Raw genomic sequence first — 115343 nt, 5'->3', positions numbered from 1 at the left:
TGAAGTGAGGCTCTTCAGCTTCTGATGTTGTAATCACTCTTATCACGATCTCAGCATAATTATCTGATTTATATAATACAATGCATACTCATTTAATTATTCATTAATAATAATTGCTATCATTTAAATAAATTACATTCTAATAAAACTCAGTTATTTTATTCAATATTGTCACATTAAGATGATCCCAGCAGTATTATTCACTTTCTTGTCTAAATCCCTTTACTCGTTCTTGATATATCACTATAGATACCCATACTATTTATGTAACTTATTGAGCTATCTGATATTAGCCATCGAATTACGAACAAATTAAATCGCAATAAAACAATCTTATAATGCGTGGCTAAAAATATTATTTTCCTCTATTCCTCATAATAAAAACCCTAAAAATATCATCGGGGAGCACACTATGTCGGGTCATATTTCTAGACGTAATTTTATCAAACTAGGCACTATTGCAGGCATTGCAGTGATGGTGGGTAAACTCCCTTTTGCGATAGCAATGGAGCTCGATTCTGACTCTCCATCAACTGATTGGATAGGTCAAAATGGTAAAGCACGCTTTCGTTGGGATGGCGTTGAAAAGGTCACCGGCCGTAAGAATTTTGCTCGTGATTACCGCGCTAAAGATATCCCCGGCTGGCCTAAAAAACAAAGCTATGCCTTTATGTTAAAAGCAACAGAGGCAGATAAAACCTTTGAAGGCATTGATATTTCAATGTTAGGTCCAAACTTACAGCCTGATAAAGTTGTTTTACAAGAAGACCTTATCCGTGATGGCTTAAATATCCCTCAAGACACCAGTATGGGAAAAGGCTTCTATGGCACCAATATTTTAGTGCCGCTAGGGGATACCCCGCCAATTATTGGCCACCCTGTTGCCATCTTGATTTATCATGATTTCGATAAATACAGCACAGCGCAGCGGATGCTACGTTTTGCAAAAAATACCGTAAAATATGGAACGGTGACTGGGCCAAAACCACCTGCTAACTATGGTGCAGCACGATACGTACGTATCGGAGGTGACACCCCACTTTCACCTTCTATCTTTTCCCCTTATCAAGATTCAGGTATTAAAGGGGGGTTCGATGGCAATACACCTGTTTGGCCTCCTTATGACCCCAAACACGCCATTTCTATTCCACCAGTGATCCGTAAAGATCGTGGTGGTGGTTTTATTCAAGCCCTTCACCAGGCAGAGAAAAACCCTGATAAACAAGAAAAGGCGATGGGTTACGCACGGCAAATTGAGCAAGAAATCGCAGCAGCTCGCCAGAATCCCGACAAGTTTGTGATTGAGCGCCATGGTTTTTCACAATCCATTGACCCTTGCGCAATGGAGCCTGATAACTGTAATACTTGGTATGATGCACAAACCAAAACACTGCATATCTTAACCGCGACACAGTCTCCTGCAGGAGTGGTCAACGCCGCTGCTGAATTATCGAAGCACAACAAACATTTTTCTGTCGAGAACATTGTGTTATTAACCGGTTCTACCGTCGGTTATGGCTCAAAAGACTATTCGGTTTTTCCTTTCTATTCGATGGTCGCCAGTTTCTATGCTGATGGCTTACCTGTTCGCATGGCAAATGACCGCTATGAACAATTCCAAATGGGAATGAAACGCCACTCTATTGAGATGGATGTCACCATTATCGGTGATAAAAAAACGGGCAAATTTGATGTATTAAAAGGTACTTATAACTGTAATGGTGGAGGCCGTGAAAACCTCTCGGTTGCCGTATCACACGTTGCGGTACGTGGTGCTCAATCTATTTATTATTTCCCTAAATCTGACCTCACCGCTCTCGCCATGGCCACCTCGGCTGTCGAAGCGGGCTCAATGCGTGGCTTTGGTTCCTTACAGTCAATGGCAGTCACTGAATTGATGGTCGATGAAATCGCTCACAACCTCAATATTGACCCAATTGAACTGCGCCGCCGTAATGCCATCTTAGAAGGTTATCCGAATACACAAGGTGGTGTAATAGCGGGTGACCCTCGCAATGTCGAAATGTTAAATCTTGCGCAAAAACACCCGATTTGGGTCGAACGTGAGAAAAACAAAGTCGATTATGAAGCGAAAAATCCCGGTAAATTATACGGCGTTGGCTTCGCGCAAGTGCAGCAAGTTTATGGTTCTAGCGGTGTTCCAACGATTCTTTCTCTTGAATTTGATGCGAATGGCAAGCTGACAATGCGCCATTGCATGCAAGAAATTGGTACCGGAGGCACAACCGCACAGCAAGTCATGGTGTGGCAAGCACTCAGTAAAGCCCCTGATGTGGTTGAGTTTGGGGTAACTGAATTTGCAGAACTCCCACTCAAAACCAGTTGGGCAGATCAGAAAAAACAAGATGAACTGTCAAAAACTGATCCCTATTGGACACCTGCACTGATCCCTGACATGAGTTCATCGAGCGGCGTTTATTACATTGGATTTGGTACACGCCAAGCAGGTCATTTTTTATTAGAAAATACCCTATGGCCTGCGGCCAAAAGCATTTGGAGTGAAGGCCCTGGCGGAGGAGCTTTCAATGGCTTAAATGTTGAATTTGCAGATATTCGTGTCGGACCAGACGGTATTGGCGGTGGTGGAATGAAGCCCATTCCTTTTGACATTTTAGCCAAAAGAGCCCATGAGATGGGGCTCATCACCGGAGTTGCTGTTCACGGCTATTCAAGCTGGCAGTGGGCTCGCGCAGAGTTCGATATCCCAACTGTCGGCTTAAAAAATCTCCCTCTCGATGCAATATCCGTTCGTTATGGCGAAGGTGCTCCACAAGAACTGAAAAAACAGATGACAACTGGCGGTTACCATTTTATTAAACGTAAAATTGCCTATTACCCACCAACACAACGCGCAAAAGCTGACCCAACTACGGTCACACCAGCTTCCTGCCTCGTAGAGCTCAACGTCAATACCATGACGGGTGAGATCGATATCATGCGCCACCATATGATTATGGACCCCGGTACGATGATTGTCCCTGAATTGGTTTCAGGCCAAATTCAAGGGGGCACCGCTATGGGTATTGGCCACGCATTGATGGAAGAATTGCCACTGTATGAAGATGGGCCAGGTAATGGAACCTGGAACTTTAATCGCTATGTTCTACCACGCGCAAAAGATGTTGCTGTTTGGCAACAAACCATTGATTACTTACCTCCCCTATCGGAAACTTCGCCACCAAAAGGCATGGCAGAACTGGGAATGATCCCTATCTTACCTGCGACGAGTAACGCATTAACCCATGCGACAGGTAAGCGTTTCTATGAATTTCCTATCACGGTAGATAAAATTAAAAAGGCACTCTCATGAAAATCAACAATGCCGTTCCGATTATTGAGCGCAAGCCGCTAACTCTGACCATTAATGGCCAAAAAATTGGTCCTATTGACGTCCCTGTTGGGATGCCAATGATTGAGTTTTTACATGAATACCTTGACCTCACAGGCACCCACTTTGGTTGCGGGCAAGGGATCTGCCATGCTTGCACCATTATGGAAATTCAGCCCGATGGCTCAACGGTTGAAAGCCGTACCTGTATCTTTGGTGCCCATTATTTCAACAATAAAAATATTGTTACCATCGAAGGGCAAGCCAAACTGGATGAACAAGGTAAAGTTGTTGAATTAACGCCAATTCAACAAGCTTTTATCGAAAACTTTTCGTTCCAGTGTGGCTATTGTGCCCCCGGTTTCGTCACGGGTGCGACGGTATTTCTTGATAAACTGAAAAAAAAACCAGTGAAACGAAACCAACTCGAACATGCGATTGAAGAAGCCCTCAATGAGCATATTTGCCGTTGTACAGGCTATGTTCGCTATTATGAAGCTGTGAGGAAAGTCGCTCTCGACACTCCTGGCTGCGTGATCGATTAGGGAGAAACCTCATGGCTAAATCCAGCTCTTTACGTAAAAGCATTTATATTATTATCTTATTATTCATCATATTAATGCTTGCGATCCTATTTGGTGCTTTTCGTACCTCCAGTATCGGCCCTGATTTAGATAAACCGCTGACTTCAGAAGAAGTCGCCAAATTGCTGCCAAGAGGGCAAGAATTGGCAACGGCTGGAGATTGCTTTGGTTGCCACTCATTACCTGAAGGGCCATTGGCTGCGGGGGGGCGTGCTATCGGAACCCCTTTTGGTACCATTTATTCCACAAATATCACGCCTGATAAGCAATTTGGTATCGGTAACTATACCCGTGCTGATTTCCATCGTGCTTTGAAAGACGGAATTGGTAAAGAAAGAGGCAATCTCTACCCTGCCATGCCGTTTGTATTTACCCATATGACGACATCAGATGATATTGATGCCCTGTATGCTTATGTGATGTCACTTCCGCCAATCAATGTACCAAACAAAGAAAATACAGGTGTATTTGTCCTACCCGTTCGCCCATTTATGAACTTCTGGACTTTACTCAATTTCCCTAAACAAAATGCACCTCATGACCCACAACGCTCTGCCGAGTGGAACCGAGGTGCTTATATTGTTGAAGGTCTAGCACACTGTGGCGCTTGTCACTCACCACGTAATTTAATGATGGGTGTCGAGTTTTCACGGTCACTTCAAGGGGGTGAAGAAGCCGGTTTAGCAATCCCTGATATTACAGCCGAAGCGCTTTCCAAACATGGGTACGATACCGCCTCTTTGCGCCAATTCCTGCTTACAGGGAATGCCCCGCAAGGTTCTGCATTTGCAGATATGAGCACAGTGACTCATTTTTCTACTAGTCAGATGAATAAAAGCGATGTTGATGATATGGCAATTTATTTAATGACGGATCAACAAGGAAAAATACTGGGAGCCAAAGCTCCGCCTGCTCCATTGCCCGAGGCAAACTCACCAGCCGTGGGTAATGTCAGTCAAATCATGGAAACAGGTCGCTTAATGTATATGTCTACCTGCGCAGGCTGCCACGGGATCACAGGAGAAGGTGTACCTAATGGTATTCCAGCGTTAAAAGGTAACGCCATCTTAGCTATGAACAGCCCCGAAACCTTTATCAGTGTAGTGTTAACGGGTATTCCAACCACCACTTTCCCAAATGGGCAGCGTATGTATGCAATGCCAAGTTTTGCCGATGATTTAACGCCACAAGAAATGGCAGATTTAATATCATGGGCACGCGCCGAATGGGGGGGACAAGGTAAACCCGTCACCGCCGAACAAGTTGAAAAACTGAAAAAAGCAGCTCAATAATCATTCATCGCTTCTCTTCAAATGACTTATTTGTTGAAGGGAAGCGTCATTATTATTTTCATTACGATATTTGAATAAAATCCCCATTAATATTCTTGTTATCTAAAAGCTTATCTTGAATTAATCCCACATGCAGGTTTTCGAAATGCTTTCTTTGATAACCATTGAATTCATCGACAACTTTTAACTTCAGCATAAAAATCAATGACAGATCTTGGGTAATGACTGACAACTCAAAATTAGAGTTTAATATCAGAGCTAAAATGCTAATAAGTCACTATAATAACAATGAGTATCGTGAACAATCAGGAATGATTTTTATATGAATTTTTATGGGATAGATTATTTGCAAGCGCAGTCTAATATAAATGATTATTTAAAATACATTGTCATTTTTGGAACTTTATTTGCTTTAATCATTTTTTTCATCCTGTATATGCGACATCGCCTACAAACTAAATATCGGGATTTAACGATTATCGCCTTCCTATTTTTACTTTTCATTTCAGGTATTCAGTATCAAGATTATACCGATAGTCAAAATATACACTCAAAATCATCCCAAATGGTTAATTTCGTAAGGTTATTATCAAAAGAAAAAGGTGTAGATATAAATTCTATATTTTCTAACTCTGTACAATTATCCGATGGCATCATCATTAAAGTTGATGACCGGTATTACCGCATTCATTTAAGCTTAGATCAACAAACGTACAGCTTAGAAAAAGTTTGGTTAACAAATCCCGAAATTAAAATCATAAAAAAATAAGGCATGAAATGATTATTTATACACCTATTATTATAAAACTTGGATTGGGGATTCTATGCCTGATTGTTCAAATAAACCTCATGGGCAAAGGGAATTTAGCCCCCTCATCCGCAATGGATCAAGTCCAAAACTATGTTCTAGGCGGTATTATCGGTGGCGTCATTTACAATGAATCAATAACAGTACTGCAATTTATACTCGTGTTAATCATCTGGACTCTGCTTGTTTTTGCCCTTAAATTTTTAAAAGAGAACAATCCATTCATTAAACGAATTATTGATGGCAAACCTATAACCTTGGTACACAATGGTAGCGTTAACGTTAAAGAGTGTCTAAAAAATGGTGTTTCCGCTAATGATTTGATGTTCAAACTAAGATCAAATGGCATTTACGAAATAGAGCAGCTAAAACGCGTTGTTCTCGAACAAAATGGGCAATTGACCATTATCCAAAGTGGCGATGAAAATATACGTTATCCAATTATCGTAGATGGCTTAGCTAACTATGACTTACTCGAAATCATCGACAAAGACATTGAGTGGTTAGAAGACAGTATCTCGAAACAAGGTTTCAGTAAAATCAGTGAAGTGTATTTAGGTGAGTATTTGTCTGGTAGGATTAATTTATATGGATATGAAAAAAAGAATAACGCAGATTAAGTTAGATTTACGCCTTGTATAGGACTGACGGAATGCTTACCACTTTTTGTAGTTTGTCTCGCACCTGTTTTAGTGATAAATCAGGATATTATCCAACTAAACCTCCCTTCAAACCGATAAGAACACGAACACGAGATAGAACCTTTTTCACTAACCTGTATCAAAAATCCTCATCCATCTGCTATCATGTGCCCCTGAAAACTTCACCTCCATAAATGAGCTTCTGTTTTTTATCTGTTTCGTAAATGCCTTTATGCATCGTAGCTTTTGTCTCTAGGGACTTTAGCCTGCAAAGCAGTAACAGAAAAAACAAAATTTCTTTTATTTTTTATAAAGTTAAATACTCAGCGACAACACAGAATAGTACAGAATGAATACACAGAAAGAACAATACAACTTAAACAAACTCCAAAAAAGAATTCGTCGTGATGTTGGGCAAGCCATCGCCGATTTTAATATGATCGAAGAAGGCGACCGTATCATGGTCTGCCTATCTGGGGGAAAAGATAGCTACACCTTGCTGTCTATTTTACAAAGCCTGCAAAAAAGTGCCCCAATTTCATTCTCTTTGGTCGCTGTTAACTTAGACCAAAAACAACCGGGCTTCCCTGAACACATTTTGCCAGCTTACTTAGACGAACTCGGTGTTGAGTATAAAATTGTTGAAGAAAATACCTACGGCATCGTAAAAGAAAAAATTCCTGAAGGGAAAACCACTTGTTCCCTGTGCTCTCGCTTACGTCGCGGTATCTTATATCGCACCGCGACAGAGTTAGGCGCGACCAAAATTGCACTTGGCCATCACCGCGACGATATTTTACAGACCCTGTTTTTAAACATGTTTTACGGCGGTAAATTAAAAGGCATGCCACCAAAATTGATGAGCGACGATGGCAAGCACATTGTTATTCGCCCTCTGGCCTATTGCCGCGAAAAAGATATTGAGCGTTTTGCTGAAGCTAAAGGATTCCCTATCATTCCTTGTAACTTGTGTGGATCCCAGCCTAATTTACAGCGCCAAGTTATTAAAGAGATGCTGCGCGATTGGGATAAACGTTACCCTGGACGTATTGAAACCATGTTTAGAGCAACTCAAAACGTTGTATCATCTCACTTATGTGATACTGAACTATTTGATTTTAAAAACATTTCACATGGTGATGCAGTGATCAATGGTGGTGATATGGCTTTTGACCGCGAAGAATTGCCTGCTCAGCCAATGATTGATGAAGATGATCAGCCAGACTACAGTGCTGACCGCTTAGATGTGATTGAAGTTAAGTAAGATAATAAAAATTGATCCGCTACCTCTGGAGAAATTCAGGGTGGCGTCAGATTTTATGCAAAAAAAAGCCGATGTAAAATACATCGGCATTACAGTGGTCAATTATTCTGTATAAGAACTCAATATGAGAAAAACTACAATTATGGAGCACAACGTTCATCGCTCAACGTTGCATTCACCTGCGGGAGTAATATTGCCTTAAAACCCTATACCCTTTATTGATTTATCTCAAACTAGCGCCCATTATCCAGAGCAATTCACCTTTCTTATAGCCATCGACTTCTTTTTAACCACCAAAATACCGTAGCGATTAAGCAGGCGAGTAATAAACAAAAAGCACTAAAGGCAAACTTAAATTCATTACCGGGGATCCCCCCTAAGTTCACACCAAATAAACCGGTTAAAAATGTGGTTGGTAAAAATATCATCGCCATTAATGACATGGTATAGATTCGGCGATTCATCATTTCTGTCATCATATTCGTAATTTCATCAGACATAATGGCAGTACGAGCAATAAAACCATCTAAATCTTCAATACAGCGCCCTAATCGGTCTGAAATTTCTTGTAAACGACGTCTGTCGTTATCATCTAACCATAATAATTTTTCAGCGGTTAATCGAGAGAACATATCCCGCTGCGGCGCCATATAACGGCGCACAACAATAATCTGTTTACGCAATAACGCTAATTCCCCGCGTTCAGGAATTTCGCCATGTAATATCACATTTTCCATTTCAATGAGACGTTCATGAAGAGAATCGGTGAAATCACTAATTTCATCGGTCATTGCATCTGTGACATCGGCAAGCCATTCACCGGTACTCTGAGCACCAACGCCTTCTTTAAGATCATCAATAACAGAATCCAATGAGTGAACACGTCGGTGACGACATGAAACAATCAAACGGCTATTCATAAAGATACGAAAGGCCACCAATTGTTCAGGTCGCTGCCCTGCCGTGTTATTCAGGGTTTGTAATGTCAGCAGAACGCCATCACCAATACGCACCATCCGCATACGATTCATTTTACCCGTCAGTGACGATTTCACTTGGTCATTAAACAAATCAGTCTGTTGGATCCAGCTAGACGTCTCTTTATTTTTATAATCGTAATGCAGCCAAAATGGAGATTGCTGTGTTGCAGTGGCATTTAAATCGATTGGAAGAACACCACCGTCTCCATCTAACTGAAAGGCATGAACGGGGCTAGAGTGTTGAAATTGCGATCCATAGGTCGATGCCATGCAATATCTCCTTAAATTGAAAAGTAAGGTATTTTTAGTTGATTAAAGGGAATATTGCAATGATTTCAATAACAAAATCAAAATACAAAGTTTAAGTAGGTGTTAAGCAAAGGAAAATAAAAACAGTAAAATAAGATGTTATGCAAAATTTATAGCCCAATGAAATTTCTCAATTTTTGCTAGAGAGATCCCATTTGATTGACACAAATTAGCAATAAAACCGCAAAGTTTTTTCCTATTATTAGCCCTGTAGTGTTTATTCCTTTTTGGTCCTCCTTCCGACTCTCCAGTGGAAGGAGTTTTTTTATTTTGGGTCTCCCAAAATTTAGCCTGCACATCTGCACTTGCTAAATATCATTCTAATGCTTAATCATATAGAAGCTATGGCTATATGCCACATCCTCTGGATTTTCAATCGGATAACCTTTTAACCACGGTTTAATCAAGCGCGCATTCGTATATTGATAGATTGGCGCAATTGGCGCTTCTTTTGCAATAATGGCTTCTGCTTGGTTGTAATACATATTACGCTGCGCATCATTCGTTTCAATACTGGCTGAAGTCATTAATGCGTCATATTGCGGATTACTAAACTTAGGAATATTGCCACTATGTTGAGAAGTTAGCAGTGATAAGAATGTCGATGGCTCATTAAAATCACCAATCCAAGAAGCACGGATCACATCAAAATTTCCGGTGTTACGGCTATCAATATAGGTTTTCCACTCTTGGTTAACTAATTTAACTTGTACCCCGAGTTTTTTCTTCCACATAGAAGCAATCGCAATGGCAATTTTTTGATGGTTTTCCGAGCTGTTATACAGCAACGTCAATTCCAAAGGATGCGTTTCACTGTACCCTGCCTGTTTCAATAACGCTTTGGCTTGTTGATCTAACTCTTTTTGTTTATGTGTCTGATATAGCCCTTTTTGTGGCTTAAAACCTGCTGTCACATCGGGTGTAAAATAATTAGCGGGTTTTTCCCCTGTCCCTAAGACTTTGCTAGCAATCAATTGGCGGTCAATTGCCATTGATAATGCCTGACGAACCCTGACATCATTGGTCGGCTCGCGCTGGGTATTAAATGCGTAGTAATAGGTACCTAGTTGATCCGGAGTAAAAACTTCGTTAGGAATATCTTGTAATAATTTTTGATAGCGCTGCTTTGGAAAGGATTCCGTGATATCTAAATCCCCCGCCAAATAGCGGTTAGTCGCATGAGATTCTTGGTTGATGGGAACAAAAGTCACTTTAGTGATCACTGTATTTTTATGATCCCAATAGTGCGGATTTGGTGTTAATACGATTTTCTCGTTAACAACGCGGTCATTCAGCTCAAACGCCCCGTTTCCAACCAAATTACCGACTTTAATCCAATCTGCTCCATATTGTTCAATAGTTCCGCGATGAACCGGAAATAAGCTAAAATTTGCGGTTAATGACGGGAAATAAGGAACTGGCTTATTTAACACAATTTTCAATGTGTGTTTATCGACAGCTTCCACCCCTAACTGTTCTGGCGGCAACTTACCATCAATAATATCCTGCGCATTATTAATTCCTGCTAATGCTGCAAACCAAGCAAATGGCGATGTATTGGTTGGCGTGACTAAACGACGCCAGCTGTAAACGAAATCATCAGCGGTAACTGGTTCGCCATTCGACCATGACGCTTCAGGGCGTAACTGAAAAATCCAAGTGCGATTGTCATCGGTTTGCCAATTTAGTGCGACACCCGGTATCGGCTTCCCATGATTATCTTGATTAACTAAGCCTTCAAACAAATCACGCATCACTTGAGCTTCAGTCAGTCCAACAGATTTAATTGGGTCTAACGATGCTGGCTCATCTTTCAGATGGCGCACAACTTCTTGATTTTCTGATAAAACAGTACCAGCAGGAACCGTAGCACTGATAACCGATGTAGAAAGGAAAAGTGATGAAATGAATACAGCTAAAGAGGTCAATGAACGTTTATGCATATTATTATTTCTATCTATTAATCAAAAAGAGGATTACTCAGCGTTATTCGCTAAGCTTTGATGAATTAACCCATTACAAACTGCTAAATTGATATTTGACATGCCAAGGTATTCATCGTGATAGGCGAATAACTCATTGACTTGATTGTCAGTTTAAAATTAGCTTTCGCTTCATCATATAACAAGTAAAACACGGCACAAAGCGCTCTTTTTATCGCGTTGAATATGGTATTTTAAGATGATACATAATAAAAAACATAAACTCTTAATAGGGCTTATTACTTGTATAATGCAGTGCAACCTTCTTACTTAGCACACCGAGAAGGCAACAATACAATTCGGTCAATAATAGGATTTAAAAACAGAAAGTTAAGAATGTGAAATTACGTAATAATTTGATTTTAAAAATTATTTGATATTTTCATCTTCTGTAACTCAACCTATAAACGGGAGAAAAACGAATGTCACAGACAGTAAAACTCAAAGGCAATAGCATTTCACTTGCAGGTACTTTTTTACAAGTGGGCTCACAAGCTAAACCTTTCACTTTAGTCGCTAAAGATTTAAGTGAAGCAACCTTAGATACTTACCAAGGTAAGCGCAAAGTTCTGAATATTTTCCCAAGCGTAGATACCGGTGTTTGCGCCGCTTCTGTGCGTAAATTCAATCAATTAGCCAACGGTTTAGACAACACTGTTGTGTTATGTATCTCTGCTGACTTACCTTTTGCTCAAGCACGTTTTTGTGGTGCAGAAGGCTTAGACAATGTGGTGACATTATCTTCATTCCGTAGTGATTTTGCCCAAGATTACGGCGTTGAAATGACCACTGGACCATTAAAAGGTTTAACGGCTCGTTCTGTCGTTGTATTAGATGAGAACGACAAAGTGATTTACAGCCAATTAGTGCCTGAAATTACTGAAGAACCTGATTATGATAATGCGCTAAATAGCCTGAAATAATCTTAAATTATGATGAACCACAATCGCCGATGCTTTCGGTGATTGTGGCTTCATTTGATAGGGGTTGAGGGGTTATCAATCATGTTTTTAATCAACATAAGCCCAAAATAACGGTTTGTGGTTTTTCGCGTTGACCACGTTCGTAAAAATTATATTTTCTTTCATCATACTCACTAACGAGTGCGACAACGTACTTAATACCCGTAGAGCCTGCTCTTGGGTCACAGGGCAACAAGACGTAAGAATATCGATAATCAAATCCCGTGGTTTAACACCATTTTTGACTAACACATCCCACGTAAAACGATTTTTTTTCGCTAAATAGTTCGCAGCTGCCTTATTCATTAAATAAAGTTCTGCGGCGGTATTTGCGGATTCAAACATATCACCTTGATAGTGACATTTAGACATATATTCACGTAGCTTGAAATTGACAATAAAATTAATCGTAAATTGTTCCATTGCAACTCCTTAAAGGTATAAAACCCGCGTTGCTAATATTAATAATCAATGCACAACTTAAGCATTTTTTATCGTTAATTTAAAAATTAAAGCGTTGGTCATCATTTTTATAGCAGAAAAAACAACCAATCCGCAATGATCGGGGCGTCGTTTTACAATGAAAAATATGTAAATTTAGTTTAATCGAGTAAGCTCACTCAATTCTTTAACTGATTTGAATGAGTGAGCTTATTTATCTGGTATGTTTTATTAATACTAGCTGAATGGATGTTAGTCAGGGAAATATCTTATTTCGAGCAAAGTCTCTTTATTATCTTGAATAAATTGGAGGTACGTTTCTCCCCCTGGAAAACTTTGCTCAATCTCTAATTTTTTGTCCCCGCTCCATCGATAAATAATCAATTGACAGTTATCATCTGAGCAAGTCACTTCTTTGTTCTTATTTGGTTCTAACTTAGCCTCTAAAAACTTTTTATCGTCACCAATCAGGTTACGATATTCTTGATAAGCGCTAAGTAGTGAGCTATTTGGGAAATGACACTGAGTTAGTGCGCCATTTTCATATACGTCTTCCATGGATTGCTCTGCATTTTTACAGAGTTTATCAATCAGCTTATTATTCGGTTTTTCTTGTGCAACAGCACCAATACTCACACTCATTAATACGCTAATTAAACCCAATTTAAACCATTTTTTCATTATGTTAATCTTGCTCTTTCTTGGTACTTAGCCCGTATTCTCGCAATTTGTTGGCAATAGCGGTATGAGAAATATCTAAACGTTTAGCCAATTTACGCGTACTCGGATAATCACGATATAACCTCGCCAACACCGAGGCTTCATAGCGTTTGGTTATTTCATCCAGTGACCCATTTAATGTATCTAACGCAATCGCAGGCGCGTTAACTGCATCAGGAAGTTGGATATCACCAACATCCAGAATATCGCCATTAAATTGCGATAGCCCTTGGTATAACGCATTACGTAATTGTCTAACATTGCCCGGCCAATAATAGGCGCTGAGTGATTCAATTAATGCTGGTGAGATTTTTGGCTCATCAATATTTAATTCTTTGGCAAAATTAGACACAAAAACTTTCGTGAGCGGTTTAATATCTTCGCTACGCTCTCTTAATGGAGGGATCGTGAGCGTTATGACATTCAAGCGGTAATAGAGATCTTCACGGAATTTTTTCTGTTCCACTAGCTCAGGTAAATTTTTCTGTGTCGCACAAATCACACGTACATTGACTTTGACTTCATGCTCTTCGCCAACACGTCGGAATGTTCCGTCGTTCAGAAAACGTAATAGTTTAATTTGCATTTGAGGGGACATTTCAGCAATTTCATCCAGCAAGACAGTGCCGCCATTCGCTTGCTCAAAAAAGCCTTTTTTCCCTTCAACCGCATTTGGATAAGCCCCTGCTGCATAACCAAATAATTCACTTTCAACGACATCATCAGGCATAGAAGCACAGTTCAATCCTAAAAATGGCGCATTGCCACGAGCACTGTGCAAATGGCAGGCTTTTGCCAGAATATCTTTACCCGTTCCGGTTTCCCCGACAAGCAATAACGGCTCATCCAGCATCGCAACGCGCTTAGCACGCTCAACGACTTGGATCATCGCAGGACTGACCGCCACAATCTGGTTAAATCCACGGTTTTCAATATCAACTTCAGCCACTTGCTTACGTTGATTTTCAAGGATTGCCACAGATTTGAGTAAGATCACCGCCCCTGTGCAGTGAGATTTTCCATCTTCATCGGCGAGAATAATTGGCGTAACCTGCATTAAATAGTCACTGCCTTTGACCGAAATTCGTTCGGTGTATGGTTCTGGAGACTCACGTTCAAACCAACGATGTAAACCATGGTTAGGGATTAACTGAGAGAAGGATTTTTGTTTGATTTTAGTTTCATCAACCCCAAAAAGTTGCAAACTCATTGGGTTAACCAGCTCAACATTCAGTTTATTATCAATGGATAAAACGGGCTCAGGGAAGGAATTGAGTAAAGCCCACACTGCTTTATGCTCACGTTCGGAGGGCATAAAGTAGATGCGGCGAACATCAATTACCCCGTTTATACGGCGGATCTCTGCCATTAACGTACTGAAAACCTGAAAATCTACCGGTGCAAAATTCAGGTAAATTCGACGTTGAGCTGAAATTTCAATGCCTTTTAAGTCAATGTTTTGTAGGACTAAAAGATCAAGTAATTCACGCGTTAAACCGATTCGGTCTTGGCAGGTCACTTCGAGGCGCATGATGAAACCTTTTGTAGAGAACATAATTGCTAATATTTTAGCGTTAAACAGGCCAGTAATACAGAGCCGTGTCACATATTGTTGACACTCGTCTAGTTTCTAATAAATATCAGCAGCATCTCTTTCTTTAACTCGAGGATTGTAGATTAATTCGACAGGGAATTGCCCTTTTAGACATGACTAGCAGGATGGTCAAAACTGTCAACTCATCCTGCCAGCAAAATTTACAGCTTATGGACTCTCTTTTTTTGAGGGAATGGCATTTTTCAGTTGGCCAATTAATTGACGGCGAAAATCACCTAATTTCGGTTTGTCTTCTATCCAAGGTAATGGACGGCATAACTCCATCGCCTTAATACCTAATCGAGCGGTCAGAAGACCTGCACCAATTCCTTGCGCAGCGCGTGTTGACAAGCGTGCAGTAATATCCTGCGATAGCCAATCCATTCCGACCTCGCGAATAAGCTCAGAAGCCCCTGCAAATGCAATATTAATCAGCACCATACGGAATAATCGGATCCGACTATAGTAGCCCAATTCGATACCATAAATGGCGGCAATACGGTTGATTAAACGAATGTTTCGCCACGCAATAAATGCCATATCGACAATGGCCAATGGACTAACCGCTATCATCAAGGCTGACTCTGCCGACGAACGACTGATCTCTTTACGCGCTTGCTCATCAAGGATCGGTTGTACTAATTTGCTATACAGTTCAATAACCTCGCGGTCATTATGCGAATCGTGAACCGTGGCTTGCCAGCTTTGAATTGCAGGGTGTTGCATCGGTAATGCAGACTGTTTGGCGAGCTTTTCACAAAATGCTTTACCCTGCCCCATGCCGTGGCTATGAAGCAATTCACGTGCAAAATCACGCTCCTCTGCACGCTCTCTGAGCCGATACAAGCGACGCCATTCACCAATGACTGAACCCACACCAGCGACTACAATTAAGCCCCCCGCCGCTGCGGTGCCTAACGCTGTCCAGTCTTGAGTTATCCATGATTGATGGATCCAAAGACCTAATTGCGCGACAACGCTCACTCCAAAAATGCCTGCGGCAGCACCAACTAACTTACGCCAGAAACTGCGTTTAGGTTTTAAGGCTTCATTGATGAGACTTTCAACTTCACCATCTTGGCTATCTTGTTCTTCTTGTATATCGACCGGTACAAATTTTTCAAACGCTTTTTCATCAAAAGTTTGCGCTTGTTTTAATGGTTCCATAGTCGGCTTGTCGGCCTTATCGGCAAAGTCCACACGCTGTTTTAGAGGTTCACTCATTTCAGTTTATCTCCTAACAAAAATTCCAGAGCACTGTCCATGCGAATATGTGGCAACGGTTGATCTAACGGCGTTGGCCGAGGGCGGAAATTTTCAAATTGAAAGCCTTGCTGCTGCCAAAACTGTTCATTAGGCAAGCGTTTTGGGACATCACCGGGATAGAACGTTAAGGGCTGCCCATCGCTGAGTCGCTCACCTTTTAAAGCCGGTAATTTTTCCCCCTTGTAGTCCACAATGCCGCTTTCGGTTGCTTGAATAGAAGCCAGACCCACACAGTCCATGCTGATCCCTTCAAATGCCGCATTTTGCCAAGCATCTTGGACTAATTGCTGCAATAACGAGACCAAATTTGCATGTTGGTCTGGCGTTACATGATCCGATTTACTGGCGGCAAAGAGTAGCTTATCAATGCATGGAGAAAACATGCGTCTGAGCAATGTGCGCTTTCCATAATGAAAGCTGCGCATTAGCTGGGTTAGCGCCATTCGCATATCGTTGAAGGCGTCTGCACCGCTATTTAAAGGCTGCAAACAGTCCACCAGCACAATTTGTCGATCAAAACGCTGGAAATGATCCTTATAAAACCCTTTCACCACATGGTCACAATAGTATTGATAGCGACGCTGTAATGCGCCGATATTAGTGTTTTTATCTGCTTGCGCTAACTGTTTTTCACCATATTTTTCGATATTTGGCCATGGGAAGAATTGTAATGCAGGTGCTCCCGCTAACTCTCCGGGTAAAACAAATCGCCCAGGCTGAATAAAATGCTGCCCTTGTTGCTTACATTCATGTAGATATGCAGTGTAAGCATTCGAAATTTCAGCCAATAGATTTTCATCGACGGGAGCTAATGGGTCACATTTTTGGCAGAGCTGTAGCCATTCATTAGCGAGCTCCTCACGCTTACCTTTAAGTAGCACTTTCATTTGGCTAGACCAGGTTAAATAGTTCAGATCTAGCATTGGTAAATCCAGTAGCCACTCCCCCGGATAATCGACAATTTCTAAGTACAGGGAGGAGTTATCGACAAAATGTCGAACAAACGAATCATTCGAACGGTAATGAATTTTTAAGCGAATTTCGCTCACGCCACGGGTAGGCGTTGGCCATTGGGGCGGGTCGCCATAAAGCGATGCAATTCCCTCATCATAAGCAAAACGCGGAATTGACATATCGCGCTGTGGAATGCGTTTTACCCCTAGAATTCGTTTATCTCTTGCCGCCGAAAATAGCGGAAGACGCGCTCCCGTGGTGGTGTTAAGAAGTTGGTTAACGAGAGAAGTGATGAATGCGGTTTTGCCACTGCGGCTTAGTCCAGTGACAGCAAGCCTTACATGGCGGTCAACGCTACGGTTCATTAAGTCAGTTAATTCATTTTGTAGCCGTTTCATAATGCTCCTAGTTCTCGCTCTCCCAATAAAAATATAAAGGGAATACAGTCATTAAACTCTATTCCCATTTATGTGATGGTGCAAATCAGTTGTTATAGATGACGAAACTTGCTGTTAACGGTATAAGTGTCCGAGGTGACATAGCGCTCCATTTGGCGCAGTTTCATTTCCCCAGCTTGTAGCTGAGCATCAATTTGGTTTAATAGTGTTGTCACTTCTGGTCCGATATCCTGCTCGCTTCGGTAACCGCTTGGCGCAGCTTCCACAAAGAAACACATCACCACATAGACTATCAAGGTCAATCCAAAACTCATAAACAGGGCAAGTACAGCCAATGCTCTGACCAAAGCAACCGGTAACTCTAAATATTCAGCGAGACCGGAACAAACACCACCAAAAACACGTTTATCCGTTAAGCGATATAACTTGCGGTTGCGAAAATTAGTCATTATTTTTGCCTCCAATTTGGGTGCTCGGCATCTAAAATATCTTCCAGTGTTTTGATACGTTGCTGCATACGCGACGACTGCTCTGCCAATTGCATCAAACGTTGTACTTCATTTTCAGTAAGCTGACTTCCCTGCCCATTGTTTTTCTTACCATAATGGAGCCACAACCAAATCGGCAGAACAAAAATGACAAAGATGATTAATACGAGAGACAGTAAAACGTAGCCCATCACATTTCCTTATTTATGGTTATTTAGCCTAGCGCACTGGCGCAATGAAATCACTGCGCCTTGCGTGTTGAATATTATTCGTCTTTATTGATTTTAGCTTTAAGCGCGGCTAACTGGGCACTAATTTCGTCATCTGCTTTTAACTCAGCAAATTGCTGTTCTAAAGAGCGTTGTTTACCAATACCGTAGCTTTGCGCTTCGCCTTCCATATGGTCAATGCGACGTTCGAACTGTTCAAAACGCGCCATTGCTTCATCCAGTTTACCACTATCTAACTGGCGACGAACATTACGGCTTGATTGTGCAGCTTCTAAACGTACGGTCATTGATTGCTGTTTTGCACGCGTTTCTTGCAGTTTATTTTCTAATTCCGTGATTTCGCCTTTTAAGCGAGTCAGTGTTTCATCAACAATAATCAGTTCATGCTTTAGCGTATCGACCATGGCACTGACTTTTTGCTTTTCAATTAATGCAGCGCGAGCTAAATCTTCTTTATCTTTGATTAATGCCAGTTCCGCTTTTTCTTGCCATTCTGCAATTTGTTTTTCGCCCATTTCGACGCGGCGCTCTAAACTTTTTTTCTCAGCTAGAGTACGTGCTGAGGTGGAGCGGATTTCCACTAACATGTCTTCCATTTCCTGAATCATCAGGCGGATCATTTTCTGCGGATCTTCAGCTTTATCAAGCAGTGAAGCGATGTTGGCATTAATGATGTCGGCAAAACGTGAAAAAATACCCATAATTTATATCCTCTTGATGGATGTTATCTTTCTGTAGAGCCTCAACCCGATGTTGGCGTCCAACCAATACGTGATGCTCCATGAATATAAAATTGAAATTATTAAACCGATAATTATTTCAACCTCTATCTATTACAACTCTAAGATAGCAAGTGGCGTGCCAACTTTATTAAAAAATACATAACCAATTAATAAATAACAAAAATATTATTTTAATGTCTATCGATGGTTATTTATACTATAGTTAGCAATAGGTAAAATTAACCAATATTTGGTAAAAATAACCATGACAGAGACTAATAATACTATTCTTGGTGTATCGAGTAATTTCCTCGATGTCCTAGAACGTGCTTCTGAGCTTGCCAAGCTAAATAAACCTGTACTTGTTATTGGTGAACGAGGAACAGGTAAAGAGTTAATCGCGGATCGCCTTCACTATCTATCTCCCCGCTGGCAAGAGCCTTTTATCTCCTTAAATTGCAGCGGACTCAATGAGAACTTGCTGGATTCTGAATTATTTGGACATGAAGCAGGTTCTTTTACCGGAGCGCAGAAACGCCATCAAGGTCGCTTTGAACGTGCAGATAAAGGTACGTTATTCCTTGATGAGCTGGCAACCGCACCGATGTCCGTGCAAGAAAAACTTTTGCGTGTCATTGAGTATGGTGAATTAGAGCGTGTGGGAGGAAGTCAGTCATTAAAAGTGGATGTTCGCTTGGTCTGTGCCACTAACGCCAATCTTCCTGAATTGGCTCGCCAAGGGCTTTTTCGCGCTGACCTACTCGACAGAATTGCCTTTGAAGTGCTACGCATGCCGCCATTACGTGAACGTGTTCCTGATATTTTGTTATTGGCTGAGCACTTTGCCATTGGCATGGTACGTGAGCTAAAACGTGCTTATTTCACTGGATTTTCTGACAAAGCCCAGCAAATACTGATGCGATATTCTTGGCCGGGTAATATTCGTGAATTGAAAAATGTCGTCGAGCGATCAGTTTATCGACATGGTGAAAGTGACTTACCGGTGGATACGATTATTTTAGATCCCTTTGGTGAGAAGCTAGCAGAGCTTCATGAGATGCCAGCGGCGCCATCAGAAAGCCCCAAATTGGCACCCGTTTTTCCTTTTGACTTACGCCAATGGCAACTGGAGTCAGAAAAACAGTATGTGGAAGAGGCGCTACGCCAAGCTAATTTTAATCAACGCAAAGCGGCCCAATGCCTATCGCTGAGCTATGACCAATTTCGAGGATTGATAAAGAAACATCAAATTAGCTTGGAAAGCTGATTTTTACGCAAAAAAAAGCCAGCACCCGAGCTGGCTATATAACTAAAACACTGAAAGCAATAAAACACTGGAAGCAATGTGAGCAATGTCATGCCTTGTCTGCTAAAACTAAGCACTCAAGAGACTGAGTTAATGATAATAGTTATTAGTATCATTTGTAAAGCATTTTAATGCGATTATTTCTCATTAAGATTAAATTAAAAATAATAATAACCATTACAATTAGATAGGGTCTTATTGATTCTCATTTACACTTCAAAAGCTTCGCTCCCCTCGGCAGTATGAACAAAATATAACCACAAATTTTGCTTATACCCTGTTACCCTATTTTTACGCTACAATAAGGCAATTCAGGTCAACGATATTAGCTCTATGCGCCTTTTAACTCTTTGGTTTTTATTTACTGTTTCTCTTTCTGCATTGGCAGAGCAAACAGACATAAGCTACAAAGACACCATAGCCAATGATGTCCCGGCCGATATTCGCCAAAATGGCTTTATTTACTGCGTCAATGGCATTGTCACCACATTTAACCCACAACTCGCCAGTAGCGGGTTAATTATTGATCCCCTAGGTGCACAACTGTATGACCGCTTACTGGATGTTGACCCCTTTACGTATCGCCTGATCCCAGAGTTGGCTTCCCGCTGGGAAATTTTAGATAATGGCGCAACCTATCGGTTATATCTGAGAAAAGACGTCAAATTTCAAACCACACCTTGGTTTACACCAACGCGCAATATGAATGCCGATGATGTGGTATTCAGTTTTTCTCGCATGTTTGAAACCAGCAATCCTTACCATTTCATTAATGGCGGGCGCTACCCCTATTTTGACAGCCTGCAATTTGCGAGCAGCGTCGAAAGTATTAAAAAACTGAATAACTACACGGTGGAGTTTCGATTAAAATCCCCGGATGCCTCATTTTTATGGCATTTGGCGACTCACTACGCGCCCGTTTTATCTGCAGAATATGCGGATGAGCTTTCTGCTAGCAATCGCCAAGAAATGATAGATTGGCGCCCTGTCGGCACCGGCCCATTCTCTTTTGATGATTACCAAGCTGGGCAGTTTGTCCGTTTATTGCGTAATAAAGATTACTGGAAAGGTGAACCACGCATGGAAGAAGTGGTGGTAGATATGGGCGCGGGGGGTACCGGACGTATTTCTAAGCTACTCACTGGTGAGTGCGATGTCCTCGCGTACCCAGCCGCAAGTCAGTTAAAAGTGCTACGTGATGACCCTCGCCTACGTATTTCAATGCGTTCGGGAATGAATATCGCATATCTTGCGTTTAATACCAGCAAGCCGCCTCTCGACCAACTCAAGGTTCGCCAAGCGATTTCTTATGCAATTAATAATGAGCGACTCATGCAGTCCATTTATTATGGTACCGCAGAGACGGCGTCATCGATTCTCCCCCGTGCATCTTGGGCGTTTGATAACCAAACAAAAATAACCGATTACAATCCTGAGCTTGCTAAACAAATGTTGCAAGAAATGGGGCTAGAAAAATTAAAATTGGAATTATGGGTTCCTGTCGCATCCCAATCTTATAACCCTAGCCCATTGAAAATGGCGGAATTAATCCAAGCTGACCTCGCTCAAGTGGGTATCGTCATGAGCATCCGTTCAGTGGAAGGTCGCTTCCAAGAAAATCAATTAATGGATCGCTCCCACAATATGACACTAGCGGGCTGGACAACAGACAGTAATGACCCAGATAGTTTCTTCCGCCCACTGCTCAGTTGTGCCGCCATTGGCTCACAAACCAACTTAAGCCATTGGTGTGATTCTAAATTTGATGACGTTTTGCATAAAGCCTTACTAACGCAAGAGCTGGCAGACCGTATTGATTACTACCATCAAGCACAACAAATTCTCGCAGAAGAACTGCCTATATTGCCATTAGCTTATTCGCTGCGTTTACAAGCTTATCGTTTTGACATGAAAGGATTGGTGATCAGCGCGTTCGGCAATACTTCATTTGCTGGTGTTTATCGCGAAATGCAGGAACCGAAAAAAGCACCACCTCGGCAGCAGGAGCCGCAGCCATGATCATCTACTCACTGAGACGATTTCTGCTATTACTGGTGACGGTCTTCTTTTTGTCGCTAGTCAGTTTCAGCTTAAGCTATTTCACGCCTAATGCGCCTCTTAGCGGCGCATCACTCATTGATGCGTATATCTTCTATTTTGATGGCTTACTGCATTTCGATTTCGGCGTCTCTAGCATTAATGGAGAGCCTATCACCGAGCAACTAAAAGACACATTCCCTGCCACTATGGAACTGTGCATTCTCGCCTTTTTATTTGCGTTGTTTGTCGGGATCCCGCTAGGAATGATTGCCTCATTCTGGCGAAACAAACCCGTTGATATTGCAATTAGCACATTCGCCCTACTGGGTTTTTCCGTGCCTGTATTCGTTTTAGCGTTAGTACTAACCCTATTTTTCTCGCTTCACTTAGGATGGCTCCCCGTTTCCGGGCGAATCGACCTGCTTTATAACCTGAAGCCAGTGACAGGCTTTGCCCTTGTGGATGCGTGGCTTTCGGATTCGCCATACCGTAAAGATATGATCATCAACGTGTTAGAACATATGATCCTGCCAGTACTCACACTCGCATTAGCGCCAACCACAGAGGTCATTCGCTTAGTCCGGATTAGTACGGATGAGGTTGCTAGCAGTAACTACGTCAAAGCCGCAGCCACTCGTGGACTTTCTCGCTTTAAAATTATTCGCCGCCATATTTTTCATAACGCAATACCGCCAATTATCCCGAAATTGGGGCTACAATTCTCCACGATGCTAACATTAACCATGGTGACAGAATTAGTGTTTAACTGGCCGGGATTAGGCCGTTGGTTGGTTACTGCTATCCGCCAAGGAGATTACTCAGCGATTTCTGCAGGCGTGATGTTAATTGGCGCATTGGTGATCACCGTGAACGTGTTATCCGATATTTTAGGCGCAATGATGGACCCGTTAAAACATAAGGATTGGTATGTCCTCAGATAATTTTTATCGTGAACAGAAAATGCCATCCCCGACACGGGTGGTGTGGAATATTTTCTCCTCCGACATACTGGCAATGATCGGCTTTTTTGGGGTGATTTTTTTAATCGTCCTCTGTTTTGCTGGCCCTTATTTAGCACCTTATGCCATCGACCAACAATTTTTGGGCTACCAAATTACCCCCCCATCATGGTCACACTATGGTGAAGTGGCTTTCTTCTTTGGTACGGACGATTTAGGTCGTGATATTTTAAGTCGTCTCTTGATTGGTACTAAATCCACATTCGGCTCAGCCCTGTTGGTCACTGCGATTGCGACGATAATCGGCTTAGTGTTGGGTTGTCTTGCGGGCATGACCCGCGGACTGAAATCCGCTGTGTTTAACCACGTTCTGGATACCTTGCTATCGATCCCTTCCCTACTACTGGCGATTATCGTAGTGGCATTTATGGGTGCCAGTTTAACCAATGCGATGCTTGCGATTTGCCTCGCGCTGATCCCTCGTATGGTGCGTACCATCTACGTTGCCGTGCACGATGAGCTAGACAAAGAGTATATTGTGGCGGCTCGTTTAGATGGCGCTTCAAACATCTTTATTTTGTGGTACACCGTACTGCCAAACATTACCCCTATTTTGGTCACTGAATTAACCCGTGCTCTCTCCATTGCAATTTTGGATATTGCAGCATTAGGCTTTTTAGATTTAGGGGCACAACTCCCATCATCTGAATGGGGCGCTATGCTAGGCGATACGTTAGAATTGATTTATGTGGCACCGTGGACAGTCATTTTGCCCGGTGTTGCGATTATGTCGAGTGTCTTATTTGTGAACTTACTGGGTGATGGACTGCACCGAGCGATTAATTCGGGGGTGGAATAATGCCATTACTTGATATTCGTAATTTAACCATTGAATTTATGACGGCTAACGGCCCCGTCAAAGCCGTTGACCGTGTTTCCATGACCTTATCTGAAGGTGAGGTTCGTGGCTTAGTGGGTGAATCGGGTTCCGGTAAAAGCCTAATTGCGAAAGCCATTTGTGGGATCACCAAAGATAATATCCGCGTAACTGCGGACCGCTTTCGCTTCCAAGATATTGACCTCTTAAAGCTAAGTCCACGCAAGCGTCGTCGCCTGATTGGCCATAATATTTCGATGATTTTCCAAGAGCCACAATCCTGTCTTGACCCTGCGGCCGATATTGGGAAACAGCTGATCCAATCAATCCCCGGCTGGACATACAAAGGGCGCTGGTGGCAGCGCTTTAATTGGCGAAAACGCCGAGCAATTGAATTATTGCATCGTGTGGGTATCAAAGATCACAAAGATATCATGCACAGTTATCCGTACGAACTGACGGATGGTGAATGCCAAAAAGTCATGATCGCCATTGCGATTGCCAATCAGCCTCGCTTGTTGATTGCGGATGAGCCGACCAACGCGATGGAATCCACCACGCAGGCTCAAATTTTCCGTTTATTAGATAAATTAAACCAAAACAATAACATGGGAATTTTGCTGATCAGCCACGACATGGAAATGATGTCTAAATTGGTTGATCGAATTAATGTCCTGTATTGTGGCCAGACTGTAGAGAGTGCCACACCGAATGATATTTTACAGCGACCTCGACACCCTTATACGCAAGCATTAATTCGCTCTATTCCTGATTTTGAAAGTCCGATCCCCCATAAAGGTCGTTTAAATACACTCCCTGGGGCTATTCCTTCATTGGAACACTTACCAATTGGCTGTCGTTTGGGTCCTCGTTGCCCTTACGCGCAACGAACCTGTATCGATGCACCACCACTGCGCAGCATTAAAGGACACCTAGTTGCTTGTCATTATCCACTGAATACCGAGGAACAACCCTAATGGAAACGTTACTTGAGGTACGTAACCTGACAAAAACGTTCCGTTTTCGTGAAGGGTTATTTCGTCGCCATGAATTACAAGCCGTCAAGCCGTTAAGTTTCAACCTACAAGCAGGGCAGACGTTAGCCATCATCGGCGCTAACGGCTCAGGAAAATCCACCTTGGCTCGCATGTTGTCTGGGGTGACGGAGCCTTCTGGTGGAGAGATTTTAATCCGTGGTCAACGGCTAAGTTTTGGCGATTATAGCTACCGAAGCCAACGTATTCGCATGATATTTCAGGATCCAAGTACTTCCTTAAATCCGCGCCAGCGTATTGGGCAAACCCTTGAATTACCCTTAAAACTGAATACTAACCTTACCGGTATTGAACGGGAAAGACGTATTATCCAGACATTACGCCAAGTAGGATTACTGGCCGATCACGCGGAATATTACCCACACATGCTAGCATCAGGTCAAAAACAACGGATCGCCCTCGCCCGTGCGTTAATTCTGCAACCAGAAATTATCGTGGCTGATGAAGCGCTTGCCTCGCTGGATATGTCGATGCGCTCGCAGATAATCAACTTAATGCTCGATTTGCAAGCTAAGCAAGATATCGCTTATATTTACGTCACCCAACATTTAGGCATGATGAAGCATATTAGTGACAAAATGCTCGTAATGGATAAAGGCGAAGTCGTTGAGCGAGGAAATACAGCGGAGGTTTTAGCGGCTCCACTTCATGACGTGACGCGTCGTCTGATTGAAAGTCACTTTGGAGAGCCATTATCCATTGATGCGTGGCGACAAGATTTGTAATGACCAAAAGACGGGGGAAATAACCTCCGTCTTTAACAAACTGTTTGTTGCTAGCGCGCTATGGATACACAACTTTTTATGTGTTTGAGGTGCACCACAATCGTGAACGTCACAATCACCAGTAACGACCATGCCCCCCATTTCCCTGCATGTACCATCGACCATGCTCCGATTTGATTTGGATATTGCCAAACACCAAAGAACGTTCCGAAGTTTTCCGCCAGCCAAATGAAGAATCCTATCAGCATAAATGCAAGCAATAGCGGCATTTTACGTTCTTTATCTAACGGGGTATAAAACACCACGCTGCGGGCATACAAACCAAATATAAATGCCGTTAAGTACCAACGATAATCATCAATATAGTGATGGCTAAAAAAGTTAATATAAATGGCTAAAGCCACTAATGTCGCCATCCAATAAGGTGGATAATGTTCAATCCTGACATTAAAAAAACGCCAGGATTGAATGATATAGCTACCAACTGCCGCATACATAAACCCCGTGAACAGAGGAACTCCCCAAAGTTTGGTGTACGCCTCATCAGGATATTGCCATGAACCAATTGTCGCTGAGGTTTTAAATAATTCCATCATAAAACCCACTAAATGGAATACACAAATGGCTTTTAGCTCATCCCATGTTTCTAATTTTGACCATACCAAAAACGCTTGAAAAGAGACTGCGAAAATCAGTAAAACATCATAACGAGGAATACCTAGAATCCCTTTCGCTGGCACTAGGAATAAAGCCAAAAAGAAGAAACCAGCAAACAGACAAGAACGAGCATTAATTAAACCAAAAAACCAAAATTCAAGAATAAAGCGTTTTAATCCTTTACTACTATTCGGTTTATGAGCCATTAAGATGGCATCTAGCTTGGTTAAGTAATTAAGATTGTGAAAAATGGATGCCATTTTGACAGCTCATAAAATGTGGCTAAGGATTGAGAGAATAGCTCAATGTGAGGCAAAATTATAACAAAACCCTCTCAGATACCTATCCCGTAACATTCTTAATTTTAATGGAATATCAATTAAATAGATAATTCCCCTGAAAAATACTCGTCTCCCGTAATCTTGCCATACATTAGAGTGATTTTAGATATTGGGAGCCGCCCCGCATCCTTTGGCAATTCTCTTTTTAAATCTAGTGTATACTTGAAAGAACAATAATGATGACCATTCTATGACTTAGGAGTTTTATGATGAAATTGTATTACGCTCCCGGTGCCTGCTCACTTTCTCCTCATATTATTCTGCGTGAAGCAGGATTAGATTTCAGTATTGTTCGTGTTAACTTAAAAGAGAAAATCACAGAAACGGGTGAAAACTTCTTAGAAATTAACCCTAAAGGTCAAGTTCCTACTCTCGTTTTAGATGATGATGAGCAATTAACTGAAGGTGCTGTGATTGTTCAATATATTGCAGATCAAAACCCAAATAGAAACTTAATTGCCCTGCCAGGTTCAATGAAGCGCTACCATCAGTTAGAAGCGTTAAACTTCATTTCTACTGAACTACATAAGAATTTTGGCCCATTATTTGCGCCAAATACCCCTGAAGAATATAAAGATGTTGTTCGCGCAAATTTACTGAAAAAATTCCAGTATGTGAATGATGTTCTGAAAAATCAGCCTTATTTTGTCGCTAAAAGTGATTTCTGTGTTGCTGATGCGTATTTGTTTACCGTCACCAACTGGACTCGTTTAGTTGGCGTTGATATCAGCGCATTGAGCCATCTGAACGAATATTGTGAGAAGATTGCGAAGCGCCCAAAAGTACAAGAGGCATTAGAAGCGGAAGGGTTACTGAAAAAGTAATCTATTGTATGAAATGCATTTACAAAAACAGCGCCATTCGGCGCTGTTTTTTATTACTATATTTAATAAGTTACTACTATGCTCAATCAGTCTAACTGAGTGGCGCAGAATTTATGTTGAGGGTTAACCATCAAATCTTGAGCTGCAACTAACTGAAGTTCGTACTCACCCATTTCTTTGGTTTTCAGCATGACTTCATAGACTGCCGCCGCAACATGCTCTAAGCCTTTATCTAGTGGCTCACCTTTTAAGATATTGACCAACATTAAACCACTCGTTAAGTCACCAACTCCCACAGGCTGTTTTTCACCGAAATCTACTAATGGGCGGCTAACATGCCAGCTATGTTCCGCAGTGACTAAAATCATTTCAAAGCGGTCTGCACGATAGCCTGCACGGCTTAAATGCTTAACTAATACAGTTTTAGGGCCTTGCTGACATAGTCGACGTGCAGCTTGAACAGCTTGCTCTACCGTCGCTATTTTCTCATTCGCTAACGTTTCTAACTCTAACAAGTTAGGCGCAATCACATCACTCGCCGCTAGCGCTTGTTGACAAAGAAACTCAGCGACACCTGGCGCAACGATGCATCCCTTCTCTGGATGCCCCATCACAGGGTCACAAAAATAGATGGCCTGCGGATTCGCCGCTTTAACCTTTTGAACAATCGCTAGAATATCATTGCCTTGCTCAGCAGAACCAATATAGCCACTTAACACGGCATCACAGATTGCCAGTTTATGGATTTTTGCTAATCCTTCGGCAATATCTGTCAAATGCTGAGCAGGAAATACTGAGCCTGTCCATTGTGGATACTGAGTATGGTTGGAGAATTGCACTGTATTAAGTGGCCACACATCTACGCCCATACGGCACATAGGGAATGCAGCAGCACTGTTTCCTGCATGGCCGAAAACAACATGGGATTGAATTGATAATACGCTTTTCATTAGAAACCCAGAGAATTGTTATGTCGAATGAAGAGAAATCAGTGAGTAGCCGTTTGCCAATATGAATAGCCCGGAAATTTCCGGGCTATTCATTACAAAGGTTCGTCAGAGCTATTTCCAGTTAACTAAGCAGTCGTTTTTCTTACCGCGACGGATAAGTGTGTAACGACCAAATAAACGGTCAGCATCAGTGAATACATACATTGGTTCAGTTTGTTTCTGACCATTGACAGAGACTGCATTTGAGCTGATTGCCGTTCTTGCTTGACCACGAGAAGGTACCAGTTCTGAATCAACTAATGCTTGCTGGAGATCTGCACCATCTTCTAGGGTGATGCACGGCATACCGTCTTGAGCTAATTGCTCAAAGTCAGCTTCAGTTAAATCCGATACTGCACCAGAGAATAAGCTTTCAGTAATGCGTTTTGCAGCCGCTAGACCCGCTTCGCCGTGAACTAATTTAGTCACTTCTTCAGCTAATACGTACTGTGCACGAGGAGCTTTGCCACTGTTTTTGTCTTCTTCTTCTAACGCATCAATTTCGCTTAATTCCATGAAAGTAAAGAATTTCAGGAAGCGATAAACATCAGCATCCGCGGTGTTAATCCAGAATTGATAGAATTTATATTGGCTAGTTTTCTTCGGATCTAACCACACTGCACCACCTTCGGTTTTACCAAACTTGGTACCATCTGTTTTGGTGATCAATGGAACAGTTAAACCAAACACTTGGTTTTGATGCAGACGACGAGTTAAATCGATACCTGAAGTGATGTTACCCCATTGGTCTGAACCACCAATTTGTAACTCAACCCCCATCTCTTTATTCATGTTCGCAAAATCATAACCTTGTAATAGGTTATAGGCGAACTCAGTGAAAGAGATCCCGACATCATCACGGTTTAAACGTTGCTTAACAGACTCACGGTTGATCATTTGGTTAACGGAGAAGTGTTTACCAATATCACGTAAGAATGTCAGCACATCCATTTTGCCAAACCAATCATAGTTGTTAGCTAGGCGTGCGCTGTTTTCACCACAATCAAAACTAAGGAATGGTGAAACTTGGTTACGGATTTTTTCTACCCACTCTTGAACGGTTTCTGTGGTGTTTAATTTACGTTCAGTAGCTTTGAAGCTCGGGTCACCAATAAGACCCGTTGCGCCACCAACCAACGCCACAGGCTTGTGCCCGGCTAGTTGGAATCGTTTTAAACACAGCAAAGGAACCAGATGTCCCAAGTGCAAGCTATCGGCGGTAGGGTCGAAGCCACAATAGAGAGAGATAGGGCCCTGCGCCAGTCTCTCTGCTAACGCATCCTCATCCGTTACCTGGGCAACGAGGCCCCGCTCTTGCAATTGTTTAATCAGGTTATTGCTAGACATCAATGACTCCATCGGTTGAATTTTGTCTATCTATTTTAATGTGGAAAATTGGCAGAATGAGGCGTCGCTCAAAGGCTCGCCAGTATGATTTGTCAATTTTCTTAAACGAGGCTATAGCATAAAGCGCATATCAATTAAGTGCCAGCTAAAAAACCATTTATTACGGGGCTAATCGGTCAATTACCCAGCCATCCCCTTCTCTTTGGTATAGAAAGCGGTCATGTAGGCGGTGAGCGCCACCTTGCCAAAATTCGACACTGTTAAAAACAACACGATACCCTCCCCAAAAACTCGGTAATGGAACCTCACCGTTTTGGAATTTCTGCTTAAGTTCTAAAAATTTCCCTTCTAAGATTCCACGAGCCGAAATACGCGAAGATTGAGCTGATGCCCAAGCTGCGATTTGGCTATCTTTTGGACGGCTATGGAAATATTTTAGTACTTCAATCGGGCTTAAACGCTCAGCAACACCTGTAAAATGAACTTGGCGTTCCAGTTGATACCATGGGAAATGCAGACTGATTTTATTATTATGCTCTAAATGCTGCGCTTTACGGCTTCCCAGATTGGTATAAAAGACTAATCCGTTTTCATCGAAATGCTTTAATAATACGATCCGTTGATAAGGCTGCCCGGTTTCATCAACTGTTGCCACACACATTGCTGTCGGGTCAGTTAATCGCGCTTCACAGGCTTGCTTTAACCAGCGCTCAAACAGTGAAATAGGATCTGGCGTTAAATCTTTGCGTCTCAATCCACCTTTTGTATATTCACGTCGTACCGCAGCAAGATCGATCTCTTCAAGTTCGTTCATTTTACTGTCCTTTCAAGCGGTTATTTTATATCAATATTTGCGGGGTATATCGCACCTAATATGCTATCTCTGCTTGCACCCGTTACTGATGCAAGACTACCTGATAAGCCTGAAACTGTACGAGCGGCAAGCCAAGCAAATGCCAGTGCTTCCATATCATCACCACTCAGCCCATATTTATCACTTGGCGCGACTTCAATCCCCGGCAGTAATGTCGCTAATCGCAACATTAAGAATTTATTTTGAGCGCCTCCGCCACAAACAATTAAACGCTCGCAGCCTCCACATAACTTAACTTGATCTACGATAGATACGGCGGTCAATTCACACAATGTTGCTTGCACATCTTCAGGAGATAGTAATTGAAAATGCGCCAAATGCTGTTCTAGCCATTGCATATTAAAATATTCACGGCCAGTACTTTTAGGCGCTGAACGTTTAAAATAGCTATCATTAAGCATCGCATTTAATAATGCCTGATTCACCGTGCCTGTTTTTGCCCATTCACCATCTTTATCATACGCTTGTTGCTTATTACGCCAGACCCAAGTGTCCATTAACATATTGCCTGGCCCTGTGTCATAGCCTTTTACATATGCATTTGGCAGTAATGCAGTAACATTAGCAATCCCACCAATGTTAAGTACAATGCGTTTTTCAGTCGGATGACCTAATACAGCTAAATGAAATGCAGGAACTAACGGAGCACCTTGTCCACCGTAAGCCATGTCTCTGCGGCGAAAATCCCCCACAGTCGTTATTCCAGTTAATGCTGCTATACGATTGTTATCACCAATCTGCATAGTAAACGGTGTTTCACTATCAGGTTCATGCCAAACCGTTTGCCCGTGACAACCAATCGCAATAATATCTTCAGGAGATAGACCCGTTTGATGAAGAAGCTGATTAATGGCATCGGCATATATTGTGCCAAGTTCTCTATCTATTTTTCCCAATTCAGAAAGTGTTGTTTCTTGCCCTTGGCAAATATTGAGAATGCGCTTTTTTAGTTCAATCGGAAATGAGGCGCTCAAGCTAGCTTGCTCTGCAACAAACTTATCATTAATTGCAGCTAATACGACATCAACACCATCTAGGCTGGTTCCTGACATAACACCAATATAGCGACCCGATTTAATCATCATTATTCCCTTTAACGTGTCTATTCACTCAATGAGATAAACTAGGAAAGATTGTGCTTTTAGAGAAAAATTTGTCAACTGATCGATTCAATTTCTCGTAGCGCTTCGCAGGAATAATAAATAATTGATAGAAGAGATGAAAATAGTGAGCAAAATAGCAGCAATAAATCGTTTTTTATCTCTTGATTATTTTATTTGATTTATAATGGTTTATTCTGTAATTATCTGCTACACCTTAAGGTGAGTAGTTCTTATTACAGGTAAAAATCCCCTATTTAACCTTTGCTATAAATTGATGCTCTAAAATAGTCAAAAAATAGATGATTCTTTAGCAAAGGGTGCTTTGAATTGGGATTTTGAGTGGAATTTGAGATATTTTACCTAGTGTTGATGCATTATTTAATTCAAAATTAGTAGTCTAGGCTCTGTTATCTAAAACAAATTTTTGATGTTGTTGTGCTTATGGTAAGAACAAATCTTCGATGCTACGTTACTGCCACGAACAGCAAGTCTCATAGGAGTTATTATGCTTAAGAAAGTTTTTGTAGGTGTTGCTGCGGTTGTTGCGTTATCTGGCTGTGTCAATACAAGTACGCTTTCTGGTGATACTATTTCAGCTCAAGATGCTAAACAAGTCCAAACTGTGACTTATGGTACGGTACTCAACGCACGCCCAGTGACCATTCAAGCGGGTGAAGATGGTAACGTGATTGGTGCAATTGGCGGTGCAGTTATCGGTGGCCTGTTAGGTAATACCGTCGGTGGTGGTACTGGTAAAACGCTAGCAACAGCGGCCGGGGCAATCGCAGGTGGTTTAGCGGGTCAACAAGCACAAGGAGCTCTAAATAAAAGCCAAGGTGTGCAGCTTGAAATCCGTTTAGACAGTGGTAAAAACATTGTTGTTGTTCAGAAACAAGATCCTGCCGCTTTCCGTGTAGGTCAGCGTGTTATGATCGCAAACAGCGGAAATACAGTTACTGTGTCACCTCGCTAATTTGACATAAATTCAAAATAAAATGCGTTCACCGGCTAATTAATCGATGAACGCATTTTTTATTTAAATCATGATTAGTGTTTTATTTTTTAGCTTATTAGTAATAATATTTTTATCGCGTCTGAGCACTTCGCTATCTTTTCGTTTATGGGTTCCATAGCAGAACTTTATTGAATAATTGTGATTGATATCTATTCAAGTAAAATGTAATTTACACCGTATGTATTCTCTATTTTTCTTGAAGCAAATTTTTCATCCCTATTTTCACTCTCTAATCCCTCTTAATACCGTATGTTTTTAATAATTAACCCATAATGATAGAATACAAAGCCGCCTCACGTAAAAAATCATGCATCTATATAGAAACACATATTACGTGCATGGTGGCTATAGTTATTAGTTTAATATATATTTAGGCGAATTATATTCATAGTAATAAAATTAAATGAGAAAAATAATTAGTAGTCTATGAATCGTTCTGTAAACGTAGAATGTTTTTCTCCAGTTTTAATAGCAATAAAGATAACTGGCTTAGCTCGTCATGACTAATATTACTTAAAATCTCTGTCCGAGTATTATTAATCACTTGATCAACCGTTTTGATAAAAGGCTCCGACTCCTCTGTGAGTTTGATTCTCTTAGCGCGTCGGTCATTTGCACATGTATGACGTGAAATGAGCCTTTTTTCTTCTAATTGATCTAATGTTCTGACCAGAGAAGGTTGTTCAATACCGATTGCTTTTGCCAATTGAATCTGTGATTGCTCGGGCGGTAACTGGCTAATATTATGCAGTGTTACCCAGTGTGTTTGCGTGAGTTTAAGTGGCTTGAGGCGATAGTCAATCAATGCTCGCCACATACGGACTACACGAGATAATTCAGTTCCAATTTGAGATTCCAATTTACCCTCCTTTATATAATTATAATGTCTAAAAAATATACCGAATACATATTATTTTTTAAATTATATATTAATTCCCTTTTATCTTTACAACCTTTTATTGAGCCAATACCTAATAAATACCTATATATAGTGAGCATCAATAAATCATTGAGTGATATATACCTTGTTTTCTTCCATGCTTTTTCATATAAAAACAATATAATCACTTAATAAGACAACCTATCAATTATCTTATTAATAAGAATAGCCTTACTCTTCTTTCGAATCTATCTATTTTAACCCTTATAGTAATTACAACTAACAATAAAAAATGCAATAGCAAATAAACTCTTTAAAAACAAAGCAATATAGTTATTCTTAAAATTATGTCATTTACAGTTGATTTATATGAATTTCATCATCATTTTGAATAAATAAAATTTTATTGAAATGTAACCGTTGAAATTAATTTAAGTGAATTGATTTGCCATTGAATAATTTGGCGTGGAATGGTTTTATTATCAATTAAAACAGAGACTGTTGAGGGTCATTCATGTCTTCTTGAGCCACTTTCTTATTATTTGCTCTTAAAAATCGCTGGCGACATAAACGGATGACATGACGTTTTTCAGCGTTAGTTAACTGTAACCAGCCAAAACGTTCATCACGGGTTCGATAGCAACCTCGGCAATATCCCTGCTCGTTGGTTTGACATATTCCACGGCAAGGGCTTGGTATGTCAAAAAACTCAAGTTGTTCTGCCATCATTAACCACCCGTAATATAAACATAAAATTATGATATACTCTCTCAAATTGAGTATAGCCATGATATGACTAAAAAATAAACCTCAATCGTTGTATTTAGTCATATTGCCACGTTATATTGATAGATAAATCGATTCGACTTTAAGCATTATTGCCTGAAGAATTTATAGGGAAACTACTATTATGCGCTTACTACATACCATGCTCCGCGTTACCGACATGCAACGCTCCATTGATTTTTATACCAAAGTATTAGGTATGCGCTTACTGCGCACGAGCGAAAATACAGAATACAAATATTCTTTAGCGTTCGTCGGTTACAGTGATGAAAGTGAAGGTGCTGTTATCGAGTTAACTTATAACTGGGGCGTAACAGAATATGATTTAGGCAATGCTTATGGTCATATTGCATTAGGTGTTGATGATGTCGCTAAAACCTGTGAGGACATTCGTCAAGTAGGTGGAAATGTCACTCGTGAAGCAGGCCCAGTCAAAGGCGGTACAACCGTTATCGCATTTGTTGAAGATCCAGATGGCTATAAAATTGAGCTTATCGAAAACAAAAGTGCAAGCAAAGGATTAGGCAATTAATCCCTCGCATTCATTTTATATTTTAGGTGATGATAACCATCACCTAAAATTTCTTCAGTATCTACCTGCAAAAATATATTCCCTTTGGCATAATGAAAGCCAACCAGAAACTGTAAATTGAAAGCCTAATGTCTGAAAAAAATAACCCTAACTCACTGGTTAACCGCTTCCGGGGTTACTACCCTGTCGTTATTGATGTCGAAACTGGTGGGTTCAACCCCAAAACTGATGGTCTATTAGAGATAGCTGCTATTACACTCAAAATGGACAAAGATGGCTGGCTGGCCATCGATGAAACGTTACATTTTCATGTAGAACCTTTTGAGGGAGCGAATTTGGAACCCTCCGCACTGGAATTCACAGGCATTGACCCCACTAACCCTCTACGTGGTGCCGTGAGCGAATATGAAGCACTGCATGCCATTTTTAAAACAATTCGAAAAGGCATGAAAAATACCGATTGCAATCGCGCGATCATGGTAGCTCATAACGCAAATTTTGATCACAGCTTTGTTATGAATGCGGCAGAGCGTTCAGGGTTAAAACGCAACCCTTTCCATCCCTTCGCAACCTTTGATACTGCTGCACTGAGCGGATTAGTCTTTGGACAAACCATTCTTGCGAAAGCGTGTGTCACCGCAGGTATTCCATTTGATGGCAAACAAGCCCACGGTGCCCTATATGATACTAACCGTACTGCGCTATTATTTTGCGAATTAGTCAATAAATGGAAAAAACTAGGCGGGTGGCCACTACCTAGCGAACCTCAATAATCTCGCCCCCTAAATACAAAAAAACCGTATTAGTTTTACGCTAATACGGTTTTCATCAATATAAGCAGGAAAGCTTATTCAACCATTTGATTACTCAGTGATGGTTTCATCTGCTGGACGGTATTTATCCGCAGTTTCTTTAATCAGAGCTTGTAATTCACCGCGTTGGAACATTTCAACGATAATGTCACAACCGCCAACTAACTCACCATCCACCCATAACTGTGGGAAGGTTGGCCAATTAGCATATTTTGGCAGCTCCGCACGAATGTCTGGGTTTTGTAAAATATCAACGTAAGCAAAACGCTCACCGCAAGAAGACAGAGCTTGAACAGCTTGAGCAGAAAAACCGCAGCTAGGCAGTTTTGGAGAGCCTTTCATGTATAATAAAATTGGATTTTCTTTAACTTGGCGCTCAATTTTTTCGATAGTTGTCATTTTATATCCTAAAACGTGGGTGCTGATTTTGCAGTCACTGAGCCACTTTGAATCATTTACAAGGCAACTCATTAGACAGAACACATTGACCGGTGTAATCGCCGGCACAGTCAAAACATCGCAAATTGTTCCGTGATTGTTTCATACAATATGCCAGTTTTATAAGGTGAATACTATAGCACTCCTATTTGCTGTACTCAAAAGGTGAAAAGCAAATAGCAACGTTTTCTTTTTACTATAAAAAATTCACGATGGGCGTTTTTGCCGTGTAATCATGGGAGTTATTTGTTAATATATTAGCAAATTAATAACACTTGATGTGTTTCCCTGCTCTTCAATGACAATAACGACATGCAGTGGAATAATAATTATGCAACTTACTAACAATTAAGGCATAAATAGCATCATGGAACAGGTTTTTTCTTACTGTAGCCTGTATTCTGTTATGATAATTAGATGATTTACGATGCGGCGCAATAGCTAACTACGGTTTTACGTCGCTATACTAGAAGTAGATTAATAAATAGAAATACACTTAATTTCGCTCATTTTACGAGCAAACACCCTAAACACTGAATAAAAGCAATCAAGGAGTACGCAATGTCTTTTGAATTACCAGCTCTACCTTATGCTAAAGATGCTTTAGAACCTCATATCTCCGCTGAAACCCTAGAATACCACTACGGTAAGCACCACAACACCTATGTTGTTAACCTGAACAACCTGATCAAAGGCACCAAATTTGAAGGTCTGTCTTTAGAAGAGATCATCAAAACTTCTGAAGCTGGCGTATTCAATAACGCGGCTCAAGTTTGGAACCACACTTTCTACTGGCACTGCTTGGCTCCAAACGCAGGCGGTGAACCAACAGGTAAAGTTGCAGAAGCTATCAACAAAGCATTCGGTTCATTTGCTCAGTTTAAAGAGCAATTCACTGATGCCGCAGTTAAAAACTTCGGTGCAGGTTGGACTTGGTTAGTGAAGAAAGCAGACGGCAGCCTGGCTATCGTTAACACGTCTAACGCGGCAACACCAATTTCTGGTGACGACAAGCCAGTTCTGACTGTTGATATCTGGGAACACGCTTACTACATCGATTACCGTAACGCACGTCCAAAATACTTAGAAAACTTCTGGGCGCTGGTTAACTGGAAATTTGTTGAAGAAAATCTGGCTTAATTTTAGTTCAGATCTAAAATGACTAAGGGCGAGTATAATACTCGCCCTTAATTATTTCTCATCCTGAGTAGATAGGATGGAAATGAAATCAGAAAATGTGCACAGCAAACAAAATAATTACAGCTAAAGAGCCAAACGCAGCTAGCAATCCATATTTAAAATCTGTATCCATGAGACCCTCTCATATAAAGAAATTGAATTATCAAATAACCATAAAATAAAAAGGTTATTTCAGTATACATGCACAAAAACGTAAAACCAGTGTCTATATCACATGTTATAACATCAATTATTTCTTTCGTTTTTGCGCTAGATCAGACAAAATCGACAACAAATCGCTAAATTATTGCCAGCAAAGGTACTATGCATCAATATGCAGGTAATTATTTAACTAGAATTATTTTAGAGACCAAGTTTTGGTTAGGAGTTTTTTCTTCTCATGGCAACAATTAAAGATGTGGCGAAACGTGCGGGCGTCTCTACCACAACCGTCTCCCATGTTATCAACAAGACGCGTTTTGTCGCTGATGATACAAAAACAGCCGTTTGGGCCGCCATCAAAGAGCTCAATTATTCTCCGAGTGCGGTTGCGCGTAGTTTAAAAGTCAACCACACCAAATCAATCGGCTTATTGGCAACATCAAGTGAAGCCCCCTATTTCGCAGAAGTAATCGAGTCTGTCGAGAATAGTTGCTATGAGAAAGGCTATACTCTAATTTTATGTAACTCTCACAATAACTTAGGTAAGCAAAAAGCGTACTTACAAATGTTGGCTCAAAAACGTGTCGATGGGCTACTTGTGATGTGTTCAGAATACCCTGACACCTTGATTGGTATGTTGGAAGATTACCGAAATATTCCAATGGTCGTCATGGACTGGGGTACCTCTCGCGGGGATTTCACTGACAGTATTATTGATAACTCTTTCCACGGTGGTTATTTAGCAGGTCGTTATCTTATTGACCGTGGTCATCGTGAAATTGGCGTGATCCCTGGCTCCCTTGAAAGAAATACAGGCATTGGGCGTTTAACTGGCTTCCAAAAAGCCATGGAAGAAGCCAAAGTCACATTAAAAGATGAATGGATTGTTCAAGGGGATTTCGAGCCAGAATCAGGTTATAAAGCGATGATGCAGATCCTCAGTAACAAGCACCGCCCAACGGCTGTCTTCTGTGGAGGAGACATCATGGCGATGGGAGCAATCTGTGCGGCTGACGAGATGGGATTACGCGTCCCACAAGACATTTCCATTATTGGCTATGATAACGTGCGTAATGCGCGCTATTTCACTCCTGCATTAACCACAATCCACCAGCCAAAAGAGCGTTTAGGTCAAATGGCGTTTGCGATGTTGCTCGATCGTATTGTGAATAAACGCGAAGATGCGCAAACGATTGAAGTTCACCCGCGTTTAGTTGAGCGCCGTTCCGTGGCTGATGGTCCATTTATTGATTATCGCCGCTAAGTCTATCTCAGCACATTAGCTCGCAAACCACTCCGCGTTGAGCGTTTCGCTATCACCAAGATAGTCAAGAAGCCATCTCAGCGCTGGAGATGTATCATTCTCAACCCATGTTAAGCAGCAAGGGCTTTCAGGAAACGGCTGCGCTAATTCCAGCTCAACTAGCTTGCCTTCTGCACACAAAGGTGCTGCACGGTGCTCTGGAACCATCCCCACACACAGACCATTTGCCAAACACGCTAAACCACTTTCCCAGTAAGGCACAACTAAGCGTCGTTGGTTGTCCAGCGCCCAAGTATCTCTTTTCGGTAAGCTTCTTGAGGTATCTTCCAAGCACAAACTTGGATATTCACGCATTTGATCATCCGTCAGTTTGCCCTGAATTTTCGCTAATGGGTGAGCGGGGCTCGCAACACAACGCCATGACATAAAGCCCATATCGCGAAAACTATAGCGCTCTCCAATGGGTGAAGCACGGGTCGCTCCAATCGCCACATCCACACGCCCATCCGCTAATGCATCCCAAACCCCATTAAACACTTCAGGGTGGATATACAGTTCGATATCAGGAAAATGACGATAAAAATCCAAAATCAGCTGTTCCGTACGCTGCGGTTTTACGATGCAATCAACGGCAATACTGAACTGCCCACGCCACCCATTGGCGACTTGTTGGCATTGATGGCGAGTATCAATCATTTTTTTGATAACACTTCGACTTTCTTTAATAAAGATAACCCCTGCTTCCGTCAATACCACATCACGGTGACGGCGCTCGAATAGCGGAACTGCCAACCATTCTTCGACTTGCTTTACTGTATAACTGATCGCTGAAGGGACTCGATGCAGCTCATCCGCAGCACCACTAAAGCTTCCCGTTCGAGCAACTGCGTCTATAACTTCAAGTGCATGAGCTGACCACATTTTCTTTCCTTTCAAATTATTTGATAGCAGAGTCCAAATATTACCGTTTCACAACGTAAAAAAATAGCCTATACAATAAGATAACTATTAACATTATTTTAAATACAGATTAAGCAAAACTATGACAAATACTGCGACAAAAAACTCCTCTGGATTTTTGATTTACCTTGCTGGCCTAAGCATGCTGGGGTTTTTAGCCATCGATATGTATCTGCCTGCCTTTGGTTCAATGCAAACAACCTTAAATACGACTGAAGGTGCTATCAGCGCCTCATTGAGTATCTTTCTAGCTGGCTTTGCTTTTGCCCAGCTACTATGGGGCCCCCTTTCAGATAAATTAGGACGCAAACCTATTCTCATTGTGGGGCTTTCCCTGTTTATTGTTAGCTGCTTGGCTATGATTTGGGTCACCGATGCCACTCAGTTATTAATCCTTCGATTCTTACAGGCCGTTGGTGTTTGTTCTGCTGCAGTTTTATGGCAAGCCCTCGTTATCGACCGCTATAACGAAGCTGATACCCAAAAAGTATTTGCCTCTATCATGCCTTTAGTGGCACTTTCTCCAGCATTGGCGCCTCTTTTAGGTGCTTGGGTGCTTGAGCACAAAAACTGGGAATTTATCTTCATCGTGCTGATGATGGTAGGCGTTTTACTCCTGCTACCGACTTTGATGCTAAAAAAAGTGGCGCCGAAAGTCATCGCAGAAGAAAACCAGACACAAACCAAAATTTCCTTTGCGACCTTGTTAAGCTCCCCTGTTTTCAGTGGTAACGTGCTTGTATACGCAGCATGTAGCGCTGGCTTTTTTGCATGGCTAACGGGTTCGCCGTTTATTCTACGCAATATGGGTTTTAACCCTGCGGATATCGGCCTAAGTTATATCCCTCAAACACTGGCATTTATTGTCGGAGGATACGGCTGCCGCTTCGTATTAGCTAAAGTGCGTGCTGAAACGTTGTTCCCAATCCTGCTAGCCGGTTATGCCATTAGCATGATTATATTATTTGTGATGGCGATTTATACTCAGCCAACATTAACTATGATTTTAGTACCATTCTGCTTTATGGCCGCCATGAACGGCGCATCATACCCAATTGCCGTAGCCAAAGCCCTTAACACATTCCCATCCGCCAGTGGTAAGGCCGCTGCATTACAAAATGCCTTACAATTAGGGTTATGTTTCTTAGCCAGCTTATTAGTCTCTGCGCTCACCTTTGACCCGTTACTCGCCACGACTGGTGTGATGGCATTTACGGTGATCCCAATGATTATAGGCTATTTTATGCAGCGTTGTGCCAGCAAATCAAATAATGCGATTAAGCACACTGAATATCAGCATGACTAATCGTTAGTTAACGTTATTTTTTAGCTTCACAATAATCAGCCACGTTACCATTATTGATAACGTGGCTGACTTTTTTATTTTAGTTAATACGTATTTTATAGAGTTAATTTTTTACCTATAACACGCTATTATTAGCATATTCAATTATGACGTTTTGAAGAGCCATGCTGAAACAGTATTATCCTCCTGATGAATTAAAAGAATTTGTTAGTTCAGTTTTGATTATCAAGAAATTTACTGATGCTATTAAGATCTTCCCAGGCACAGGAGCTGAAATATGGGTTTCGACTGAAAATATCAGTATGTCGACTCACGAGCATACATCCGTCAATCCATTTCAGTTAATCATCCCCAGAGTCAATATATTTACGGCTATCCCGAATAATACCAGCGTGATGGTTCTACGTATTCGCCACGATGCCTTACGTTTTTTACTTCCCCAACGCACGTTAAATTATACGGATATCCCTACTCCGCTTATCCAAATATGGAGCAATAATTGGTTTAAATCATTGGCTAACTCTTCATTCAAAGAGTTGCATGAGTGTTTTTATGTCACTAAGGCAGAGAAAAAGGCACATTTTATCGATCACGTTCTGGACTCTCTTTATCGCAATCCAAATAAAAAAATTACCGAAATTGCCGATGACATTGGCTACAGTGCACGCTTAGTTCAAAAAGAGTTTTTAAAGGAATTTGGGATCACACCAAAACGGTACCAGATCAATTGTCGCTTAGAGCAAGTGATGAAAACTATGGTGAAAGAACAAGATACTTATCGTTGGTTTGAAACGGGCTATTATGATCAATCCCACTTTTATCGCGATTTTAAGCGTTACTTTACCATGACACCGTCGGCATTTTTAAAGTCAAATTATTCGCTTTTTTACAATACAAAAACAAAGTCTCCATTAAGATAGTTCTGAGTACATAAGGAGAATGGTATGAGTATTGTTGTATATGCCCAAATCACTACCGAAAAAAAGGATGGGTATTTAACGAAGAAAATCGTTAGCGAAATTGCCAAACGCAGCCGGATGGAAAAAGGATGTTTGCAGTATGATCTGATGGCAAAAGAAAATGGCTACATTGTGTTTGAAGAGTGGGAAAATGCACAAGCATTAGAAATGTATCAAAAAAGCGCTCATTTCAAACAACTTGTTGACGCGATTGAACGTGACAATGCCATTTTTTCGGTTAATTTTAGTGAGAAGTAATAGAATATTCTGGTGAATTTATTACCTACCGATTCAACAGGTTATAGCTCTGCATAGAGCTATAACCTTATCAAAACTAGATTGATGATTTTTCGCTTTCTACTGAGTCTTCACTCTCTTGTTTCTGCTTCAATAACATTTCTTGTTCTTTCTGATGCAAAACACGCTCAACAGTATCAACAATAGCTTGAGTCTGTGGGTCAATCTCAATGTTGACTTTATGACCCAGTCGCTTGCTACCCAGTGTTGTTCTCGCCAATGTTTCTGGGATCAGATGCACACAAAAACGGTTGTTGATAACATCACCAACCGTTAAGCTAATTCCGTCAATCGCCACAAATCCCTTATGCAAGATATATTTCATCAAGGTTTTATCATAAACAGAGAGCCAAACTTGATGATTATCTTCAGAGGTGAAAATCTTGCTAATTTCTGCGGTGGTCACAATATGACCCGAAACCACATGTCCGCCAATTTCATCACCATATTTCGCAGCACGCTCAATATTAACCACGTCCCCTTCTTTTAACTCACCTAAATTAGTGAGGCGCAATGTCTCTTTGATTAAATCAAAGCTAACGTTCTCCCCTTCAATTTTAGTCACGGTTAAACAGCAACCGTTATGCGCAACGGATGCACCGGTTTCTAAACCCACTAATAATTCCGGCGTGAATTTCATGACATGAGTACGGAAATTAGCTCTTTCCGTGATTGAGATAATTGGAGCGGTTCCTTGAACAATGCCTGTAAACATAATGACTCTCGTGCAGTGAATTAATGAACTCAGTTTACCTAAGAATTTTCAGAGATCTATCTTATTTGAGTGGTTATATTTATGCAGCAATCACAAAATATTTAAATGGTTTCTATACTAATCTGCTGTTTTATTATTCTTATCTATAACTATGTTGGATTGATTACATAAAAGAGATAGAATAAGGAGTTAGCATTAACTATCTGATTTTTTAGTAAATCATAGAATTTCATTCCGCTTTTTTCTTTTTTTAATTCGAAACTTATTGTGAAGGTGTATGCGTGCAGAAATATATTACAGAAGCGCGTAGCTTATTGGCTCTCGGTATCCCTATCTTCTTCGCCCAATTTTCCCAAACTGCAATGGGGTTTGTGGACACCATTATGGCGGGAAGTGTTAGCGAAATCGAAATGTCAGCTGTGGCTGTTGGTTTTTCTATTTGGTTGCCTGCTATTTTATTAGGGCAAGGTATTCTCATGGCGCTCACGCCAATCATCGCTCAAATGAACGGTTCAGGTCGCAGAAACCTGATTGGCGATCAAGTTCAACAAGGCTTGTGGTTAGCCTTTATTTTAGGCGTTAGTATCATGTTGCTGTTGTATAACAGTAAACTGATCATCAGCAACATGCCCCATATTGACCAAGAGTTAGCCGATAAATCGGTTCGTTTCCTACACGCGATTATGTGGGGAGCCCCAGGTTACCTATTTTATCAAGTGTACCGTAGCCAATGTGAAGGGTTGTCCAAAACGAAACCCGGCATGGTCATTGGTTTTCTTGGCTTGATGGTCAATATTCCCGTGAACTATATCTTCATTTATGGTCACTTTGGTGCACCAGCTTTAGGTGGTGTTGGTTGCGGCGTGGCGACAGCAACGGTGTATTGGGCAATGTGTCTGATGATGAGATGGTATGTTAAGCACGCACCGAATCAGAGAGATATTCGTCCTGCTCAACCATTAGGCGCACCAAATCCGGATATTCTGAAACGCATTATTGTGCTCGGAACACCGATTGGGTTAGCACTGTTTTTTGAAGTCACACTGTTTGCGGTTGTTGCCCTATTGGTTGCTCCTCTGGGGGTTGTTGCTGTTGCAGGTCATCAAGTGGCTCTTAATTTCAGCTCCGTGATGTTTATGTTCCCGTTATCAATGGGTATCGCTGTCACCATTCGAGTTGGCTATAACTTGGGACGTCAGTCTACCGAAGCCGCAAAAGTCTCTTCTTATACTGGTTTAGCGGTAGGATTAAGTCTAGCTTGCTTAACGGCCATCTTTACCAGCACATTCCGTGAGCCTATCGCGATGATGTATAACAAGAATCCTGAAGTGGTTGTTTTGGCATCTAGCTTGATGCTCTATGCCGCGCTTTATCAGCTTTCAGATTCTATTCAAGTTATTGGTGCCGGTGTGTTACGTGGGTATAAAGATACTCGCTCAATCTTCTTTATTACCTTTACGGCGTATTGGATTTTAGGTTTACCGTCTGGCTATATCTTGGCGTTGACCGACTTCATTACCGAGCCGATGGGACCAAAAGGTTTCTGGTTAGGATTTATTATCGGACTCACCGCTGCGGCTATTGGTATGGCAACACGAATTTTGTGGATCCATCGCCAGCCTGACAGCGTCGTTTTATTACGCTCAACGCGATAATTGGCGTAATTTTCAGCATTTTATGGCAAGGTAGCGAATGTTTTTCTGCGAATAGTTTTAAATACGAGCAAACTCTCGCAAAATTACATTTTCCCCTTGCCAGATTGGCAGCAGAACGTTAATATTCGTCCCCGTCGTTAAAGCAGTAATGATTGGTATGCGTCCGTAGCTCAGTTGGTTAGAGCACCACCTTGACATGGTGGGGGTCGGTAGTTCGAGTCTACTCGGACGCACCATTTAAATTCATCATTAGTGACAGACAAGTTAGCGACAAACAAAGTTTCACCTCAGTGCGTCCGTAGCTCAGTTGGTTAGAGCACCACCTTGACATGGTGGGGGTCGGTAGTTCGAGTCTACTCGGACGCACCATTTAAATTTGTCATCAGCGACAAATCAAGCATCATTTCAGTGCGTCCGTAGCTCAGTTGGTTAGAGCACCACCTTGACATGGTGGGGGTCGGTAGTTCGAGTCTACTCGGACGCACCATTCTATTTATTCTGACTCGTTTCTTATTCCCGAATTATTTTTTATCCTGGACCCCTTAGTAACCCTTATAAAAGTACTTTTTTCAAATATCATATTTATCTTGATTGTGATTTTGTTTTCCCTTATTTTGTTGCGCAACCCACTTTCAACTGAAAATCTCGCTGTTGTTTGATCTTAATTACTTCTGCATCAAATTTAGTAAAATTTGATTTGTCTCACAGTTTGATGTTGTTTATAATAATCCCACAAGCTGAAAGGTTTCAACAAAGACAAATCAGCATGTTAGCTTTAATGAAAAATGTCATCTACACTATAATAAGAGTCAAAAAGTGACGTTTTTTAAATAACCAGATTTTGAATACCAGACTGTCGCCTATTCTTATAAATGAGTTGCGCAACATAGACTATCTTGCGCATTAAGCATCGGCGGCAATACCGATTTCCTTTATAACCATTAGATAGACTGCCATGAAAAAAACCAAAATTGTTTGTACCATCGGTCCAAAAACCGAATCAGAAGAGAAATTAACCCAGTTATTGGATGCAGGCATGAACGTCATGCGCCTTAACTTCTCCCACGGTGACTATGAAGAACACGGTCAACGTATCAACAACCTCCGCTCTGTCTGTGCAAAAACCGGTAAACAAGCAGCTATTCTGCTGGACACTAAAGGTCCAGAAATTCGTACCATGAAACTAGAAGGCGGCAATGATGTTTCTCTCGTTGCAGGTCAAACTTTCACTTTCACAACAGATACTTCCGTTATCGGTAACCAAGAACGCGTTGCAGTCACTTACCCTGGCTTAACCAAAGACTTGAAAGTGGGTGACACCGTTTTAGTTGATGATGGTTTAATCGGCATGACCGTAACCAACATCACTGCAACTGAAGTGATTTGCCAAGTATTAAACAATGGCGATCTTGGTGAGAAAAAAGGTGTTAACTTACCGGGCGTTTCTATTGGCTTACCTGCCTTGGCAGAAAAAGATAAAGAAGACCTCGTTTTCGGTTGCCAACAAGGTGTCGATTTTGTTGCCGCTTCATTTATCCGTAAACGCTCAGACGTTGAAGAAATTCGCGCTCACCTGAAAAAACATGGTGGCGAAAATATTCAAATCATCTCTAAAATCGAAAACCAAGAAGGTTTAAATAACTTCGACGAAATCCTTGAAGCCTCTGACGGTATCATGGTTGCTCGTGGTGACTTAGGGGTTGAGATCCCAGTAGAAGAAGTTATCTTCGCCCAAAAAATGATGATTGAAAAATGTGTTAAAGCTCGTAAGGTCGTTATCACTGCGACTCAAATGCTAGATTCAATGATCAAAAACCCACGCCCTACCCGCGCAGAAGCTGGTGACGTTGCAAACGCCATCTTAGACGGTACAGATGCTGTTATGCTGTCTGGGGAAAGTGCGAAAGGTAAGTATCCAGTTGAAGCTGTGACTATCATGGCAACTATCTGTGAACGTACTGACCGCGTTATGCCAACGCGTATTGAGAATCAAAAACCAACCCAGCGCTTACGTGTGACTGAAGCAGTCTGCCGTGGTGCTGTTGAAATGTCTGAAAAACTGGATGTACCATTAATCGTTGTCGCAACTTATGGTGGTAAATCCGCAAAATCAGTACGTAAATACTTCCCTACTGCACCGATTCTGGCTCTGACAACTAACGAAGAAACTGCTCGTCAGTTACTGTTAGTAAAAGGCGTTATTCCGATGATCGTGGGTCCTTTCGAATCAACCGATGATTTCTATCGTGAAGGTAAGCGTGCAGCATTAGAAAGCGGATTGGCGGTAGAAGGTGATGCAGTCGTGATGGTATCCGGAGCATTAGTACAAAGTGGTACAACAAATACCTCATCAGTACATGTTCTGTAGTTGTCTTGCATAACCTAGCGAGACATTAACCCTATTGCTTCACGGCGGTAGGGTTTTTTATTATCTGGAATAACTGAAATTTAGCAATCCATGCGAAACATAATTTCAATAAGTTACGTTATGATCCGCGAAGATATAATTCATCCAGATTCTGGTTACAAAACATTTACAAAATAAATCATAAAACGATAACCATTTGCTCAAATTTCAAACTAAATAACCCTTAATTGAAATTTTTATTCGTTTTCACCCTGTTAAATATAAAGTATTTCTAGCAAAACTTTGAATTACGTACTAGCATAAGACTTAGTAAGTACCATACCCTAATTTACATTAGGTTGTTTTAAAGGGATAGAGGTAGCTTTAAGATAACGCTCTTAAGTCTATTTTTTGGTTACTTGCTTTTATATTTTCAAGATAAATCAATCTAGAGGGTAAAATAATGATTCGTACTAAAATTGTACTGGGCTCTATCGTATTAGCTTCAGCATTACTGGCGGGTTGTTCTAACAGCACTGAAGTGCAAAAGCTCTCTTCAGACGTGCAAACTCTGAACGGTAAAGTTGACCAACTGAGCAACGACGTTCAGTCTCTGCGTTCTGATGTACAAACTGCACAAGAAGAAGCAGCTCGTGCAAACCAACGTCTGGACAACCAAGTACGTACTTACAAAAAATAAGTCCGGCTTGATGTTATCTAGAAAAGCTTAATCGCTGAATTATTGTTGAGGGCCTATTTTATAGGCCCTTATTTTTTACTTTGAAATTCATTTAAGGCGGGTAGTCATTAGCTTTTAAATGACTGATATTTAGCAGGAATAGAAGACTTCACTTCCCCTTCAAATACAGGTTGTGGTTGAGTAATCGTGAATGGTGCAATGGGTTTTAACTGCTGATAATCGCGTTTCATCGATTCTGAATCATCCCCAACATTCACCCTCACTGGCAATCCTGAACGTCTAGACAACTCTGCTTGAACTTTCGCTTTATCAATTCCCGGATTACTCGCTAAAAACGCTTGGAAATCTTCAGTGAGCTTGATTGGCATTGTCTGTGGATCATCACTCTCTTTACGTGACAATGGCTGATGCACTTCAATGTAATAGCTACCATCTGGCTCTTTTGCATATTTAACTGGCTGATCGATAACTTGAACGCGAGTTCCTTTTGGAACATGGGTAAACAGTGCTTTGATATCATCAGGGCGTAAACGAATACAGCCAGAACTCACACGCATCCCAATACCAAAATTAGCGTTAGTACCGTGGATCAAGTATTCGCCACGACCATAAGACAAGCGTAACGCATACAGCCCCATCGGGTTTTCTGGCCCTGCAGGTACCACCGCAGGAAGTGTAATACCCTGCTGTGCATAATGTTTACGGATATTGGTGGTTGGTGTCCATGTTGGGTCTTTAATTAATTGGCTAATAGACGTCACCATTTCAGGTGTGTCTCGTCCTAGCTGACCAATTCCAATCGGATATACAGCCACTTTATGGCTGTTTTCAGGGTAATAATAAAGACGCATTTCCGCCAAGTTAATCACGATACCAGTACGCGGTGTCGATGGTAATAACATTTGAGCAGGAATAATCAACGGTTTACCCACTTCAGGCAAATAAGGGTCTGTCCCAGGATTCGCCTCTAACATCGCCAACAAACCAATCTGATAGTCGCTTGCGATAGCTTCCAGTGGGCGTCCATCGTTAGGCACCACATAGGTGATATTTTCCCCGATCAGGCGTGTGTTGTTATTGGGTAATGGATAATCTTTAGCCTGCGCAGGTGCCAGCACCGCACTCATGACAAACAGACTTACCGCCGTCAAAACTCTTTTCATACCTACTCCAAGGAAAATAAGATTCATTACAAAATTCAAACAATATCGCTCATAATAGCAACTATCTCGAATATCTTTAATACCTAATAAATATTTTAGTACGCTAATAATTTGAATATGAGCTAACGTTGTCTCGTTATTGTTAGTTTAACAATAAAATACAGTAAGTTACTTAGGTCTATTTTCTAGAATAAGAATAATAGGAAGAAAAGAAAAGTGTGGGAAATTCCGAAGATTTCCCACAGAACACTTAAAGAAGTTGGTGAGCTCTCGCCAAAATCGACTTGATCATGCCATTTAAACCTTGAGTCCGAGAAGGTGTAAGATGCTGTTCAAGCGCCAATTGCTGGAAAAAATGTTTTACATCCACCGCAAGGATCTGCTCAGGTGTTTTCCCTTGAAAGAGAATAATCACAATCGCCACTAACCCTTTAACAATCGCGGCATCACTATCTCCAGCTAGAACAACATGGCCATCCGGTTGTTTTTGCATATCAATCCACACTTGGCTTTGGCAACCCGCTATCAAGTTATCATCCACCTGTTGAGCTTCAGATAACGCCGGTAAACGCCCGCCCAGTTCAATCATATACAAATAGCGCTCTTCCCAATCTTGGCAACGTGCAAAATTGCGTAATAGCTTCGCTTCATCGGGTAACGCCGACATAATATTTCCTTCTATCTATTCGCGACAATCTCTATGTGCTGCAATACAGTGACTTTGATATATCGTCGGTGTTTAGCCGAGTAATTGTTTAATACGCAATAACGCATTATACAAAGCATCGATATCTTGCTTAGTTGTATAAACACCAATAGATGCACGGCACATCGCTGGAACTTGATAATATTCCATTAATGGCATCGCACAGTGGTGCCCAGTACGAATGGCAATCCCATATCTATCCAGAAATGCGCCAACATCATAGGCATGATGTTCACCTAAATTAAAGGCTATCACACCTTCACGTTGGTCATTACCATATAAATGAAGGGAAGGCACTTGCTTAAGCAAATCCGTCGCATAATGCATCAATTGCTTTTCATACGCAAAAGTTTCACTTAATCCCAACCCATTGAGATAGTCTAAAGCTGCACCTAAACCAATCATTCCACTGATATTCGGGGTACCCGCTTCAAATCGCCATGGAACATCAGCAAATGTGATCCCTTTTTTCAGGCTGACTTGGCGGATCATCGCCCCACCACCTTCCCAAGGTGGCATCTTCTCAAGCAATGCCTTCTTGCCGTAAAGGATCCCAATACCTGTTGGTCCATATAGCTTATGACCAGAACAGACATAAAAATCGCAATCCAGCGCTTGCACATCAACCTGCTGATGCATCGCCCCTTGCGCACCATCCACGAGTATAGTCAGTGTATTTCCATGCTGGTCTGCAATTTCACGCGCTTGTGAAATCAATTTTTTTACCGGGTTAACGGTACCAAGCACATTGGAAATATGCGTAAAACTGAATAGCTTTGTGCGCACATCTATGAGTTGTGCGAGCTGGGAGACATCAAGGGTACCATCCTCAAGAATAGGCAGGATCCGTACTTCAAAACCACGCTCTTGCGCCAACATAAACCAAGGAACGATGTTCGCATGGTGCTCCATTTCAGTGATAATAATATTATCACCTTGCTGGATAAACTGGCGCCCAAAGCTGTTCGCGATGAGGTTTATTCCTTCTGTCGTCCCTTTAACAAACACTATCTCTTCAGGGGAAGCCGCGTGCAAAAAATCCGCTGCTTTTTGGCGAACATTTTCCACCAGCGTGGTGGCATTCGCGCTTAGCGTATGAACCCCACGATGCACTGCCGCATATTGATGCAACGTAAATTGGCTTTCCGCATCCACAACTTGCTGAGGTTTTTGAGCACTCGCCGCGCTATCTAAATAGACCAATGGATGGTTATTTACTGATTGCGCTAAGGCAGGAAAGTCCTGCCTGACCGATTCAACGTCAAATGGCATCGGTTTACACCTCCGCTAAACGTTGATGAATACTCGCCATCACGGCCTGTTTTAACCCATCGATAGTAATTGATTCGGTTAACTCAGCAGCAAATGCATTGATGATCATCTGCTTAGCCGCTTGGCTATCAATCCCTCTAGAGCGTAGATAGAAAAGTTGCTCATCATCGATACGCCCAACCGTTGCCCCATGACCACATTTCACGTCATCGGCATAGATCTCCAGTTGAGGCTTCGTATCGATTTCCGCTTTTTCACCCAGTAATAAGGTATTGTTAGTCATTTGACCGTCTGTTTTCAGCGCCTTAGGGTCAACTTTGATCATGCCATTAAATACCGCTTTGCTGCTATCCATGGCGATCACTTTATGCAACTGTCGGCTATTACAATAACCCGCATTGTGCTCAAGATAGCTGCGTGTATCGGCTATTTCATTACCTTGCGGTAGCAACAGGCTGTTTAACTCAAATTCCGTATTCTCACCGTCAAGACGGCTACTTGTATGATGACGAGTTAACCCAGCACCTAATAAAAAGCTGCTACTTTTCACTTGGCTATCACGCCCCACCACAATGTCATTGTGGGCGAAATGCTGAGCCTGTGAGTTTTCTGTCATTAACTTGAAGTGGGTAAATTGCGCATTATCACCCACTTCGACCGTTAATCGCCCTCCAGTCAGATGTGCTTGGTCATCTAAGCTGATAAAGTGTTCAATCACTTGAGACTGGCTATTATTTCCCAATGTCAAATGGTAGCGATATTGGCTCATGTTCATCGAATCGAGATCATGGCTGCCACTGGAGATATTCAGTAAATAGAGTGGCTTAGTCGCAACTTTATTGGCAGCTAACTGGATGATAAGCGGTTGAGCTGCTAAACACTCCGTTAAATGTAAGAAAATCTCGCTGTTCACCGCATCAGGTAGCCAGTCTTGGCTATCGAGTAGAGAAACTTGAAACTCCCCCGTATCGACGGAACTAAGTTCCGCATTGTAGCGTCCATCCACCAGCACAACACGATAGGCATCGATAGCTAATGCGAGCGCCTCACTTAGCGGTATCTGCTGTTCTTGCGAGCTAAAACGATATTGGGTATTTAACACGCTATTTAACGGAGTATAGTGCCAATCTTCATGACGAAAAGCTGGCAGCCCAACGTGTTTAGCAAGGCTCCAATGGGTTTGAGCGTGCTGAGATTTTCCACCTAACCCTTGTTCATATAGCATTTCAAAACGGTGCATTGCCTGCTGATTTAAAGCATCAACCGCAGCGCGTTTTTCCGCTCTTTCACTGTTGGTCAATAAGCCAGCCATAGCCTTGCTCCTCCAGTTTTTTCGCTAAACTGAAATCACCGGATTTGATGATTTTCCCTTGATACAGGACATGAACAAAATCAGGTTTCACATAGTCCAAAATGCGCTGATAATGGGTCACGATAATGAATGAACGCTCTGGTGTACGCAGTGAATTCACACCATTAGAGACGATTTTTAGCGCATCGATATCTAAACCAGAATCGGTTTCATCTAAAATACATAACTTAGGTTCTAACGCCGCCATCTGTAAAATGTCATTACGTTTTTTCTCGCCACCAGAGAAACCCACGTTAACTGAACGGGTGAGCAGGTCTTGTGGCATATCCAACAATTTGATTTTATCTTCGATAAAATCTTGGAAATCAAAGCGGTCTAGCGCCTCTTGCTGGCGGTATTCGCGCACTGCATTCACTGACGTTTGCAGGAAAAATTGGTTACTCACACCCGGAATTTCAACCGGATATTGGAATGCAAGAAAAATCCCTTCACCCGCACGCTCTTCAGGATCTAATTCAAGTAAATCCTTACCATTGAATGTCACTTCACCACTGTCAATTTGGTAATCTTCACGACCTGCTAGGGTTGCGGACAAGGTACTTTTACCTGAACCATTTGGCCCCATGATGGCATGAACTTCCCCCGGTTTAATTTCCAGAGACAGCCCTTTTAAGATTTCATTACCTTCTACACTTACATGTAAATCTTTAATACTTAACATATCAACATGCCTTTAGCGCTCAAGCGCAACTAAACTCGGTTAGGATCAGCCCACACTGTGTTCTAAGCTGATAGCCAATAATTTTTGTGCCTCAACGGCAAACTCTAATGGCAACTCTGAGAAAACATCTTTACAGAAGCCGTTAACAATCATTGAGATAGCATCATCTTCGCTGATCCCACGTTGTAAGCAATAAAACAGCTGGTCTTCGCCAATGCGCGACGTTGTCGCTTCATGTTCCAATTGTGCGGTATTGTTCTTCACTTCCACATACGGGAAGGTATGAGCGCCACATTGGGTACCAATCAGCATGGAATCGCACTGGGTAAAGTTACGGGCGTTATGGGCGCTCGGGAGTATTTTGACGAGCCCACGATAACTATTTTGGCTTTTACCTGCCGAAATCCCTTTTGAGATAATCGTTGAGCGGGTATTTTTGCCGATGTGGATCATTTTAGTGCCCGTATCCGCTTGTTGGTTGCCATTGGTCAGTGCGACAGAGAAAAATTCCCCAACTGAATTGTCCCCTTTTAAAATCACACTTGGGTATTTCCACGTAATAGCAGAACCCGTTTCGGATTGTGTCCATGACATTTTGGAATTTTCCCCTTCGCACAGAGCACGTTTAGTCACGAAATTGAGAATTCCCCCCGTTTCGCTATCACCACCCGAGAACCAATTTTGAACTGTCGAGTATTTCACTTCGGCATCTTTATGGATAATCACTTCCACAACCGCAGCGTGTAATTGATAGCTATCTCTCACCGGTGCTGAACACCCTTCGATGTAGCTCACATAGCTGCCTTCATCCGCAATTAAGATTGTGCGTTCAAATTGCCCTGTTTTTGCTGCATTAATACGGAAATAGGTCGATAACTCCATCGGGCAACGCACCCCTTTCGGGATGTAAACAAAGGTTCCGTCCGATGCCACGGCTGCATTCAGCGCAGCAAAAAAGTTATCGTGGCTAGAAACGACGCTACCTAAATATTTTTGCACCAGTTCCGGGTACTCTTGAATCGCTTCGCTGAACGAGCAGAAAATAATCCCGTGTTTGGCTAAGTCGCCACGGTAGGTTGTCGATACAGAAACGGAGTCAAAAATCGCATCTACCGCCACTTTGCTGCCTTCACGGACAGGCACGCCTAGCTGGTTAAAAGCATCTTCAACTTCGCTCGTCAGATAATTCGCGTCTTCCGCAGCGCCTGTTGATTGCGTCGCACCAGGCTGTGAGCCGCAGGCATCATCACACGACCCGCACGATGGTGCCGAATAATAGCTGTAATCTTGGTAATCCAAATTTGGATAATGGGCTTTCAGCCAGTGTGGCTCTTCCATGCCTTTCCAGTGATTAAAGGCATCAAGACGAAATTGCAGCATCCACTCAGGTTCATTACGCTTCGCAGAAATAGCACGAACCACATCTTCATTTAGCCCTTTCGCCATCTCATCGGTGGCAACTTGGGTAAAAAAGCCTTCTTTATAACGTTTTTCATCAAGCCAGCTTTGAACATCTTCGCCAACTTCTACATTGCTCTGAGACATAATCTAGCTTCACAAGTTAAACGCCGAAACTTTCACCACACCCACAGGCATGTTGAGCTTTCGGGTTATTAAATTTAAAAATATGGTTAAGCCCTTCTTGGACATAATCCACTACCGTGCCATCAATGAATGGCATTGCTTTTTTAGGCACATACAAGTGTGCACCATCGAGTTCAAACACTAAGTGGTCATCGGTTGGGTTTTCAATCATCTCGAAGACATATCCAAAACCTGCACATCCCGACTGTTTCACGCCGAGGGATAGACCTTTGCTATTGGGTGTTTGAAGAACCAATTTGTTGATCTGTTTAGCGGCACTAGGGGTTAGGCTGACGCCCTGCCATGAATTTTCATCCAATGAAAATGTTTCTACACCATCAGTCATTTTGACCTCACTTTTCTTATGGTTTTTCAGCCTGTTATCAGCGATTTCTTCTCTATATGACATGGTAATGATTACCCATATGACTTCAACCATTTGTTTTAAGAGGTTATAGCGATGAGAACGGTTTATTGACAGGGTTTTAGTTCATAAAAATAGCTAACCAATTAATAATTAAGAAATAAATTTCATTCATGATAATGTTTTTTATGTATTAATGAGTACATAAAAATAACACAAATTAATAAAGTGATATTCGGTATAAGACTACATTCATTGAATAAGAATGAATAAATTAGATAAGTTATAAAGAATTGATATGAAAGATAAATATAGGATTGATACCCTCAGATAAACTGAGGGTATCAGAGGAAATAAACTGCTGATTATTCAAACAATACCGCAGTCGTTAAACGGGAAGTGCAACACAGTTGGTCTTTCTCGTTAAAAATTTCGATATTCCACACCTGCTGACGGCGTCCCAGATGAATCGGTTTACATACACCTCTCACCACACCTTCTCGCGCCGCACGAATATGATTAGCGTTAATTTCCACGCCAACCACACGTTGATCCCCTTCACTGCATAGGTAGCCTGCGATTGAGCCTAGGGATTCCGCCAACACCACCGAGGCACCACCGTGTAACAAACCAAAAGGCTGCTTGGTGCGATGGTCAACTGGCATGGTACCTTCAAGGTAGTCATCACCGAAACCTGTAATTTCAATCCCTATATGGCCTAACATACAGCTTTCAGCCATCGCCGCCATTTGTTGCAAGTTAAATTGACGCTTCCAAATCATGAAACAATCTCCAGTAAGGCTTGAATTGGGTGTTTGATTGCCGTTTTTTCCATTCGTTTTACTTGGCTACGACAGGAATATCCCGAACTTAAGCAACGTTCTAGGGGCAGTTTTTCTATCGCAGGTTTCCACGACAGGTTGTAAATACCTTTTGAATTTTCAAGGTTAGCGACTTCATGACCATAGGTCCCAGCCATTCCACAGCATCCAACACTCACGTTTGTGAGTTTACGCCCGTAACGGGAAAACAGTGCCGCCCATTGGTTGGCGCTATTGGGTAATGCCGTTAATTCAGTGCAGTGGCCAAAGAGATACCAAGGCTGCTCGTCAGTCCCATCATTTTCGGCTTGTTTTAATAATGAGTGCTCAGGTAATGAAATTAGCCATTCATGAGCCAGCATCACCGTAAACTGGCATTGTTGCTCACCTAAAATTTCGTGGTACTCATCGCGATAACACAGCACCAATGCAGGGTCGACACCCACCATCGGTAATTGCAGTTTAGCAACGCGATTTAAAAAGTCCGATGTTTTACGTGCGGTTTTCGCAAAACGGCTTAAGAAACCTTTGATATGTTGTGCTTTACCATTCGGTGAGAATGGGAGTAACACGGGTTTATAGCCTAACTTTTCAATCAGGCGAACAAAGTCTACCACCACCTTGGCATCGTAATAGCTAGTGAATGGGTCTTGCACCACAAGCACATGGTTTTCACGTTGGCTGGCAGACATGCCTTCAAGCTGTTCCAATGTCAGGGAGGTCGCTGCATGCCCTGATAACTCCTGTTTCAGCGTCGGTTGAGAAAATAACGGTAAATCCACCATACCAATGGCGTGTTCGCTAAGTTTCTGAACTACCGTTTGACGCAAGAAAAAGTTAAAAACGCCCGGCGCTTTTGACATCAACGGAGCGCTGGCTTCCACATTCGCTACAATATGGTCACGAACAGGTCGCAAATAACGGCTATGGTACAGAGCAAGAAATTTTGCGCGGAAAGACGGCACATCAATTTTAATTGGGCATTGAGTCGAGCATGCTTTACAGGCTAAACACCCAGACATTGACTCTTTCACTTCATGGGAAAAATCATAATCCCCCAGCTTCGCCCGCCATGAGTTACGCGTTTTTTCAATCAATCCACGTAACGATGGAGATGCGCTTTTCACACCTTTTTCAATTTGCTCTGGTGTGACGCCCTGCTCCGCCAATAAACGTAGCCATTCACGAACTAACGTCGCACGACCTTTCGGTGAATGCACACGCTGGCGGCTAATTTTCATCGATGGGCACATTTGGCTTTTCACATCAAAGTTGAAACAGAGCCCGTTACCGTTACAATCCATCGCACCTCGGAACTCTTGACGTATTTGAACAGGAATTTGGCGATCGTATGTGCCACGCTTAGCTGCATCCACCTGTTTCATTGGGGCATCGACACCCGCTGGAGGGCAAATTTTTCCAGGGTTCAAACGATTATCTGGGTCAAATGCCGCCTTAATGTTACGCAGCTCACTGTAAAGCTCTTCACCAAAGAATTCTGGGCTATATTGCGCTCTGAAGCCTTTACCGTGTTCCCCCCACAGTAAGCCGCCATATTTTGCAGTCAAAGCAACAATCTCATCCGAAATTTGCTTCATTAACAATTCTTGCTGAGGGTCACACATATCTAATGCGGGGCGAACGTGTAAAACACCCGCATCCACGTGACCAAACATTCCGTAATTCAGTTTATGGCTATCCAGTAGCGCTCTGAATTCCTCAATATAATCTGCAAGATGTTCGGGTGGTACACAGGTATCTTCAACAAATGGGATGGGTTTCGCGGCACCTTTACTGTTGCCCAATAACCCCACCGCCTTTTTACGCATATTATAGATACGGGTAATGTCCGCGAGGTCATGACAAACTTGGTAGCCAATCACGCCCGCTTGATGGCTCGCCATCAATTCATCAAGGCGTTGGCATAAGCTATTAGTCAAATGATTGATTTCGTTTTCATCATCGCCACTAAACTCAACAATGTTCAGCCCAAGCATCTCTTTATTCGGCACATCCGTGATCAGCGATTTTACGGAGTGCCAAACAATATCTTCTTTCGCGAGATTCAGAACCTTCGAGTCGACGGTTTCTACCGAGAGCGCTTGCGCCTGCACCATAAATGGTGCGTTACGCAACGCGGATTCAAACGAATCATATTTGACGTTCACCAAACGGCGCACTTTTGGTAGCGGCGTGATATCCAGTGTGGCTTCCGTAATAAACGCCAGCGAGCCTTCAGATCCCGTTAAAATTCGCGTTAAATCAAACTGAGTAAGGTCATCATTAAAAACATGACGTAAGTCATAGCCCGTTAAAAATCGGTTTAGTTTTGGAAATTTTTCTTCGATTAACGGACGCTGTTCTAAGCAGCGTTCAAGGACGGTTTTATAGATACGCCCTTCGACTGAATCCTCTGACGCAATCGTTTGGGCGAGATCGATAGGCATAGCGCGAGTATCAAGGCAAGCGCCCCCTAATACCATCGCTTTGACACCTAAAACATGGTCTGACGTTTTGCCATACACTAAAGACCCCTGCCCAGAGGCATCAGTGTTGATCATTCCGCCCAATGTCGCTCGATTACTTGTGGATAGCTCAGGAGAGAAAAAGTAGCCATACGGTTTTAGAAATTGGTTAAGTTGGTCTTTAATCACGCCAGCTTCAACTTTTACCCATCCCTGTTCTGGGTTGATTTCTAAAATTCGATTCATATAGCGGGACATGTCCACCACAATCCCTTCAGTGAGCGATTGTCCATTGGTGCCCGTTCCCCCGCCACGCGGCGTGAAACTTAATTCGCGGTATTTATCTTGCCCTGCAACACGCGTAATGATTTGTACATCAGCGCTGGAACGAGGGAAGATGACGGCTTGAGGTAATAGTTGGTAAATGCTGTTGTCAGTAGCCATGGATAAGCGCTCAGCGTAACTGGTGCCAGTATCACCAGTAAAACCTTGCTGTTGTAGCTCGTGCAGAAATTGGATAGCTAGCTGACTAAGATGTGGTGCTTCAGATATACGCGGGATCATTATTAATCATGACTCTTGTTGTTGAGTAATCGCATTTGTCGTTATGTACTATCTTTAGTTTAAGTAGCACAATAGGCACAAGGTATATTGAAGTGTTCCCTCGCAGCCTGTAAAGATAGCGCATCTGCCGGTGACATTGTCAGTAAAACCATATCACAATATCGTTTCTTTTAAGCATGAAAAATAATTACGTTATTTTCACCTGTAAAAGCCCTAACCCCACAGAATTTTCATTTGTTAAGGATTGATCATTAATGGAAAAATCGCAAAAACGTTTGGATTTACCCAAACTCGTCCTGGGACTGCTCTCCATTATCTTTATGATAGCGACCTGTTTTTGGGTCTTAAGCCCATTTATTTTAGGATTCGTATGGGCGGGGATGATGGTGATTGCTACTTGGCCAATTCTCTTACGACTACAAGCACGTCTTTGGAATAAGCGCTGGCTTGCTTCATTGACCATGGTTCTACTGATCTTCCTTCTTTTTGTTATTCCAACCAGTATTTTGATTGGCAGCATAATTCAAAACAGTGCGCCGCTTATCGAATTAGCGAAGTCACCGGCTAGTATCACCTTGCCTGATTTAGAGTGGCTGAATCAAGTGCCTATGGTCGGAGAGAAACTTTATTACGCTTGGCACAGTTTAGTCGCGAGTGGTGGTAATGCGTTATTGGCTAAAGTTCAACCTTATTTCGGTCAAGCCGCAGGATGGTTTGCAACGCAGGCCGTTAGTGCCAGCCGCTTCTTATTCCACCTCGTATTAATGTTACTGTTTAGCGGTCTTCTTTATTATAAAGGTGAGCTTGTGACAATCGGTGTTCGTCACTTTGCTGTACGTCTTGCGGGCATCCGTGGCGACGCAGCGGTGGTACTTGCAGCACAATCTATTCGTGCAGTCGCACTTGGCGTGGTTGTTACCGCTTTAATTCAAGCCATTGTAGGTGGCGTCGGTTTAGCTCTATCGGGTATTAGTTATGCCGCCATTTTAACGGTCTTGATTTTTATCTGCTGCGTCGCACAACTTGGCCCACTATTAGTCATGGTTCCTTCCGTTCTATGGCTATTTTGGACTGGGGATACCACCTGGGCAATCATTCTCGGTGTCTGGGCGGCAGTGGTTGCCACAATGGATGGCGTATTACGCCCTTGGCTGATTAAAATGGGTGCAGATCTTCCTATGGTGCTTATTTTAGTGGGTGTTATCGGCGGTATCTTATCATTCGGTATGATTGGCTTATTCATTGGTCCTGTAGTGCTGGCTGTCTCTTATAGCCTGCTCAAAGCGTGGATGAATGAAGTGGCTCCACCAAGTGAGAATTTAGAGGCTACCGAAAAATTCCTTGAAGAAGAATTCTTAATGAAGAAATAAATTTCATTTAATTCGAGAAAACATGTTTCATTTTGAACATGTTTTCTCGACTATCTATTCTCATTAATATTTAGAAACAATATTTAACACACTACTGTTAGTTTTTATCTTTAATTATGCTAATATTCTCCCCATCGAATGAATAATCATTTGGGAACAATAAGTAATATCTTATTAAGAGTGTTCCGAGTGATTAACTTATTTAAACAGTTTAATATATCCCTGTTAATATCTCTTCGATAACGAATTAATAAGTTATGTTATTTAATTTCTAACGTGACTTACTTAACCAAATTGCTGTGTGTAGTCTTTGCCTGTCAGCCCATGATAGGCTTTTTTTTTATCCCTACGCCCCCCATCCCCAACTCTCACTATGACAGTGGCAATATAATATTCTAATTACTCTCCTTATACGTGATTACGCATAATTGGAGTAATGGATTTAATGGTTTTAATGGTTTTAATGATTTTAATTATTTAATAACTTTTTATTTAACATTAATAATGACTTTATTTATGAGACTATAGTTTTATTTTGCTGAAAATCTGAATAATATATTATGAATATTTACGTAAATTAAACTTATATTAGGTTTAATTCTATTGCTGTAATAGGTTGCCTCTATATATAAACAAAGGTCGGTAAATAATAATTATTTACCGACCTTCTTATAATGAACCATCTAAAAATGAATAATTAAATTATTGATTTTCAGCGATTGTTAGCCAAGTTTGCACCACAGTATCTGGGTTCAACGATAGGCTATCAATACCCTCATCCACCAGCCATTGAGCGAAATCTTGGTGGTCTGATGGACCTTGCCCACAAATACCGACATACTTGTTCTGACGCTTCGCAGCCTTGATTGCCATTGATAACATCGCCTTAACCGCATCATTACGCTCATCAAACAATTCAGATACAACACCCGAGTCTCTATCAAGACCGAGGGTTAACTGAGTCATGTCGTTAGAACCAATGGAGAAGCCATCAAAGTGTTCAAGGAACTGGTCAGCTAGTAGTGCGTTAGATGGAATTTCACACATCATAATCACTTTTAAGCCATTCTCACCACGTTTCAGGTCATGTTTTGCCAGCTCAGCAACCACAGACTCAGCTTGTGCTACTGTGCGAACAAACGGGATCATCACTTCAACGTTAGTCAGGCCCATCTTGTTGCGAACGCGTTTAACAGCTTCACATTCCAGTGCAAAACATGCACGGAAGCTATCTGACACATAACGCCCAGCCCCACGGAAGCCCAACATTGGGTTCTCTTCTTCAGGCTCATAAATATCCCCACCGACTAAGTTGGCATATTCATTGGACTTAAAGTCAGATAAACGTACGATCACGCGTTTTGGCCAGAATGCTGCAGCGAGTGTTGAAATCCCTTCCGTCAGCTTGCTAACGTAGAATTCAACAGGGTCGTCATAGCCGACCATCATATTGCGAATTTCTGCTTGTAATTCTGGCGTCTGAGCATCGAACTCTAGCAGTGCTCTTGGGTGAACACCGATCATACGGTTGATGATAAATTCGAGTCTCGCTAAGCCGACACCTTCGTTTGGTAAACAAGCAAAATCAAATGCACGGTCTGGGTTACCCACGTTCATCATGATTTTGACGTTCAAATCAGGCATGTTATCCACTTCGGAGCTGTGAATTTCAAAATCTAATTTGCCATCATAAACGAAGCCAGTATCCCCTTCAGCACAAGAAATCGTGACCTCTTGGTCTTCTTTCAAGCGCTCGGTTGCATCTCCACAACCAACAACAGCAGGGATCCCAAGTTCACGCGCGATGATCGCTGCATGGCAAGTACGACCGCCACGATTTGTCACGATAGCAGCGGCTTTTTTCATGATAGGTTCCCAATCAGGATCCGTCATGTCCGTCACTAATACGTCACCCGGCTGAATTCTATCCATCTCACTTAAGTTATGGATAACTTTAACCGAACCTGCGCCAATACGATGACCGATTGCACGACCTTCAACTAAGACCTGCCCTTGATCTTTCAGTTGATAGCGTTCCATAACCTGTTGGTTAGAACGAACAGTTTCCGGACGCGCTTGAACAATATACAGACGACCATTATGGCCATCTTTTGCCCATTCGATATCCATTGGACGGCCGTAGTGTTTTTCGATCTGTAAAGCTTGACGAGCCAACTCTTCCACTTCGTGATCAGATAAAGAGAAACGATTGCGTAGCGCTTCTGGCACATCTTCAATCTTCACTTGTTTACCGTGCTCTTTACTGTCGGCATAGACCATCTGCAATTTTTTAGAACCTAATGTACGACGTACAATCGCAGGCTTATTATTTTGTAAGGTTGGTTTATGGACATAGAATTCATCTGGGTTTACCGCGCCCTGTACAACCATCTCGCCGAGACCATATGCGGAGGTAATAAAGACGACTTGGTCGAAACCAGACTCAGTATCGATAGTAAACATAACACCGGAAGAAGCGAGGTCAGAACGCACCATTCTTTGCACACCCGCAGATAACGCGACGCCACGATGATCGTAGCCTTGGTGTACACGGTAAGAAATAGCACGGTCATTAAACAGCGACGCAAATACATGTTTAATGGCAACCAAAACCGCATCAATCCCTTGAACGTTGAGAAATGTCTCTTGCTGCCCAGCAAATGAGGCATCAGGCATATCTTCAGCGGTTGCTGATGAGCGAACAGCGAATGACGCTTCTGCTTCACCTTCAGATAATTGAAGGAAAGCTTCGCGAATATCCTGCTCTAATGCTGGCGTCAATGGGGTATCAATCACCCATTGGCGGATCTGAGCACCGGCTGTCGCCAGTTGGTTCACATCATCAATATCCGTTTCATCTAGCAGGTTGTAAATACGCTGGTTTACACCGCTCTGCTCCAGAAAATCATTAAACGCCTGTGCGGTTGTCGCAAAACCGTTTGGTACGGATACACCAAGATCGGACAAGTTGGTGATCATTTCACCGAGGGAAGCGTTTTTGCCTCCAACACGGTCAACATCATTCATCCCTAATTGGTTATACCAAAGTACATTACACGGAGTAAGGCCATTTGTGGACATTGAAAGCGATCCTTTTATAGCAATTTAGTGACAGACAACAAATCGTAAAAAATCTCGTTGGCGAAAATTCGCCTCGCGAATAGACTAGCACAGACGTTATGGGAAGATGGACTGGTGAATCGTTCCATCAATTAATAAAATTTTTTTGTTCTAAAAATTGTTCAAAATTTGTCTATACTTCCCCCCATAAATGATTTTTAAATATTTATTCACTTACAATATTTTCCAAAACTTAGAAAAAATACGATAAAAAGAAGCCAGTTATGAGCGAATTAAATTCTATGAGTAAAAATGCCAGCCAAGTCCAACGCACCGTTTTTTTCATCTCTGATGGTACTGCAATCACAGCTGAAACGTTAGGGCACGCCGTCTTATCTCAATTTCCATTATCCTTTATTTCTTACACCTTACCGTTCGTTACTACGCAAGCACGAGCGCTTGAAATTAAACAAAAAATCGACACTATCTATGCTGAAACAGACCTTCGACCGCTGGTGTTTTATTCAATAATTTCCCCTGAAGTGAAAGAAATCATCACTCAAAGTGCGGGCTTTTGTCAGGATATCGTGCAAAGTTTGGTCGCTCCAATACAGAGAGAAGTCGGGTTAGAGCCAGAACCAAAACTTAATCGTACCCACGGGTTATCCATGCAAAATATGAATCAATATGATGCCCGTATTGCAGCAATTGAATATACCCTCGCTCACGATGATGGCATCTCATTGCGTAACCTTGAACAAGCGCAAGTGATCTTAATTGGAGTCTCTCGCTGCGGTAAAACTCCAACAAGCTTATATTTAGCGATGCAATTTGGCATACAAGCCGCCAACTACCCATTCACTGCCGATGATATGGACAATTTACAGCTACCTGCCGCATTACGCCCCTATACCCATAAACTTTTTGGTTTAACCATCAGCCCTGAACGACTTGCGGCAATTCGTGAAGAGCGACGTGAAAACAGCCGTTACGCCTCACTTCGTCAGTGTCGTATTGAAATTGCTGAAGTAGAAGCCCTATTTAGACAGAATAAAATCAATTACTTAAACACAACTAACTATTCTGTTGAAGAAATTTCAGCAAAAGTGATTGATACGATGGGATTACAGCGTCGTATTTTTTGATGAAATAAAATATAAAAAATTATTCATTCAACCCAAGTTGGTGGTTTGAATTTGAGCCAGTTTCGTTTATTGTGACCTTAGTCACTAATACGGCTGTACGAAATGGCTCAGCCGAGTAAAAGTTTTGAGAAACAAAATGCATAAAACAGATGAGTTACGAACTCAGCGAGTGGACAGTTTAATTACACCACAAGTACTCGCTGAGGAATTTCCGATATCCCAAACAATTGCCAATAACGTGACAGCGTCACGTAAAAGAATTGAAAAGATCTTATCCGGTGAAGACCCGCGTTTGCTGGTAATTGTAGGTCCTTGCTCTATTCATGATATTGACGCCGCAATTGAGTACGCGAACAAGCTCAATACACTACGTCAAAAATATCAAGATCGCTTAGAAATTGTCATGCGCACCTATTTTGAAAAACCGCGTACCGTTGTGGGCTGGAAAGGCTTAATTTCTGATCCGCATCTTGATAATTCATGTCAAGTAAACACCGGTATCCGCTTAGCGCGCAAACTTTTGATTGAAGTTAATCAATTAGGGTTAGCAACCGCCACCGAATTCCTCGACATGGTGACGGGGCAATATATTGCGGACTTAATTAGCTGGGGAGCGATTGGCGCTCGTACCACTGAAAGTCAGATCCACCGAGAAATGGCTTCGGCGCTCTCTTGTCCTGTTGGTTTTAAAAACGGTACAGATGGCAATATCAACATCGCTATTGATGCTATTCGTGCAGCCAAAGCGCAACATATGTTTTTATCGCCAGATAAGAGCGGGCAGATGACCATTTACCAAACCAGTGGTAACCCTCATGGGCATATCATTATGCGTGGTGGCAAGAAGCCTAACTATGAAGCGCAGTACATTTCACAAGCCTGTGAAAAATTAAATGAATTTGGTTTAGCTGAGCATTTAGTGGTGGACTTCAGCCATGGTAACTGCCAGAAAATTCATCGTCGCCAATTAGATGTTGCGCAAGATATCGCCCAACAAATTAAGCAAGGCTCCACAGCGATTAGTGGCGTCATGGCAGAAAGCTTCTTAAAAGAAGGCAATCAAAAAATCTGTGCAAACCAACCTCTGGTTTATGGTCAATCGATTACCGATCCATGTTTAGGTTGGGAAGACACCGAACAGTTGATTGAAATTCTGGCTGACGCTGTTAACTTCCGCTTCAAATAAGTCTCGCTGTCCACAGCCAAAATAAGCGCTTTAAATTGTATTATAATCTAAAGCGCTTATTTCCATTCCTCGCCCAAATAAGTCACCACCAACACATTCATTCAGCAATATAATTACCTGATAATTTCAATTATTTTAACATCATTAACCAAAAAATACTTGATACCGCCATTTTATTAACGATAATGATTCTCGTTTTTAACTATATGCTACCCATAGATAATTTTTTTATTATCTTGGCTGCTAGAATCATATTACTCAGGAAAGGATTTCCTAATGGCGCTTACATTGAGATCAGCATCAACTTCAGGTGCTTCACACAGCAAAGTATTTTCTTTATCAACATTAACCGTCGCCCTTGCTATGACTGGGTTCAGTACTGCGAGTTTTGCCGCCGACGATATCATTCACGTCACCACCACTCCATTGAACCACGAAAAGTTTGCCGTTGCTGAGCAATTTGAGGTGATTGACGCTACCGCACCAGAACAACAAACTGCATCATCCGCCCTCGATTTATTAAAGGGTCAGGCTGGTATTTTTGTGACTGGTGCGGGTAGTACCTATGGACAATCCGTACAAATGCGCGGATATGACTCTCGTGGTGTAAAAATCATGGTCGATAATGTGGTTCAGGATTTTAATTCTGGCTTATTCGATGCCACACTGATTGATCCCTCACTGATCAGTAAAGCCTATGTGCATAAAGGCGCATCTTCTGTACAACACGGCAGCGGCGCGCTTGCTGGTGTAGTTTCCTTAAAAACATTGAATGCTTCTGAGATGCTAAGACCTGAACAAAATCTGGGCGGACGCTTGTTTAGTGGAGTTAATCGTAACGACCATAGCTATTATGCTGGCGGAACGTTATTGGGGAAAACAGACTCTGTCGATGCTTTTTTCAGTTACACGCAACGTAAAAAATACCTATTATCATCACCAGAATCTCGTCAATTTGATAACCAAGAAAAAATTCATAATTGGATGTTAAAAACAACATGGTATGCCAATCCGGCTTATCACGTTGGTTTACAGCTTAGGGAATATCGTAATGATAGCATTGGCTTAAAACAGCCAACTGTTGTTGATACTCGGCAACCTAAATTCAAAAACAGCCCTCAAAAACGAGAAGCATTGCAACGAGACGTCACTGTCACTCAACGTTTCACCCCAACTAATTCGTTAAATTGGCAAGCCGAGTGGCAGCTCTATTACACCGATCTTTATCTCGGTCAGTTAGATATGCTGAAAAAATCCAGTAAATCGGCACCTTATGCACAAGAAAATCGAAACCAATATACTTATGGCAGTCATTTTTCCAACAGCTTTACACTTCCTATGCATGGGTGGTTAACACATCATATTCAAAATGGTTTTGAGCATTATCAGCAACAACAAAAATCAAACGAATATGCAATTAGTTATCCCCCAGCATCTGTTTCAAATACATCAGGTTGGATAGTCAATGATATGACATTGACCCACCTACCAATAACATTTTCGACAGGCACCCGTTACACTCAATATCAAACATCTCGTGATGGTTTTGGTAAAGAAAAACACAGTAACTGGTCTTCTCGCCTCGCATTAACTGTCACGCCAACAAGCTGGTTGAATCTCCATTCCTCCTATTCAGAAGGCTATCGTACGCCTCGTTTATCTGAGCTTTACAACAATTCAAACCATTTCATCGTGCCATTTATGGGATATCGCTCTGACTTTAGACCTTCACCAGATCTACAACCAGAGACAAACAAAACAATTGAAGCTGGTATTAAGCTCAGCTTTGACGATTTTGTAATGGATGGTGATGAGTTACAACTAGGGACGACCTATTACACAACAAAGGCGAAAAACTACATCGCATCGGCAGGAAAATTCGATAAAAAATATAATTTCATGAAAGGTGAGTATACCTATTTCCCTGAGCAAATATTTTTTACCAATATTCCATCGGCTTCCATTTACGGTTTTGATAGCTATATCCACTATGCAAATTACTGGTTTGACTTAAATATTAGCCATAACACCACAACGGCATATGAGGATGGCACTGACTACTCATTATCCGCCATTCGTCCTGAAACACTCTTAGTGCGTTTTAATGCACCTATTTCTAATAGTGGGCTCTATATAGGGTGGATAGGCGAATTTGCAGCTAGAACGGAACTATTGGGAAATTCACAATACCAATTAGCACAGCACAAATCAGAGCACGGATTAGACAGAAATCATCGAGAAGTCATTCAATATGCAGGTTACGGTACTCATGATTTCTACATAAACTACAAAGCCGACCAATTTGTTAAAGGGTTAAATACGACCCTAACCCTGAAAAATGCCTTTGATAGAGAATATGTTTCCTCCATGGGTGTACCTCAGGAAGGTCGTAATTTTTATTGGAACGTCAGTTATCAATGGTAATTAATAAGTAACTACATATTGAAATCAGGTTCATTTATCCCAATCTTAAATTTCATGGGTAAATGAACCTTTCAATACACGCACTATCGTTAAGAAAACAATTCACTTCGGAATTTCCTGTTAATTGTTATATTGCCTTGAAGTATTTTGTTCATTATTACATCAAATAAAATTTCAATAATTTACTTGGTTAATAAAATAGAACAGCACCAACAATAAATTTGAATAAGTCTATTGGTAAATCTAAATAAGTCTATTTTTAATCATGAAAATAAATATAACATACTGTATTTAAGTGAATTTTAACATTCAATAGTGTATGTTTAGTTTTTTGCATTTCAATGAAAACTATCGTAACAATAGTTATTCTCACTCAAAAACCGCACGATTAGCCTATCGATATATCGGAAAAAAAGGAAGAATAGACCATAATTTCATGAGTTATTATTAGTTATTAATGAATAATAGCCTACTAGAGTAGGAGGTAGATATGTCAGAAAGTGTAGTCAATGAAATCATTAGATGGCTTGAAAGCCAATTACAACGTAATGAAGGCATCAAAATTGATACTATCGCGGATAAAAGCGGGTATTCGAAATGGCATTTACAGCGTGTATTTAAAGAGCTTAAGGGCTGCACACTAGGCGAATACGTTCGTAAACGTCGCCTATTGGAAGCGGCTAAATCATTACGTGAAGGCAACTTACCTATTCTCGATATCGCGTTGCAATATGGCTTTAGCTCACAAGCGACATTTACCCGTATTTTCAAAAAACACTTTGATACTACCCCTGCTAAATTCCGTCAAGCAGGTGAGTTACCAGAATGTAAAACTTTTATGACTTGCAATTGCCATCATTAAGCGCGCATTAGATTTTCGTTACACCCTCAAACACCCATTCCAACGAAATCTATTTTTTGAGCCGATAAATAATCGGCTCTTTTTTTATCTCAGTTCGTTCACCAACCAACCTTCTAAATCTGCAAATTGCTCAGTCAATTCTGGCCACAATACGGTCATTTTTGCCATTAACTGACGCACGGTTTCCGTTTGATAGGCTTGCCCCAGGAGTTGCTGACTTAACCACTCCAATGGCGACGGGTCGAGACTGTCGGTGAAAAATTGGCAGCGCGTTATCACGCCTTTTTCAATATCAAAGTGGAACTCAATACCGCCCCATGGGAATCGAGTATCTGCCATATGGCTAAAAGCAGGCGCTTGTCCAAAATTCCATTCCCAGCTACTTTGCTTCGCGAATGTTTCCGCAAAATTGGGTAAATCAGGGAGTTTTTCCGGTGAGATATACTCCGGTTCTACCGTTTCACCGTAGTAGCTAAAGAAACTATTTATAATTCCTTCGCACACTTTTTCATGGGAAATATCCGGTACCAACTCATTTAAATTGGCGACGCGAGAACGCACTGATGTAATCCCTTTGGCTTGCAGTTTTTTAGGGTCGGGATTGAGGTAGTTTGCTAAACGACTTAAATCGGTATTAATCAGCAAGGTGCCGTGGTGGAAGCCACGATCTTTAGTTTCACGGTAGGCTGAACCTGATATTTTTCGCGGGCCATTTTCGGTTTCGAGAACTAAATCATTGCGTCCAGAAATTTCAGCGTGGATCCCGACTTGTGCCAGTCCATCCACAATAATTTGGGTTGAGATGGTTTTATCATATTCCGGTTTTCCTGCCATAAAGGTAAAACAGGTATTCCCTAAATCTTGAAATACAGCCCCTCCGCCACTGCTACGGCGCGCTAATCGAACATTATCTTGTTCCATTTTGCGAGTATTGCATTCTTTCCATGGGTTTTGAGCGCGACCAATGACAACAGTATCGGCATTACGCCATAGGAACATCACGCGTTGGTCGGCGGACATTTGGCGAAAAATAGTCTCTTCTACCGCTAAATTAAACCAAGGGTCGAAGGATTCAGAGATAAATAAACGTAATGTAGACATTCGACTATCCTAAAAGCAAAACTTGCTCCTAAGATAGCATAATCATTGAGGAATTAATGAGGAATGAAGCAAAATTAGATGCGCCGTGCCTGCCAAAACACTTTTCGCCAATAGCTATTATCCATCGATGAACGCATGACGCCTTTACTGGTGGATGCATGAATAAATGTGTTGTCCGTATCGTAAATCCCAACATGCAGGCCGTTTTCCCCAGATCCCGTTTTGAAGAATACCAAGTCACCCGGCATTAAATCCGATTTATCAATCCGCGTACCTAAACGCGTTTGGTCAACCGTCGTACGGGGGACTTCAATAGCAAAGCGGTCACTAAATGTTCGATAGACAAAACCCGAGCAATCCACGCCGTTTTGGCTCATGCCACCATAATGATACGGCGTACCATACCATTGGCTTAGCTGGTCTTTGAGTTGAGCGATAGTCATGATTGGATCAGACAATTGGGTTTTCATTGGCGGTGCTGATGTCCGTTTTACGGATGAAGAGCAGCCAATCAACACGAGGCAACACAGCAATGGTAGGTATTTGAGATTCACTATCATAGCGTACCTTATAGATAACCCGTGGGTATAGATAACTAAAAAATAATCACCTTAAGTGATATCCTAATACGCGAGACTATAATGTACAATGATCAACAGTACAACGCATAAAAAAATAAACACTTAAGGCTACTTATCTGATGCTATTTAGCTTTTTTGGTTAAAGGCTTGGAAGGTCGACTGATCAGCCATACGCCTAACAGAATAAATGCAATCCCCGCCGCTTTTAACGCCGTTGCGGGTTCATTAAACCATGGCAACACCACCGCCAGTATGTAAACAAACACATAGCTGAGACTGATAAGCGGGTAGGCTTTATTGAGCGCAATGTATTTTAACGCGAATAACCAGCACAACATTGATAATGTATAACAGACTAACCCGACAAAGATAATCCCTAAACTTGCCGCATTATCTGCTAGCCATTCTAGCTGCAACCAGTGCCAACCTAGAGAGAACGATGGAAGTTCCACAACTCCCGCTTTTAGACTAAGTTGTGCGACGGTAACTAATAGCGCGCTACCGAGTACCCATAAGTATCCTTTATTCATACACTTATACTCATCAGTAGTATACCTATCATGATTGAGGCAACCCCAAGCCAGTGGTTTAGTCCAGTTTGCTCATGGTAGACAAATTGCCCTATCAATGTGACCAAGACGAAATTAATACTGAGCATCGGGTAGGCAATACTGAGTGGCATTGTTTCCAATAACTTTAGCCAAAACAGCATTCCCAATCCCAGCATTAATACCGCCAGCACCAACCAACAAATGGCAGATGCGGCTTTATTATGTTTGTCTCCTTGCCAAGTGACGACCGCTTGCTTTTGGGCAATTTGCCCAATGCAAGTTAACACACTGACAAGGAGTAATAGAAGTAATTGCGCTATCATTGTTTATGGTAAACCACTATTGCCATACGTGAATTCTTAATGACTTCATCCGGCTTAGGAATGTCTGGCAAACCTTCTTTTTTACCTAACAAGAACACCACGGTGACCTGCCCTTCTTGGCGAGCTTTCGCTAGCCATGCGGCAAATTCATCCGGTTTAACCAAACGATGCGCACTGTCTGGGTATTCCAAGCCATAGGTTAATTCACCGCTGCTATTATAGAGATAAATATTGGAATTTTTGGTTTCCCATGCCAGTCCCGCAGCCACCCCAACGTTGCTTGCCATTAAATATTGACTATTCATCAAGAGATCATGATTTTGATGAATAAAATTCTGCGGTAACTTCGAGTCAATCGTGTTATTTGGCAATGCGCTACCAATACATAAACTGACTGCCAATGAGCAAGACGCCGCCCACAACCAATATTTTGCATTTAATACGGTGCAGAGATAGCCGATGATCGCCCAAATCGAAAACGCCACAACTCCCAACACCATTTTTGACCATTCATCATGCTCATATAGAGGCTTTTTGATCACACTGCTAACGATAATTACCGCGATCACGGCGGCAATCCCGATCACAATGTTAATAATTCCGTTAGCTTTCAATGCCTTCATGGTGCCATCGCGTACACAATCCACACCATATTTCGCCATTAACAGCGCCAATGGCGCCATAAACGGCAGCATGTAAGTCGGTAGCTTCCCTCGAGAAATACTGAAGAAAATCACCGGAACCACAAACCAACATAATAAAAAGAACATATCTGGGCTAGATTTACGCTCTTTCCATCCTTTAATTAAGGAGCCAGGTACTAAGCCCATCCACGGAATAGCCCCAAGCAAAATAATTGGAATGTAGTACCAGAATGGTGCGACGTGCTGAGCATCATCTGCCGTAAAGCGTTTCACATGCTCAATCCAGAAAAAGTAATTCCAGTAATCCGGTTCTTGTTTGGCTATTGCCAATGCCCATGGCAAGCTGATGATCACCGCGGTGATAATCGCTAATGGACCATACTTGAGCATTTCAAGGAAACGTTTTTGATACAAGGTGATAGGTAGCATCACGATAACCGGAATGGCTAAAGCTAAAAAGCCTTTAGTCATAAATGCCATACCGCAGGCCAAGCCAAGAGCTCCCCACGCGGCGAGTTTGGTCTTAACCTCTCGAGCCTTCATTGCCCATAAGCAACAAAACATACTGGCGGCTATCCATAACGATAGCATCGGGTCGAGAACGCTGTATGTTCCCACCGCAAACACCAAGAACATCGAGATGTAGATGAAACTTGCCACATAAGCAACATGGCTATTACGCCACATCATTTTTGCCATGCGGTAAACCAGCAAAGTGCTTAATAAAATACAGAAGACAGAACCAAAACGAACTGCAAAGTTTGTATCACCAAAAATCATTTGGCTAATATTGTTGATCCAATACCCCGCCACTGGCTTCTCAAAGTAACGAATATCCAGCATGTACGGCACAATCCAGTCACCGCGTTGTAGCATTTCGCGACTGATTTCCGCATAACGGGTTTCATCCGGCTGCCAAAGTAAACGGCTGTTTAACGGCAACAAATAGGTCAAGACAAAAAAAAGAGCCAGCAGAGAGGCTCCTACTTTGCTCGCTCGGTTATTCAACATGGGTATTTTATTCCTCTTCTTGGCAGCCCAGCCAACCTTCTCGTCCCGGGAATGGGGCGCGAACCACTCTTCCTTTTGGAAGCGTATTGATGTCTTCAGGCAACAATTCACTCAATGTACAGAATTGGATTTCTTCTTGCTTAATTCGTTCCAATAATTGTGAAAATTGTTGTGACTTTGACATTCCTTCCACTTCCGTATGGATAGTGTAAACAGGAACACCTTGGTCATCTTTGATTGCTTGGAGAATAAAGTCATTAAATTCTTCGTCCGCTACCACTGTACCAACGACTTCATCGTAGGTCGGTAACGTCACAGGAATTTGCACTGTTCCCAACGAACCATCACGTAGAATAGGTCTAAATGGGAACTTTCCACGGCAGTCGCTGTTGTAGTCAAAATTAAACCCTTGTTTAACTTCGAGTACACGCTCGTCACCACGCCACCCTGCTACCGCTGAACAAGTGACTCGTTGACCTGTCGCGTTGTGCAGTGCGTCGACACCCAATTTCACTTGTTCAGTGAGTTGAGCCTCGCTCCATTTAGCCACTTTGGCTTGCCACCCTTGATGATCCCACGCATGTAAGCCGACTTCATGCCCAGCGTCCAAGGTTTGTTTCATCAAATAGCCTAAATCTTTGGCGATTTTTTTACCTGGCCACGCAGTACCCGCCAGTAAAATATCTAAACCATACAAAGATGCCGCATTCGACCGTAGCATTTTCCACAGAAATTTAGGACGCAAAAGGCGCCATAAATGGCGCCCCATATTATCGGGTCCTACACTGAAGAAAAAGCTGGCCTGAATATCATGCTCTTTGAGCACTTTAAGTAATTGAGGAACCCCTTTCAATGTACCTTGATAGGTGTCCACATCGATTCTCAAGCCAACTTTTTTCATTATTTTTTGCTTTCCAGCTCTTCTACAGCACCCTGTAAGAAGAAGTCTAATGTTTCTTCAATGGTATCTTTCATGTCGATAGTCGGAACCCAGTCAAGTAAACGACGTGCGTTTTCAACACTTGGTTTACGATGCTCAACGTCTTGGTAACCTTGACCATAGTAGCTAGCACTTTCGATTTCACGGAAACCAGCAAATGGAGGGAACTTGCTACGAGCTGGGTGTTTTTCGAAGCTTTCTAACAGCATTTCCGCTAACTGACGAATACTTGCTTCGTTAGTTGGGTTACCGATGTTGATGATTTGACCATCACATTTGCCGTCTTTATTTTCAATGATGCGGAACAGTGCTTCGATACCATCTTTGATATCCGTGAAGCAGCGTTTTTGTGCACCACCATCGACTAACTTGATTGGTGAACCTTCAACTAAGTTCAGGATCAGCTGAGTGATTGCACGTGAGCTACCAATACGCGCAGAGTTCAAGCTGTCTAAACGTGGACCCATCCAGTTAAATGGACGGAATAAGGTGAATTTCAGACCTTCTTTCGCGCCGTATGCCCAGATAACTCGGTCAAGTAACTGTTTAGATACAGAGTAAATCCAACGTTGTTTGTTGATTGGACCGACGATCAGACGAGATTCGTCTTCATCAAATTCTTTATCATCACACATACCATAAACTTCAGATGTGGATGGGAAGATGATGCGTTTGTTGTATTTCACGCAGTAACGAACAACTTTCAGGTTTTCTTCGAAGTCTAATTCGAATACACGCAGTGGGTTACGGGTATATTCGATTGGCGTCGCGATAGCAACCAGTGGCAGAATAACGTCACATTTTTTGATGTGGTACTCAATCCACTCAGTGTGGATGCTTACGTCACCTTCGATAAAGTGGAAACGAGGGTTACCAATGAAACGTTCAATCGCAGATGAGCCAATATCCATACCATAGATATCGTAGTTGTCATCTTGTAACAGACGCTCAGTTAAGTGGTTACCGATAAAGCCGTTCACACCTAAGATAAGGACACGTTTACGACGCTTAACTTGCGCAGTTGGTTTAGCACCAACGCGAACGTCAGTTACGATGCCCATTTCGTTAGCCAGACGGTTGCCTTGCATGTACAGACCAGTTTCGCTTTGACCGCTAACGATTTCCAGTGCGCCTTGACCACATGCGATACGCAGTGGGTCGCTAGATAATACGGTACCCGCAGCTTTACCTTGGTTATCGTCTAATACACGAGCACGCCATACTATCATTTTACGTGCACCTAAATAGGTGAACGCGCCTGGGTATGGTTCAGTCACTGCGCGGATCAGGCAGCTAATTTCTTTCGCGCTGCGGCTCCAGTCGATTTGACCATCATCAGCACAACGACGACCGAAGTAGCTTGCTTGGCTCTCATCTTGAGCAACAGTTTTGTAGCTGCCCGCTTCGATTAATGGCAGAGTTTTATCTAACAGAACTTCTGCTGCTTCACGGACTTTCGCATGCAGAGTCAGGGCAGTATCAGTATCCGTGATAGCCACTTTTTCTTGCGCTACGATATCGCCAGCATCAGCTTTAGCGACCATTTTGTGCAGCGTTACGCCAGTTTCACTTTCACCATTTAACAGTGCCCAGTTGATTGGTGCACGACCACGGTATTTAGGCAGTAAAGAACCGTGCAGGTTGAAAGCGCCTTTCGGTGCTAATGCTAACAGTTCTTCGCTTAACATATCGCGATAATAGAAAGAGAAAATCACATCGGGTTTCATCTCACGAATACGTTCAATCCACAGTGGGTGGTTAACGTTTTCTGGAGCGAAAACAGGAAGTTCCATATCTGCACTGACACGAGCTACAGAAGAGTAAAAGTGGTTTTCATTTGGATCATCAGTGTGAGTAAATACTGCCTGAATATCAAAACCCGCTTTCTCAAGCGCTTTTATCCCTACACAGCCAATATCATGATAGGCAAAAACAATAGCTTTCATTAGTTTTCTTCCTGATTTTTGTCGGTTTTAAGGTCTGCACCGACGACTTTTTGAATAAAATAACGAGGTCTCGCGCGCACATCATTATAGATCCTACCGATGTATTCGCCCAATAATCCCATAGCAACAAACTGCGCGCCGATAAACATAAAGAGTATCGCAAACAGTGTAAATACGCCGTCAGCTGCCCAGCTCGCACCAAACAGTAAACGTAAAACAATTAACAACACTGCCAGCACAAAGCCGCCAGCAGCGATAATGCTACCAACCACGCTTAACAGACGCAGAGGCGCAGTCGTTAAACAAGTTAATAAGTCATACATTAAATTAATCAGCTTCATAAAGCTGTATTTTGAATCACCAAACTCGCGTTCAGCATGCGCTACATCAATTTCGATGGTTCTACGCGCAAAGGTATTCGCTAAAATAGGAATAAATGTGCTGCGTTCATGGCATTGAAGCATCGCTTCAATAATATGACGGCGATAAGCTCGCAGCATACAACCGTAGTCACCCATTGAACGACCCGTCGCCTTGGTGATCATTGCATTGATCATTTTTGACGCCGTTTTGCGGAACCATGAATCCTGACGGTTAGCACGACGAGTTCCAACAACATCATAGCCTTGAGCCGCTGTTTGTACTAAACGAGGGATCTCTTCCGGTGGGTTTTGTAAGTCCGCATCGAGCGTGATAACTAAGTCGCCATCCGCTTGATTGAAACCCGCCATAATCGCAGAATGTTGACCATAATTGCGGTTTAAAATGATCGCAATCACATGGTTATCTGGGTTTTCAGCCGCTTCAACCAACATTTTTGCAGAACGGTCGCTACTTCCATCGTCAACTAAAATTAACTCATAAGCTTGAGTCAGTTGTTTACAGGACTTAATCGTACGTTCTAACAGCTGAGGCAGACTTTGCTCTTCGTTATAAACAGGGATTACCACTGAGACTTTTTTAATCTCATCAAATTCATCAGCTAATGACACTATTTTGACTCCAAAAGGACTGTATTAATCGCACTCACTACCCGTTCAACATCCGCGTCAGTCATATCTGGGAACAGAGGCAATGAGCAAAGCGTTGCACTATTCCATGTTGATTCTGGTAATGACAGCTCTGGGTATTTTTCGCGGTAATATTTTTGTGTATGAGCCGCACGGAAATGTAATCCCGTACCAATATTATGCTCTTTTAGCTTCTCCATAAATGCATCGCGGTCAATGCCACACACAGACTCATCAACACGCACCATAAATAAGTGGTTAGCGTGTAAATGTGGGTATTCTGGCACAGATAACATTTGTAATGGAGAGTCTTTTAGTAACTCACGGTAGCGTGCCGTCAGTTCAGCTCGACGCTGGTTCAAATACTCAACGCGGGACAATTGTACTACTGCAATCGCCGCATGAATATCAGATAGGTTATATTTGAAACCCGGCTCAACCACTTCGGCTTGCGGTTTACGGCCTTGCATTTGGCGATCAAACGCATCTACACCTAAACCATGAAATTTTAATGCACGAACACGCTGAGCGAGTACATCATCGTCAGTGGCGACCAGACCACCTTCAGCACAGGTTACGTTTTTGATTGCATGGAATGAAAAAATGGCAGTTCCCTTCTCACCAATCCACTCATTTTTATAACGCGTTCCGACCGCATGAGCCGCATCTTCAATGAGGAAAACACCCGCTTTTTTGGCGATGGCACGTAGGGCATCTAAATCACAAGGCGCCCCCGCATAATGAACAGGAATAATTGCCTTCGTTTTGCTCGTTAAGGCTTTTTCTACTGCTTCTGGCTGAATCATGAGGGTATCACGATCAACATCAATCATAACTGGCGTTGCACCTAACAGCTCAATCATATTGATAGTTGAAACCCATGTTTGTGACGGAGTGATAACCTCATCACCTGGACCGATACCCAGCGCCATCAAAACAACATGCATACCTGCGGTTGCCGATGCGAGGGCAATCGCATGCTTGCAACCATAACGTTTACAAAAATCTTCTTCTAATTGATGATTCTGTGGGCCTGTAGTGATCCAGCCTGAACGCAGAACGTTTTCTACTGCCTTAACCTCTTCATCCCCGATTGCTGGTTTTGAAAACGGAAGGAAATTGCTCATATTGTCTGTAGCCTAGTTTCATTATGAATAGGATATTCTAGTTAAAATTACTTTAACCGAACCTCAACACCAGTCATCATTACTGCAATAATTGCCATAATACGGGCAATAAGAACACGATTAGCTAATTAGTATGGTCGTTAATTTGCCATACTTTATTCAATGAGCTCTGATTGAGTTTTATATCAGCCATAAATACATCTGACAAATGACTTTCTGTCATGACATTGTCAGGCTCACCTGCATAGATAATTGCGCCTTTCTTCATCATCCAAATTCGACTTGCATTTTTATAAGAATGACTAAGATTATGTCCACTCATTATAACTGTTCCTGCGCAATGACAAAAACATTTCACCCATTTATCTAGCATTCCTTGCTGAATAATATCTAAATTGTTTATTGGTTCATCAAATAAGATTATTTTTCCGCTCAAATAGTCTCGATCCCATACCTGCAAAAATACAGCAACTATCCGAATTCGCTGCCATTCCCCACCAGATAATTGGTTAATAGGCTTAGATAATAATGATGAAAGTTGAAAATCTTCGCATAATTCGCTAAAAATCGTGGGCGGAACGACATGCTGCTCAATAAACAAGGATAAGTATTGAAACACTTTTAAACTCGGTAAAATTCCCGTTTGCTGTGTGAGATAAGAACGACACCTTGCAACATCCTGAACAGCATAATCTTTCAAATTGACATTATTAAAAAAAATCGTTCCTGTGTAAGATGTGCAACCACTCAACGCTGAAAGTAAGGTGCTTTTCCCTGCCCCATTGGCACCTAATAGGTGTATCTGCTCCCCTGCAAAAACGGATTGATTAATACCCCGTAACCGGTTTTTCACAGTCAGATTTTGCGTTTCAATCATCACTGTTTTATTCATATTATTGTCGCCACGTATGATTTTTGACGAGAAGATAAATAAAAATAGGGGCTCCCAAGGTTGCAGTAATCACGCCAATCGGAATTTCAGCATTGTCTATCAATAATCGGGACAACAAATCTGCAACTAATAAGCATAGCGCACCAGCAATTGCACAGGCTGGCAATAAAAAACGGTTATCAGTGATCCCACTTAGCCTTAATATGTGGGGGATCACTAATCCTATAAAACTAATTGCCCCCGCAATTGCTACGCTGAGTCCAATTAATATTCCAGTAATGATAATTAATATTAATCGCCAACGATGCGTAGAAATACCCAATTGATAAGCTTGAATATCACCCAGTAATAAATAATTTAAAATTCTTCCCTGAGTGATTGCCCAAAATAAAAACGGAAGGCAGGCTATGACTAATCCTATTTGACGCCAATCAACACCACTGAAACTGCCCATCATCCAATACAGCAATTGACGTAAATCTAAATTACTGCTCATGTAAACCATCCATGTCATACACGCACCACTGATCACACCTAGCGCAACACCAACTAATAATAAGCTGGCATTATTCAAATGTTGATGGCGAGCAAAATAGAGTAAAATACCCGTGAGGGCTAAAGCACCGATAATGGCACTCATGCTAACTAGCCAATAATAGGCAACCCCCGATGAGAGCAATACGGTAAAAACAACTGCAACCCCAGCACCATTACTGACCCCTAACAATCCAGGTTCCGCTAATGGGTTCTCAAATAACGCTTGCATGATGGCGCCCGTTACTGCCAATGATGCTCCAATGGTGATAACCGCAAGGAGCCGAGGTAAGCGGATTTGCCAGACAAATAATTGTGCGGAATCATCCATCCATTGGCTCGGCCAATACCAAATTTCTCCTGCACTGAGCGATAGCATTGCAATGATAAAAAGACTCAGTAACAACAAAAAAATCAAACCTATATCGGATTGATATTGCTGTTTTTGTAATTGTTTCAAGGAAATAGTCATTACATTTACAATAATTATCTTTTGTTAAAAAATAAGCGCGTTTTATATAAGAGAGAGCATAAAAAAAAATTTAAACTGCTGCCAATTTTAATTTTACTATTAACCACTATAAGGGGTTACACATGGCACTAAATACAGTTAACCATTCTTCCAAACCGCAACTCTCTGCATATAACACAAAAGAGACTGACCAAGCTGAGAATAAGGCTAACAGTCATTTTAAAACATCAATAAAAAAAGCAACTCAATCATTAGTTAGCTTTTTTTCTTTACTTTTTAGTTGCCAAAAAAAACAAGCCAGCCAGAAAAAAACCGTTTCAAATGAACCCTTTGTTATGATTAGCCTTCCGTACAAGGATGCATCGTCACGCACGGTTTCCTTTGCAGATGAAACTTCCACAAGAAATTTACCACCTCAAGATGAAATTATACCTAAAGCGGATTTAACTGGAAATCCTCGAGTCGAGGCTGCACGAGCGGCTGGATTAAACGCCATCGCTCAACATAAAGCCCTGCGAGCAGAAAAAAAACGAAAAAACGAAGCGACTGAATTGCAGCAAAGCAATGCGGAGCTCATTAATACTAGTGACAATCTTTCTGACACAGATAGAGAGAAAAATCATGCAATTAACCTGCTAGGCTGTACGATCTATAAGCATGACGAATATTCAAAAAGTAAAGGTATACTTCGTATTGAAGGTGGCCAAAATGATGTCAGTGAACTCGTTAATAAGATAAATGACCCAGAGAGTGGCCGTTACGATCTTACGCAACTAGAGCACTATCCTTTACTAACATTATCCAGTGCATTTAAAAAAATAGCAGGAGAATTACTCAGAAAAACTACCAACATCGATTTCAGGTCAGATACTTCATTTAATGATTTACAAGCCTGCGCCGATGCAATACAAAATAAAGAAGATGTGACCCAACAAATTAAAGGTAACAAGCAATTAAAAAGTAAAGCCTCTTCAATCTTAAAAAACTGTGACAATAGGATCCACAGTGCATTGAGTCGCCTAGCACCACCGCCATTAACATTACAACTTGTTGTTCGTTTTTGCGCTCTTCTTTCCAACGATGAAGCATCCCATAAAATGTCCATCAGGAATTTAGCTATGATGTTCGCACCGCACTTGATTAACACAAGCAACACACCGCAACATAATAGTCTGGATCCTATTACTGCAACACAAAAAGAAGCTAAAGCGATTAAACTCGCTGAGAATTATATTGTCGCGTTAATCCATCAAGAGAAAAGTAAATTTCACCGTATTTAAAAAGTGTCTTTTACTTAAAAACAAAGACCGCCTAGGCGGTCTTTTTTATTACTCTGCTATTCAGAGAATAGGATTACTCTTTTGGGGTTGCTTTTTCCACGCGGCTTTTTAATTTTTGGCCTGGACGGAAGGTAACAACACGGCGAGCAGTAATTGGAATATCTTCCCCAGTTTTAGGGTTACGACCGGGACGTTGATTTTTATCACGTAAATCAAAGTTACCGAATCCAGATAATTTAACTTGCTCACCATTTTCTAAGGAAAGGCGAACCTCTTCAAAGAAAGTTTCAACAAGGTCTTTCGCATCACGTTTGCTAACACCCAGTTTTTCAAACAAATTTTCTGACATTTCAGCTTTAGTAAGCGCCATAAGTTTAGTCCCTCAAGGAGGCTTGGAATCGCTGTTTTAACGCAGCAACACACAGATCAACGGTCGCGGTAATCTCTTCTTCTTCCATGGTACGCTGGGTATCTTGGAAGACGAGACTGATAGCGAGACTCTTATAACCCTCTGCTATCCCCTCACCACAATACACATCAAATAAGTTTATGCCAACTATATGATTTATGCCAACTTTTTTACATTCTGCTAAAACTTCGGCAGCTGCTACAGTTTCTGGCACAACCACAGCAATGTCACGACGGTTTGACGGATAACGCGAAATCGCTTTCGCTTCTGGAATAACACGCTGTGCGATTGCATCAGTACGAACTTCAAACACGACTGTACGACCATTTAAATCGAGTTTACGTTCTAGTTCTGGATGAACAACACCGATAAAGCCAATATGTTCATTTTCCAGATAAATCCCAGCACTTTGCCCAGGATGTAGTGCTGGATGTGCTTCAGATTTAAATGTAATTTGATTTAGTTTTCCAGTCAATTCAAAAACAGCTTCAAGATCACCTTTTAAATCAAAGAAGTCAACAACTTGTTTATCTAATGACCAATGTTCATCGAATTTGTTGCCCGTGATCACACCCGCCAGCATGTTTTCCTGACGAATACCATATTCTGCTTGATTATCAGGCGTAAAGCGTAGACCTGTCTCAAATAAACGAATTCTGTTTTGTTGACGATTTTGATTATAGACCACAGTGCCTAATAAACCAGTCAACAGAGACAAACGCATTGCGGACATGTCAGTTGAAATTGGATTTGGCAAGGAAAGTACTTCTTCCTGCGGATGTAATAGGCTTTGAATTTTAGGGTCTACGAAGCTATAAGTAATCGCTTCTTGATAACCACGGTCAACTAACATCGCTTTAATACGTTTCAGCGGTAAATTCGCTTCTTTATGATCTGTCATGATCAAGTCAGCGCGCAGCGGTACGTCTGGGATATTGTTATATCCGTATACGCGAGCGACTTCTTCCACTAAATCTTCTTCGATTTGCATATCGAAACGCCAGCTTGGTGCCACCACACTCCAGCAATCTGCTGAAACTTGGACTTGGCAACCTAAACGCGTCAGAATATCGGTCACAGTTTCGTCTGCGATCACATGACCGATTAAACGGTCTAATTTTTTACGCGTCAGCTTAATATTTGCTGGTTTCGGTAAATGTGCTTCGCTAGAAACGTCAATGATTTCACCAACTTCACCGCCACAAATTTCCACGATCAACGCAGTTGCGCGCTCCATTGCTTTAAATTGCAGCTGTGAGTCAACACCACGTTCAAAACGGTGAGAAGCATCGGTGTGCAGACCGTAATTACGGGCACGGCCAGTGATAGCCAGTGGTTCGAAGAATGCACACTCTAATAAAATGTTCTTGGTTTCAGCGTTAACACCTGAGTGCTCACCGCCAAAGATACCCGCGATGCCCAAAGCTTGAGTTTCATCGGCAATTACCAGCGTATCAGATTTCAAAGTAGCTTCAGTACCGTCTAGCAGGACTAATTTCTCTTCATCTTTAGCCATACGTACAACAATTGCGCCATTTAAACGATCTAAATCGTAAGCGTGTTGTGGCTGACCTAATTCCAACAGAACATAGTTTGTGATATCAACCACAGCATCAATAGAACGAACACCGCCACGGCGCAGTTTTTCTTTCATCCACATTGGCGTTGGTGCGCTAACATCGATATTTTTGATCACACGACCTAAGAAGCGTGGGCAGGCAGCAGGTGCTTCCACGCGAATTGGGAATGTGTCTTTAATTGTGCTCGCCACTGGGCTGATTGCAGGTTCAACTAAATCTAACTTGTTGATAACCGCCACATCACGCGCCACGCCTAAGATACTTAAACAGTCTGCACGGTTTGGGGTAATGCTGATTTCAATCGCGTGATCATCTAATTTTAGATATTCACGGATGTCAGTACCAATAACCGCGTCTTGTGGTAATTCAATAATGCCGCTGTGGTCATCAGAAATACCTAACTCAGAGTATGAGCACAACATGCCTTCTGATGGCTCACCACGTAATTTCGCCGCTTTAATTTTGAAATCACCCGGTAATACCGCACCGACGGTTGCAACGGCAACGCGTAAGCCTTGACGGCAGTTTGGTGCGCCACACACGATATCTAATAAACGGTCACCGCCGACATTCACTTTCGTGACACGCAATTTGTCTGCGTTAGGGTGTTGTCCACATTCAACAACTTCACCCACAACAACGCCGTGGAATTGACCCGCAACGGTTTCAACGCCATCAACTTCCAGACCCGCCATTGTGATCTGGTCTGATAATTCTTCACTACTTACCGCCGGGTTTACCCATTCGCGTAACCATAGTTCACTGAATTTCATGAGATAGACCCGCCTTATTTAAACTGTTTGAGGAAACGAAGATCGTTTTCGAAGAATGCACGAAGGTCAGATACGCCATAACGCAACATGGTTAAGCGCTCCATTCCCATACCGAATGCAAATCCAGAGTAGACCTCAGGGTCAATACCGACATTGCGTAATACATTAGGATGCACCATACCGCAGCCTAATACTTCCAGCCATTTACCGTTTTTACCCATAACATCAACTTCAGCAGAAGGCTCTGTGAACGGGAAATAGGAAGGACGGAAACGAACTTGGACTTCTTCTTCAAAGAAGTTGTTCAGGAAGTCATGAAGAGTACCTTTCAAGTTGGTAAAGCTAATATCTTTATCAACAATCAGACCTTCAGTTTGGTGGAACATTGGGGTATGAGTCTGGTCGTAGTCATTACGATAAACACGGCCTGGCGCAATGATGCGGATAGGTGGTTGCTGACCATTCATCGTACGGATCTGCACACCGGATGTTTGGGTACGTAATAAACGTTTCGCATCAAACCAGAAAGTATCGTGATCAGCACGCGCTGGGTGATGAGCAGGAATGTTCAGAGCGTCAAAGTTATGATAGTCATCTTCGATTTCAGGTCCTGTCTCAACAGAGAAACCTAATTCACCAAAAAATTCTTCAATTCGCTGAATGGTGCGAGTTACTGGGTGTAATCCACCATTTTCCATACGGCGACCCGGTAATGAAACATCGATTTTTTCTGATGCTAAACGTGCATTCAGAATATCGGCTTGCATTGCATCTTTACGGGCGTTCAGTGCATCTTGAACTTGGACTTTAGCTTCATTAATCACAGCCCCTGCTGCTGGGCGTTCATCCGCAGGCAGATCACGCAACGTTTTCATCTGGAGTGTGAAGTGGCCGCTTTTGCCTAAAAATTCAACACGCACTGACTCTAACGTCGCAACATCTTGGGCCTGTTCAATGGCTGCTTTTGCCTGTGCAACCAATTCAGCGAGATGTGGCATTGTTTCCCCTTTATGACCACTCGGTCTTTTGCTAGTTATTCACTAAATTTATCAAATTTCACAAATCATATTAATAAGATGTGAATACCTGACTGATTTTACTGTATTTTCTATCAAACCAAAAACAAAAAAGCCTCCTGACGGAGGCTTTAGCGTAACTTTTCGTTTCTATTCTACTCGCTATACGCAAAAGCCCCCGAGATTCAGGTGCTAAAGTAAAAAAAGAAACGAAAAATAACGTTGTTCATTAAAAGAGTCTCAAAAACACAGGTTTAAAGTGACTAATATTGACTGAAAGTATTAACACAAGCTGATTTTTAATACAAACATTATAAATGAAAAGAGGAAGTTTCCTTCCTCTCTTCAAGCAAACATTAAGCTAAAGCGCCTTTTGCTTTTTCAACTAAAGCAGTGAATGCTGCTTTATCGAAAACTGCGATATCTGCTAAGATCTTACGGTCGATTTCAATTGAAGCTTTTTTCAAGCCATTGATGAAACGGCTGTAAGACAGGCCGTTCTGACGAGCCGCAGCGTTGATACGTGCGATCCACAGTTGACGGAACTGACGTTTACGTTGACGGCGGTCACGGTAAGCATATTGACCAGCTTTGATTACCGCTTGAAATGCTACGCGGTAAACACGTGAACGTGCACCATAGTAACCTTTCGCCTGTTTCATGATTTTTTTGTGACGTGCACGTGCGATTACACCACGTTTTGCGCGAGCCATAGCTATCTCCTATCGTCTTTATTCTTAATTAACTAAATGTTTACTTATGCGTAAGGCAGGCAAGCAACAACCAGACCCAGATCGCCCTTAGATACCATTCCTTTCGGACGTAAATGGCGTTTACGCTTAGTAGACTTTTTAGTCAGAATGTGACGAAGGTTTGCATGCTTACGCTTAAAGCCACCGCCTGCAGTTTTTTTAAAGCGCTTTGCTGCGCCACGTACAGTTTTAATCTTTGGCATTTCTTTTATTTCCAACTTCGCATTGTGATTAACTACGAATTAATTAGGCGAATAATACTCACATTACTGTGAAACTATTACTTGGTTGCCTAATTATTTCTTCTTAGGTGCCAGCACCATAATCATTTGACGCCCTTCAATCTTCGAAGGGAATGATTCAACAGATGCTAACTCTTCCAAATCAGACTTGATGCGGTTAAGCATTTCCATACCGATTTGCTGGTGAGCCATTTCACGACCACGAAAACGCAGTGTTACTTTCGCTTTATCACCATCTTCTAGAAAGCGAATCAGGTTGCGTAGTTTGACCTGATAATCACCTTCATCTGTACCAGGGCGGAATTTAATTTCCTTCACCTGAACAACTTTTTGTTTCTTTTTCTGTTCTTTTTGAGACTTGCTCTTCTCATAAAGGAATTTGCCGTAATCCATGATACGACAAACTGGCGGTTCAGCATTTGGGCTAATTTCAACGAGGTCTACACCTGCTTCTTCAGCTTTTTCAAGCGCTTCACGCGCGCTCATGATGCCTAACTGTTCGCCGTCTAAACCGGTTAAACGGACTTCAGGAACACGAATTTCATCATTAATACGATTTGGTCGTGTTGATGGGATTCTTTTTCCGCCTTTAATACTTCATTCCTCCAACTGGATAAAGAGATTTGCTATATTCTCTAAAGCAAGCGCCTCGGTAATGTCTTTTTAAACAATTTATTACCCAAACGCGATATTCTTTTTTGGCTTTAACTCGAACAAAGCGAGTTTTACAAAGCGATTCGACCGCGGATTTTACTGCTTATTGTGGGATTACTCAAGCAGATATTCAAATTATTCGCAGAGGATCATGTAAATAGCCAAGTCTAACAATAAAAAACGCGAGTGAGGTGCTATCCCCCACTCGCGTTCTTAATCATGACCTATTATTTTTTCTTAGGCCCCATCACCATGATCATTTGGCGACCTTCAATACGTGAAGGGAATGATTCAACAACGGCTAGCTCTTCTAAATCCGCTTTGATGCGGTTAAGCATTTCCATACCGATTTGTTGGTGAGCCATTTCACGACCACGGAAACGCAGTGTGATTTTCGCTTTATCACCATCTTCTAAGAAACGAATGAGGCTACGTAATTTAACTTGGTAGTCTCCTTCATCTGTTCCCGGACGGAATTTAATTTCCTTCACTTGAACAACTTTTTGTTTCTTTTTCTGCTCTTTTTGAGATTTACTTTTCTCATAAAGATACTTGCCGTAATCCATGATTCGACAAACTGGTGGCTCTGCGTTTGGGCTGATTTCAACTAAATCAACACCAGCTTCTTCCGCTTTGGCAAGTGCGTCACGCACACTCATTACACCAAGTTGTTCACCGTCAATGCCAGTAACACGGATTTCAGTTGCACGGATCTCTTCGTTAATACGATTCGGACGTGCTGTTGGGAGTTTTTTTCCGCCTTTAATACCTTATTCCTCCATCTGATTGAGCTGACGACTGCGAATTTCTTCCAGTAGTTTAGTCATGAATTCGTTAACATCAAGGCTGCCTAAATCTTTACCACGACGGGTACGAACAGACACTTTACCTGATTCAACTTCTTTCTCACCACAAACCAACATGTAAGGAACACGACGCAGGGTGTGTTCACGGATCTTAAAGCCGATTTTCTCGTTACGTAAGTCCGCTTTCGCACGAATGCCAACACTTTGCAGCTTGCTAACTAATTCTTGAACATAGTCTGCTTGACTATCTGTAATGTTCATCACAACAACTTGTTGTGGTGCTAACCATGTTGGGAAGAAACCTGCATATTCTTCCGTTAAGATCCCGATAAAGCGCTCTAGTGAACCCAGAACCGCACGGTGAATCATAACTGGCGTAATACGCTCATTATTTTCGCCAACATAAGAAGCATTTAGACGACCCGGTAAGAAGAAGTCTAATTGTACAGTACCGCATTGCCATGCACGGTCAAGGCAGTCATACAGTGTGAATTCAATTTTCGGGCCGTAGAATGCACCTTCGCCAGGCTGATATTCAAACTCAATACCTTTTGACTTCAGCGCATTGGCTAAGTCTGCTTCTGCTGTATCCCACATATCGTCTGTACCGATACGCTTTTCAGGACGAGTAGATAGTTTTACAACGATTTTTTCGAAGCCGAAAGTGCTGTAAACGTCATAAATCATCTCAATACAGCTAGTCACTTCACCCAGAATTTGATCTTCAGTACAGAAGATATGAGCGTCATCTTGGGTAAAGCCACGTACGCGCATTAAACCATGCAGTGCACCTGATGGCTCATTACGGTGACAGCTACCAAATTCTGCCATACGCAGTGGTAAATCACGGTAAGATTTTAACCCTTGGTTAAAGATCTGAACGTGACCTGGGCAGTTCATGGGTTTGACACAATATTCACGGTTCTCAGATGAAGTTGTGAACATCGCATCTTTGTAGTTTTCCCAGTGACCTGTTCTTTCCCACAATACGCGGTCCATCATAAATGGGCCTTTAACTTCTTGGTAATTGTAAGATTTAAGTTTGGTACGTACAAAAGTTTCCAGTTCACGGAAAATTGTCCAACCATCGTTATGCCAGAACGCCATGCCCGGCGCTTCTTCCTGCATATGATATAAATCTAATTGCTTACCAATTTTACGGTGGTCACGCTTCGCCGCTTCTTCTAAGCGCAGCAGATATGCAGCAAGCTGCTTTTTATCTGCCCATGCAGTACCGTAAATACGTTGCAGCATTTTATTGTCGCTGTTACCGCGCCAGTATGCTCCTGCTACTTTTTGTAATTTAAAGTGGTGACAGAAACGCATATTTGGTACGTGTGGACCGCGACACATATCAATATATTCTTGGTGGTGATATAAACCAGGGCGATCATCTTGACTAATATTTTGATCCAAGATTTCAACTTTATAATCTTCGCCACGGTTTACAAATGTTTCACGAGCTTCCGCCCAAGAAACACGTTTTTTAACCACGTCATAATCTGTTTTGGCAAGCTCAAGCATACGCTTTTCTAGCTTGTCCAAATCTTCCTGGGTCAGCGTATAGTCAAGGTCAATATCATAATAGAAACCGTTGTCGATAACCGGACCGATTGCCATTTTGGTATTTGGCCACAATTGTTTAATTGCATGACCTAATAAGTGAGCACAAGAGTGACGAATGATTTCTAGACCATCATCATCTTTACTCGTGATAATTGACAGGTTTGCGTCATGCTCGATCAGTTCACAAGCATCCACCAGCTCACCATTAACACGACCAGCGATACATGCTTTTGCTAGGCCAGCGCCGATATCGCGAGCCACATCCATGACAGAAACTGCATGGTCGAATTGACGCTGACTTCCATCAGGAAGAGTAATAACAGGCATTAAAAAATCCTTATCAGCAGTGGTGACCCACACGAAAGATCACTTGCTTGATTATTCCAAAGTTTATAAATCAATACGTTACTGACGATTTCTCACTTCACTATGCGAGATAGGCACACAACTATGTACACATTATATAAGCCGAGGCAGATATAATTGATAACGCAATTATGCACATCGCTAGCAACTCAACTCGTAATCATAACACAGACATATTTTATGGCGATAGCCAGTTGTTGATTATTCTAGCGCTAAAATTACTGCTGCTCTGGGCTCATTAACGTGTAATCCGCCGACATAATAAGAACATTATTACCATAGCCATTACAATCCGTTCTCACCGCATATTCAGGTAACCAAGCAATACGTGATTTTGAACGCGATAATGAAAGATTCAGGGTTGTCGGATGCTCTAATGCGCTAATAAGATAGACTAAATCAGTGGTGGCTGAACAGAGTTCAAAATTAATATGATCAGCATAAATAGCATGCCAATCCTCATGATACGGGATACCTTGCTTATTGATGATTGCACTCATTTCATCTGCGGTATAAACAAGCTGTGCAGAAGCACTTGGAGCCAGCAACACAAAGGTTGATAACGCCAATAACGCGGTAATTATGCCTTTTTTCATCTCTCACCATACTTTTTTACAATAAATCGTTAAGGGGAGAAAAATACCATTCCATCATCCTGCAAAAAACGACAAAAAGGCTACTCAACATGACTATGAATAGCCTTATTAAAACAAAAAGTTACCAACAACTGCGATGATTACCACGTCCACCCCATCCACCATCACGATATGGGCGGTTGTATTGTTTATCTTCTTCGTTTCGAAGCTGCAGTGATAAATCATCAAGCTCTTTCACCAGCGCTTTCACTTTCGCATCATCATCTTTGGCGCCGGCATCGTACAGCTTATTCAATTCAAAACGCTTATCATCAAACTCTTTCGCTAACTTAGCGATTTCATTATTTTGGCGATAATTGTTTTGGTGATAATTGTTTTGATGATAATTGTTTTGATAGCGGTGATCATAGTTTCCATTGCAGTAAGGGCATGCTGCAGCCGATGCCGAATACAGTAATACTGAAGAGACGATAGCACCTAATAACACTTTTTTATTCACGGCAATAACCTCACAAGTCTATGGGTTATACCAGTTTACATTTACCTAAAGGAAACCGCCTTGAATAACATCAAAATTCGCATCAAAAGCTAAATTCACAGATAACAATTGCAGAAAATATCAATGAAATAGGTAAAAATGCTTATTAATAATGAATAACTAACGGATTAGGCCAAAACAATCACAACCAACGCCGCGTTTGCTGAGTATAAGCCTGCCACTCCTCTTTAAAACGTTCAGATAAGAATTTTTCTTCTTGGGGAATGGTATACAAGTCAGTAATTAACCAAAAGACCAAACCTGATACCAAGAAATAAGGTGAATGCGAAAATAAAGCGAAGCTTAAACTCATCGAGGTAAAAGCAAGATATAACGGATTACGAGATAACCGATAAGGGCCTCTAGTAATAAGAGAAGACGCCGGGCTAATAGGATTTGGTGAGGTTTTTTGCTGAACAAAATAATATAAACTTGCGCCAATCCAGCCGAAAGCCTCTAAGGCAATCAAGATGCCGATAATTCCCATCCAACCAGAAAAACTCCAGAAAAAACCCTCTTTGATATGCAGATAATAAGCAGCAAATCCATTGAGCGCTAACCAATTCACAAATGGAAGTTTAAAAATGCTCATCACAGATCCTAAATTGATATTCATCTGGCAAGCATATCATGGATAAAACGATAAGAATTGGCACCGATGTCAATAATATTTAATAACACAGAGTGAAGGAGTACTCTGTTATTTTATGAACGATATCCTAAAGAAAAAACGCTTTTTAGACCTTCAAGATTGGCATACTCTTGTTCACATACAGAATTACGCACATCGCTGGGTAAATTATTTAATCTCGCTTGGATATTAGCAAGTTGCTCTTCTAACCCATTCATTCCCTTCACTTCGACAACATCTGCATTTGCTTGCAGATAATCTGTAAAGCTTCTTAAATTATTTTCTAAACTATCGCACGCATTATTCGTCAATCCGTTTTGTTCCATAAAGGAATTGACTGAAGCGGGTAATAATTGAGAGAGCGAAGGAAAAATAGATTGTTTCCACGTTTGTGGAAACAGGATCAGCACGGCAGCAATAGCCAAAACAAGCAGCATTGATGAAGTAACTAATGGCGACAGTAACTTTCTCATTGGCTATCCTAAAATTCTATTTAACATGGAATTTAGAATACACAACAAACCGTAAAGCAATTTTTAAAATAAAAAAGAGTTTGTAAAGAATATTCCAATTATATTACCAAGAAATAAGATTATCGCCTGACAATAATCTTTTAACGAATTTACATAACCTGTCAGTAAAACAGATAGCACTGTATATACTCACTAACAAATGAACATAAACCCCCTCTAGCAATAATGCCCTTGACCTTTTTATCTCACATAAAAAGGTTTTTTTTCGCTCAAAATATTGAATGTTTTTAATCCAGCGATATACCTCTTTGTTATTCAACAAATAATTACACTTATTCACACATGAATCGGGATGTTATCCACAGTTAATGTGAACAACTTTGTCATTCATTAAGTAAAAACATTACGCAATTTCACGTAAAAAAGTCTCTTTATCCTATATTTGATGGGAGAATACCCTTCAGATTCCACAAATTAGTAACAATGTTTGTTATAGTTCCAACGAGAAGCCATTCTAGATTAATTTGGAGGGTAATTTTCGATATGCAAGATATTTTACAACTTTTTCAAGCCGTTGGCCTTGGCTTAGTTTTACTCCTTCCACTGGCTAACCCACTGACCGCCATTGCCGTGATGCTCAGTATTTCTGCCAACATGACCAAAGAACAACGTGACCATCAATCACGGCTGGCTGCAATTTATGTCTTTTGTATCATGCTCGTCGCTTTTTATGCGGGCCAATTAGTCATGAATACCTTCGGAATTTCCATTCCTGGACTACGTATTGCTGGGGGACTTATCGTGGTCTTTATTGGTTTTGGGATGTTATTTCCTAATTCAGAAAATAGTGAAGACAACAGTAATGTTTCCACTGACGATTTAAGTGTTCCCAAAAAACGTCAAGGTAACCAAAATATTGCCTTCGTTCCTCTCGCTATGCCAAGTACCGCAGGGCCGGGTACTATCGCGATTATTATTAGTTCCACCGCCTCTTTACAAGGGGATATTGGTTTTACGCCATGGGTTATCACCGTTGCACCCATTGTTGTTTTTCTGATTGCCAGTGTAATTGTTTGGATTGGGCTACGGGGTGCGACTTCAATTATGAAATGGCTAGGAAACAGCGGAATTGATGCAATTGGGCGGATAATGGGGTTTTTATTAATTTGTATGGGAGTGCAATTCGTCATCAACGGCATCGTTGAAATTATCGCGCAACTCCCACACTTAATGACGGAATATCAGTAATTCACTGCTAATGCGTTATACGCATTCTTAACTTTCCACAAATAGCGTGGAGCCTGCGGTGCGGGGTGTTTAGACTGAACATGTTGATAGAACTCTTCTGGCGATAAATTATTTATCATCGCGATAGCTTTAGTTTTATCATTATCAAACGTTCTTAATAATGCCCCAGCCCCATTCACATAAGCCACAACTGTCGCATAATACATAGTCTGCGGATGGCTAATCCCCGCTAAATGTTGCTCTTTGAGAATACGAATATAGGTTGTACCGATATCAATATTTTTACGTGGATCTTTTAAATCGTTAGAACTTGGCTCACCAGAACGTCCTTGATAACGATATGCATCACGCCCTGCTGTTGATGCTTTAATTTGCATTAAACCAATGGCATTAGATTTACTCACCACTTCAGGTCGGAAGTTAGATTCTACTTCAATAATGGCTCTGATCAGTGTTTCATCCACACTATAGCGATTCGCAGATTCACGAATAAACTCATCATAAGGGGTTCTCGGATAGCTAGTATTGGCTGCCGTATTTGGCATTTGATTGCGATTATCTAGCATTCTTGTTCTGTTCACGGTTTTATTGGGATCACTTGAACAACCTGCCAATAGCAAAAGTACAAGCGCACTGCCGACCATTTTTTTCACTGTTGTATCCTCTGCAAATTAAAACACCGAAAGAATAGCTAATCTTTAGAAAAATAATACATTTTTTACTTAACTTTTACTTCTGGACGTGTTTTAGTTATGTTAAATAATAATGATAACCAGCAACTCATCGATTACAAAAATACCCCTTTTACCATTTAACGGGATTTTTCATGATTGATATTGATAATCATTATCAATTGGGATATAAATACTATCAGCCAGAAAGACCATACTCATTGTAGACTCAAATAGGTCAATATAAATGAGAAGCTATATTCAAACCCAATAACACACTTATTTAGATTAACCATTTAATGAGATTAATTTAGTTAATAGAACTCGTGACCCAACGTTAGGATCTATTTTATGACAAACTGTTTATTCCGATTATCAACGCCATTACGTACTACATTTATTGCATTAGCTGCCGTTTTATTTGTCAGCCATCCCGCTTTAGCTAAAAAATTTAAAGTGGTCACCACATTTACTATAATACAAGACATTGCTCAAAATGTAGCCGGTGATGCCGCAATTGTCGAATCCATCACTAAACCGGGTGCAGAAATTCACGGTTATCAACCGACACCAAAAGATATTATGAAAGCCTACGATGCTAACCTTATCTTATGGAACGGAATGAATCTGGAAGTTTGGTTCCAGCGTTTCTTTGAAAACCTTAAAGATGTGCCTGCGGTTGTCGTCACTGAAGGTATTGAGCCGATGCCAATCCGTGAAGGGGAATATAAAGATAATCCGAATCCTCATGCTTGGATGTCCCCTGCTAACGCACAAATCTATATCGAAAATATCCGTAAGGCACTGGTGAAATATGATCCAGAAAATGCAGACACCTATAATGCAAACGCGAAAAAATATTCCCAAGAAATTGCGGTACTTGATGCACCTTTACGTGAGCGTTTGAATCGTATTCCTGAAGATAAGCGTTGGTTAGTGACCAGTGAAGGCGCATTTAGCTACCTCACTAAAGATTATGGCTTTAAAGAGGTCTATTTGTGGCCCATCAATGCTGAAGAACAAGGCTCACCAATGCAAGTTAAAAAAGTGATTGATACGGTTCGTGAACACAACATTCCCGTTGTTTTCAGCGAAAGTACTATTTCAGACAAACCGGCTCTGCAGGTCAGTAAAGAGACTGGCGCAAAATACGGCGGAGTATTATACGTCGATTCACTATCAACCGCTGAAGGCCCTGTACCAACTTATATAGACCTGTTGAACACAACCGTCGATACCATCGCAAAAGGATTTTCACAGTAAATGAGCCATACAAATCAATTCGAACATCCGACTCTGGTTGTTGATGACGCAACTGTCACCTACAACAATGGTCATACCGCGATTTATGACGCTAGTTTCAATATTCACGGTGGTTCCATTTGCGCCCTTGTGGGCGTAAACGGAAGTGGTAAATCAACGCTGTTTAAAACAATTATGGGGTTAGTGACGCCATCGTCCGGTAGTGTGACCCTCAATGACCAACCGATTAAAGCGGCATTAAAAGAGAATGTTATTGCCTACGTACCACAAACAGAAGAAGTGGATTGGAATTTTCCAGTGTTAGTTTCTGATGTGGTGATGATGGGGCGTTACGGCAAAATGGGTTTCTTTCGTATTCCTAAAAAGGAAGATAAAGACGCCGTAAAAATGGCTTTAGAACGTGTAGATTTAGCCGGATTGGAACATCGCCAAATTGGTGAACTTTCCGGCGGTCAGAAAAAACGGGTGTTTTTGGCTCGAGCCCTCGCTCAGCAAGGTAAAGTTTTATTACTTGACGAACCCTTTACAGGTGTCGATGTAAAAACAGAAAATGCCATTATTGACCTACTCCGCAGTCTGCGCGATGAAGGGCATTTAATTCTAGTCTCAACCCATAACTTGGGAAGCGTCCCTGAATTTTGCGACCATGTGATTTTAATAAATCGCACTGTGCTGGCGAGTGGCCCAACCGAAACCACCTTTACCCAGCGTAATCTGCAAAAAGCATTTGGTGGCGTACTGCGTCATATTAACCTGTCTGGTCAAGAGCTTCACGACGATGATGACCCACGCTCTGTCACGGTGATTACTGATGACGAACGTGCCGCCGTCTTCTATGGTCACGATCACGATGCACCGGTTAGAAAAAATCAGCCTAAGGAATCTGAATGATTGAGTTGTTACTGCAACCCTTTGAGTACAACTTTATGGTTAAAGCTATTTGGGTGAGTGCCATCGTGGGAGCGGTGTGTGCTTTCTTATCAGCTTACTTAATGCTCAAAGGTTGGTCGCTGATGGGAGATGCCCTCTCCCACTCGGTTGTACCCGGCGTGGCGGGCGCTTATGCGCTTGGATTACCTTACGCCGCAGGGGCTTTTTTTACCGGTATTCTCGCCGCCCTCGCCATGACGTTTGTTAAACATCTCACCCGTTTACGGGAAGATGCCGTTATCGGCTTTATCTTCTCCACCTTTTTTGCAGCGGGGCTATTGATTGTTTCGTTAAACCCAACCTCAGTGAATGTGCAAAGTATTATCTTCGGTAATATTTTGGGGATCGCCGATGCTGATGTTCTTCAAGTCGAGATTATTATCGCCGTTTCATTTGTTGTCCTGATGTGCCTATGGAAAGATTTACTAGCAGTCTTTTTTGATGAAAGCCATGCTCGTTCCATCGGTTTAAATCCACTGCGCCTAAAAATTATTTTCTTCACCTTATTAAGCGCATGTACCGTTGCCGCACTGCAAACTGTTGGGGCGATATTAGTCATTGCGATGGTTGTCACGCCAGGTGCAACAGCCTATTTACTGACCGATAAATTTAAAACATTGCTGATCATTTCCGTCTCTATCGGTACAGCCACCAGTGCAATTGGTGCCTACCTCAGCTACTTTTTAAATGGCGCAACGGGCGGACTAATTGTTACGTTCCAAACGGTGATTTTCTTACTGGCGTTCTTCTTTGCACCAAAACATGGGCTCTTTGCTTCTCGTCGCAAAGCCCGTAGCGAAGTCGCTGACCTGCATCAAAGTAAGCAACAAGGAGCAACCCATGAATGATTTTATGGATTTACTGATGGCTCCTTTCGCATTCCCATTTATGCAAAAAGCCCTGATCACGGCGATTGTTACAGGAACCGTCTGCGCTATTTTATCCTGCTTTTTAGTCTTGAAAGGTTGGTCATTAATGGGAGATGCCATCTCCCATGCGGTATTACCCGGAATTATTATCGCGTCACTGATTGGCATTCCACTGGCCATTGGCGCCTTTGTTTCAGGACTATTTTGCGCAGTTGCTACTGGCTATTTAAAAGAGAATAGTCGAATAAAAGAAGACACCGTCATGGGCATTGTCTTCTCGGGTATGTTTGCTGTCGGTTTGGTCATGTTCGCGAAAATCGATACTGAGCAGCATCTTACTCATATTTTATTCGGGGATATTTTGGGGATCACCGACGAAGAATTTAAACAAATTTTACTGTTTGCAGGGATAACCATTGCGATTATCTTACTCAAACGTAAAGACTTTATGCTGTATTGCTTTGACCCAAACCAAGCGCGTGTTATCGGCTTGCCGGTTAAATGGCTACATTACGGATTACTTTCGCTATTAGCGTTAACCATCGTGGCATCGCTACAGGCTGTTGGGATCATTCTGGTGATTGCAATGTTGATTTCTCCGGGGATCATCGCCTTTGTCCTATGCCGGAGCTTTGGTTGGATGTTGGTGGTCGCGATTATCGCCTCCGTCACCTCCAGCGTACTGGGAACGATTGTCAGCTTCCACATTAATGCGACAACGGGCCCAACCATTGTGGTGATCCAAGCAGGCTATTTTGTTATCGCCCTGCTCTATAGCAAATTAATTCTCGCACGCCGCAAATCCCACACCACGCGCCAAGATTTGCATACGGCCTAATGATATAAAGCTGAATACGCTCAAAACCTATTCAGCTTTTTCTTTCTTCTATTTGACTCTCTTCTATTTTGAAGCTTGCTCTCTATAAAAGAAAAAAGCGATATCCATCTGTTATCATCAAAAGAATCCCCCAATTCTTGAACAAAATCAGCCATCAATCATTTCGGAATAAGGCGTAATTATTAAACAATGATCACTGTTAATTCCTAAATTGACGCTATAGTATGGTATGAGTGAAGACCAAATCACAGCGAGGTGGATCATGTGGCAAGCGATGAATCGTTTATTAATTGAACACTTTGGTGAGGCAGAGCTGCGAAATAAAGTGATTCTTTCTGGTGGGGATATTCATCACACTTTAAGAATCGATTATGGCGAGCATACAGTGTTCGTAAAACAAAATCGCCGCGAGTTTCTCCCTCTTTTTAAACAAGAGGCAGAGCAGCTTGAAATGCTAGCGAAAAGCCAAACTATCACCGTTCCCAAAGTCTACGGCTTGGGTAGCAACAAGCACCATAGCTTTCTTCTCCTCGAATACTTCCCGTTAAAACATTTTGATAGCACCAATGCATGGCACTTTGGTCAACAATTGGCGCGATTACATCAATGGGAAGAACAGCCAAGTTATGGGTTCGATTTTGATACTATGCTCAGTACCATTGTTCAACCTAATGGATGGGAAAAACGGTGGAATGCATTCTTTGCCGAAAAACGTATCGGTCTTCAATTACAAATTGCATCTGAAAAAGGCATGGTTTTTGGTGATATTCAAAGACTGGTGGATATTGTTAAACACCGTTTATCCGGCCATCAACCTCAACCTTCTTTATTGCATGGGGATCTGTGGCCAGCAAATTGTGCGATCACCAACCAAATGGATGGCGTACTCTATGACCCGGCCTGTTATTGGGGTGATCGGGAATGTGATATCGCGATGCTGCCATTATACAAAGAAATTCCGATTCAAATTATTGATGGCTACCAAAGTGTTTGGCCATTACCAACGGGCTTTTTAGACAGACAACCACTCTATCAACTCTATTTTTTACTCAATCAAGCCAACATGTTTGGTAATGAGCAAAGCTATCTGCATGCTCGCAGCATTATTGATAATTTATTAGACGACGAATAGCAGCGAATCAATTAGGCGAAAATAAGAGATGCACAGCAACGGAATAAACACCGATGCTGTGCATTTTTCATGATGGGCATTATCAACATAATGAAAAGCGGCCTACATGATAAAAACTACCAATTCAGAAGTTTCAATGCAAAATAAATGGCGATCCCTAAAACAATCGGCCAGAAATACATCAAAAAGAACTGTTTAAAAATAGTATGTCGAGGAATAGTAACTTTGGCTTCTAACTCTTCTTTGGTCACTTCACTGCCTTTTGCATTTTCAAGAATGACATGATCTTCAATGCTTTCGCGAATGAATTTAATTTGTCGATACATGCGTAAGCCTGATGCGCTTAAAGCAAGCCCCACAAAGATAAAAATAAAAATAACAAAAAATCCGATGCAGCTATCTGAAAAACCATGACTCACTTCAGGGACTGGTGAATTATTCCAAAATACATTGAGAAACGGCGTACTTTGTCGAGTCATCTCCGCCATTAATTTAACAAAATCATTGGCAACTGCATTAATTCCTTCGCCTTGAATTCCTTTCAGAGCCGCTAATTTAATTAACGATGTCAATGTGGAAATTAACGCCACAAAAAATACGATCCAGCCCAAAATACGTTTGCCAATCGCAAGAGAATTTGCCTTGTGGTAATTCATTACAACTATTCCTTAAAGTTTTTTTCTACGCTAATCATAGCCGATAATATTTGCTGGCTCCAAATTTCTATAAAAAAATGATAGTTAAAAACTGAGTTTCGGATTATTCAAAGAGTGAATCGAATCTACATCAATAACTAATCTCCAATTTCCAATAAAATCATGTGATAGCACAGATATCTCTATAACCCCAAGTCATAGCTTGTTAAAATCGTTTCAGAAACCAAAATGACTGTGATTAAAGTACAGCGACAATCCCCATACCCTATTTTTAAGCGGGTATCTAAATGAATGGAGTTTGCTATGTATCATAAATTACCTATCCAATCTGTCATCTTCGACATGGATGGTTTGCTGATTGACTCGGAACCTTTTTGGGAACAAGGGGAAGATGAAGTTTTTGCAGAGTTAGGCGTCGATTTATCCATTAAGCACACTCTTCCTGACACCCTCGGTTTACGTATCGATCACGTTGTTGAACTTTGGTACAACGCATCTCCTTGGCAGGGTTGTAGTTTAGAAGCAACAAAACAGCGTATTATTGACCGCGTTATTGGTTTAGTGGAAGAAAAACGCCCATTACTGCCAGGTGTACAGCATGCACTTGAACTGTGCCGCTCAATGGATCTGAACATCGCTTTAGCCTCTGCGTCTCCGGATTATATGCTGGAAAAAGTGCTGAACTTATTTGATATCCGCCATTATTTTTCTGCCGTCGTTTCAGCCGCAGATTTACCATTAAGTAAGCCTCATCCTGAAGTGTATTTAAAAGCCGCCGCTGAGCTATCCACCAAGCCTATCCATTGTGCTTCATTAGAAGACTCCTTTAATGGAATGATTTCTGCAAAAGCAGCAAGAATGCGTTCTATCGTTGTACCTGATAGCAAGCATTTCAATGACCCTCGCTGGGGTTTAGCTGATGTTAAAATCGCCTCATTGAACGATTTACGCCCAGAAAATTTACGTTAATCTTAAAGACGTTAACGAAACACGATTTCCCTTACGTTTTTCACGTAGGGGAAATTTCAAAAAAGTATAAAAACCTACGGTTATTAACTAATAAATAAGAGTTTTTTTAACTCCAACCTACTACCATATTTCCTGCAAACCCTTTATACTGCCGCCTACTGTATAGATAAACAGATGGTATTTTATCCACCATGACTGCTGAAGGGCATCTGCTTTTTTCCGTCGCCTCACTTGTAATGGCTCATAAATTGCAAATTACCCCGGAGTTCGCTCAGGGTGATTGGCTGCATATGGTGCCAGGGGTGTTGCTGGGTGCCTTATTGCCGGATATTGACCACCCTTCATCAATCCTCGGGCGGCTTTTTCGCATTATTTCATTACCTATATCAAAACTGTGCGGACATCGCGGGTTCACTCACAGCCTGATTGCTTGGCTCATTTTACTGATCAGCAGCTACCAATGGCTGCCTCACTATTGGGATTTACCCACCGACCTTATCCAAGCGTTTTTATTAGGTTATATGAGCCATTTAGTGGCGGATATGCTAACCCCATCCGGAGTGCCTTTTTTATGGCCGCTACCAACACGTTTCTGTTTTCCCATCTTACGCGGTAAGTCCAGTAAACGCGGGGAACGCTTTATTGCCGTGCTTTTGACCGTCTGTGCGGTCTTAATTCCAACAGGTCATCCCGCTGATTGGTTCCAGCAAATTGAAAGCGCACTAAATTATTTTAATAATCAGATAAATATACACTTACCGACAAAAAGCTCACTTTTGTAATATACTGTAAGCATGGATCAACCTAAATTATAACTTTTGATTATAAGTAATGACTAACTTCAACTGATATCATATAACCAGTTGTTAGAAGAAATGAAATCCTTATACCTATTAAGGATTAACAACAAGAATCATTATGTAAAATAATTACAATTTGGAGTGCGGAATGAATATTCCTCTGATTATCAATGTGCTGGTTTTCGTAGCACTTTTAATACTGTTAGCAAAACTCGGATCGAATGGTTGGAGCCTGTCCAAAAAAGTTTTACTGGGTCTCGTATTCGGTGTTGCTTATGGTGTCGGACTTCACCTCGTGTATGGTTCCGGTCACCAAACGGTAAAAGACTCCATTCTTTGGTTTAATATCGTCGGTAATGGTTACGTTCAACTGTTACAAATGGTGATTATGCCTCTGGTGTTCGCCTCTATTCTGAGTGCGGTCGCTCGACTTCATAAGGCATCTTCTTTAGGGAAAATTAGCTTTTTAACTATTGGCACATTGCTGTTTACCACAGCCATTGCGGCTTTAGTGGGTATTTTGATCGCAAACCTGTTCGGCTTAACGGCTGAAGGTCTGGTTCAAGGTCAATCTGAAACTGCACGCCTAGCGGCCATTGAAACAAATTATATTGGTAAAGTCTCAGATTTAACGGTTCCTCAGTTAATCCTGTCCTTTATCCCGAAAAACCCGTTTGCGGATTTAACTGGTGCAAGCCCAACATCTATCATTAGTGTAGTTATTTTTGCTGCCTTCTTAGGAGTAGCTGCGCTGCAACTGTTTAAAGATGATAAAGAGCGCGGTGAAAAAGCATTAGCGGCTATCGATGTGATGCAAGCATGGGCAATGAAACTCGTTCGCTTAGTCATGCGTTTAACCCCTTACGGTGTAATGGCGCTGATGATCAAAGTGGTCGCAAGCTCTAACTTAGCCGATATTATTAACTTAGGGACTTTCGTCGTCGCATCCTATGTCGCGTTAGCCATTATGTTTGTGGTTCACGGTATTTTAGTGGCTACAACAGGCTTAAACCCAATCAAGTTCTTTAAGAAAGCGGGCCCAGTACTGACATTTGCATTCACTAGCCGTTCGAGCGCAGCCAGTATTCCACTGAATATTGAAACGCAAACTCGCCGCTTTGGTGTGCCAGAGTCTATCGCAAGCTTCTCGGCTTCTTTCGGTGCAACTATCGGTCAAAACGGTTGTGCGGGTATCTACCCTGCGATGTTAGCCGTGATGGTCGCACCAACTATGGGGATCAACCCATTTGACCCTCTGTGGATAGCAACCTTAGTCGGTATCGTGACCATCAGCTCTGCCGGTGTTGCTGGTGTGGGTGGCGGTGCAACCTTCGCCGCACTGATTGTACTGCCAGCAATGGGATTACCCGTCACGTTAGTTGCGCTGTTAATTTCAGTCGAGCCTCTGATTGATATGGGTCGTACCGCTCTGAACGTGAGTGGTTCCATGACAGCGGGTACCGTCACTAGCCAGTTAATGGGCGAAACGGACAAGTCAATCTTCAATCAAGATGACGACGGTGATTTAAAACACGTTTAATCGTCCTAATCTCCTAACACTCATTGAAACCTGCCCGTCAAACGGCAGGTTTTTTTGTGTCTGCTATTTTCTAGGCTCGATATTTCATCAAACTGCAACAGCTTGAAATTTTTACTTTATTTTGACTTTATTGGAAATATAGGTCTTTTACTCTAAAAAATATTGCCAATACGTAAAGCTGCGTAACATAATAGCGGCTGAGCAACATTTTCTTAGGCCTCCTGCCTGTGTTGCGTCTCCCGTTTCCTACGGGAACTATCAACTTCATTGTTAGATTTTTTATATGACCAATATTATTCATATACTAAAAACTGATCCTTCAGATAACCCCTGTGTCAGCTGTGGTGCTTGTTGTGCTTACTTTCGCGTCTCATTTTACTGGGCAGAAGCAGAAGCTGGCGGTGGTTCGGTGCCTCAACATTTAACAGAGCAAATCACCCCCTTTATGAGTTGTATGCAAGGTACAAACCAGAAACCGAATACCCGCTGTACAGCACTTGATGGTACCGTCGGGGAATGTGTCTCTTGCTCTATTTATGAACAACGCCCAACGCCATGCCGAGAATTCGAACAATCGTGGCATAACGGCATCCACAATGAAGCCTGCGACCGTGCTCGCGCAGCCTATGGTTTACCTCCTCTCGAGCCTCAGCAACCGCAAATCGCGTGCTAACCGTCAATGACCCAGAGATTTTTCTGGGTTATCTTCTTGACCCTTTCACACTCCCTTCCTAAGTAAAATAATCTCATTATTTTCAATAAAATGTGTAAAGAAAGGATAAAACGTGCAGGAAATATGGAGCTTCAGTCAAAGCAAGTAAAAGCCATTGCGAGGGAAATCTAATTGATGAATTATCCGCTCATCACGTTAATGAGGAGATAAAAGATGAACAAATTAAACCAAGGTTTACTTGCTGCCGTTTTACTGTCTGTTGGCTTTGCTGCCGCAGCCGCTAATGTTGATATGAACAAATCACCACGCCATCACGGCGGAAATCATCATAATATGGTGTATAGCGTGACAGAACAAACCACCAAGCCGAATGAAACCCTGAAAAAACTGGCAAACGATACGCCTAAAATTGAAGATGGCAAACGCTACATGGTGAAGATGTCTGTCGTGGAAGTGCCTGAATTCAAGCCAGCACAACCAATGCCAATGCCGGTTCCTGCTACGGCCCCCGCAGCTAAATAATGAATGAATCAACCTAAACCATAGGCTGTACCTGTTAAACTGATAACATCAACCTTTTAGCATTGTTAGTTAAAAATCAGTATCTTAATAGACACAATAACATTTAGGTATATCCCTAATTTTAGCCCCTAATGCCATAGGGGCTTTTTTTTAACTAAAATAACCAGCGCAATAGTGCTGTGACTATCGCCGCCGACAAAACAATCACAATAAATGGCTTACGGTACCAAGTCAGGATACCTGCCACCACTACCCCAATTATTTTCGGTAAATCCGATAATTCATTACCTGAAAAGAGCGTTGAGGTCATCGCGACTGAAAATAAAATCACAATGGCAGCAGCCGAAAACAGAGCTTTATTTTGCTCTGTTAAATTGACCCGCCCTTTTAGCAATGCGCCGGATGCCCGCATTAAGTACGTCCCAACTGCTAAAATGAAAATTCCACTGACGATTAACCAAGGATGTTCCATCATCATCATTTCCTTATATAGATAACTAAACTCAACAAAGCCAGTAAAATGGGGATCCCCGCAGGTAATACCGGTGTTGTTACCATAGCAATCACAGCCCCGACTATCGCAGCGAGTCTTAAGCGCCTATCTTTCAACGCAGGTAAACTCAGCGCTAAGATAATGGCGGGAAACATGGCATCCATTCCTAGTGCGTGAGTATCTTGAATAAAGCTTCCCAAAATTTCACCGATGACCACACCAACAGGCCAACAGATTAAAATCCCTAGTCCGCACAGCCAAAATGCGGCGTTTTTTTCTCGTTCGCTGTCTTGCGACAAGCCAAAAATCACACTTTCATCATTCATAATGTGATATCCCAGCAAAGATTTGGCACCCTTTCCTGCTAATTCACTAACGGCAAAACTAAATGGAATATGGCGCGAATTGACTAATAGCCCGGCTAAGGCGGCAGACAGCGGGCTTCCCCCTGAAAATACCACACCAATAAACAAAAACTCGGATGCACCCGCTAATACAAAAATGGATAGCATTAACGGAACCCACCAATCAAAACCTTGTGAATGGGCTAATGCACCGTAGGAAATCCCCACAATTAAGTCTGCAATACACACCAGTGCAATATTTTTCACTGTGCTATTATGGAGAATAGAAAATTGAAATGTAGATGTCTGCATAGAACGACAGTTCGATATAAAAAACAATCGTTCATTATGTCGATACTCTAGGCTAAGTGCAATCAAATAGGATGTTAAAGTTGACCTTATTCACGCCCCCTATCGAATTAATCTCAAAATCATTGGCTTGTGAAAGGCAAAAAAGTGGGCTTTCTCTCTCTGAACTTGCTCGTAAAGCGGGAATAGCCAAATCTACACTATCCCAATTAGAGGCGGGTAGCGGCAATCCCAGCATTGAAACCCTATGGGCATTATGTGTTGCTCTGGATATTCCTTTTTCCCGTTTAATTGAAGAAAAACGTGCGGCAGTGAGTGTGATCCGCCATGGCGAAGGTACCCCAGTAAGCGCTGAGCACGCCAACTATTTGGCCTATTTGCTCTCTTCTGCTCCTCCTAATTCTCAACGGGATATTTATACGGTTGTTGCACAGCCAGGTCGAGATCGCGTTTCAGAACCCCATATGCATGATGTCACTGAGCATATTATTTTGATGTCTGGCAGAGCATTAGTTGGGCCACTCGACAACCCTGTTGAGCTCAATGTCGGTGACTATATTCACTATCGAGGTGATGAACCCCACATTATGCGCGCGCTTGAACCCAACACCATGGCAGTCATGGTGATTGATAAACAGAATTAATTAGCCCAATAAGCTGGAGGATTTGCTGTGAATTACTATCAAGAAATAACAAACAAAGTCACCTTATTGCTGGATGAAAACTCCGTTCATAATATGAATGAAATGCTAATGCAGCTTTCTCATGATGATAAACTTACCCAAGAACAACGTTTCGAGCTGCAACAACGTCTTAGAGACGCTATTTTTGTTCACCATAATTCGTAATAAAAATTCCCAATTAACGTTTAATTAAATGGGATTTGGCGGTTCATATCTCGATTTAAAATATAGAAGAAAAGCCTGAGCAATCTATTTATTACTCAGGCTTGATTTAATCATTCATTATAACTACGTGAAACTTAATCAGCTTATTTCCTGCATTAAAACTTATTCTTTTATTAAAACTTATCTTGCTGCAAATAAGACCACGCATATTGCGCATACAGTTCTGCGCCTGATGCCATCACATCTTCATCAATGTTAAAACAGCCGTGGTGATGCGCCCATTGAGTATCTTTTTCTGGGTTACCTGAACCTAATAATGCAAAACAACCCGGAATGTTTTCCATATAAAAGCTGAAATCTTCCCCGCCTGGTGTGGGTCTTTCTGCCATTAATGCATTTTCACCAAACGCTTCACTGATCACCGACTGTGCCAATAATGCACTGCGCTCTTCGTTAATCACAGGCAGCGTACCATAGATATAATCCACTTCAGCGGTGGCGCCGTACATTGCGGCAGTATGTTCGGCATAACGACGGATCGCCGCTTCAATGCGAGTACGGGTTTCAATGTCAAAGCAACGTACCGTTCCATCCAGTACCGCATTTTCTGCAATCACGTTAAATCGGGTGCCCACGTCCATTTTTCCGATAGTCACAACGGCTGAGTCTAGCGAAGAAGTTTCACGAGAAACCACCGCTTGCAAATTCATCACAAATGATGAGGCAACGATTGCAGCATCAACGGTCGCTTCCGGCATCGAACCGTGTCCACCGCGCCCTTTAAATTTCACGACCAATAAGTCCGCAGAAGCGAATGTCCCGCCGACATTACACGATATTTTTCCTGAAGGCGTCGTAGACCAAATATGCATACCAAACACGTTGTCAACATTATCCACTGCGCCTTGTTTTACCATCGCTTTAGCGCCCTGCGCTATTTCTTCAGCCGGTTGAAAAATCAGGCGAATATTTCCTTTCAACTCATCGCGCACTTCATATAACGCTTTGGCTGCGGTTAATAACATCGCGGTATGTGCATCATGCCCACACGCGTGCATCTTCCCTTTATTTGTCGATTTATACTCAAGGGAATCATTCAATTCCTGAACGGGCAATGCATCGATATCCGCACGTAAGGCGACCGTCTTGCCGGGTTTACCGCCTTTAATGTCCGCAATAATTCCGGTAGGTTCAGTGAGGCGATACTCAATACCAATTTTTGCCAATTCTTCAGCAATACGCTTCGTGGTTCTCACTTCTTCAAAAGGCAATTCTGGATGTGAGTGAAGATCACGACGAAAAGCAATCATCTCTTCAGTGTGTTTTTTAATGGATGCTGTGATGCTGTTATTGACCATTTTTCTGTCCTTTTTCTATTCTTTTCGCTTTCTTAAACTATTATTTTTCAGCGTGTTAAATTCTAATATTCTATTTATCGTTATGCAGCAACAGGCACAATGTAGGCGACCATAATCCCCGCTAATACCACGGAAACCATCGTGACAGAGATAAAACCACCAACTAGCATTGGTCCTAACATATGGCTAGTTAAAATCTGACGCTCTTTTTCATCTTTGGTCAGTGCATTAATGGCTTCATTGGTAATGATATAATCCGCAGGGAAACCATACAGTGCCGTCAATGAGACCGCGAAAGCCATCTCCTTTGATACACCTAGAATTTTTCCAACAATCCAAGACGCGATAAACATGCCGATGACGGCTGCCACGATCAACACCACCATTGGGTAGACCAATCTCAACAACATATCTGGTGTTGCATGATTTAACGTATCAAAGATAAATAGCATTAATGCCATGATAGCAAAGCCAAACCCGTTCGCTTTCTGCAATGGCTGCCTTTCTAAAAATCCCATTGACGAGGCAATAACACCAAATAACAAGCACAAAACAAACGGACTGATGCTGACATAAGGCGCGGCAACGGTAGAAACTAAATAGGCGAGATACCCCACCACCACTAAGCGTAAAAATTGGAAATAACTGGTGTTATAGTGACTCGGAATTCGCTTGAACATGCGAGGCATCGCACTTTCAGATGCCAGTGTTTTGACTTCCACATCATCCGCACCGTCAACAGCCAATGACTCTTTCCATGTACCACTGCGATATTGCTCAAGCACGCGGCGACCTTCACGCTTCAACATAATGGCCGTTAGCGGATAACCGGCAAAACCTTGCATCACATAAATTAAGATGGCAAATACCGAAAGATCCACCAGCCCAGCTTCCGCCGCACCTTTTGACATAATTAATGAAGAGACAATGCCACCGACTAATGGCGGGATTGCCACTAATACTGTATTTAAATCAAATAGCGCTAAACCGACCCCGTAAATAAAGACTATGATCCCCAAAATACCGGATAACGAAATTAAGATGGTCTTCCATTGGTGTAAAAGTTCTTTCAATGAGAGCAATGTACCCATATTGGTAATGAGTAAATACATCAGCATCACAGCGACAACTTTTGGTATTCCCGCAACGCTCACAATATCTTTAGGAAAGAATGTCCAATAACCTAAAAGGAATAATACCGCGCAAACAAACACCGATGGGATCCACGCTTTTGTTCGTACTGCAATGGCATCCCCGATGTACAGTATCCCGACAATTAATAACAGAGCTAACATTTGTGACATAAGTTTTTCCCCGCATTTATTATTTTTATTTATTTCTGTTTTGGTTATTTAATCTATTAATTTTGATATGTCAGATTTATTCTTTCAAAATAGAGAACAAAATAAAGCCAAATAACACATATCCATCCAAGCCATTACATTTAAACAACAATTTCATCATAACATTGAATAAATAGATGTATAGATTAAGTTACAGTGTAAGGTTGAAAATACACTAGCAAAAAATCGTAGATTAAAAAGTCATATATGAGGGGAGAGAATGAAAATACAGAACGATTGTTTCGTATTCAGAACCGTTTTTAATAGGATATGTTTTATGCGTTATATTTGGTGATAATTCATACTTTTTCAGTGTAGGGGAAACGATAAATTTATAATCTATTGCCCTGCTATATATTTTTATGCTTTCACAATTTTGATGCAGTTATATCATGATAAAAACGGCTCATTATCATAGTTAGTAATATATTCTGCTTTATTTCACGATCCTTTTTTTTTTGCTCAAAATAGAAACAAAAATCGCCTATTCACATCCGCAAATAGGCGATTAATCGTACGAAAATAATAGATGGGAAATAGATACTTAATTAAAGCCCATTATCCTTGAGAGAGCATGTTATGGCACAACATACCGAGTAAGGTAAATAATAAAGCGCCGAGAACATGAATTGCGATCGTGCTAAATGCCACCGCCAACTTTCCTTCTTGCAACATCACCAACACTTCCAGAGAAAATGTTGAAAACGTGGTGAATGCGCCACAAAAGCCCGTGACAATAAACAATTTATAGGCGGGATTAATATTCGCGCTCGCAAAGTAAGAGACAGCAAAACCAATGATAAAACCGCCAACTAAATTGACGAAAACAGTACCAAATGGAATGTGAGGGTGCAGGTTATTCAGCTTTAAGCCAATCAACCATCTTAACCAGCCACCTAAAACGGAACCTAAAGCAATAGAAATGAGGGATGCGTACATTGCCACTTTCCTTACAAGTTAGATGGGAATAAATGCAAGGAAAAGCTCCTGCAGACATTTATGCCCTAAATTCGGGCACATAACCTACGTGCCCATTCAAATGAAAAGGTTTACGTAGGCATCATCAGTCCACATCAAGGACGGTTAAACTAGGAGGAATGCCATCTCCTAACGAGACGCTGATTAAAATAATAAGGCAACTATTTTCTTCATGCAAATCTAATTTGCCAAGCCTATTCCAGATAACCCGGTGTCTATTTACCCTAAATTGGCGCATAATATCCGTAATATCGATAATAGAATTAGATGGATTAGGTCAGATATGGAAACAAAACAGCCCTTATTACAACTTAAGAATATCGGTTTTCAGGTTGGACAGAAGATAATTTTAGATAATGTGCAAATTGACCTATACCCAGGTGAATTTAAATTGATCACAGGTCCTTCTGGTTGTGGGAAAAGTACATTATTAAAAATTGTCTCTTCACTCATCCCACCAAGTTGCGGTGAAATTCTGTTTGCTGGCGAAAATATCAATACTATTGCGCCAGAGAAATATCGTCAACAAGTCTCCTATTGCACTCAAACGCCTGCACTTTTTGGCAATACCGTGTATGACAATCTCTTTTTTCCTTATCAAATACGCAATCAGCCATTTGATAAACAAAAAATTCTCGATGATTTAAGCTATTTTTCACTGCCGGATACCATCCTAGAAAAAGGCATTAATGAGCTTTCAGGCGGAGAAAAACAGCGGGTCTCATTGATCCGTAATTTACAATTCTTGCCGCAAATTTTATTACTGGATGAAATCACTAGTGCCTTAGATGAACAAAATAAAATCAAAGTGAATGAGCTTATTCATCAATTAGCGGTCAAGAATAATATTGCCGTCCTCTGGGTGACTCATGATCAAGATGAAATTGGTCATGCTGACGATATTATTACCCTCCCCGTACACCATAGCGAAAAATAGGAATTAATCGTGCATCAACCTACTATTTCCAATGAGTCGCTCGCATTTTCGATTATGTTAGTCTTAGTGGCTATTTTTATTAGCCATAAAGAGAAGCTCTCTCTTGAAAAAGATATTATTTGGAGTACGTGCCGTGCCATTGTTCAACTATTAATTGCCGGTTATATCCTCAAATATATTTTCCACGTTGACCATAAAGCACTCACTGTTTTATTAGTGTTATTTATCTGCTTTAACGCCGCTTGGAATGCGAAAAAACGCAGTAAATACCTCGATAAATTATTTCCAACCGCGTTAATTGCGATTACTTCAGGCACATTTTTGACATTGTTGGTATTAATTCTCACTGAAGCCATCGCGTTTACCCCAATGCAAGTTATTCCAATTACAGGGATGATTGCTGGGAACGCCATGATTGCCGTCGGACTTTGCTTCAATAACTTAGGACAGCGCTTTAATAGTCAACAACAGCAAATTCAAGAAATGCTTAGCTTGGGCGCCACACCTAAAATTGCTTCTGCCTCGATTATTCGCGAAAGTATTCGCGCATCATTAATCCCTACGGTGGATTCTGCCAAGACGGTTGGGATCGTGAGTTTACCTGGTATGATGTCAGGGCTCATTTTTGCGGGAGTCGACCCTTTACAGGCAGTTAAATACCAAATTATGGTGACATTTATGCTGTTAGCGACAGCAAGTTTATCCACAATTTTGGCTGGGTATTTAACCTACGTGAAGTTTTATAATCAACGCCATCAATTGCGTTTAGATGCTTTAAATAAAAACATTAAATAAAAAAATTAAACAGACCAAATCAGGCTTAACATTTCTGCCTTAAGCCTGATTTAATTTATTTTGTTTTTCCGACCATGACAGGCATCACCTCAATAAGCTGAGGCTGGCTTTCTCCCGATTCTATCAAGGTAAAAATTTGTTCTAGCATAGCGGGAACATCCTGTTTAACCATCTCGATATCATTCCCAAGTAATGCAACAAACGGATCCCAGTCAAAACACCCCATCGGCGGCTGATGCGCGCCTGTGTGCCCCTCTTTCATTAACCACCTCATCACCCCTTCTAATGAGATAGTCGAGTTGACGAATAGCCCACAAAGTTCAATATATTGAGGGTCTTGCGGTGTTTCTTTTTGTAAAAATGAGTGCTGCGAAGAATATGTCGAGAGTGCCCGTTCGGCTTTTTCTGGCGCATAACCACAAGTCAAAATATGGTGTTGAGGAACCTCTATATTCAAGGAATTATGAGCATCGATAAATCCCCGAATTCGCTCTCGAGTGTTATGCTCCTCTTCTCGTCCTCCCACAAACACCAGTGATTCTGACGATGCAGCTCGTTGCTGCCTTTTGCGCAAAATATTGAGCGCTAACTGCTTTGCACCATGATAATTATCGGAAATCACCGAAGGTGCCAATGTGCCAGGTAAGTCTAAATTGAGTGTCGGTACACCTGATGCGTGGCAGATTTGCGTAATTTTATCAGGATCAGTTGCCCCCGTTGAAATCAACCAATCCACTTGATATGAGAGCATTGCCTTTGCGGCCTCTAACTCTAATTGAGGATCACGGCGTGTACAGGTAATGATAGGAAATAGCCCACGTTCACGCGCCATCTCCTCGAAATGCTCCACAACCGACCCAAAATAACGGTTATCGTATTTAGGAACCAACATCCCAATAATTTTGGATTTATTACTGCGTAATAGACTCGCTTGCTTATTCACCGAATAGTTTTGCTCCTGCGCTATTCGCATAATTTTTTCAGCTAATTGGGCACTAATACGTCTTTTTTGCCAATTTCCATTCAATACAGCGCTAACGGCACTGGCTGAAACCCCTGCCAATTCTGCAAGGTCATAGATCGTGGTTTTCTTGTTTTGTCTGATCTTGCTCACAAATTTATGCCTCCATTTTTTCCTAGCTTGACACCAAAGCGTAAAAGTCGCAATACTGCTCCATCGATTGAGCGACATCGAAATTAACCTAGAATCGAGTTGATATGGCGATTTGCCTGCATTCTCACTCACTGAATACACTCTGCCAAATCCCCTCGTAACTTATTAAAATTACATTAATTTCTAATACTCAGTTTGACTTACCTATTGATTAACTAACTTATCCGGAGTGAACATCATGGCTATCTCATTAGAAAACAAAGTTGCCGCCATCACAGGTGCGGCTTCTGGTATTGGACTTGAGTGCGCACGTACCCTACTCAAAGCTGGCGCGAAAGTTGTTTTAATTGACCGTGCCGAAGACCGATTAAATCAGTTAGTTGCCGAACTAGGCGGTAATGCAATTCCACTGGTTGTTGATTTAATGAAGCCAGAACAAGTGGATGGCATGTTAGATGCTATTTTAGCCAAAGCGGGTCGCTTAGATATTTTCCACGCTAACGCCGGTGCTTATATCGGTGGCCCAGTCGCAGAAGGCGACCCAGATGTTTGGGATAAAGTATTAAACCTCAACATCAATGCCGCATTTCGCAGCGTGCGCGCCGTTCTCCCACACTTTATTGAGCAAAAATCAGGGGATGTCCTGTTTACTAGTTCAATCGCAGGGATGGTGCCCGTGATTTGGGAACCTATCTACACCGCATCTAAATTTGCAGTTCAAGCGTTTGTCCATTCAACTCGCCGCCAAGTGTCTCAATACGGTGTTCGCGTTGGTGCTGTATTACCAGGCCCTGTTGTCACTGCATTACTGGATGACTGGCCAAAAGAAAAAATGGAAGAAGCATTAGCTAATGGCAGCTTAATGCAACCTATCGAAGTCGCTGAAGCGGTTCTATTTATGTTAACTCGTCCAAGAAATATCACCATCCGTGATCTTGTGATCCTACCAAACAGCGTTGACCTTTAATTTTTACCGATAACCATAAAGATTGTGGGAGGACATATGAACAGCCCTACGCAAAGTAAAAATGACGACGTCGTCATTGGTATTGATGTCGGTACAGGCAGCGCGCGTGCAGGTATTTTTGATCTGCGTGGCAACATGCTTGCGTCTGTTAAACACGATATTACGCTCTATCGTGATGGTGCCAATTTCGCAGAGCAATCAAGTAACGAAATCTGGAATGCCGTTTGTTATTGTGTGAAACATGCAATGGCAGATGCCAAAATTGATGCAAAACGTGTCGCAGGAATTGGTTTTGATGCGACCTGCTCTCTGGTTGTTTTAGATAAAAACCAGCAACCTATTTCCGTCAGTCCAAGTGAAGATCCTGAACGCAATATTATTGTTTGGATGGATCACCGCGCCACGGAACAAGCTGAGCGCATCAATAGCCTAAAACACCCAGTATTGAATTATGTTGGGGGTAAGATTTCCCCTGAAATGGAAACCCCAAAAATTCTTTGGCTAAAAGAAAATCGTCGCCAAACTTATGATAGTGCGTGGCAATTTTTTGATTTAGCAGACTTCCTAACGTGGAAATCAACGGGTTCTTTAGCGCGTTCTACTTGTACAGTAACCTGTAAATGGACTTACTTGGCACATGAAAAGCGCTGGGACGCTGACTATTTTCGCCAAATTGGTCTCGCAGAGTTAGCAGACGAAAACTTTGCTCGCATTGGTCAGGAAATTGTCGAACCAGGCACACCAAATGGAAGCGGCTTAACCGCCCAAGCTGCTGAACAAATGGGATTGTTAGTTGGGACACCAGTTGCCGCAGGGATGATTGATGCTCATGCTGGTGGAATTGGCACAGTTGGGGTCAATGGTGATGCAACTGCAAATATGGCGTATGTTTTTGGTACCTCTTCCTGCACGATGACCACCACCCAAGAACCCGTGTTTATCCCTGGTGTTTGGGGCCCCTATTATTCAGCAATGGTACCGGGTATGTGGCTAAACGAAGGTGGACAAAGTGCTGCTGGTGCGGCAATTGACCAACTACTTTCTTTACATCCGATGGCTGCACAAGCCAAAGTGATAGCAAAAGAGCAAGGCAAATCATTACCCGTTATGCTGGCGGATAAAGTATTAGAAAAATCAGGTACCCCATCTCAAGCAGTTGAATTAGCTAAAGGTATTCATATTGTTCCTGAGTTTTTAGGCAATAGAGCTCCTTTCGCCGATCCCCACGCGAAAGCCATCATTGCGGGCTTAACCATGGATAACAGCTTTGATAACTTACTTGCATTCTATACCGCCGGTGTTTGCAGTATTGGCTATGGATTACGACAAATCATTGATGCTCAGGCACAATCAGGTGCTGTTATCCAAAATATCGCTATCAGTGGTGGCGCCGGTCAGCACCCGCTGATCCGTCAACTCCTAGCTGATACCTGTGGTGTTCCGGTGATTTCAACTCAAGCGGATGAACCTGTATTATTGGGCTCTGCTATTTTGGGAGCCGTCGCCGGAGATGTTTGCGAGAATGTCGCACAAGCAATGGCTCAATTTGCAAATATTGATTTAACGTATCAACCTAATGAGCAATTTAAATTACATCATCAAACTCGATTTACTTCTTTCCAGCATTTACAACAATGTGCGAGAGAACTAAAAGGTTAATTGGCTAATTTAAATAGCCAACCAAAGGGATAAGTTTTATTTATCCCTTTTTATTATCTTTAATAAAAAATTAAATAACATTAAAACAATGAGCAAATAAGTAATTAACATTTAATTTTAGAATTAATAATAATTATTATAATTAAAATAAAAAATAATATAAATA

General features: G+C 41.8%; 111 protein-coding genes, 3 tRNA genes, 1 riboswitch and 1 other annotated feature. Of the genes, 51 read left to right on the top strand and 63 right to left on the bottom strand.

What is annotated here, in order from left to right; all coding sequences use genetic code 11:
* Positions 1 to 412: 412 nt before the first annotated feature.
* From GKR48_RS09960 to ttcA, 6 genes are all read left to right on the top strand, one after another.
* Positions 413 to 3331, top strand: a complete 2919-nt coding sequence (locus GKR48_RS09960) for a molybdopterin cofactor-binding domain-containing protein (protein ID WP_154627970.1) — start codon at positions 413 to 415, stop codon at positions 3329 to 3331.
* A complete protein-coding gene (locus GKR48_RS09955) occupies positions 3328 to 3894 on the top strand; it encodes a (2Fe-2S)-binding protein (RefSeq protein ID WP_154627969.1) in 567 nt (188 codons plus the stop codon). Before GKR48_RS09960 ends, GKR48_RS09955 begins: the two co-directional genes overlap by 4 nt.
* Positions 3895 to 3905: 11 nt before the next feature.
* On the top strand, positions 3906 to 5225 hold the full coding sequence (locus GKR48_RS09950) for a cytochrome c (protein ID WP_154627968.1): 1320 nt from the start codon (positions 3906 to 3908) through the stop codon (positions 5223 to 5225).
* A gap of 322 nt (positions 5226 to 5547) precedes the next feature.
* Positions 5548 to 5994 (top strand): DUF3290 domain-containing protein, encoded by a 447-nt coding sequence (locus GKR48_RS09945; RefSeq protein ID WP_154627967.1) that lies wholly within the window; start codon positions 5548 to 5550, stop codon positions 5992 to 5994.
* Between the two features lie 8 nt (positions 5995 to 6002).
* A complete protein-coding gene (locus GKR48_RS09940) occupies positions 6003 to 6653 on the top strand; it encodes a DUF421 domain-containing protein (RefSeq protein WP_154627966.1) in 651 nt (216 codons plus the stop codon).
* A gap of 370 nt (positions 6654 to 7023) precedes the next feature.
* Complete coding sequence (ttcA, locus tag GKR48_RS09935) at positions 7024 to 7938, top strand: tRNA 2-thiocytidine(32) synthetase TtcA (protein WP_154627965.1); 915 nt, start codon at positions 7024 to 7026, stop codon at positions 7936 to 7938.
* 266 nt (positions 7939 to 8204) lie between these two features.
* On the opposite strand, the gene zntB is transcribed toward ttcA, so the two are convergent.
* Both zntB and GKR48_RS09925 read right to left on the bottom strand, forming a co-directional pair.
* On the bottom strand, positions 8205 to 9188 hold the full coding sequence (zntB, locus tag GKR48_RS09930) for a zinc transporter ZntB (RefSeq protein WP_154627964.1): 984 nt from the start codon (positions 9186 to 9188) through the stop codon (positions 8205 to 8207).
* Between the two features lie 359 nt (positions 9189 to 9547).
* A complete protein-coding gene (locus tag GKR48_RS09925; protein ID WP_154627963.1) occupies positions 9548 to 11170 on the bottom strand; it encodes a peptide ABC transporter substrate-binding protein in 1623 nt (540 codons plus the stop codon).
* Between the two features lie 461 nt (positions 11171 to 11631).
* On the opposite strand from GKR48_RS09925, the gene tpx reads away from it, so the two are divergent.
* Positions 11632 to 12132, top strand: coding sequence for a thiol peroxidase (gene tpx / locus GKR48_RS09920; RefSeq protein ID WP_154627962.1), 501 nt, complete (start codon positions 11632 to 11634; stop codon positions 12130 to 12132).
* 87 nt (positions 12133 to 12219) lie between these two features.
* On the opposite strand, the gene GKR48_RS09915 is transcribed toward tpx, so the two are convergent.
* The 8 genes from GKR48_RS09915 to pspA all read right to left on the bottom strand — a co-directional run bounded on the left by GKR48_RS09915 (position 12220) and on the right by pspA (position 18963).
* A complete protein-coding gene (locus GKR48_RS09915; protein WP_154627961.1) occupies positions 12220 to 12594 on the bottom strand; it encodes an ATP-binding protein in 375 nt (124 codons plus the stop codon).
* Positions 12595 to 12864: 270 nt separating this feature from the next.
* On the bottom strand, positions 12865 to 13293 hold the full coding sequence (locus GKR48_RS09910) for a hypothetical protein (RefSeq protein ID WP_154627960.1): 429 nt from the start codon (positions 13291 to 13293) through the stop codon (positions 12865 to 12867).
* Positions 13294 to 13297: 4 nt separating this feature from the next.
* Entirely contained in the window at positions 13298 to 14863 is a 1566-nt protein-coding gene (gene tyrR, locus GKR48_RS09905) for a transcriptional regulator TyrR (RefSeq protein WP_154627959.1), read from the bottom strand.
* Positions 14864 to 15094: 231 nt separating this feature from the next.
* Positions 15095 to 16150 (bottom strand): YcjF family protein, encoded by a 1056-nt coding sequence (locus GKR48_RS09900; RefSeq protein WP_154627958.1) that lies wholly within the window; start codon positions 16148 to 16150, stop codon positions 15095 to 15097.
* Positions 16147 to 17544, bottom strand: a complete 1398-nt coding sequence (locus GKR48_RS09895) for a YcjX family protein (protein WP_154627957.1) — start codon at positions 17542 to 17544, stop codon at positions 16147 to 16149. Before GKR48_RS09895 ends, GKR48_RS09900 begins: the two co-directional genes overlap by 4 nt.
* Positions 17545 to 17636: 92 nt before the next feature.
* Positions 17637 to 17993, bottom strand: coding sequence for an envelope stress response membrane protein PspC (gene pspC / locus GKR48_RS09890; RefSeq protein ID WP_154603985.1), 357 nt, complete (start codon positions 17991 to 17993; stop codon positions 17637 to 17639).
* Positions 17993 to 18223: an envelope stress response membrane protein PspB gene (gene pspB, locus GKR48_RS09885; protein WP_006660057.1), complete on the bottom strand. Its 231-nt coding sequence runs from the start codon at positions 18221 to 18223 to the stop codon at positions 17993 to 17995. The genes pspC and pspB overlap by 1 nt, the downstream gene beginning before the upstream one ends.
* Positions 18224 to 18297: 74 nt before the next feature.
* Entirely contained in the window at positions 18298 to 18963 is a 666-nt protein-coding gene (gene pspA / locus GKR48_RS09880) for a phage shock protein PspA (RefSeq protein ID WP_006660058.1), read from the bottom strand.
* Between the two features lie 286 nt (positions 18964 to 19249).
* Between pspA and pspF the strand changes: the two genes are divergently transcribed.
* The 6 genes from pspF (at position 19250) to sapF (ending at position 25946) form a co-directional block, all read left to right on the top strand.
* Complete coding sequence (gene pspF, locus GKR48_RS09875; protein ID WP_154627956.1) at positions 19250 to 20251, top strand: phage shock protein operon transcriptional activator; 1002 nt, start codon at positions 19250 to 19252, stop codon at positions 20249 to 20251.
* Between the two features lie 372 nt (positions 20252 to 20623).
* A complete protein-coding gene (gene sapA, locus GKR48_RS09870; RefSeq protein WP_154627955.1) occupies positions 20624 to 22309 on the top strand; it encodes an ABC transporter substrate-binding protein SapA in 1686 nt (561 codons plus the stop codon).
* Positions 22306 to 23271 carry a putrescine export ABC transporter permease SapB gene (sapB, locus tag GKR48_RS09865; protein WP_154603989.1) on the top strand — a complete coding sequence of 322 codons (966 nt, stop codon included), beginning with the start codon at positions 22306 to 22308 and terminating at the stop codon, positions 23269 to 23271. The genes sapA and sapB overlap by 4 nt, the downstream gene beginning before the upstream one ends.
* Positions 23258 to 24148: a putrescine export ABC transporter permease SapC gene (gene sapC / locus GKR48_RS09860; protein ID WP_036953488.1), complete on the top strand. Its 891-nt coding sequence runs from the start codon at positions 23258 to 23260 to the stop codon at positions 24146 to 24148. Before sapB ends, sapC begins: the two co-directional genes overlap by 14 nt.
* Positions 24148 to 25143 (top strand): putrescine export ABC transporter ATP-binding protein SapD, encoded by a 996-nt coding sequence (gene sapD, locus GKR48_RS09855; RefSeq protein ID WP_036953491.1) that lies wholly within the window; start codon positions 24148 to 24150, stop codon positions 25141 to 25143. Before sapC ends, sapD begins: the two co-directional genes overlap by 1 nt.
* A complete protein-coding gene (sapF, locus tag GKR48_RS09850; protein ID WP_154603991.1) occupies positions 25143 to 25946 on the top strand; it encodes a putrescine export ABC transporter ATP-binding protein SapF in 804 nt (267 codons plus the stop codon). Before sapD ends, sapF begins: the two co-directional genes overlap by 1 nt.
* Before the next feature lie 50 nt (positions 25947 to 25996).
* Here the strand turns inward: sapF and GKR48_RS09845 are convergent, their stop codons facing one another.
* The gene (locus tag GKR48_RS09845; RefSeq protein WP_154627954.1) at positions 25997 to 26863 is read right to left on the bottom strand and encodes a DUF817 domain-containing protein; all 867 of its coding nucleotides are present in this window, start codon (positions 26861 to 26863) and stop codon (positions 25997 to 25999) included.
* Positions 26864 to 27153: 290 nt separating this feature from the next.
* Here GKR48_RS09845 and gstA point away from each other — a divergent pair, with 290 nt between their 5' ends.
* Complete coding sequence (gene gstA / locus GKR48_RS09840) at positions 27154 to 27768, top strand: glutathione transferase GstA (protein WP_154628001.1); 615 nt, start codon at positions 27154 to 27156, stop codon at positions 27766 to 27768.
* Positions 27769 to 27854: 86 nt separating this feature from the next.
* Here gstA and pdxY read toward each other — a convergent pair whose 3' ends face one another.
* The 4 genes from pdxY to anmK form a co-directional block, all read right to left on the bottom strand.
* Complete coding sequence (pdxY, locus tag GKR48_RS09835) at positions 27855 to 28718, bottom strand: pyridoxal kinase PdxY (protein ID WP_154627953.1); 864 nt, start codon at positions 28716 to 28718, stop codon at positions 27855 to 27857.
* Between the two features lie 111 nt (positions 28719 to 28829).
* Positions 28830 to 30104, bottom strand: a complete 1275-nt coding sequence (gene tyrS / locus GKR48_RS09830; protein WP_132494872.1) for a tyrosine--tRNA ligase — start codon at positions 30102 to 30104, stop codon at positions 28830 to 28832.
* A gap of 160 nt (positions 30105 to 30264) precedes the next feature.
* A complete protein-coding gene (pdxH, locus tag GKR48_RS09825; RefSeq protein WP_154627952.1) occupies positions 30265 to 30918 on the bottom strand; it encodes a pyridoxamine 5'-phosphate oxidase in 654 nt (217 codons plus the stop codon).
* A 20-nt stretch (positions 30919 to 30938) separates the two neighbouring features.
* Positions 30939 to 32063 (bottom strand): anhydro-N-acetylmuramic acid kinase, encoded by a 1125-nt coding sequence (gene anmK / locus GKR48_RS09820; RefSeq protein WP_230088636.1) that lies wholly within the window; start codon positions 32061 to 32063, stop codon positions 30939 to 30941.
* Between the two features lie 523 nt (positions 32064 to 32586).
* Here anmK and GKR48_RS09815 point away from each other — a divergent pair.
* Positions 32587 to 33054, top strand: a complete 468-nt coding sequence (locus GKR48_RS09815) for a glycine zipper 2TM domain-containing protein (RefSeq protein ID WP_036953512.1) — start codon at positions 32587 to 32589, stop codon at positions 33052 to 33054.
* A gap of 466 nt (positions 33055 to 33520) precedes the next feature.
* On the opposite strand, the gene slyA is transcribed toward GKR48_RS09815, so the two are convergent.
* On the bottom strand, positions 33521 to 33955 hold the full coding sequence (gene slyA / locus GKR48_RS09810) for a transcriptional regulator SlyA (protein ID WP_154603994.1): 435 nt from the start codon (positions 33953 to 33955) through the stop codon (positions 33521 to 33523).
* A 507-nt stretch (positions 33956 to 34462) separates the two neighbouring features.
* On the bottom strand, positions 34463 to 34702 hold the full coding sequence (locus GKR48_RS09805; RefSeq protein WP_154627999.1) for a DUF1289 domain-containing protein: 240 nt from the start codon (positions 34700 to 34702) through the stop codon (positions 34463 to 34465).
* A gap of 184 nt (positions 34703 to 34886) precedes the next feature.
* Between GKR48_RS09805 and gloA the strand changes: the two genes are divergently transcribed.
* Positions 34887 to 35294, top strand: coding sequence for a lactoylglutathione lyase (gene gloA / locus GKR48_RS09800; RefSeq protein ID WP_154603996.1), 408 nt, complete (start codon positions 34887 to 34889; stop codon positions 35292 to 35294).
* A 128-nt stretch (positions 35295 to 35422) separates the two neighbouring features.
* The gene (gene rnt / locus GKR48_RS09795) at positions 35423 to 36067 is read left to right on the top strand and encodes a ribonuclease T (RefSeq protein WP_036953524.1); all 645 of its coding nucleotides are present in this window, start codon (positions 35423 to 35425) and stop codon (positions 36065 to 36067) included.
* Between the two features lie 90 nt (positions 36068 to 36157).
* On the opposite strand, the gene GKR48_RS09790 is transcribed toward rnt, so the two are convergent.
* On the bottom strand, positions 36158 to 36505 hold the full coding sequence (locus tag GKR48_RS09790) for a Grx4 family monothiol glutaredoxin (protein WP_036953526.1): 348 nt from the start codon (positions 36503 to 36505) through the stop codon (positions 36158 to 36160).
* A 600-nt stretch (positions 36506 to 37105) separates the two neighbouring features.
* Between GKR48_RS09790 and sodB the strand changes: the two genes are divergently transcribed.
* Positions 37106 to 37684 (top strand): superoxide dismutase [Fe], encoded by a 579-nt coding sequence (gene sodB / locus GKR48_RS09785; protein ID WP_036953529.1) that lies wholly within the window; start codon positions 37106 to 37108, stop codon positions 37682 to 37684.
* Between the two features lie 88 nt (positions 37685 to 37772).
* Here the strand turns inward: sodB and cydH are convergent, their stop codons facing one another.
* A complete protein-coding gene (cydH, locus tag GKR48_RS18305; RefSeq protein WP_108479009.1) occupies positions 37773 to 37856 on the bottom strand; it encodes a cytochrome bd-I oxidase subunit CydH in 84 nt (27 codons plus the stop codon).
* A 267-nt stretch (positions 37857 to 38123) separates the two neighbouring features.
* On the opposite strand from cydH, the gene purR reads away from it, so the two are divergent.
* Complete coding sequence (purR, locus tag GKR48_RS09775; RefSeq protein WP_154603997.1) at positions 38124 to 39149, top strand: HTH-type transcriptional repressor PurR; 1026 nt, start codon at positions 38124 to 38126, stop codon at positions 39147 to 39149.
* Between the two features lie 15 nt (positions 39150 to 39164).
* Here the strand turns inward: purR and punR are convergent, their stop codons facing one another.
* A complete protein-coding gene (gene punR / locus GKR48_RS09770; RefSeq protein WP_154627951.1) occupies positions 39165 to 40070 on the bottom strand; it encodes a DNA-binding transcriptional activator PunR in 906 nt (301 codons plus the stop codon).
* 121 nt (positions 40071 to 40191) lie between these two features.
* Between punR and punC the strand changes: the two genes are divergently transcribed.
* From punC to GKR48_RS09755, 3 genes are all read left to right on the top strand, one after another.
* Positions 40192 to 41415 carry a purine nucleoside transporter PunC gene (gene punC, locus GKR48_RS09765; RefSeq protein WP_154627950.1) on the top strand — a complete coding sequence of 408 codons (1224 nt, stop codon included), beginning with the start codon at positions 40192 to 40194 and terminating at the stop codon, positions 41413 to 41415.
* Between the two features lie 164 nt (positions 41416 to 41579).
* On the top strand, positions 41580 to 42335 hold the full coding sequence (locus GKR48_RS09760; protein WP_154627949.1) for a helix-turn-helix transcriptional regulator: 756 nt from the start codon (positions 41580 to 41582) through the stop codon (positions 42333 to 42335).
* A 24-nt stretch (positions 42336 to 42359) separates the two neighbouring features.
* A complete protein-coding gene (locus GKR48_RS09755; RefSeq protein WP_036953541.1) occupies positions 42360 to 42632 on the top strand; it encodes a putative quinol monooxygenase in 273 nt (90 codons plus the stop codon).
* A gap of 76 nt (positions 42633 to 42708) precedes the next feature.
* On the opposite strand, the gene GKR48_RS09750 is transcribed toward GKR48_RS09755, so the two are convergent.
* Positions 42709 to 43386 (bottom strand): riboflavin synthase subunit alpha, encoded by a 678-nt coding sequence (locus tag GKR48_RS09750; RefSeq protein ID WP_154627948.1) that lies wholly within the window; start codon positions 43384 to 43386, stop codon positions 42709 to 42711.
* A 281-nt stretch (positions 43387 to 43667) separates the two neighbouring features.
* On the opposite strand from GKR48_RS09750, the gene GKR48_RS09745 reads away from it, so the two are divergent.
* The 6 genes from GKR48_RS09745 (at position 43668) to GKR48_RS09720 (ending at position 48088) form a co-directional block, all read left to right on the top strand.
* Positions 43668 to 45041: an MATE family efflux transporter gene (locus GKR48_RS09745; RefSeq protein WP_286269488.1), complete on the top strand. Its 1374-nt coding sequence runs from the start codon at positions 43668 to 43670 to the stop codon at positions 45039 to 45041.
* 159 nt (positions 45042 to 45200) lie between these two features.
* A tRNA-Val gene (locus GKR48_RS09740) sits at positions 45201 to 45277 on the top strand.
* 56 nt (positions 45278 to 45333) lie between these two features.
* Positions 45334 to 45410, top strand: a tRNA-Val gene (locus tag GKR48_RS09735).
* 41 nt (positions 45411 to 45451) lie between these two features.
* Positions 45452 to 45528: transfer RNA gene (locus GKR48_RS09730), tRNA-Val, on the top strand.
* Positions 45529 to 45996: 468 nt separating this feature from the next.
* Positions 45997 to 47409, top strand: a complete 1413-nt coding sequence (pykF, locus tag GKR48_RS09725) for a pyruvate kinase PykF (protein ID WP_036950412.1) — start codon at positions 45997 to 45999, stop codon at positions 47407 to 47409.
* Between the two features lie 442 nt (positions 47410 to 47851).
* Positions 47852 to 48088 (top strand): major outer membrane lipoprotein, encoded by a 237-nt coding sequence (locus GKR48_RS09720; RefSeq protein WP_004263789.1) that lies wholly within the window; start codon positions 47852 to 47854, stop codon positions 48086 to 48088.
* Positions 48089 to 48195: 107 nt separating this feature from the next.
* Here the strand turns inward: GKR48_RS09720 and GKR48_RS09715 are convergent, their stop codons facing one another.
* From GKR48_RS09715 to ydiJ, 9 genes are all read right to left on the bottom strand, one after another.
* Complete coding sequence (locus GKR48_RS09715) at positions 48196 to 49251, bottom strand: L,D-transpeptidase family protein (protein ID WP_154627947.1); 1056 nt, start codon at positions 49249 to 49251, stop codon at positions 48196 to 48198.
* A 250-nt stretch (positions 49252 to 49501) separates the two neighbouring features.
* Complete coding sequence (sufE, locus tag GKR48_RS09710) at positions 49502 to 49918, bottom strand: cysteine desulfuration protein SufE (protein ID WP_036950416.1); 417 nt, start codon at positions 49916 to 49918, stop codon at positions 49502 to 49504.
* A 72-nt stretch (positions 49919 to 49990) separates the two neighbouring features.
* Positions 49991 to 51229: a cysteine desulfurase SufS gene (sufS, locus tag GKR48_RS09705; protein ID WP_154627946.1), complete on the bottom strand. Its 1239-nt coding sequence runs from the start codon at positions 51227 to 51229 to the stop codon at positions 49991 to 49993.
* 4 nt (positions 51230 to 51233) lie between these two features.
* Positions 51234 to 52541: a Fe-S cluster assembly protein SufD gene (sufD, locus tag GKR48_RS09700; protein WP_154627945.1), complete on the bottom strand. Its 1308-nt coding sequence runs from the start codon at positions 52539 to 52541 to the stop codon at positions 51234 to 51236.
* Positions 52516 to 53262 carry a Fe-S cluster assembly ATPase SufC gene (gene sufC / locus GKR48_RS09695; protein ID WP_154604006.1) on the bottom strand — a complete coding sequence of 249 codons (747 nt, stop codon included), beginning with the start codon at positions 53260 to 53262 and terminating at the stop codon, positions 52516 to 52518. The genes sufD and sufC overlap by 26 nt, the downstream gene beginning before the upstream one ends.
* Positions 53263 to 53307: 45 nt before the next feature.
* Positions 53308 to 54807, bottom strand: coding sequence for a Fe-S cluster assembly protein SufB (gene sufB / locus GKR48_RS09690; RefSeq protein ID WP_154627944.1), 1500 nt, complete (start codon positions 54805 to 54807; stop codon positions 53308 to 53310).
* Positions 54808 to 54823: 16 nt separating this feature from the next.
* Positions 54824 to 55192, bottom strand: coding sequence for a Fe-S cluster assembly scaffold SufA (gene sufA / locus GKR48_RS09685; protein ID WP_154604421.1), 369 nt, complete (start codon positions 55190 to 55192; stop codon positions 54824 to 54826).
* 383 nt (positions 55193 to 55575) lie between these two features.
* Positions 55576 to 55992 carry a hotdog fold thioesterase gene (locus GKR48_RS09680; protein WP_154627943.1) on the bottom strand — a complete coding sequence of 139 codons (417 nt, stop codon included), beginning with the start codon at positions 55990 to 55992 and terminating at the stop codon, positions 55576 to 55578.
* Positions 55989 to 59060 carry a D-2-hydroxyglutarate dehydrogenase YdiJ gene (ydiJ, locus tag GKR48_RS09675; RefSeq protein ID WP_154627942.1) on the bottom strand — a complete coding sequence of 1024 codons (3072 nt, stop codon included), beginning with the start codon at positions 59058 to 59060 and terminating at the stop codon, positions 55989 to 55991. Before ydiJ ends, GKR48_RS09680 begins: the two co-directional genes overlap by 4 nt.
* Before the next feature lie 254 nt (positions 59061 to 59314).
* On the opposite strand from ydiJ, the gene ydiK reads away from it, so the two are divergent.
* Complete coding sequence (gene ydiK, locus GKR48_RS09670; RefSeq protein WP_036950431.1) at positions 59315 to 60430, top strand: AI-2E family transporter YdiK; 1116 nt, start codon at positions 59315 to 59317, stop codon at positions 60428 to 60430.
* Between the two features lie 702 nt (positions 60431 to 61132).
* Here the strand turns inward: ydiK and ppsA are convergent.
* Positions 61133 to 63511 (bottom strand): phosphoenolpyruvate synthase, encoded by a 2379-nt coding sequence (gene ppsA / locus GKR48_RS09660; protein WP_154627941.1) that lies wholly within the window; start codon positions 63509 to 63511, stop codon positions 61133 to 61135.
* 281 nt (positions 63512 to 63792) lie between these two features.
* Here ppsA and ppsR point away from each other — a divergent pair, with 281 nt between their 5' ends.
* From ppsR to GKR48_RS09640, 4 genes are all read left to right on the top strand, one after another.
* On the top strand, positions 63793 to 64635 hold the full coding sequence (gene ppsR, locus GKR48_RS09655; protein ID WP_154604422.1) for a posphoenolpyruvate synthetase regulatory kinase/phosphorylase PpsR: 843 nt from the start codon (positions 63793 to 63795) through the stop codon (positions 64633 to 64635).
* Positions 64636 to 64771: 136 nt separating this feature from the next.
* Positions 64772 to 65821, top strand: coding sequence for a 3-deoxy-7-phosphoheptulonate synthase (locus tag GKR48_RS09650; RefSeq protein WP_154627940.1), 1050 nt, complete (start codon positions 64772 to 64774; stop codon positions 65819 to 65821).
* A gap of 276 nt (positions 65822 to 66097) precedes the next feature.
* The gene (locus GKR48_RS09645) at positions 66098 to 68245 is read left to right on the top strand and encodes a TonB-dependent receptor domain-containing protein (protein WP_154627939.1); all 2148 of its coding nucleotides are present in this window, start codon (positions 66098 to 66100) and stop codon (positions 68243 to 68245) included.
* Between the two features lie 490 nt (positions 68246 to 68735).
* A complete protein-coding gene (locus GKR48_RS09640; RefSeq protein ID WP_006813273.1) occupies positions 68736 to 69107 on the top strand; it encodes a helix-turn-helix domain-containing protein in 372 nt (123 codons plus the stop codon).
* Between the two features lie 84 nt (positions 69108 to 69191).
* Here the strand turns inward: GKR48_RS09640 and GKR48_RS09635 are convergent, their stop codons facing one another.
* The 11 genes from GKR48_RS09635 to btuC form a co-directional block, all read right to left on the bottom strand.
* Positions 69192 to 70208 (bottom strand): lipoate--protein ligase A, encoded by a 1017-nt coding sequence (locus GKR48_RS09635; protein ID WP_154627938.1) that lies wholly within the window; start codon positions 70206 to 70208, stop codon positions 69192 to 69194.
* 74 nt (positions 70209 to 70282) lie between these two features.
* On the bottom strand, positions 70283 to 70768 hold the full coding sequence (locus GKR48_RS09630) for a C40 family peptidase (RefSeq protein WP_036950443.1): 486 nt from the start codon (positions 70766 to 70768) through the stop codon (positions 70283 to 70285).
* A 143-nt stretch (positions 70769 to 70911) separates the two neighbouring features.
* Positions 70912 to 71319: a 4-amino-4-deoxy-L-arabinose-phosphoundecaprenol flippase subunit ArnF gene (gene arnF, locus GKR48_RS09625; RefSeq protein WP_154627937.1), complete on the bottom strand. Its 408-nt coding sequence runs from the start codon at positions 71317 to 71319 to the stop codon at positions 70912 to 70914.
* A complete protein-coding gene (arnE, locus tag GKR48_RS09620; protein ID WP_154627936.1) occupies positions 71316 to 71663 on the bottom strand; it encodes a 4-amino-4-deoxy-L-arabinose-phosphoundecaprenol flippase subunit ArnE in 348 nt (115 codons plus the stop codon). Before arnE ends, arnF begins: the two co-directional genes overlap by 4 nt.
* Positions 71660 to 73318, bottom strand: a complete 1659-nt coding sequence (arnT, locus tag GKR48_RS09615) for a lipid IV(A) 4-amino-4-deoxy-L-arabinosyltransferase (RefSeq protein ID WP_154627935.1) — start codon at positions 73316 to 73318, stop codon at positions 71660 to 71662. Before arnT ends, arnE begins: the two co-directional genes overlap by 4 nt.
* A 7-nt stretch (positions 73319 to 73325) precedes the next feature.
* Positions 73326 to 74219 (bottom strand): 4-deoxy-4-formamido-L-arabinose-phosphoundecaprenol deformylase, encoded by an 894-nt coding sequence (gene arnD / locus GKR48_RS09610; RefSeq protein WP_154627934.1) that lies wholly within the window; start codon positions 74217 to 74219, stop codon positions 73326 to 73328.
* On the bottom strand, positions 74219 to 76204 hold the full coding sequence (arnA, locus tag GKR48_RS09605) for a bifunctional UDP-4-amino-4-deoxy-L-arabinose formyltransferase/UDP-glucuronic acid oxidase ArnA (RefSeq protein WP_108479020.1): 1986 nt from the start codon (positions 76202 to 76204) through the stop codon (positions 74219 to 74221). The genes arnD and arnA overlap by 1 nt, the downstream gene beginning before the upstream one ends.
* On the bottom strand, positions 76204 to 77196 hold the full coding sequence (gene arnC / locus GKR48_RS09600) for an undecaprenyl-phosphate 4-deoxy-4-formamido-L-arabinose transferase (protein WP_036950457.1): 993 nt from the start codon (positions 77194 to 77196) through the stop codon (positions 76204 to 76206). The genes arnA and arnC overlap by 1 nt, the downstream gene beginning before the upstream one ends.
* On the bottom strand, positions 77196 to 78341 hold the full coding sequence (gene arnB, locus GKR48_RS09595; RefSeq protein WP_154627933.1) for a UDP-4-amino-4-deoxy-L-arabinose aminotransferase: 1146 nt from the start codon (positions 78339 to 78341) through the stop codon (positions 77196 to 77198). The genes arnC and arnB overlap by 1 nt, the downstream gene beginning before the upstream one ends.
* Positions 78342 to 78465: 124 nt before the next feature.
* On the bottom strand, positions 78466 to 79233 hold the full coding sequence (locus GKR48_RS09590) for a vitamin B12 ABC transporter ATP-binding protein BtuD (RefSeq protein WP_154627932.1): 768 nt from the start codon (positions 79231 to 79233) through the stop codon (positions 78466 to 78468).
* A 1-nt stretch (position 79234) separates the two neighbouring features.
* On the bottom strand, positions 79235 to 80239 hold the full coding sequence (gene btuC / locus GKR48_RS09585; RefSeq protein WP_154627931.1) for a vitamin B12 ABC transporter permease BtuC: 1005 nt from the start codon (positions 80237 to 80239) through the stop codon (positions 79235 to 79237).
* A 122-nt stretch (positions 80240 to 80361) separates the two neighbouring features.
* Between btuC and GKR48_RS09580 the strand changes: the two genes are divergently transcribed.
* Positions 80362 to 81519 carry a RhoGAP domain-containing protein gene (locus GKR48_RS09580; RefSeq protein WP_154627930.1) on the top strand — a complete coding sequence of 386 codons (1158 nt, stop codon included), beginning with the start codon at positions 80362 to 80364 and terminating at the stop codon, positions 81517 to 81519.
* A gap of 73 nt (positions 81520 to 81592) precedes the next feature.
* Here the strand turns inward: GKR48_RS09580 and ihfA are convergent, their stop codons facing one another.
* The 13 genes from ihfA to GKR48_RS09515 form a co-directional block, all read right to left on the bottom strand.
* Positions 81593 to 81889, bottom strand: a complete 297-nt coding sequence (gene ihfA, locus GKR48_RS09575) for an integration host factor subunit alpha (RefSeq protein ID WP_004263721.1) — start codon at positions 81887 to 81889, stop codon at positions 81593 to 81595.
* A gap of 4 nt (positions 81890 to 81893) precedes the next feature.
* Positions 81894 to 84281: a phenylalanine--tRNA ligase subunit beta gene (pheT, locus tag GKR48_RS09570; protein ID WP_154627929.1), complete on the bottom strand. Its 2388-nt coding sequence runs from the start codon at positions 84279 to 84281 to the stop codon at positions 81894 to 81896.
* A gap of 14 nt (positions 84282 to 84295) precedes the next feature.
* Positions 84296 to 85279, bottom strand: coding sequence for a phenylalanine--tRNA ligase subunit alpha (gene pheS, locus GKR48_RS09565; RefSeq protein WP_036950469.1), 984 nt, complete (start codon positions 85277 to 85279; stop codon positions 84296 to 84298).
* Between the two features lie 123 nt (positions 85280 to 85402).
* Positions 85403 to 85533 (bottom strand) — a sequence feature (Phe leader region).
* Positions 85483 to 85527: a pheST operon leader peptide PheM gene (gene pheM, locus GKR48_RS09560; protein WP_126437459.1), complete on the bottom strand. Its 45-nt coding sequence runs from the start codon at positions 85525 to 85527 to the stop codon at positions 85483 to 85485. (Overlaps the previous feature by 45 nt.)
* Before the next feature lie 120 nt (positions 85534 to 85653).
* On the bottom strand, positions 85654 to 86010 hold the full coding sequence (rplT, locus tag GKR48_RS09555; protein ID WP_006659451.1) for a 50S ribosomal protein L20: 357 nt from the start codon (positions 86008 to 86010) through the stop codon (positions 85654 to 85656).
* Positions 86011 to 86054: 44 nt separating this feature from the next.
* Positions 86055 to 86252, bottom strand: a complete 198-nt coding sequence (gene rpmI / locus GKR48_RS09550) for a 50S ribosomal protein L35 (RefSeq protein ID WP_004263702.1) — start codon at positions 86250 to 86252, stop codon at positions 86055 to 86057.
* 93 nt (positions 86253 to 86345) lie between these two features.
* Positions 86346 to 86885, bottom strand: coding sequence for a translation initiation factor IF-3 (gene infC, locus GKR48_RS09545; protein WP_071992133.1), 540 nt, complete (start codon positions 86883 to 86885; stop codon positions 86346 to 86348).
* A gap of 287 nt (positions 86886 to 87172) precedes the next feature.
* The gene (gene infC, locus GKR48_RS09540) at positions 87173 to 87712 is read right to left on the bottom strand and encodes a translation initiation factor IF-3 (protein WP_071992134.1); all 540 of its coding nucleotides are present in this window, start codon (positions 87710 to 87712) and stop codon (positions 87173 to 87175) included.
* A gap of 3 nt (positions 87713 to 87715) precedes the next feature.
* Positions 87716 to 89644: a threonine--tRNA ligase gene (gene thrS, locus GKR48_RS09535; RefSeq protein ID WP_154627928.1), complete on the bottom strand. Its 1929-nt coding sequence runs from the start codon at positions 89642 to 89644 to the stop codon at positions 87716 to 87718.
* Between the two features lie 257 nt (positions 89645 to 89901).
* Positions 89902 to 90279 carry a hypothetical protein gene (locus GKR48_RS09530; protein ID WP_154627927.1) on the bottom strand — a complete coding sequence of 126 codons (378 nt, stop codon included), beginning with the start codon at positions 90277 to 90279 and terminating at the stop codon, positions 89902 to 89904.
* A 121-nt stretch (positions 90280 to 90400) separates the two neighbouring features.
* The gene (locus GKR48_RS09525) at positions 90401 to 90778 is read right to left on the bottom strand and encodes a hypothetical protein (protein WP_336431143.1); all 378 of its coding nucleotides are present in this window, start codon (positions 90776 to 90778) and stop codon (positions 90401 to 90403) included.
* 181 nt (positions 90779 to 90959) lie between these two features.
* Positions 90960 to 91409 carry a methyltransferase family protein gene (locus GKR48_RS09520; RefSeq protein ID WP_154627926.1) on the bottom strand — a complete coding sequence of 150 codons (450 nt, stop codon included), beginning with the start codon at positions 91407 to 91409 and terminating at the stop codon, positions 90960 to 90962.
* 113 nt (positions 91410 to 91522) lie between these two features.
* Positions 91523 to 91921, bottom strand: a complete 399-nt coding sequence (locus GKR48_RS09515) for a hypothetical protein (protein ID WP_154604083.1) — start codon at positions 91919 to 91921, stop codon at positions 91523 to 91525.
* Between the two features lie 543 nt (positions 91922 to 92464).
* On the opposite strand from GKR48_RS09515, the gene GKR48_RS09510 reads away from it, so the two are divergent.
* A complete protein-coding gene (locus GKR48_RS09510; RefSeq protein WP_154627925.1) occupies positions 92465 to 93169 on the top strand; it encodes a MarC family NAAT transporter in 705 nt (234 codons plus the stop codon).
* On the opposite strand, the gene GKR48_RS09505 is transcribed toward GKR48_RS09510, so the two are convergent.
* A complete protein-coding gene (locus tag GKR48_RS09505; protein WP_336431142.1) occupies positions 93163 to 93822 on the bottom strand; it encodes a transglycosylase SLT domain-containing protein in 660 nt (219 codons plus the stop codon). The two genes, GKR48_RS09510 and GKR48_RS09505, sit on opposite strands and share 7 nt — an antisense overlap.
* Before the next feature lie 369 nt (positions 93823 to 94191).
* Between GKR48_RS09505 and GKR48_RS09500 the strand changes: the two genes are divergently transcribed.
* The 5 genes from GKR48_RS09500 (at position 94192) to GKR48_RS09480 (ending at position 98872) form a co-directional block, all read left to right on the top strand.
* Positions 94192 to 95103 (top strand): metal ABC transporter substrate-binding protein, encoded by a 912-nt coding sequence (locus tag GKR48_RS09500; protein WP_154627924.1) that lies wholly within the window; start codon positions 94192 to 94194, stop codon positions 95101 to 95103.
* The gene (locus GKR48_RS09495; protein ID WP_154604086.1) at positions 95104 to 95994 is read left to right on the top strand and encodes a manganese/iron ABC transporter ATP-binding protein; all 891 of its coding nucleotides are present in this window, start codon (positions 95104 to 95106) and stop codon (positions 95992 to 95994) included.
* Positions 95991 to 96881: a metal ABC transporter permease gene (locus tag GKR48_RS09490; protein ID WP_154627923.1), complete on the top strand. Its 891-nt coding sequence runs from the start codon at positions 95991 to 95993 to the stop codon at positions 96879 to 96881. The genes GKR48_RS09495 and GKR48_RS09490 overlap by 4 nt, the downstream gene beginning before the upstream one ends.
* On the top strand, positions 96874 to 97740 hold the full coding sequence (locus GKR48_RS09485; protein ID WP_154627922.1) for a metal ABC transporter permease: 867 nt from the start codon (positions 96874 to 96876) through the stop codon (positions 97738 to 97740). Before GKR48_RS09490 ends, GKR48_RS09485 begins: the two co-directional genes overlap by 8 nt.
* 262 nt (positions 97741 to 98002) lie before the next feature.
* The gene (locus GKR48_RS09480; RefSeq protein ID WP_154627995.1) at positions 98003 to 98872 is read left to right on the top strand and encodes a fructosamine kinase family protein; all 870 of its coding nucleotides are present in this window, start codon (positions 98003 to 98005) and stop codon (positions 98870 to 98872) included.
* A gap of 116 nt (positions 98873 to 98988) precedes the next feature.
* On the opposite strand, the gene GKR48_RS09475 is transcribed toward GKR48_RS09480, so the two are convergent.
* Positions 98989 to 99528, bottom strand: a complete 540-nt coding sequence (locus tag GKR48_RS09475; protein ID WP_154627921.1) for a YniB family protein — start codon at positions 99526 to 99528, stop codon at positions 98989 to 98991.
* 303 nt (positions 99529 to 99831) lie between these two features.
* Here GKR48_RS09475 and hxpB point away from each other — a divergent pair, with 303 nt between their 5' ends.
* From hxpB to GKR48_RS09450, 5 genes are all read left to right on the top strand, one after another.
* On the top strand, positions 99832 to 100497 hold the full coding sequence (hxpB, locus tag GKR48_RS09470; protein ID WP_132494803.1) for a hexitol phosphatase HxpB: 666 nt from the start codon (positions 99832 to 99834) through the stop codon (positions 100495 to 100497).
* A 191-nt stretch (positions 100498 to 100688) separates the two neighbouring features.
* A complete protein-coding gene (locus GKR48_RS09465) occupies positions 100689 to 101279 on the top strand; it encodes a metal-dependent hydrolase (protein ID WP_154627920.1) in 591 nt (196 codons plus the stop codon).
* A 166-nt stretch (positions 101280 to 101445) separates the two neighbouring features.
* Complete coding sequence (locus GKR48_RS09460) at positions 101446 to 102837, top strand: L-cystine transporter (protein WP_036950508.1); 1392 nt, start codon at positions 101446 to 101448, stop codon at positions 102835 to 102837.
* Between the two features lie 283 nt (positions 102838 to 103120).
* Positions 103121 to 103510, top strand: coding sequence for a YkgJ family cysteine cluster protein (locus GKR48_RS09455; protein ID WP_154627919.1), 390 nt, complete (start codon positions 103121 to 103123; stop codon positions 103508 to 103510).
* A 213-nt stretch (positions 103511 to 103723) separates the two neighbouring features.
* Positions 103724 to 104032 (top strand): hypothetical protein, encoded by a 309-nt coding sequence (locus GKR48_RS09450; protein ID WP_154604091.1) that lies wholly within the window; start codon positions 103724 to 103726, stop codon positions 104030 to 104032.
* 154 nt (positions 104033 to 104186) lie between these two features.
* Here the strand turns inward: GKR48_RS09450 and GKR48_RS09445 are convergent, their stop codons facing one another.
* Together GKR48_RS09445 and GKR48_RS09440 are read right to left on the bottom strand one after the other, a co-directional pair.
* A complete protein-coding gene (locus GKR48_RS09445; protein WP_154604092.1) occupies positions 104187 to 104510 on the bottom strand; it encodes an AzlD domain-containing protein in 324 nt (107 codons plus the stop codon).
* Positions 104510 to 105181 carry an AzlC family ABC transporter permease gene (locus GKR48_RS09440; protein ID WP_154627918.1) on the bottom strand — a complete coding sequence of 224 codons (672 nt, stop codon included), beginning with the start codon at positions 105179 to 105181 and terminating at the stop codon, positions 104510 to 104512. The genes GKR48_RS09445 and GKR48_RS09440 overlap by 1 nt, the downstream gene beginning before the upstream one ends.
* Before the next feature lie 71 nt (positions 105182 to 105252).
* Between GKR48_RS09440 and GKR48_RS09435 the strand changes: the two genes are divergently transcribed.
* Together GKR48_RS09435 and GKR48_RS09430 are read left to right on the top strand one after the other, a co-directional pair.
* On the top strand, positions 105253 to 105822 hold the full coding sequence (locus GKR48_RS09435; protein ID WP_154627917.1) for a helix-turn-helix domain-containing protein: 570 nt from the start codon (positions 105253 to 105255) through the stop codon (positions 105820 to 105822).
* Positions 105823 to 105849: 27 nt separating this feature from the next.
* Positions 105850 to 106026 (top strand): DUF2526 family protein, encoded by a 177-nt coding sequence (locus GKR48_RS09430; RefSeq protein WP_272521147.1) that lies wholly within the window; start codon positions 105850 to 105852, stop codon positions 106024 to 106026.
* Positions 106027 to 106199: 173 nt separating this feature from the next.
* On the opposite strand, the gene GKR48_RS09425 is transcribed toward GKR48_RS09430, so the two are convergent.
* From GKR48_RS09425 to crcB, 3 genes are all read right to left on the bottom strand, one after another.
* Positions 106200 to 107384 (bottom strand): M20 family metallopeptidase, encoded by a 1185-nt coding sequence (locus GKR48_RS09425; RefSeq protein ID WP_154627916.1) that lies wholly within the window; start codon positions 107382 to 107384, stop codon positions 106200 to 106202.
* Positions 107385 to 107464: 80 nt separating this feature from the next.
* Positions 107465 to 108688: a hypothetical protein gene (locus tag GKR48_RS09420; RefSeq protein ID WP_154627915.1), complete on the bottom strand. Its 1224-nt coding sequence runs from the start codon at positions 108686 to 108688 to the stop codon at positions 107465 to 107467.
* 597 nt (positions 108689 to 109285) lie between these two features.
* Positions 109286 to 109666: a fluoride efflux transporter CrcB gene (gene crcB, locus GKR48_RS09415; RefSeq protein WP_132494787.1), complete on the bottom strand. Its 381-nt coding sequence runs from the start codon at positions 109664 to 109666 to the stop codon at positions 109286 to 109288.
* A 108-nt stretch (positions 109667 to 109774) separates the two neighbouring features.
* Positions 109775 to 109844, bottom strand: a riboswitch (Fluoride riboswitch).
* A 144-nt stretch (positions 109845 to 109988) separates the two neighbouring features.
* On the opposite strand from crcB, the gene fetA reads away from it, so the two are divergent.
* Together fetA and fetB are read left to right on the top strand one after the other, a co-directional pair.
* Positions 109989 to 110642, top strand: coding sequence for an iron efflux ABC transporter ATP-binding subunit FetA (gene fetA / locus GKR48_RS09410; protein WP_154627914.1), 654 nt, complete (start codon positions 109989 to 109991; stop codon positions 110640 to 110642).
* Positions 110643 to 110651: 9 nt separating this feature from the next.
* On the top strand, positions 110652 to 111437 hold the full coding sequence (gene fetB / locus GKR48_RS09405) for an iron efflux ABC transporter permease subunit FetB (RefSeq protein ID WP_272521148.1): 786 nt from the start codon (positions 110652 to 110654) through the stop codon (positions 111435 to 111437).
* A gap of 55 nt (positions 111438 to 111492) precedes the next feature.
* Here the strand turns inward: fetB and GKR48_RS09400 are convergent, their stop codons facing one another.
* Complete coding sequence (locus GKR48_RS09400; protein WP_336431141.1) at positions 111493 to 112551, bottom strand: LacI family DNA-binding transcriptional regulator; 1059 nt, start codon at positions 112549 to 112551, stop codon at positions 111493 to 111495.
* A gap of 238 nt (positions 112552 to 112789) precedes the next feature.
* On the opposite strand from GKR48_RS09400, the gene GKR48_RS09395 reads away from it, so the two are divergent.
* Entirely contained in the window at positions 112790 to 113518 is a 729-nt protein-coding gene (locus tag GKR48_RS09395; protein WP_154627912.1) for an SDR family oxidoreductase, read from the top strand.
* A 36-nt stretch (positions 113519 to 113554) separates the two neighbouring features.
* Entirely contained in the window at positions 113555 to 115177 is a 1623-nt protein-coding gene (locus GKR48_RS09390; protein ID WP_154627911.1) for an FGGY-family carbohydrate kinase, read from the top strand.
* Positions 115178 to 115343: the final 166 nt, after the last annotated feature.

The organism is Providencia sp. wls1943, from assembly GCF_009706275.1.
Classification (GTDB): domain Bacteria; phylum Pseudomonadota; class Gammaproteobacteria; order Enterobacterales; family Enterobacteriaceae; genus Providencia; species Providencia zhijiangensis.
This window is presented reverse-complemented; position numbering and strand designations above follow the sequence as displayed.

Excerpts from the sequence above, each read along its gene's own strand:
- GKR48_RS09960 (WP_154627970.1), top strand. The coding sequence starts at position 413 with ATGTCGGGTCATATTTCTAGACGTAATTTTATCAAACTAGGCACTATT.
- GKR48_RS09955 (WP_154627969.1), top strand. The coding sequence starts at position 3,328 with ATGAAAATCAACAATGCCGTTCCGATTATTGAGCGCAAGCCGCTAACT.
- GKR48_RS09950 (WP_154627968.1), top strand. The coding sequence starts at position 3,906 with ATGGCTAAATCCAGCTCTTTACGTAAAAGCATTTATATTATTATCTTA.
- GKR48_RS09945 (WP_154627967.1), top strand. The coding sequence starts at position 5,548 with ATGAATTTTTATGGGATAGATTATTTGCAAGCGCAGTCTAATATAAAT.
- GKR48_RS09940 (WP_154627966.1), top strand. The coding sequence starts at position 6,003 with ATGATTATTTATACACCTATTATTATAAAACTTGGATTGGGGATTCTA.
- ttcA (WP_154627965.1), top strand. The coding sequence starts at position 7,024 with ATGAATACACAGAAAGAACAATACAACTTAAACAAACTCCAAAAAAGA.
- zntB (WP_154627964.1), bottom strand. The coding sequence starts at position 9,188 with ATGGCATCGACCTATGGATCGCAATTTCAACACTCTAGCCCCGTTCAT.
- GKR48_RS09925 (WP_154627963.1), bottom strand. The coding sequence starts at position 11,170 with ATGCATAAACGTTCATTGACCTCTTTAGCTGTATTCATTTCATCACTT.
- tpx (WP_154627962.1), top strand. The coding sequence starts at position 11,632 with ATGTCACAGACAGTAAAACTCAAAGGCAATAGCATTTCACTTGCAGGT.
- GKR48_RS09915 (WP_154627961.1), bottom strand. The coding sequence starts at position 12,594 with ATGGAACAATTTACGATTAATTTTATTGTCAATTTCAAGCTACGTGAA.
- GKR48_RS09910 (WP_154627960.1), bottom strand. The coding sequence starts at position 13,293 with ATGAAAAAATGGTTTAAATTGGGTTTAATTAGCGTATTAATGAGTGTG.
- tyrR (WP_154627959.1), bottom strand. The coding sequence starts at position 14,863 with ATGCGCCTCGAAGTGACCTGCCAAGACCGAATCGGTTTAACGCGTGAA.
- GKR48_RS09900 (WP_154627958.1), bottom strand. The coding sequence starts at position 16,150 with ATGAGTGAACCTCTAAAACAGCGTGTGGACTTTGCCGATAAGGCCGAC.
- GKR48_RS09895 (WP_154627957.1), bottom strand. The coding sequence starts at position 17,544 with ATGAAACGGCTACAAAATGAATTAACTGACTTAATGAACCGTAGCGTT.
- pspC (WP_154603985.1), bottom strand. The coding sequence starts at position 17,993 with ATGACTAATTTTCGCAACCGCAAGTTATATCGCTTAACGGATAAACGT.
- pspB (WP_006660057.1), bottom strand. The coding sequence starts at position 18,223 with ATGGGCTACGTTTTACTGTCTCTCGTATTAATCATCTTTGTCATTTTT.
- pspA (WP_006660058.1), bottom strand. The coding sequence starts at position 18,963 with ATGGGTATTTTTTCACGTTTTGCCGACATCATTAATGCCAACATCGCT.
- pspF (WP_154627956.1), top strand. The coding sequence starts at position 19,250 with ATGACAGAGACTAATAATACTATTCTTGGTGTATCGAGTAATTTCCTC.
- sapA (WP_154627955.1), top strand. The coding sequence starts at position 20,624 with ATGCGCCTTTTAACTCTTTGGTTTTTATTTACTGTTTCTCTTTCTGCA.
- sapB (WP_154603989.1), top strand. The coding sequence starts at position 22,306 with ATGATCATCTACTCACTGAGACGATTTCTGCTATTACTGGTGACGGTC.
- sapC (WP_036953488.1), top strand. The coding sequence starts at position 23,258 with ATGTCCTCAGATAATTTTTATCGTGAACAGAAAATGCCATCCCCGACA.
- sapD (WP_036953491.1), top strand. The coding sequence starts at position 24,148 with ATGCCATTACTTGATATTCGTAATTTAACCATTGAATTTATGACGGCT.
- sapF (WP_154603991.1), top strand. The coding sequence starts at position 25,143 with ATGGAAACGTTACTTGAGGTACGTAACCTGACAAAAACGTTCCGTTTT.
- GKR48_RS09845 (WP_154627954.1), bottom strand. The coding sequence starts at position 26,863 with ATGGCATCCATTTTTCACAATCTTAATTACTTAACCAAGCTAGATGCC.
- gstA (WP_154628001.1), top strand. The coding sequence starts at position 27,154 with ATGAAATTGTATTACGCTCCCGGTGCCTGCTCACTTTCTCCTCATATT.
- pdxY (WP_154627953.1), bottom strand. The coding sequence starts at position 28,718 with ATGAAAAGCGTATTATCAATTCAATCCCATGTTGTTTTCGGCCATGCA.
- tyrS (WP_132494872.1), bottom strand. The coding sequence starts at position 30,104 with ATGTCTAGCAATAACCTGATTAAACAATTGCAAGAGCGGGGCCTCGTT.
- pdxH (WP_154627952.1), bottom strand. The coding sequence starts at position 30,918 with ATGAACGAACTTGAAGAGATCGATCTTGCTGCGGTACGACGTGAATAT.
- anmK (WP_230088636.1), bottom strand. The coding sequence starts at position 32,063 with ATGATGATTAAATCGGGTCGCTATATTGGTGTTATGTCAGGAACCAGC.
- GKR48_RS09815 (WP_036953512.1), top strand. The coding sequence starts at position 32,587 with ATGCTTAAGAAAGTTTTTGTAGGTGTTGCTGCGGTTGTTGCGTTATCT.
- GKR48_RS09805 (WP_154627999.1), bottom strand. The coding sequence starts at position 34,702 with ATGGCAGAACAACTTGAGTTTTTTGACATACCAAGCCCTTGCCGTGGA.
- gloA (WP_154603996.1), top strand. The coding sequence starts at position 34,887 with ATGCGCTTACTACATACCATGCTCCGCGTTACCGACATGCAACGCTCC.
- rnt (WP_036953524.1), top strand. The coding sequence starts at position 35,423 with ATGTCTGAAAAAAATAACCCTAACTCACTGGTTAACCGCTTCCGGGGT.
- GKR48_RS09790 (WP_036953526.1), bottom strand. The coding sequence starts at position 36,505 with ATGACAACTATCGAAAAAATTGAGCGCCAAGTTAAAGAAAATCCAATT.
- sodB (WP_036953529.1), top strand. The coding sequence starts at position 37,106 with ATGTCTTTTGAATTACCAGCTCTACCTTATGCTAAAGATGCTTTAGAA.
- cydH (WP_108479009.1), bottom strand. The coding sequence starts at position 37,856 with ATGGATACAGATTTTAAATATGGATTGCTAGCTGCGTTTGGCTCTTTA.
- purR (WP_154603997.1), top strand. The coding sequence starts at position 38,124 with ATGGCAACAATTAAAGATGTGGCGAAACGTGCGGGCGTCTCTACCACA.
- punR (WP_154627951.1), bottom strand. The coding sequence starts at position 40,070 with ATGTGGTCAGCTCATGCACTTGAAGTTATAGACGCAGTTGCTCGAACG.
- punC (WP_154627950.1), top strand. The coding sequence starts at position 40,192 with ATGACAAATACTGCGACAAAAAACTCCTCTGGATTTTTGATTTACCTT.
- GKR48_RS09760 (WP_154627949.1), top strand. The coding sequence starts at position 41,580 with ATGCTGAAACAGTATTATCCTCCTGATGAATTAAAAGAATTTGTTAGT.
- GKR48_RS09755 (WP_036953541.1), top strand. The coding sequence starts at position 42,360 with ATGAGTATTGTTGTATATGCCCAAATCACTACCGAAAAAAAGGATGGG.
- GKR48_RS09750 (WP_154627948.1), bottom strand. The coding sequence starts at position 43,386 with ATGTTTACAGGCATTGTTCAAGGAACCGCTCCAATTATCTCAATCACG.
- pykF (WP_036950412.1), top strand. The coding sequence starts at position 45,997 with ATGAAAAAAACCAAAATTGTTTGTACCATCGGTCCAAAAACCGAATCA.
- GKR48_RS09720 (WP_004263789.1), top strand. The coding sequence starts at position 47,852 with ATGATTCGTACTAAAATTGTACTGGGCTCTATCGTATTAGCTTCAGCA.
- GKR48_RS09715 (WP_154627947.1), bottom strand. The coding sequence starts at position 49,251 with ATGAAAAGAGTTTTGACGGCGGTAAGTCTGTTTGTCATGAGTGCGGTG.
- sufE (WP_036950416.1), bottom strand. The coding sequence starts at position 49,918 with ATGTCGGCGTTACCCGATGAAGCGAAGCTATTACGCAATTTTGCACGT.
- sufS (WP_154627946.1), bottom strand. The coding sequence starts at position 51,229 with ATGCCATTTGACGTTGAATCGGTCAGGCAGGACTTTCCTGCCTTAGCG.
- sufD (WP_154627945.1), bottom strand. The coding sequence starts at position 52,541 with ATGGCTGGCTTATTGACCAACAGTGAAAGAGCGGAAAAACGCGCTGCG.
- sufC (WP_154604006.1), bottom strand. The coding sequence starts at position 53,262 with ATGTTAAGTATTAAAGATTTACATGTAAGTGTAGAAGGTAATGAAATC.
- sufB (WP_154627944.1), bottom strand. The coding sequence starts at position 54,807 with ATGTCTCAGAGCAATGTAGAAGTTGGCGAAGATGTTCAAAGCTGGCTT.
- sufA (WP_154604421.1), bottom strand. The coding sequence starts at position 55,192 with ATGACTGATGGTGTAGAAACATTTTCATTGGATGAAAATTCATGGCAG.
- GKR48_RS09680 (WP_154627943.1), bottom strand. The coding sequence starts at position 55,992 with ATGATTTGGAAGCGTCAATTTAACTTGCAACAAATGGCGGCGATGGCT.
- ydiJ (WP_154627942.1), bottom strand. The coding sequence starts at position 59,060 with ATGATCCCGCGTATATCTGAAGCACCACATCTTAGTCAGCTAGCTATC.
- ydiK (WP_036950431.1), top strand. The coding sequence starts at position 59,315 with ATGGAAAAATCGCAAAAACGTTTGGATTTACCCAAACTCGTCCTGGGA.
- ppsA (WP_154627941.1), bottom strand. The coding sequence starts at position 63,511 with ATGTCCACAAATGGCCTTACTCCGTGTAATGTACTTTGGTATAACCAA.
- ppsR (WP_154604422.1), top strand. The coding sequence starts at position 63,793 with ATGAGTAAAAATGCCAGCCAAGTCCAACGCACCGTTTTTTTCATCTCT.
- GKR48_RS09650 (WP_154627940.1), top strand. The coding sequence starts at position 64,772 with ATGCATAAAACAGATGAGTTACGAACTCAGCGAGTGGACAGTTTAATT.
- GKR48_RS09645 (WP_154627939.1), top strand. The coding sequence starts at position 66,098 with ATGGCGCTTACATTGAGATCAGCATCAACTTCAGGTGCTTCACACAGC.
- GKR48_RS09640 (WP_006813273.1), top strand. The coding sequence starts at position 68,736 with ATGTCAGAAAGTGTAGTCAATGAAATCATTAGATGGCTTGAAAGCCAA.
- GKR48_RS09635 (WP_154627938.1), bottom strand. The coding sequence starts at position 70,208 with ATGTCTACATTACGTTTATTTATCTCTGAATCCTTCGACCCTTGGTTT.
- GKR48_RS09630 (WP_036950443.1), bottom strand. The coding sequence starts at position 70,768 with ATGATAGTGAATCTCAAATACCTACCATTGCTGTGTTGCCTCGTGTTG.
- arnF (WP_154627937.1), bottom strand. The coding sequence starts at position 71,319 with ATGAATAAAGGATACTTATGGGTACTCGGTAGCGCGCTATTAGTTACC.
- arnE (WP_154627936.1), bottom strand. The coding sequence starts at position 71,663 with ATGATAGCGCAATTACTTCTATTACTCCTTGTCAGTGTGTTAACTTGC.
- arnT (WP_154627935.1), bottom strand. The coding sequence starts at position 73,318 with ATGTTGAATAACCGAGCGAGCAAAGTAGGAGCCTCTCTGCTGGCTCTT.
- arnD (WP_154627934.1), bottom strand. The coding sequence starts at position 74,219 with ATGAAAAAAGTTGGCTTGAGAATCGATGTGGACACCTATCAAGGTACA.
- arnA (WP_108479020.1), bottom strand. The coding sequence starts at position 76,204 with ATGAAAGCTATTGTTTTTGCCTATCATGATATTGGCTGTGTAGGGATA.
- arnB (WP_154627933.1), bottom strand. The coding sequence starts at position 78,341 with ATGAGCAATTTCCTTCCGTTTTCAAAACCAGCAATCGGGGATGAAGAG.
- GKR48_RS09590 (WP_154627932.1), bottom strand. The coding sequence starts at position 79,233 with ATGAATAAAACAGTGATGATTGAAACGCAAAATCTGACTGTGAAAAAC.
- btuC (WP_154627931.1), bottom strand. The coding sequence starts at position 80,239 with ATGACTATTTCCTTGAAACAATTACAAAAACAGCAATATCAATCCGAT.
- GKR48_RS09580 (WP_154627930.1), top strand. The coding sequence starts at position 80,362 with ATGGCACTAAATACAGTTAACCATTCTTCCAAACCGCAACTCTCTGCA.
- ihfA (WP_004263721.1), bottom strand. The coding sequence starts at position 81,889 with ATGGCGCTTACTAAAGCTGAAATGTCAGAAAATTTGTTTGAAAAACTG.
- pheT (WP_154627929.1), bottom strand. The coding sequence starts at position 84,281 with ATGAAATTCAGTGAACTATGGTTACGCGAATGGGTAAACCCGGCGGTA.
- pheS (WP_036950469.1), bottom strand. The coding sequence starts at position 85,279 with ATGCCACATCTCGCTGAATTGGTTGCACAGGCAAAAGCAGCCATTGAA.
- rplT (WP_006659451.1), bottom strand. The coding sequence starts at position 86,010 with ATGGCTCGCGCAAAACGTGGTGTAATCGCACGTGCACGTCACAAAAAA.
- rpmI (WP_004263702.1), bottom strand. The coding sequence starts at position 86,252 with ATGCCAAAGATTAAAACTGTACGTGGCGCAGCAAAGCGCTTTAAAAAA.
- thrS (WP_154627928.1), bottom strand. The coding sequence starts at position 89,644 with ATGCCTGTTATTACTCTTCCTGATGGAAGTCAGCGTCAATTCGACCAT.
- GKR48_RS09530 (WP_154627927.1), bottom strand. The coding sequence starts at position 90,279 with ATGAAAAAAGGCATAATTACCGCGTTATTGGCGTTATCAACCTTTGTG.
- GKR48_RS09520 (WP_154627926.1), bottom strand. The coding sequence starts at position 91,409 with ATGAGCATTTTTAAACTTCCATTTGTGAATTGGTTAGCGCTCAATGGA.
- GKR48_RS09515 (WP_154604083.1), bottom strand. The coding sequence starts at position 91,921 with ATGAGAAAGTTACTGTCGCCATTAGTTACTTCATCAATGCTGCTTGTT.
- GKR48_RS09510 (WP_154627925.1), top strand. The coding sequence starts at position 92,465 with ATGCAAGATATTTTACAACTTTTTCAAGCCGTTGGCCTTGGCTTAGTT.
- GKR48_RS09500 (WP_154627924.1), top strand. The coding sequence starts at position 94,192 with ATGACAAACTGTTTATTCCGATTATCAACGCCATTACGTACTACATTT.
- GKR48_RS09495 (WP_154604086.1), top strand. The coding sequence starts at position 95,104 with ATGAGCCATACAAATCAATTCGAACATCCGACTCTGGTTGTTGATGAC.
- GKR48_RS09490 (WP_154627923.1), top strand. The coding sequence starts at position 95,991 with ATGATTGAGTTGTTACTGCAACCCTTTGAGTACAACTTTATGGTTAAA.
- GKR48_RS09485 (WP_154627922.1), top strand. The coding sequence starts at position 96,874 with ATGAATGATTTTATGGATTTACTGATGGCTCCTTTCGCATTCCCATTT.
- GKR48_RS09480 (WP_154627995.1), top strand. The coding sequence starts at position 98,003 with ATGTGGCAAGCGATGAATCGTTTATTAATTGAACACTTTGGTGAGGCA.
- GKR48_RS09475 (WP_154627921.1), bottom strand. The coding sequence starts at position 99,528 with ATGAATTACCACAAGGCAAATTCTCTTGCGATTGGCAAACGTATTTTG.
- hxpB (WP_132494803.1), top strand. The coding sequence starts at position 99,832 with ATGTATCATAAATTACCTATCCAATCTGTCATCTTCGACATGGATGGT.
- GKR48_RS09465 (WP_154627920.1), top strand. The coding sequence starts at position 100,689 with ATGACTGCTGAAGGGCATCTGCTTTTTTCCGTCGCCTCACTTGTAATG.
- GKR48_RS09460 (WP_036950508.1), top strand. The coding sequence starts at position 101,446 with ATGAATATTCCTCTGATTATCAATGTGCTGGTTTTCGTAGCACTTTTA.
- GKR48_RS09455 (WP_154627919.1), top strand. The coding sequence starts at position 103,121 with ATGACCAATATTATTCATATACTAAAAACTGATCCTTCAGATAACCCC.
- GKR48_RS09450 (WP_154604091.1), top strand. The coding sequence starts at position 103,724 with ATGAACAAATTAAACCAAGGTTTACTTGCTGCCGTTTTACTGTCTGTT.
- GKR48_RS09445 (WP_154604092.1), bottom strand. The coding sequence starts at position 104,510 with ATGATGATGGAACATCCTTGGTTAATCGTCAGTGGAATTTTCATTTTA.
- GKR48_RS09440 (WP_154627918.1), bottom strand. The coding sequence starts at position 105,181 with ATGCAGACATCTACATTTCAATTTTCTATTCTCCATAATAGCACAGTG.
- GKR48_RS09435 (WP_154627917.1), top strand. The coding sequence starts at position 105,253 with ATGTTAAAGTTGACCTTATTCACGCCCCCTATCGAATTAATCTCAAAA.
- GKR48_RS09425 (WP_154627916.1), bottom strand. The coding sequence starts at position 107,384 with ATGGTCAATAACAGCATCACAGCATCCATTAAAAAACACACTGAAGAG.
- GKR48_RS09420 (WP_154627915.1), bottom strand. The coding sequence starts at position 108,688 with ATGTCACAAATGTTAGCTCTGTTATTAATTGTCGGGATACTGTACATC.
- crcB (WP_132494787.1), bottom strand. The coding sequence starts at position 109,666 with ATGTACGCATCCCTCATTTCTATTGCTTTAGGTTCCGTTTTAGGTGGC.
- fetA (WP_154627914.1), top strand. The coding sequence starts at position 109,989 with ATGGAAACAAAACAGCCCTTATTACAACTTAAGAATATCGGTTTTCAG.
- GKR48_RS09395 (WP_154627912.1), top strand. The coding sequence starts at position 112,790 with ATGGCTATCTCATTAGAAAACAAAGTTGCCGCCATCACAGGTGCGGCT.
- GKR48_RS09390 (WP_154627911.1), top strand. The coding sequence starts at position 113,555 with ATGAACAGCCCTACGCAAAGTAAAAATGACGACGTCGTCATTGGTATT.